The organism is Pseudomonas sp. GL-B-19, from assembly GCF_019956415.1.
Classification (GTDB): Bacteria; Pseudomonadota; Gammaproteobacteria; order Pseudomonadales; family Pseudomonadaceae; genus Aquipseudomonas.
Genome location: NZ_JAHBDK010000018.1, coordinates 1 through 115,343 on the forward strand (window position 1 = coordinate 1; position 115,343 = coordinate 115,343).

Here is a 115,343-nt window from a genome sequence, read left to right on the forward strand (position 1 = left end):
GTCGCCTGCCGACCGTCGAGGAGTACATGGAATACGCTGGCAAGATCGACAGCATGGCGGCCGATGTCTACCGCTACCTGTCCTTCGACCAGATCGCCGAGTTCCGTGAAGCTGCTGCGAACGCCAATATTCCGGTCGTTCAAGCCTAACGCTACAACGCCATAGAAAACGCCGCCCATCGTCAGATGCGCGGCTTTTTTTAATGCCCTCACACAAATCCCCTGTGGGAGCGAGCCGGCTCCGGGCGGCGTTCCGACGAATGCGGTGCGTCAGTCGGCTTCATTGTTGATTGACCCACCGCTATCGCGAGCGGGCTCGCTCCCACAAGTGCTGCCGCTCGTCAGCGAAACAGCACCTTTACCTCATCCTGAATTTCTAACGTTTTGTAACCTTCGCAGGAAGGCTCAGAAGAAGAAAAAGCCAAGTGAATGCAGTCAACAGAGGTAAACGACATGCACAACGATGACGATGTCAAAGACACCCAAGCAACATCAAATGGCTCAACCACTGATGTAACAGATAAACCCGTTAACGTGGTCGATCGCGATCTTCAGGACCGTGATGCAGAGGCCGTTGATGAAACCCTCACGCCTTCTTCCACCCACGCCAAGGAACAGGCCATAGAGAAGTTCAAAGAAAAAATAGCGGAGATAGAACGCCACGTGGCGGATGGCAACTAGATTCCCTGCTCTGCGGTGCCTAACCCTTGGCGCCTGTGGCCGGACCGACAGTATCCTTGGCGCCACAGCACAGCAAAATGTCAGACACGCGCATCATTGGCAGTGGGTCGGAGGGTCTGCGCTCTTGAAACCATTTTCGGCTGCGCCTGACATCAAGTTGCAGGTTCAATAACATCATCAGGCTCAGAAGCTCCTGGGAAATACGGCCATTGCCGCATTCAGGGCAATGGAATTCCTGCCACGCGCCCGCGCAGATTGTTCGTGCAGAAACGTTTTCACAGATTACACACGACATGGCCAGACTCCACCCAATGAAAAATTGAGAGCTAAATTAGTGGCTGAAGTAGACTCGGGGCGATCCATGCAGCCGCCAGCACTTGAGCCCTTCGTACTCGTCGGCAATCGGCACGACAAGTGCCGAAAGAATGCCGATTCGCCCTTCGGCGCTGCTGGTGGTCGGTGTTGCGCTGTTGGTTAGCGGTTCGCTTCTCGTGCTCAATCGTCTTGGGCACCATCGATCTTCTCGCTAGTGTCGCGGGCAATCACTCGGATTGAACGATTGCCCGTCTCCACCGATTACAGATACCAGCGGTATTCCCGCGCGCTGATTTCCTGCATGAACGCCAAATGATCCTGACGTTTGTTCTCGCAATAGACATCCACGAACTCGGCCCCCAAACCTTCACGCAATTGCGGCTGATGCTGCATCGATCGCACGGCTTCGAGCATTTCCAGTGGGAAGTCGACGCCACTGTTGCGGTCTTCGTTCAGCGGCGGGATGGGTTCTTTGCGGGCGTCCAGCCCATGTTCCAGTCCCACCAGAATCGCCGCCAACACTAGATAGGGATTGGCGTCGGCGCCCGCCAGACGATGTTCGATGCGCAAATTTTTCGAATCCGACTCCGGAATGCGCAGGCACGCATCACGATCTTCAAAGCCCCAGCTCGCTCGCGTGGCGATGTTAGTCGTGCCGCCCAAGCGGCGATAAGCGTTCTGGTTCGGGGCGAAAACCGGCATGCAATGCGGCAGTAATTCCAGGCAGCCGGCCACGGCGTGACGCAATGACTGCTGTTGGTTGGCCGCCAGGATGTTGTTGCCGGCCGCGTCGTAAAGACTGACATGCACGTGCATGCCGCTGCCCGGGTGCTGCAAGTAAGGTTTGGCCATGAAGCTCGCACGATAACCATGCTTGAGCGCTACGCCACGGCTGCTGCGACAAAACAGCGCCGCCCAGTCTGCCGCACGCAAGCCATCGTCAAGGTGACCGAAATTGATTTCGAACTGACCCGGCCCGAGTTCGGCGGTGATCACCGTGCTGTCGATACCCTGAGCCCGCGAGGTCTCGACCATGTCGTCGAGTACCGGCGCAAAGCGTGACAGTCGCTCGATGTGCATGTTGGGTTGGTCATCGGCATCGTCCGTCAGCCCGTCGCGGGGAAACTGCGGCAGCCCGTCGCGCAGCTTTTTATCGAACAGGTAGAACTCCAGCTCGAACGCCACCACGGGATGAATGCCTTTACCTGCAAGCCTGTCCAGGACCTGCGCCAGTACCTGGCGCGGTTCAAACACAATGGGGTTTTCAGTACCGTCCGAGGTGATCAGCATTTGCCCCAGCGGTTGGCCTTCCCAGCTCACCGGTTTTAGTGTTCCCGGCACCAGACGACGCAATGCATCCGGATCGCCGTCGTTGAAACAGTAATCACCGATCTTGAACAAACCGCCCTGCACGCCCAGCAATACGCAGTTCTGCGGCAGTTTCAGCGCACTGCCGGCCGCGACCTTTTCCAGCATGTCCACCGGGTAACGCTTGCCGTAAAAATGTCCCGGAATATCGAGGGAAATCAGGTCGACATAGCGCACCTCAGGATAGCGTTGGCGAAAGGCCCGCACCTCAGCCAGCAGATCAGAGCAGGTAGCATCCATCATTGTTGGTCCTTATCTTGTTATCAGGTGTAAACCCAAAGCACTCGCGTGAGGTGCCCGGTGAGGTTGCCGTAACGGCAACGGGTATGGCTGTCGAACTGAAAACTGTCGCCAGCCACCAAGGTAACGGGGTCTTCGTCGTCGCCCAGCCACAGCGTCAGCTCGCCTTCGAGCACGTAACCGCCCTGCTCCGAGCTGTCGGTCAGGTGCCGGTCGCCGCTGCTGGCGCCAGCTTCGAGATGACTTTCGAGCATGGAAAATGACGCACGTATTTTTGGCGAAACCAGAATGTCGGTAATGCCGTTGGCGAAGTACAACGTGCGGCGTTCGTCCGGCCGCGTGACCCACGGCAATTCCTTGGGTTTTGGCAGGCTGTAGAAATACGTCGTCGGTACGTCCAGGGTTTCACTGATCGCCGTCAGGTCTGCCACGGTAGGCCGAGACAGACCGCGTTCGACCTGCGAGAGAAAGCCTACGGAACGGCCGATTTTGTCCGCCAGTTCCTTCAAGGTGTATTTCTTGTGCTTGCGCAAATCGTGAATCAGGATCGCCAGCGCAGCGATTTCTTCTTGCTTGTTCATGCCTGCAATTCCGGTAGATGACTCATCAGATACTGTCGCGCAGTCGATACCAGGCTTTGCCGATAGCTTCCAGCGGCGCGGCGAGGTATTTACCGCCGGGAAAACTGCCGTTGTTCAAGCCCTGATACAAGGATAATTCATCGTCCTGGCCAAGAATGGCGTCGGACACTGCACGGGCGCCGGCCAGTGTGGGCAGGACGCCATGCCCGGAATAGCCTTGCAGCCAGTAGCGATCCCCCGACCTGCCGATGTCAGGCGTTCGTTTAAGTGTCAGGTCGATGTGCCCGCCCCAGGCGAACTCCAGCTCTACGCCTTTGAGCTGTGGAAACACTCGTTCCAGGAACGGTCGTGTTGCCCCGGCAATGTCCTTGGGCATGCCGCCCAGATACGTGCAGCCGCCGCCGAACAGCAGCCGGTTGTCCGGTGTGCGACGGAAATAGTCGAGGACAAACTGGTTGTCGGTAACGCATACATTGCGGGGCAGCAGCTCAGTGGCCTGCTCTGGCGTCAGGGGCGCGGTCGCCACTTGATAAGTACCGACGGGTAATACGCAACTGGCCAGCTTGGGGTCGAGCCGGTCCAGATAGGCATTGCAGGCCAGCACCAGAACATCCGACCGAATGGACCCGCGATCAGTGTTCACCACGAAGCGACCGCTGTCCTCTCGATAACTCAGTGCTTTGCTTTGTTCATGGATACGGCCGCCGGCGCGTTCGATGGCGGTGGCCAGACCGAGTGCCAGTTTCAGCGGGTTCAAATGACCGCCCTCAGGATCAAAGAGACCGGCCTGATAGCGTTCGCTGGCGATCCACTGCGGCAACTGCTCACGGCTGATGAACTGTAAGCCATGGTGCCCCCACTTGTGACTGGCCTCGCGCTGCCACTCGGTCAGCAGACCAACACGTCGGGGCATGACCGAAGTCCACAGATGGCCGGCGCGATAATCACAGTCAAAACCATGGCGAGCGGGTAATTCACGCAGCTCTTGCGCCGCCCAACGCATTCCGTCCCACAACCGGCGAGCGCGCTCATAACCCAGCGCCGTTTCCAGAGGTGGCATGTCACATGACCAGCCGAGAATGGCCTGACCACCGTTGCGTCCCGAGGCTGCCCACGCCACGCGACTGGCTTCCAGCAATGTCACGCGCTTGCCGGCCAGGGCCAGGCGCAACGCGGTGTGCAGGCCACTGAACCCTGCGCCGATGATCAGGATCTCGGTGTCGTGTTCACCTGCGAGCGCAGGTCGAGTGGTCAGGCGATCAGCGCAACTGTGGGCGTAGTAGCTGGCGACATGCTGCGTGGACTGCTGGAACATATCGGCTCTCATGAAATTATGTTTTTATAATTTCATGAAAAACTACATGATTAATTTCACGAAAGCAACTGCGCCAGTAATTCCCGCCAGCACCGGACAAGCACAAGTACACCTGACAGTAATGGGTGTCTTGACTGGCCCCATCGCGAGCAGGCTCGCTCCCACAGTTGATCTTTGTCATCTACAAAATCTGTGCCTGATGGAGATCCAGTGTGGGAGCGAGCCTGCTCGCGATGGGGCCGTTCCAGTCCAACAACATCCCGGTACAGAAACAGAAAAGATTCAGGTATCGGGGGATTTATGCCACGGGTAACCTTTCGCACTGAGCTCAAAGGCGTACTCGAACAAACGCTTCATGTACTCGCCATCGAACCGATGAGTGCGAAGGTGATGAAAATCGGAGCCGATGTACGCAAGATTGAAGTCGGACCCGTCCTGCTGGGCCATTCGGTAAATCCGGTCGAGGTCACTGATGCCCTGCGTCTGGATCAACGCGCTGATGGCGCGACCGCCGATGCTCAGCGTGCGGCGCTTGGTCCCGGACCACTGCGGCTCCATTTTCCCGTTGCGAATCACATAGAAATGCCGATCACGGCGCAAGCGCGCGCCCGTCACGTTATTCAGCGCCATGACGGTGCCTGGGGGGTAAAGAAATACCTGCGTGATGACGCCACCGTCCACGTGCATTTCCTGGAACCGCTGACCGTTGACCTCCACGTCGATCATGACGGGTGAGACGGCACCGGGAATACTCATCGATGCGATCAGGATCTGACGAAACAGGTCGAGCGCTCCCGGCGTACCGCTTGCGGCAATGGCGCCCATGTTCCAGGTCACGGGCCGCCCTGCATCGAGGTCGGTGGTGCCGATCATCAGGAGTCGTCCATTGGCGTACTGCGCCGCAATCGCCGCCAGAAGGTCCGGGGTGACGTATTGCGCGACGAGCCGCGACAGTGGCTTGCTGTCCGCAATACCGTCGCTGGCAAGCCGGGTCAGCACATTGCGCGAACGGAAAATGTCTTTGGGGCCGATGGCGCTGCAGATGCGCAGAATGATGTCGTCGTACTGAGGCCCCAGGTAAGCGAACGGGGCAACCAGGGCGCCAGCGCTGATGCCCGTTACCACTTTGAAAGCTGGCCGCGTCCCATGCAACGTCCATCCTGCGATGATGCCCGCCGCGAAGGTGCCAGCGTCACTACCACCAGAGACCGCCAGCATGTTGGCCAGCGGTAGCATGTCATTCGGCTCCCCGGCTCTGGCAAGCGCTTGGGCCTCTCGATGGTTGGCCTGATGCACGTCCCGAATCAGCGGAGCGATTTCCCGGTCCAGCCAGTAACGCGCCTCTGGAATGCCGGGGACGACCGCCAGTTCCGTCAAGGTTGGCGGCACGGCATCGCGGCGTTGCAGGCACGCCTGGCGCAACATGTTCCACGCTGATGTACCCGGTCCGGGCAGGAACGGTTTCAAAACGCCTCCTCCGACCCCGGCCGTTGACAGAGCCCGCGGGCACTGCAACGTGCATTACGAGTAGACGATGTCGCTGAGGTCGATTGCTACCAGTAACGCCTTCGTGTCTGGTTGACCTGATGCCGAGAGTTCTTCCGTACGACAGCCGGCAGCTGAACTGGAAGGGCATGGTCAGGTAGGACCACAACGCATAGCCGTTGAAGTATGCGCGGTGCAGTGGGTCCCAAGGGGTATTTTCTTCGTGACCTGGAAAGGAGGACCGGGGGGCTGATCGTTCGGTAACGACCTGCCCGTCGGGCTTCTCGGCTGTTCCAGCGTTCGACACCACCATGAGCAGTCAACACCCGGTCCAGCAGCTCGGGACTTGGCGCGTTCATGGTTACGGATTTTACCCTTCCTCCGGCCGATCCTGAACCCACTGCCAGAACAATTGGTAGCCCACCGCAAGCACCACCGGCCCTATGAACAAGCCCAGGATGCCGCTCGTGACCATGCCGCCCAGCGCGCCAATCAGCACGACCGGCATCGGCACATCCACCCCCCGTCCCAGCAACAGCGGTTTGAGTACGTTATCCACCAGGCCGGCAACGAACACAAAGACGGAGAAGATAATGGTCCTCGTGTTGGGCCCCTCGGTGGCCAGCACATAGATGATCACCGGCAGCGTAATCAGCGTGGCCGGTAACTGCATGATGCCGAGCAGTAACACGAAGATGGCAAGTATACCTGCGCCCGGGATGCCTTTGAGCACGAAGCCGATACCCACCAGCAGCATCTGAATGAACGCGATGCCGACCACGCCGAGCGCAACTGCGCGGATGGTTGCAGTGCACAGTTCGGCGATTTTTGCCCCCTTGTCAGGACCGCTGATGCGAGACGCGATCTCTACCGCGGCACGGGTGCCGGCCTCACCGTGCGCCATGAAAATACCGGCGATGATCAAGGCAACAATGAACATCAACAAACCCGCACCGACGCCGGCAATTTTGGTCAACAAGCCCACACTGACGCCTTTTATTTGCGGCAAGTACTTCGCTATCAGGTCCGGAAGATCGGTGGATGCCTGCATCCATACTGACGAGATAGTTTTACCCACGATCGGCCACGTGGCGACCGTGTCGGGCGGCGGCGGGATGTTGAAGGTACCTTCCTTCACCAGGTCGATGACCTGCCCGACCGACGAAGCAATCGAGGTGCCCAACAGATAGACCGGCACCACCAGAATAGCGATGGCAATCAGCACAATCGCCGTTGCAGCACGCCCTTCGCTGCGTCCGAACGACCCCATCAATCGCAGTTGCAACGGGTAGAGCGTGATCGCCAGGATCACCGACCACAGCATCAGGTCGCGAAACGGCTGGAATATATCGAAGCAAAACAGCACCAGAACAACAATCAACCCGGCACGAATCAGGACATCGAGCATGCTGCGGGTCAACGATTTCTCGGACAGAGGTGTGGGCACCATGGATGTCTCCTTGCTTATGCAAAGCAGGTGGGGGAGCGGTAAGGCCAGCATAGACAATGATTTAACAGTGCGACGTGATCTGTGCTCTGCATCGCAGCACTTCGAAAAAAAAAGTGACAATGCAGCACATCGATCCAACATCCGCGCCTGAATCTACGCAACCACGCCCTCCCGCTGTCCGGAGGAGACAGGTCGTGCGGAAAATGGCGGAAGGCAGCCGGAGTCGAACCGGCCCGGGAACGGATGCCGTCCCCAACCGGGTTTGAAGCCCGGCCGCGCCACCGGGCGCGATTACCTTCCTTGAAGTCAGTCGTCTCTCTGTTGCGCCAAGGCACTGTCGAGACGGATTTGGCGCTTGTCGCCCAGGCGTCGGGTCAGGCCGATGCGGTCGAAGTACTCCAGAATCTGAATGCTGCGCTTGCGACCCAGGCCGACCGCATCGCGAAACGCCGCGACTTGAATCACCGGGTTGTGCTCGGCCAGTTGCAAGAGCATAGCCGCCAATCGACGGATCATCGCGTCGGTGTAGAACAGGTCCCGGACCACTTGATGCAGCAGCCCCAACCGCGCCATTTTGCGCAACAACAGGCGCACGGTAGCCTCGTCATTTCCCAGTTGGCGCACCCACGGCGGATCGAAACCGGCCTGTTCGAACAGCGGTTGCAAACGCTGCCACAGGGCTTCGTCCTCTTCGCTCAAGCGCACTTGATGACCGGGTAAATGCAACCACGGCCCGCTGGTGGCGAGGACGCCGCTGGCGAGTAATTCGTCGAGCAGGCAGATGAAGGTCGGGCGTTCCATTGCCGTTGCTGCGAAGCGACGCAGGCGATCCCGGTCCGGGCCCATTTGATCCGGCTCAAGTTGATGGAAGCGTGCGAGCTGTTCCAGCAAGGGAGCTTTCAGCGACTCCCAACGCGCAGCACTGAACAGTAACGGACCTTGGCGGGTCTCGATCAAGCGCACGTCAGCGGGCAATACCCAGGTCGCACGTGGCTGGTTGAACTGACGCTCCAGTTGCCGTGGATTGAGGCCGGTGTCGCTGTTGGCCAACAACGCTGGCAAGAGTTCTTCCAGCGTATTACGGCTGGCGAGGGCCTGTAGTTGTGCCAGGCGTTCGGGGCTGCGTCGGTGTCGGGACGGAGCAAACGGGTCGAGCACCCGGCCCCCGCCGAGGGTGCGTTGGGCGCTCTGATCCCGCAGGATCAACGGGTCACCTTTCACCGCCTGCACCGGAGCATTGAGCAGGATTTGCGCGAACATCCGCCCACCCGGTGCCAGACTGGCACCTTCGAGCAACGCCACCCGCCCCGTCACGTCCTGAGTGCCGAGGTGAACATGCACCGGCTGAAAGTGTTCGAAGGCTTTGGCTTCGCTGGCCAGCAAGTGCAGGTCGATGTCCAGTCGCTGGGTCGGGGCATACAGCCACTCGGCCAGCAGCCATTGGCCACGGTGAATGTGCTCCAGCGCCAGGCGCTCGGCACTCAGGTTCAACGCAACGCGTTGCCCGGCATACGCGCTGTTTGCCGCTTGATTTTGCGCATGCAAACCGCGCACACGCACAAGTTTACCTAGCGGGCTGAGCACCAGTGTGTCGCCCACCGCCACTTGCCCGGACAATGCCATGCCGGTCACCACAATACCGGCCCCAGCCACGCTAAATGCCCGATCAATGGCCAGACGAAAACCACCGTTGCTGCTGCGTTGAAGGACGTCACGCTGTGCATCGAGCAGCGCCTGGCGCAGTGCCTCGACGCCCTCCCCGGTCACACTCGACAGCGCGATCTGCGGCGCATTGGCATAGGGCCCGCGCGCCAGTAGCGTTGTCATCTGTTCATGGACGGCTTGCACCCGGGCCGGATCGACCCGGTCGCACTTGGTGATCGCCACCAGCGCCCGGGGAATGCCCAGCAGTTCAACGATCGCCAAGTGTTCGCGGGTTTGCGGCATGACGCCGTCATCCGCTGCGACCACCAGCAACACCAGATCGATGCCCTGCGCCCCGGCCAGCATGTTATGGGTGAACCGCTCGTGACCGGGCACGTCAATGAACCCGGTCAACTCGGCGCCCGATTCCAGCGCCGCATAAAGATAACCCAGGTCGATGGTCATACCGCGTTCGCGTTCTTCGCGGTGACGGTCGCCGGCCTGCCCGGTCAATGCTTGCAGCAGCGAAGTCTTGCCGTGGTCGATGTGCCCTGCGGTGCCGACGATCACCCTACCTGCCCCTCGACCGACAACTGATCGAGTTGCGCCAGCCAGGCGGCTTCATCGTCCAGTTGGCGCAGGTCCAGCCACAGTGCGTCGTCGTCGATGCGGCCCAGCACCGGAATGGCCAACTGGCGGAACGCGGCCTCCAGCCCCAGCAACTGCCGCCCGCGTAGACGTTTGGACACCTTTGGCCGCAGGCATAACGCGGCGCTGGGCAGGCGCGCCACCGGTTGGCTGCCGCTGCCGATCATGCCCAACGCTGGCAGCGCACTGACACTCCAGCCGTCACCTAATGCGTGCGCCAGCGAAGGTTGCAAGCGTTCGGCCTGGGCGAGGATATCGGCCTGCGGGCGGATCAGCAGGCGCAGGCTTGGCAGACGTTCGGCCAGGCGCTCGGGATAGCGGTACAAACCCAACACCGCTTCGAGCGCGGCCAGGGTCAGTTTGTCGACCCGTAGTGCGCGTTTGAGCGGGTTTTTCTTGATCTTCGCGATCAGGTCCTTGCGCCCGACAATCAACCCGGCCTGCGGACCACCCAACAATTTGTCGCCACTGAAGGTGACGATGTCTGCACCATCGAGCAGCGCCTGGCGCACCGTCGGTTCGGCGGGCAGGCCCCAGCGGGTCAGGTCCAGCAGGCTGCCGCTGCCGAGGTCTTCGAGCAGCGGCAATCCGTGGCTGTGCGCCAACTGCGCCAGTTCGGCGGTCGGCACCCGCGCGGTGAACCCTTCAATGCTGTAATTGCTCGCATGCACGCGCATCACCAGACCACTGCGCGGGCCGATGGCTGCTTCGTAATCACGGGCGTGCGTGCGGTTGGTGGTGCCGACTTCATGTAGCCGGACCCCGGCTCGCGCCATGATGTCGGGAATGCGGAAGGCGCCGCCGATTTCAATCAGCTCGCCCCGGGAAATAATCCCTTCCTTGCGCGCGCCCAGGCTGTTGAGCGTCAACAGCACCGCCGCCGCGTTGTTGTTGACCACCGTCACCGCTTCGGCGCCGGTCAGTTCGCGGATCAGGCCTTCGATCAGGTCATCACGGTCGCCGCGCTTGCCGCTGTGCAGATCAAATTCGAGATTGAGCGGATAGCGCGCGGCCATTTGCACCGCTTCGATGGCGACTTCGGGGAGCAGCGCCCGACCGAGGTTGGTGTGCAGCACGGTCCCGGTCAGGTTGAACACCCGCCGCACATGGTTTTGGTGATGTTGGGCCAGACGCTCACCCGCCCGCCCCGCCAATACCTGCGGGCTGATTTCCACGGCATCGAGTTGCCCGGCCAGCACCGGTTCGCGCAAGTCATCGAGCAATTGCCGCAGGCTTGCCAGCAGCGACTCCCGGCCATAGCGCTCGGCCAGTGGTTGGCAGGCGGGATGGCGCAGCAGACTGTCGATGGAAGGCAGCCGCAGGGTTTGGCTGGCGGAGGTTGAAGGCATCCGGCGCTCCTGAAAACGATTGACCGTCGCGCCTGAGTGTAGCCGCTGAGCGTTCAGTCGCTCCCGGGTGCCAGCAGCAGATTGGGCGCCGGACGCAGGTAGCCTTCCTGTTCCAGGCGCATGTCGAGCATCAGACTGGCCAAGTCAGCCGACAACGCTTCGGCCTCGGCGTCGTTTTCCAGGTACAGCAGTTTCAGGTAACTGCGACAGCCCGGACAGGTTTCGGCGCGTAACGGCGCCTGATTGGCGGCATGGCGGTCGTCGTCGAGGCTGACGTATTCCAGGCCTTTGCTTTGTTCGCAGTACACACATTTGACCCGCACCACATGCCATTCGCAGGCACACAACGAGCACACCAGATAGCGCAAACCGTTGTGTTTGCCACGGTTGCGAATCACCCCGGCCATCGCCGGCGAACCGCAGGCCGGGCATTGGCTGAGGCTGTCACCAGGTTTCAGCGCCAGGTCCGGCGTGCTCAGCAACCAGTGGCTCCAGGCCGCTTGCAAGGCGGCGCCGAGAAACGGCACCAGCGCTGCGGGCAGCAGCGTGAACTGGCCGCTGACCAACGCCACCGCCCAGGCTTTGCGTTGTCCGGAGTCGGTATTGCGCAACGTCGCCAGGGCTTGTTCTACCGCCAGTTGCGGCGCTGGCCGGTAGCGTTGCAACAAGGTGTCGAGGTAGGGCAACCAATGCCCCTCGCGCACCAGACTGTCGGCGGCAAGCGGTGGCAGGCCGTGCTCCTGGCATACCTTGATTCGCTCGGGATCTGGCAAGGTGGCGACGGGTGGATCGTCCATCAGTTGCTGCTGCACATAACACAGGCCGGCCACCAGGCGCAGGTAATCGGCCAGCGGATGCCCCTCGGCCAACCGCTCCAGGCGTAATGCACGCAAGGTGAACAGGTTGTGCGGCGGCAGGTACAGAAACGGCGGTGAACTCGCCGCCGCTTCAATCTCTCCAGGCTCAAGAATCGTCGGCAAGTGCTTATCCTTTTTTGCTGATCGGTCGGTCGGGGTGCTCGTCGCGGGTCACTTCGCGGTACCACAGTTCATGGTGTTTTTTCGCCCAGGCGCGGCTGACCCAGCCATGCACCATGGCGCTGACCGAGCCCTTGATCCAGATCCCGGCGTAGATGTGCACGATGATGCTCAGCACGAGCACAAACCCGGCCAACGCATGCAGCAGCATCGCCCAACGAATCGTGGTGATACCAAAAAAATCGCTGAAATACGCGCGCCAGATCACCAGCCCGCTGAACAGCAGCACCAGCATGCAGGCCAGCAAGGTCCAGAACAGCAGCTTCTGCCCGGGGTTGTACTTGCCGATCGGTGGCACGCCCTCTTCCTCGTTCTTGATCACCCGCCCGACTCGCTTCAGCCACAACCGATCATTGGTAATGAAGAAATTCGCTCGCCAGAAGCGCAGCACCAATCCAAGGAACAGCACGAACATCACCACGCCCATGAACGGGTGCAGGATGCGTGTCCATGGGCCACCGCCAAACAGGTTGCTGAGCCAGAACAACGCCGGATGAAACAACGCCAACCCGGAGAGTGCCGCCATGAAAAACAGGATCGCCACCAGCCAGTGATTGGTGCGCTGGCCGGTGGTGTAGCGCAGGATCGTTTTGTTGCTCATGGCCTGTCCTCCCGCCGCGGATCATAGGTATGAACCGATGGGTCAACCTCATGCACGGCCGGGTCCTTGCCTGGGGGATGTTCGTCCTCTTCGACCACCTGCGGCCCGATGCGTACGTAATGGAAGAACCCGGCCAGCACCGCCAGGCCCATGGCCAACAGCCCTAACGGTTTGCTCACGCCTTTCCACAACCCCACCAGCGGACTGATTGCCGGATCCTTCGCCAGCCCGGCGTACAGCTGCGGTGTATCAGCATGGTGCAGCACGTACATCACGTGGGTGCCACCAACGCCGGCCGGGTCGTACAAGCCGGCGTTTTCGAAGCCACGGCTTTTCAGATCGACGATCCGTTCGGCGGCGTGTTCTTTCATGTCTTCCTTGGTGCCGAACACAATCGCCCCGGTCGGGCAGGTTTTCACGCAGGCCGGTTCCAGCCCGTATTCGACCCGATCCGAACACAACGTGCATTTGTAGGCCTTGTGATCCTTTTGCGAGATCCGCGGAATGTTGAACGGGCAGCCGGTGATGCAATAGCCGCAGCCAATGCAGTGGTCCTGGTTGAAATCGACAATGCCATTGGCGAGCTTGATGATCGCCCCCGGGCTCGGGCACGCCGCCAGGCAACCGGGTTCGGCGCAATGCATGCAGCCGTCCTTGCGAATCAGCCATTCGAGGTTGCCGGCACCGGTTTCATGCTCGGTGAAGCGCATCAGGGTCCAGGTTTCTGCGCTCAGGTCTTGTGGGTTGGTGTAGGTGCCGTGGTTGTAGCCAATTTCGTTGCGCAGCTCGTTCCATTCCGAGCAGGCAACCTGGCAAGCCTTACAGCCGATGCACTTGGTGGTGTCGATCAGCTTGGCCACTTCCTCCTGAATGCGCACCGATGGCGACGGGGTCGTGGTGGCCGACCGGGCAATAATGTCTTGGCTGGCCATTTAGATTTTCTCCACGTTGACCAAAAATGACTTGGATTCCGGGGTCTGCGTATTGCCATCGCCGAGGAACGGCACCAGGGTGTTGGTCAGGTACCCATGGCGCGTGAGTCCGGTAAACCCCCAGTGCAACGGGATACCGATCTGGTGCACCACCTGATTGTTGACCTGCAACGGACGAATCCGCTTGGTCACCACCGCCACCGCTTCAATGTGCCCGCGCTTGCAGCTGACGCGCACACGGTCGCCGGCGACGATGCCTTTCTCCTTCGCCAGGACCTCGCCGATTTCGACGAATTGCTCCGGCTGGGTAATCGCGTTGAGCCTGCAGTGCTTGGTCCAGAAGTGGAAATGCTCGGTCAAGCGGTAGCTGGTGCCCGCGTACGGGTAATCCTTGGCCACGCCGAGGGAATCCCACACCGAATCGAAGATCCGCGCCGCCGGGTTGCTGGTGGCTTTTTTGTTTTCCGGATGCAGCGGATTGATGCCGATGGGCGTCTCGAACGGCTCGTAATGCTCAGGAAACGGGCCTTCGTTCATCTTGTCGACGGCGAAGAACCGCGCCACGCCTTCGGGGTTCATGATGAACGGATTCATCCCCGCTTCTGGCGGCACGTCGGCCTTGTAGTCGGGCACATCAGTGCCGCCCCAGACTTTGCCGTTCCACCACACCAGACGTTTTTTCGGGTCCCACGGGTTACCTTGCAGGTCGGCGGACGCGCGGTTGTAAAGAATCCGTCGGTTCGCCGGCCAAGCCCAGGCCCATCCCTGTTGTTGGTGCATGCCCCACGGGTCGCTGTTGTCGCGACGGGCCATCTGGTTACCGGACTCGGTCCAGCTGCCGCAGAAAATCCAGCAGCCGGACGCGGTGCTGCCGTCATCCTTGAGCTGACTGAACGCAGCCAGTTGTGCATTGTTCTTGATCGCCGCACCCGTGGCGTCGGTGAAGTCAGTGGTGGCGTAGCCGTTGATTTCCTTGGCCAGTTCTTCTGGCGAGGGTTCGTCGGCGATCTTGTACTTCCACGACAGTTTGAGGATCGGGTCGGGGTAAGCGCCGCCCTGCGCCTGATAACGCTGACGCAAACGCAGAAACAGCTCAGCCATGATCCGAATGTCGGTTTGCGCTTCACCCGGGCCGTCGGCGCCTTTCCAGTGCCATTGCAGCCAGCGGCTACTGTTGACCAGCGAGCCGTCTTCCTCGGCAAAACAGGTAGTGGGCAGGCGAATCACTTCGGTCTGGATGTCAGCACTTTTCACATCGTTGTACGGGCCGACATTGCGCCAGAACTCTGAAGTTTCGGTGGCCAGCGGGTCCATCACCACCAGCCATTTGAGTTTGGCCAGCGCCGCCATCACCCGGTTCTTGTCGGGCAACGCGGCAATCGGATTGAAGCCTTGGCACAGGTAGCCGTTGACCTTGCCCTGGCCCATCAGGTCGAACACTTTGAGGATGTCGTAGCTGGGAATGTCCAGTTTCGGCAAATACTCGTAAGCCCAATTGTTCTCGGCCGTGGCATTGCCGCCGTACCAGGCTTTCATCAGGCTGACGTGGAACTTGCTGTAGTTCTGCCAGTAGGACAACTGCCCCGGGCGCAACGGTTTTTGCGTGCGCTTGGTGATGTACACAGCGTAGTCCTGCTCGGCGTCGCCCGGCAATGTGAGGTAACCCGGCAGCGAGTTGGAGAGCAACCCGAGGTCAGTCAGGCCCTGGATGTTGGAGTGCCCGCGCAAAGCATTCACTCCCCCGCCCGGCATGCCGACATTACCCAGCAGCAATTGCACCATCGCCGCGCTACGGATCATCTGCGAGCCGATCGAGTGCTGGGTCCAGCCCAGCGCATAGAGGATGGTCATGGTCTTGCCCGGTACCGAGCAAGTGGCGATTTCCTCCCAGATTTTTTGCATGGCATCGACTGGCATCCCGCAAATCAGGCTCACCAGGTCAATGTTGTAGCGGCTGTAATGGTGCTTCATCAATTGATAGACGCAGCGTGGGTCTTGCAGGGTCGGGTCGACCTTGGCAAAGCCGTCTTCACCGAGCTCATAGCCCCAGCCGGACCTGTCGGTGTAGGCGCGTTTGGCCACGTCATAACCGCTGAAAATCCCGTCCTCGAAGCCATACCCGGCTTTGACGATGAACGACACGTCGGTGTAGTTGCGCACGTATTCGTGCTGGATTTTGTCCTCGGTCAGCAAGTAGTTGATCAGCCCACCCATGAAGGCGATGTCGGTGCCGGTGCGAATCGGCGCGTAATAGTCGGCCACCGAGGCCGTGCGGGTAAATCGCGGATCGATCACGATGAGACGCGCGTTGTTGTGCGCCTTGGCTTCCGTCACCCATTTGAAACCGCACGGGTGCGCTTCTGCTGCGTTGCCGCCCATCACCAGAACCAGATTCGCGTTGGCGATATCGGTCCAGGTATTGGTCATGGCACCACGGCCGTACGTCGGGGCAAGACTTGCCACCGTCGGGCCGTGTCAGACACGCGCCTGGTTATCAAACCCCAGCATGCCGAAACTGCGAATGACCTTGTGGGTGATGTAGCCCGCTTCGTTGGATGACGCCGATGCCGCGAGGAAACCGGTGGTGAGCCAGCGGTTCACCGTTTGGCCTTGAGCATTCTTCTCGATGAAGTTGGCGTCGCGGTCGGCCTTCATCAGGTCGGCGACGCGATCCAGCGCTTCATCCCAGGAGATACGCGTCCACTCGCTGCTGCCGGGCTTGCGGACTTGCGGGTATTGCAGGCGATCGGGGCTGTGAATGAAATCCAGCAGGCCCGCGCCTTTGGGGCAAAGGGTGCCGCGGTTGACCGGATGGTCGGCGTCACCTTCGATATGGATGATGTTTTGCGCGACATTCTTGGCAGTATCGCCCTGGCTGTACATGATCACGCCGCAACCGACCGAGCAATACGGGCAGGTGTTGCGGGTTTCATGGGTGGCGGCAAGCTTGAAGTGGCGCACCTGCTCGGCGAAGGCAAGCGTGGGGGCCATGCCCAACGCGCCCAGGCTCGAGCCTGCAAGGCCGATACCAGCGACCTTGAAGAACTGACGACGGCTGAGGTCCATCGTGCACTCCTGATCAGGTGGAAGTCCGGGGCTTTGCCGGACTTTCTAAGCAATCACGCTGGCGGCAGACGGGCTGCCGACACTTGAAACTCTAGTCAACGCAGCCGCGCCCTGTGTAAAAACCGACCGTCGGGCACTTACCCGATACCCGCCACACCACCGAACCTGTGGGAGCGAGACCGGCTTGCCGGCGAAGACGGAGTATCAGTCAACATCAATAGCGCCTGACACACTGCTTTCGCGAGCAGGCTCGCTCCCACAGGGGCTTGGCGACTATCATGGTTGCCATTCCAATCCTGTATTCACGAGACCGCGCATGACTTTCGATTTTGATCAGGTGTTCGACCGCCATAACACCGGTAGCACCAAATGGAGCCGCTACCCGGCCGACGTGCTGCCGATGTGGGTGGCCGACATGGATTTTGCCGCGCCGCCGATGATCATCCAGGCCCTGCAAAAACGCCTGGAACACCCGATGGTCGGCTACAGCGTGGCCCCGGATGACTTGCGCGACGCCATCGTCACCGACCTCTGGAACAAATACGCCTGGCGCGTCGAACCGCAAGAGCTGATCTTTCTGCCAGGGGTCGAGTCGGGCTTCAACATGGCCCTCAAAGCATTGGTCCAGCCACAACAAAACGTCGTGGTGCAGGTGCCCAACTATCCGCCATTGCGCCACGCACCAAGCCACTGGGGCCTGAACAAGGTCGAGCTGAATTTCGATGAGCAGGCTGACGGCACCTACACCACACCGCTCGCCAGCCTCAGCCAGTCGCTGCAAGGTGGTGGCGCGCTGCTGCTGAGCAATCCGCACAACCCGCTGGGCAAAGCCTTCCCGAGAGACGAACTGCAAGCGATTGCCGACATCTGCCTGGAACAGGGCGCCTGGATCATCTCGGACGAAATCCACGCCGAGTTGTGCTTCGACGGGCGCAAGCATATACCGATGGCAACGCTCAACCCGGAAATCGCCCGGCACACGATCACGCTGATGTCGGCGAGCAAGGCCTACAACATCGCCGGCCTGAAAACCTCATTCATGATCATTCAGGACCGCGCCTTGCGCGAGAAGGTCAACCACGCCCGTTGCGGCATGGTCGACAGCGTCAACCCGCTGGGCCTGTTAGCCACCCGCGTCGCCTACAGCGAAGCCGGGCCATGGCTGGCGGAACTGAGCGCCTACCTGCAAAGCAACCGCGATTACCTGGTCGACGCCGTCCGCACCCGCCTGCCGGGCGTCACCATGAACGTCCCGCAAAGCACCTACCTGGCGTGGCTCGATTGCTCGGCGCTGGGGCTGGACAACCCACAGCAGTTCTTCTTGGAAGAAGCCAAAGTCGGTTTGAGCCCTGGCCTGGATTTCAGCGATGACACCCGACAATTCGTGCGCCTGAATTTCGGCTGCCCGCGCGCGTTGCTTGAAGAAGGCATTGCGCGGATGGAGCGTAGCTTGCGTAATCGCAAGGCCTGATTCGCCCTCAATCCCTATACAGAACCCTTGTGGGAGCGAGCCTGCTCGCGAAAGCGGTGTTCCAGTCGACATTGATGTTGGCTGATACGCCGCCTTCGCGAGCAGGCTCGCTCCCACATGGGGATTTGTGTGTGTGATTTAGAATGTTGTCGCCACCTCAAATCCAACCGAACTCAAGACAAAAACCCAGGGTCAACCCTTTGACCCCATTGTCTTGCGCCCGGAGATTGATGATGACTGACTATCCAAAATCGCCCGTTACGCGCGCCTGAAAAAACACACTATTTGATTTTTCCTCTGCGCCTTCGTTGGCGGATTTATCAAATTTTCGCCTGCAAAAAATTGAATTCTCCATTTCACCCGGCAGTCACATCTTTAATCCCGCTTTGTTTTTGCATCGCGGGATCCGACAGATTCGGTTCCACTGTGGCAACGACGCCTGTTTAAAGGAACCCCGAAGAAGCAAAAGGTGCCGGTCATGATCCATTACTCCTCCCCTGATCAAATCAAAGCCTGCCGGGCATTAGCCCTGGAACGTAACCGTCAGATGTTCGAAGAGGCCCAGAACCTGAGCCGATGTGCTTTTGAATTGCTCGATGGCGGCGACCTGGATGTGGAGTTGTTTGATCGTTATCAAGCGCTGCGCCGCAAAGCTGATTCGAAGTTTCAGGAAGCGATTGAGCATCTGCAATTGCTCAACGAGGATTTTCCGCCGATTCCACTGTCCGCCAGCAACTCTCATCAGTTGCGCCAGCAGCTTGAACATCGAGCCTGAGCGTGAAAAGAAGCACGGGGGCCTAATGCCGATCAGTTAAGCAATTTCTGCGGTAACGCCAATTTTTGTAGGATCGCGTTATGGCTTAACTGACCGGCATTAGCCCGGGGGCCGGGCCATTTTTCTGGTGCAGCTTTGCAAACATTCAGCCGCATCACTTCATAGCCTGGGCAATGACATCTACCAGATTGAGTTGGGTATATGGTTTGGACAAGCGCGGGAGCATGGTCGCGAAACCTTCCAGGCGTTCGGCGTAACCGGTGGCAAGGATGATCGGCAGGTCAGGTTTCTTCAGCCGGATGGCCTGTGCCAATTGCGCGCCATTCATGTGCGGCATGGCCATGTCGGTAATCACCAGGTCGATGTTCTGCTCGCTCTCGAATAGTTCAAGCGCTTTCGCACCGGACATCGCTGCGATTACCCGGTGACCCAAATCCTCCAGCAGCAGCCCGGTACTGGTTAACACCAGGCTGTCGTCATCCACCACCAGCACACACAGCTGCGCCACCGGCGCTGATTGTTCTTCTTCGATGACGGGCCTGATGTCTGACGCAGGGGTGGCGACAGGGATCCACAGTTCAGCGGTGGTGCCTGTGTCCTTGCGGCTCTTGAGTATGAACCGCCCGCCCAGTTGTTCGATAAAACCATGCACCATCGACAGCCCCAGGCCCGTGCCTTTACCCACCCCTTTGGTGGTGAAAAACGGGTCCATCGCCGACGCGAGCGTTTCCTCATTCATCCCTTCGCCCGTATCGGTAACGCTCAGGCAAACATAAGAGCCTTCCTTCAGGGATAACGCTGTTTGATCGCCCGGCTCCGCTTTCTTGGCTGTGATGACGATTTCACCACCGTCGGGCATGGCATCCCGGGCATTGGTGACGAGGTTCAAAACGGCCAGTTCGAGCTGGTTGACGTCAGCCATGACCGGCTCAAGTTCTGCGCAAAAGTTCGTTTCGAGCACCACTGAAGGCCCGAGGGAACTGCGTAACAACCCACTGATACCTTCTATCAGTGCGGGTATTTCCACGGATTCGAATTTGAGTTCCTGTCGTCTGGCAAAGGCCAGCATGCGCTGAGTCAGGGATACCCCGCGCAAGGCGCCTTGGCGGGCATTGTCGACCAGACGGGTCAGTTTCGGATCGTCCCCTATCCGTTTGCGCACGATTTCCAGATTGCCGAGGATGACCGTCAACAGGTTGTTGAAGTCGTGGGCAATCCCGCCGCTGAGTTGGCCGATGGCTTGCATTTTCTGCGCCTGGAACAACGCCTCGCGAGTTCGCTCAAGGTCTTGCTGGGCCAGGGTCGCCTCGGTGATGTCACGGGTAATCTTGGCAAAACCCAGCAACGTGCCGGTGTCGCCCCAGATCGGGTCCACCACGACGTGAGCAAAAAACCGTGTACCGTCCTTGCGCACGCGCCACGCCTTGTTTTCGAATCGCCCCTCCCGTATGGCCGTCTCCAATGCCCGTTGCGGTTCGCCGGCTTCACGGTCTTCAGGGGTGTAAAACATTGAAAAATGCTGGCCGATGACTTCTTCGGGCCGATAACCCTTGATGCGTTGGGCGCCCTGATTCCAGTTGGTCAGGCGTCCATCCGGGGAAAGCATATAGATGGCATAGTCCGTGACGCTTTGAACCAGCAACCGGAACTGCTGTTCGCTTTGCTTGAGGGTTTCCTCGCCCATTTTGCGGTCGGTGAGGTCGCGGGTGATTTTGGCAAATCCCAGCAGCTTGCCGGTCGGGTCCAGAATCGGGTCAATCACCACGTGCGACCAAAAACGCGTGCCGTCCTTGCGCACCCGCCAGCCTTCGCCTTCAAAACGACCTTCATTAATCGCCGTGTCCAGCGCGCGCTGGGGTAAACCGGCACGTCGATCCTCTTCGGTATAGAACCGCGAGAAGTGCTGGCCGAGAATCTCCGCTTCCTCGTAGCCTTTGAATCGCCGGGCGCCAGAGTTCCAGCTGGTGATGATGCCGTCGGGATCGATCATGTAGATCGCATAATCCACCACAGCATCAATCAGCAGGCGAAAGCGCATCTCCTCGATGGAATTGGTTTTGGACGGCACATCACTCATCGATTACACCCGCGACTATCGTTTTGATGGAGTATGCGGCAAACCGTGGGTTTGGAAAGCCGCAGCACGCTTGTTCAGTGGAGTGCAGGCAGCAGAACACCTATGCTCGACGCCAAACGCCATCTTGGGCGGATATAAGGCGCCACCATGATCCTGATTCTGTTACCAACCTGCGACTACGACCCGACCGAGAGCAGCGTGCCCTGGCAAGCGATGCGCAGGGCCGGGTTCGAGGTGTGTTTTGCCACACCACAAGGTTTGCCTGCCTACGCCGACTCGCGCCTGGTGGATATCGGTTTTGGTCAGCTCAACCCTTTGCTGATGACACGCAAGCCCGACCTCGCCAGTTATAGGCAGATGATCGAAGACGCGTCATTTCGTAAACCACTGTCCTATGACGATGTCGACCCGAGCAAATTCGACGGTCTATTGATTCCTGGTGGCCATGCCAAGGGCATGCGCACACTGCTGGAATCCGCTCAGGCACAACGGATTGCCTTGCACTTTTTCACCGCAGACAAGCCGGTGGCCGCGGTGTGTCACGGTGTTCTGTTACTGGCCCGTACCGTGAGTCCCGATACCGGGTTTTCTATATTGCGGGGTCGCAAGGTCACCGCGCTGGTGGCCAACACCATGGAATTACCTGCCTGGGCAATGACCGCGCCCTGGCTTGGGCGCTACTACCGAACCTACCCGCAGACCGTCGAGGCGGAAGTCACCAGCGCCCTTTCCAGCCCCGCAGATTTCCTGCGGGGCCGATTTCTCGCCGTACGTGATTCAGCGGACCGGCCACAACGAGGCTTTGTCGTGCGTGATGGCCAGTTATTGACCGCTCGCTGGCCGGGAGACTGTCATCGCTTCGCCGCCGAATGGGTACGACTTATCGGTTCACGTATTTGACGATGTAGGCATGCAGGTCGTTGTAGACGAAGTCAGGCACCAGCGTAGCGTGTGCCTGGGTTTTGAGTAACGCCAAGTGGCATGTCTTTACCATCTCGTCGCGTTCCCTCAGGGTGTAGACGTGGTTATTGATAATGCTGGCATAGGTACTGCAAACGGTCGGTGCCGTTGGAGGGGTTATCTCAGTTGCGTCTTTTGTATAAGTCTTCTGGAAACGCGAAACCCGCTCTTTCAACCCGCCGAGCCCGCGTTCATAGACCGTGATCTGTGAGCCGCTGACCGCTTTCGAGGCGGTTTCAAAGGCCAGGATAATCGCCTGCGCGTTACTCATGCTGGCATCCAGCGCCGATAAGGTGACGAACCTTTCGAGTTGTTGTTTTTTCAGGCTGCTGAGGGCTCTTCTGATGCTCGATACGTGAGCGAACGCTTGATTGCAGCCAACGATATGCGTCTCGAACTGATAACCGGCTGCGGTTGCCAGGGGAGGAAAGGCGGCGAAATCGAGGCTGTCGAACGCACACTCCATGATGATGTTGTATTTGAGGGTGAAGGCTTCGGTGAAGATCTTGGCGCTGACCTCGCGGACAAAGGCTTCTGTCTGCTCATAGGCATGCAGTACGCCGAGCTTGATCATCTCGGCGTACTGGGGGTGTTTTTGTCGGTACTCGGGCAAGTAAAGACGGACAAAACACTGATAACGCGTGGAAGGTAGAAGGCTGTTTTCCAATAGATAGGTTTTGCCTGAGCCTTGCAGCCCGGCAACGATCAGTATTTTGGGGGTTGCCTGGGCAGTGATGCCGCGGAACAACGTCGCTTTGATTTCATTGAATGCGGCAGTGACCTGCTCCGGGGTGTAAGCGTAGTTTGGTGCAACTGACATACCCTGATTTCCTTATCAAAGAATCGCTTGAAAGTGATTGCCTGCCCTTTGAATAAAGCGGTGATTCGCTGTTTGTTCAAATCGGTGTGTCTTTCAAGATATGTCACTGTTTTTTAAAGTAAAAAATCCTACTTGATAGCGCGAAAATGCGTCGGTTCAACCGACCACCAACGTGGCAATAACTGTTTAACCTTGCTGTCGCCAAACCGGTCGTCGATGAGCATCACCACCCCCTGATCCTGCTGGGTACGGATCACGCGCCCGGCGGCCTGCACCACTTTTTGCACCCCTGGAAACAGATAGGTGTAGTCATAACCGGCACCGAAAATGGCAGCCATGCGGTGTTTCAACTGTTCGTTGACCGGATTGAGTTGCGCAAGACCCAGCGTGGCGATGAACGCACCGATCAACCGTGCGCCAGGCAAATCGATGCCTTCACCAAAGGCGCCGCCCAACACCGCAAAGCCGACGCCTTGGCTGTGCGCGGTGAACTGGTCGAGAAAGTCCTGACGCTGCGCCTCCCCCATTCCCCGGGACTGCGACCACAGCGTGATGTGCGGGTGACGCTCGGCCAGCAACTGCGCCACTTGCTGCAAATAATCGAAGCTGCTGAAAAATGCCAGATAGTTACCGGGGCGTTCGCCAAATTGCCGGGCGATCAGCTCGACAATCGGCTCAAGCGACGCCTGCCGGTGGACGAAGCGTGTCGAGATCTGGCTGACGATGTGTACTTGTAGCTGATCAGCATGAAACGGCGACTCGACATCAATCCACACCGTATTCGCGGGGGTGCCCAGCAGGTCGGCGTAGTAATGCCGCGGGCTCAGCGTCGCGGAAAAAAGTACAGTGCTGCGCGCAGCGGTCAGGCGCGGGCGGATGAAACCGGCCGGCACCACATTGCGCAGGCACAACTGTGACAGTTGGCGCGGGCGGTCGAGGTCGCGTTTGCTGATGTCGAACAGGAACTGTTCATCGAAGAGTTCGGCCACTCGACAAAATTGCAGCATCTCGAAGTAGAAACTTTGCAGCGAGCTGTCCAGACCCTGCGGGTGATCGTTGAGATAGTCACCGATGCTCGCACTACACGAAAACAAGGCTTGAAGCAGTTTTTCCGGCGGTCTGTCGTACGCCTGATACGCGCCGGATTGCGGGTTATGCAGGGCATTCCATTCCCGATTGACCCGCTGCAAGGATTTTTTCAGCGGCTCAGGCGCGGTTTTGCGTACGCCGTTGAGGGTCGACTGATCGAGACTGGCGCTGTACATCTGCCGGCCGCGTTCCACCAGGTTGTGGGCCTCATCGACGAGTACCGCGACCGCCCAGTTATTGGCTTGAGCGAGCCCGAACAGCAGCGCACTGAAATCGAAGTAATAGTTGTAGTCCGCGACCACCACGTCGGCCCAACGGGCCATTTCCTGGCTCAGGTAATAGGGGCAAACCTCGTGCGCCAGTGCCACCTCGCGCAAAGTGCTCTGATTCAACAGGCTCAGTTCGCTGGCGGCCTGACGAGCGGCGGGCAACCGATCATAGAAACCCCGTGCCAACGGGCAGGATTCGCCGTGGCAGGCTTTGTCTGGATGCTCGCAGGCCTTGTCCCGGGCGATCATCTCCAACACCCGAAGTGGCGGCGCATCGGCGCTTTGCAGGATCACCTGTGCAGCGTCCAGCGCGAGTTTGCGCCCCGGCGTTTTGGCGGTGAGGAAAAACACCTTGTCCAGTTGCTGCGGCGCCAGGGCCTTGAGCATCGGGAACAGCGTACCCACGGTTTTGCCGATGCCGGTCGGTGCTTGCGCCATCAGGCAGCGCCCGGTGCTGACGGCTTTGAACACGGATTCGGCCAGATGCCGTTGCCCCGGACGAAACCCGGCATGGGGAAAGGCCAATTGCTGCGCCGATTGATTGCGCGCCTCACGATGGGCCATTTCCTGTTCAGCCCAGTGCAGAAACAGCGTGCAATGATGTTCGAAGAACGGTTGCAGTTGCTCAGCGCTGAACGCCTCGACCAGACAGGTTTCCTTTTCGCTGACGATGTCGAAATACACCAGCGCCAGGTTGATCTGCGCCAGCTCCAGTTTCCGGCACATCAACCAGCCGTAGATCTTCGCCTGCGCCCAGTGCAACTGCCGGTGGTTGGGCGGTTGTTTGCTCAAGTCACCGCGATAGGTTTTGACTTCTTCCAGGCAGTTTTGCCCGGGGTCATAGCCATCCGCCCTGCCCTTCACGCTCAAGGTTTTATATGTGCCTTCCAGGGCGACTTCACTTTGATAACCGTCGCTGCGCCGGGACGCCACCGTGCGGTGCCCGACGATGCCTTCCAGCGCCGTCGGTGACGGGGTAAAACGCAGGTCCAGGTCGCCGACCTTTGCGGTGAATTCACACAGTGCCCGTACCGCAATGCTGTAGCTCAAGCGGTCTGCTCCGCCCATTGCACGTAACAGACGGCAATGGGCATCTGATGCTCATGACAGAACTCAAGCCAGCGCAATTGGTTGTCTTGTAGCCGGTCGCCGGGGCCTTTGACTTCGATCATGCGGTAGGTCTTGTGCTGCAGCCAGAACTGGATCAGGTCCGGCATCCCGGCGCGGTTGGCCTTGACGTCCAGCAACAGGCGGTTGAACCAGTGCTTGAGGTGTTCCGCCGGCAGGCAATCGAGTGCCTGATCCAGCAACGTTTCGTTCAGTACACCCCAAAACACGAAGGGCGACTGCACGCCCCACTTGGCGGCATAACGCTCGCGAATCGTCTGCCTGTAACGACCGTCATCGAGCTCCGCAAGGCACGCCTCGAACAGTTCGGCACGACGCGCGCAGAAGTCTTCATGCAACAGATCGACGGGCCCGCGCTGGAACGGGTGAAAAAACGCCCCCGGCAGCGGCGCGAAAATGGCCGGCCAGCACAACAACCCGAACAGTGAGTTGATCAGGCTGTTCTCGACGTAATGCACCGGTGCCTGTTCTTCCGCCAGGTGTGCCTGCACGTAATTTTCCACCGACAACGCCAGATCGGTTCTGGGCAGATGAAGGTCCAGGCGCTGCATAGGCCGCGGGGCTGCCCGCTTGAGCGCCGGACCGCCGAGTTTGCGCCGCAGTCTGGGCAGCACGCGCAGCAAATGTTGATGCTCGGCGGCGCTTTCCGGCGATTGCCGGGCCTGCGTTGCCAAATCCAGGGCGAGCTGATAGTCACCACAGCGCTCCAGCACGCGAATCAGCCGCACGCGTGCGCCGGGATAGGCGCAGTCGCGGTATATCGTCAGTGCGCTGGCGAAATCGGCGATGCGCTCGCAGTGTTGACCGATCTGAAACAGCAACTTGCCGCGACGACGTTGCAGCCACGGATTGCCGAGTGTCAGACCATTGATTTGCTCGACGATGGATGCCAGCGGCTCGCCCGCCTCGAAATGCTGCTGGCATTGGTGCAGGTACAGGCAGGCGTCTACGTCCTCACGGCTGCGCAAGCCCCGGGATTCGGCGCTGAATTCGACTTTTTCATAGGTAAAAATGCCGAGGTCGGCCAGTACAAACTCCGACCAGTCCTGATACAGGTTGCCGAAGAACATCAGCCGAAACCGGTCACACAGGTCCATGACGGTCAGGGTGAACAGCCGGTCATTCAGTGCCGGGCACCATTGGGCAAAACTGTGTGCCTCGGGAAACTGTTCACTCAGCCGGGGGAGCCAATCACTTTTCTTGCCCTTTGGCTGATCAATGACAGCGCCGAAGCGCTGAACAATCTCGGGTTTGAGCAGCACATCGAACAGCTCCTCGATGTGCAAAGGCGATACTTCATCGATCCAGCCTGCCGCCAGCAACGGCTCGGCCGCGCTGGCGATGGGACCGATCTCGACGTAATTCAGTTTGCCGGCCCTGAAATGCACGCCCTTGCGCATCACCATTCTGACCAGTAGCGCCCGTGACTCCCTTGGTAGCCGAGAGAAATCACGGATGAAGGCTTGTTCTTCTACACTTAATAGATCGGCATATCGATGTTCAAGCCAGTCAAGCACTTGCATGAAGTTGTTAAGGTAATAGAACGGATCGTCGAGGGGATTTGCAGTCACAGGGAAAAGCGCCATGGCAAGCGAGTACTGGTTATGCGTACAGATAACAGTTACCCGCGGTGCGATGCAAACGGAAAAGGATAAGCGGCGGCGATATTCGGTCATTTTCAGGTGGGCATCGAACTCTATGTCGATCGATGGCATCAACCGCAATAGAGGTATTTTTCAGCATTGTGAGAGGTGGATATGAACATCAAAACCCTGGGTTTGCCGCTGGCCACGGCAACCTTGTTAGCCTTGACCGGCTGCTCGACGCCGACGGTCGTGACCCTGCAAAACGGCACCCAGTATTTGACCAAGGACATGCCGGATACCAAGAACAAGGACGGCTTCTATGAGTTCGAGGATATTTCAGGCAAGACGGTGAGGGTCAATGCCAAGGACGTGGCCACGATTCGCCCGGAAGAGTGAAGACCGAGTTATCGTTCATCGTCGAAACGCCGCCCGGAGCCGGCTCGCTCCCACAGTGAATCTCTGGTGTTCACAAGATCCATGTGGGAGCGAGCTTGCTCGCGAAGGGGCCCTTACCGGCGCCACTCAACCATCAGGCAATCACAATCCCTGAGCCCGACAAACTGTCCAGCCCCACCCCCACCAACGTCACCGAATCCCCGCCAAACGTCAGCACCGTGTCCTGACCCACCGCCGCGGCATGCGCCCGAACATCATCATTGGGCACCACCCCCTGAACCCCAACAAATACCAGTTTGTCGTTCGCCTGATAACCCACGACCCGGTCCTGACCAAACGCACCACTGAACAGGAACGTATCGACCCCGCCTCCTGACTCCAGCAGGTCATTCCCTGTCCCGCCAACAAAAACATCGTTACCACTGCCGCCGATCAGATGGTCATTACCGTCCAGACCAAACAGCCAGTCGCCGGTCGCCTGCGCCTTGAGCGTATCGGCCCCGGTGCCGCCCTTCACCGATGAGGCATACGCGGTCAGGTTGTTGCCGGCCACAAGACCATTGGCCGTCACACTGTGCGTCACGTCATCTTTGAACAACCCCCACAGGAACCCCGGCTCCTTGCTGACGAGGCTGCCAATGTCACGGGTGATGCTGATACCGCCACCTGCATCGCGCAGATACAACGTGCCAGCACCATCATTGGCAAATTCCACGGATTTCACCGACTGCTGCAACTCCAGCACATTGTTGCCCTTGCCGCCGAGCAGGATGTTGTAGCCGCCACCGTCGCGGAAGGTGTCGTTACCGTCGCGCCCCTCCAGATAGTCGTTGCCTTTACCGCCCTGGATCAGGTCGTTGGCGTCGCTGCCGATGATGAACGTACTGCCCTTGTGGGTTTCAGCATTGCGATTGAGGTCCTGAACCCAGGTGTTGGCACGCGCCGGGTCGGACAGGTTGGCCACAATGATCGTCGAGTCCTTGCTGGTGAGGTCGTAGAACTTCGATTCGATCACCCGGTTCATGCCGTCGCCGTACGCGGTGGGCAAGTGCGAGATCCAGGTCGGGATGTTAAGGATGGAATACGGCAGCACATTCCACGCCGTCGACGCATAGTGATCGTTGAAGCTGACGATGTTATCGGTCGCCGACGCTTTGGCGGCATCGTGCACGCCCACCGACGACAGGTTGAACGATGAACCGTCAAGCGCGCGAAATACCGGATCGTTTTCATAGCCGACGTTGAGCACTTTGTCGGTGCCGCTTTGGGTCGGCGATGCGTAGGCGATGTAGCTGGAATCCTGGAAGAACCCGCCCCACTTGCCCGTGCTCAAGTCAGCCATGCTGTTGACCGCCAAGCCGCCGAGGCTATGGCCACTGACCAGGACGTTTTGGCCCGACAGGCCATTGGCCTGGGCAAACGTCGCAACATCGGCGAGCAGATTGCTGAAGGCTTCGCCGACGTAGTTTTTCGCATAATCCTTGGGTCCGAGTGCCGCAAGCAAATCGTTGATCACATCGCCAATGGAGTCGCTGATCAGGGTTTCCCGTGGGCCGCTGGTGCCGCGAAAGGCGATGCCGATTTCGGTGAGGTGTCCCTGGGCATCGTACTTGCCGAGGATCTCGACTTGCGCCGTGGTGTAACCGGCCTTCTCACCAAAGAAGGTTCCGCGCGCATCGACCTTGCCGTCATAGCCCAATTGCGAGGCGGTGATCGGTGTCCAACCGGCTTTTTGCACCGCATCCAGTGCCGCTTTTTCCGAATCGGGGTTCCAGGGTATGCCGGGGATGACGCCCTGGGAGTCGGTGCCGCCCAGCAGCGCGGTGACCAATGTCGCGGGCAAGCCCAGGCCAAAGCCGTTGTGCTGATAGCCAGTAGCAAAGCCGTTATCGAGGTTGTGATAGGAATACAGCGTGATTGCCATGGCGTCGGTGAACAACGCCTTGGAGTCTGCTGCGCCGAAGTTTTTGTAGTCGTACACACCCATTGGTATTGCCTCTCTTTTGTTGGAATTGTCAGAGATGGCTCACAACCGGGACGCCTCACTCACGAAGCGCCCCGGAGCCTTTAGTGCAAGCAGCCTTTACGCAAACGTGATGCCTGAAGCCGACAGGCTATCCAGCCCGACGCCGACCAGCGTCACCGCAAAGTCACCAACCTTGAGCACGGTGTCATGGCCCGCCTGCGAAACATGCTGCGTGTAGTCATAACCCTGCCCCGCGCCTTGAACGCCCACGAACACCAGTTTGTCGCTACCCTGGTAGCCGTTGATCGCATCGAAGCCGAAGGCGCCGCTGAACAGGAACGTGTTCTGGCCACCGGCGGTGTGCATCGCGTCATTGCCTGTGCCACCGACGAAGGTCACGTGGCTTTTGTCGCTGCGCAACAAGTCGTCGCCGGCATTGCCGAACAACCAGTCCCCGTCAACACTGGCCGCCAGTGAGTTGCCGTAGGCGTCACCGTTGAGCGAATGGTTGTAGTGAGTCAGCTCGGTGCCGTTGAGCAAACCATTGGCGGTGACGTTGTACGTCACGTCCTGGGTGCTCCACCACGAACCGGACTCCTTGCCGACCAGTGCGCCGATGTCGCGGGTCATGCTGATGCCGCCGTAGGCATCGCGCACATACAGGGTGCCGTCGCCATCGTTGGCTACGCTGAAGTTCTGTAGCGGCTTTTGCAATTCGAGGGTATTGCTGCCCTTGCCGCCCAGCAGGATGTTGTAGCCGCCGTCATCGCGGAACCGGTCGTTGCCGTCACGGCCTTCGATGAAGTCATTGCCGGCGCCACCCTTGAGCAAATCGTTGCTGTCGGTACCGATGATGAACGTGCTGCCGGTATGCAGCTCACCGCTGCGACCAAGGTCCTCGACCCAGGTCTTGCCCCGGGCCGATTCCGTCAGGTTGGAAACGATCAGCGTCGAGTCCTTGCTGGTCAGGTCGTAGAAGCTCGAGTCGATCACCCGGTTCAAACCGTCGGCGTACCCCAGCGAACCGTGTGCCGACCAGTTCAGCGGGTTCAGAATGCTGAACGGCACCAGGTTCTGCGCGGTGGACGCGTACTGGTCATTGAAGTTGACGATGTTGTCGGTCGCCGACTCTTGATGACCGTCGTGCTTGCCCAGCGAACCGCTGCTGAACGTGGTGCCGTCGAGTACGCGAAAAACCGGATCGTTCTCGTAACCGATGTTCAGCACGTTGTTGCCGGTGGCGCTTTGGGTCGGCGAGGCGAAGGCCACGTAGTTGGCATCCTTGAAGAATCCGCCCCAGTTGTTACCGCTCAGCTCGGCGAGGCTGTTGACCCCCAGCCCGCCCAGACTGTGGCCGCTGACCAGCACATCCTTGGCCGTGATGCTATGGGCGATGGCAAACGCGGCAATGTCCTTGAGCAAAGTGTCGAACGCATTTTTCGTGTAGTTCTTCGCATAATCCACCGGTCCGATGGCGGCCAGCAGGTTGTTTTTCATGTCACCAAAGGTGTCGCCATACCCAAGGCCGCCGGTGCCGCGAAAGGCTATGCCGATCCCGATCAGCTTGCCTGCCGCGTCGTATTTGCCAAGCACTTCGGCCTCGGCACTGGTGAAACCGTCCTTCTCGCCATAAAAGGTGCCCTGTGTGCCGACCTTGCCTTGATAACCCAATGCCGCCGCTTGTATCGGCGCCCACGCGGTCGTGGGCAGTGGCTGGCCTGTCGGCGTGTACGCATACAGCGTCAACGCGATGGCATCGCTGTACAACGCTTTGCCATCGGCCTGTTTGTAATCAAAAAGTCCCATGTTGTCGCTTCCTTTGCGTGATCAGAACTGCCAGTCCAGCGTCAGGCCCACACCGTGGTCTTTCTCGTTGGAACCGATCAGGCCGTTGTAATCCAGGCTCAAACGAACATCCTGTGCCACCGCCAAACCGGCGCGGGCGCCGATCACAGCGGCGTTGCGGTCCAGCGACACGCTTTGCACGCTGAACGCGGTATTGCCGTTGGCAAACGCCAGGTGATCTTCGGACTGGGTGCTGCTCAGGTTGTGCTGCCAGCCCAACGTGCCGGACAGTTCCAGCTGCTGTTTGTCCGACAGGGCAATCGCTTTGCTCGCCCGCAGGCCCAGGGTTGAAAGCACGGCGTCACGGTTGTCTTCACCGCCCTTGAGTGCGGCCGCGTCACCTTTTTCGCTGAAGCTGTCGCTGTTCAGGTGCACATAAGCCAGATTGGCGAACGGTTCCAGCGCCAACGGTTGCGCGTCCAGGCGATACGCCGCTTCAGTAAACAGTTGCGCAGTTGTGGCATCGCTTTTGGACTTTTGTTTGCCGCTCACGTCACCCAATTGCAGATCGCGTTTCACGTCGATGCGATGCCAGCTGTAAGCCCCGCCGACACTCAATCGCAGTGCGTCGATTTCATGGCCCAGGTAAGCACCCAAGTGATAGCTGTCGACCGAGGCTGACGAATGCGTGCCATCGCCCATGCTCAACGAGCTGTCGCTATAACCGGTAACGAAACCCAGTCGTGTGTCTTCGCTGATCAGACCGTCAACCCCGGCCAGCAAGCCGCCGATGGAGCTGTTGGAACTGGCGTTATCATGCCCGTCATCGCTCTTGCCCCAGGCACCGAGCACTTTGAGCCAGGCATTGCTGCGGTCATCCGTCGGCGCTGCGGCGTCAAACAGATCGTGTTCACGCAAGCGCTCACCGACGGCATCGCGCAGGTAACGGCTGTCGTTGATCAGCAGCGTACCGATGGCCGGATAAATCTCGCCGGACAGTTGCTGGAAGGCTTGCTGAGCGACGGCGGCAGTCGGCGACAGCAGCAGGGTTTCGTACAGCGTGTTGCCTGCGCCCAGTTGTTCGGCGGCAGCGGCCACGGCGCGTTGGTTCGGTGTCTGGCCGACGCTGGCGAAGGAAGTGGCGTTACGTTCGACGGCCAGTTGAATGCCGGTGGCCGAGTAGTCGAGCGATCCGCCAATGAACAAATAATTGGGCACCACTGCACCGAAGCGCCCTTCGATCCCGCCGGCCGCTTGCAGGATGGTGTACTGATTGCCGAGCAGGGATTCCACTTCGCGGGGGGTCAGCAACGTCGGGCTGTTTTCCAGGGACAGGCTGACGGTGGCGCCGTCGATCACGGCTTTGCCGCCGGCGACGATCTGGTCACTGCTGGTGGTCGATAATTCCACGGCGTACGTCGAGCCTGGCTCGAAGGTTACATCGCCCGCCACTTGTAAGGTGCCGATGGAATTGCCCGGCGCCACGGTGCCGCCGCGTTTGGCGGTCAATCCGCCGATGTGACCGTTGCCGCCGAGGATCCCGCTGTCATTGACGGTGACCGTTGAAGCCAGCGAACCGTTGATCGCCAATCGGCCCTGATTGACCAGCGTCGGTCCGGCGTAGGTGTTGGCGCCAGACAAGACCAGCGTACCAATACCCTGCTTGGTCAGGCCGCCATGACCGGCGATGTCGTTGCGCCAGACATCGAGCCCGCAGTGCACATCGTTGCACACACGCTCGGTGGGTTTGCCGGCGTCGATGATCGCGCCGATGCCTGGTAAATCGGCAACAAACTGGCTGGAGCCGTAGGCGCCCTGAATGCGGAATTCTTCGGGAATGTCCTGCTCGGTGACCAACATCCCCGGGCCATCAATGCCTTTGCGCAAGTTGATCATGCCCCAGCCGTACAATGCGTCGACACCCGGTGCGCCCAGGTCAGTGGCTGTGGTGCGCAGCACGCTGGCGACCTGAGCACCGGTCATGTACGGGAAGCGTTCCATCAGCACAGCCATGGAGCCTGCGACATGCGGCGCCGCCATCGAAGTGCCGTTGTAATTGGCGTAATCGGTGGTGAGGTTCTCGGCGTTGGTGCCACCGATAACCGAGCTGTAAATTTTGCTGCCTGGCGCAGACACGCAAAAGCTGGCGGTGTAGCCGCATCGCGATGAGAACGTACTGATGGTGTAGGGGGTCGGGCTGGTGAGGTCCGGGTTCTTTTGCAACGCCGCGACGGTGACCCAGTTCGGCGCAATTTCCGGAACGAAATAGCCCAGGCCGGCAATGGCATCCGGATTGTTGAGGTTGTAGTCGTTGCCAGCGGCGAAGATCGTCACGATGCCGCTACGTGCGGCAGCCATTGCACCGTCATAGGCACCGCCCGGTTTGGTCCCGAGCAGTGGCTGGATCTCGTTGAACTGCAACTGCGCATCCTGCACGGTGAAATGCGGGTACGCCGGGTCGCGTCCGCCGAGGTCGAAGCGATCAGTAATGCCTATGCCCCAGCTGTTGTTGATGATCCGCGCGCCGCTGGCGATCAGGGCATCCCAACCGGCCTTGTACACCGCGCCGTCGTTGCCGCGAATAATGCCGTCCTCCGGGCCCGGGTCGCCGTTATCGGCGCTGATGATTTGCGCGCCAAACGCCACGCCATGCATCGGGCCGCCATCGCGGCTGCCGGCTGCGATCCCGCCAACGTGGGTGCCGTGGGCACCGAGCTTGCCGTTGGAGCCGACGGTGGGCGTGCCGTCATACCGAAACGCCTCCCCGGCTTTGACCGGAATGTACGGGTCGGTGTATTCGCGGATGCCGCTGGTGACCAGCGTGATCACTTTATTGGCACCGGAAAACTCCGGGTGCTGGGCGTAAACCGGTTGGTCGAAGATCCCCAGTTTCACGCCCTTGCCGCTATAACCGGCGGCGTAGGCCTCTTGAGCGTTGATCGCGCCCAGGCCCCAGTCAGCGTTGAATTCGGCGCTGCGCCAGCTGTTGGGGTCGCCCGCGCTACCGTTTTCCACGTAAGGCTCGGCGTGTGCAGTGCCGATTGTCGCCAGTGCGCAGAGCACGGTCAGTGTGTTGTGTTTGTTATTCATCCCGCTACCGTCCTTAGTTGTGTTGCCAAAATCCCTGTGCCTTGAAAAGCACATTCAAATTCACCCACATCCCTGTAGCAGCTGCCGAAGGCTGCGTCCGGCTGCGAAGCAGTCGCAAAATCACTCAGGGTTTACGACTGCTGCGCAGCCGGACGCAGGCTGCGCCAGCTGCTACAGGGGGCGCGTTAAAACTGCCAATTGAGGCTGAGCCCTACTCCGTGGATGTTCTCGCGGTTAGCCAGTTGCCCGGTGTAATCGAGGTTCAAGCGCATGTCCCGGCTCAGGGCCAGGCTGGCATGGGCGCCGACCAGTGCTGCATCACGCACCATGGGTGAGCTTTCCACCAAAAACGGCGTGCTGCCGCTGGCGAACGCCAGGTGTTCCTCGGAATCGGTATTGCTCAGGTTGTGTTGCCAACCCAGGCTCGCGCTCAGGTCCAGCTGCTGCTGTGCGGACAGGTTCACAGTTTTCAGCGCGCGCGCACCCAACGTGCTGAGCACCGCGTCACGCGTGTCACCGCTGCTTTTCAGTGCGGCCGCATCACCTTTCTCGGTAAAACCTTCAGTGTCGAGGTGCACGTAGGCCAGATTGGCAAAAGGCTCCAGAGCCAAGGGTTGCAGATCCAGCCGATACGCCGCTTCACCGAACACTTGGGTGGTTCCGGCATCGATTTTGGTTTTCTGCCTGGCGCTGACTTCGCCGTATTGCAGGTCACGTTTGACGTCGGCGCGATGCCAGCTGTAGGCACCGCCGGCGCTCAGACGCCAGGCACCCGACTCGCGGCCGGCGTAAGCGCCAAGGTGATAGCTATCGACCTGGGCCGATGAATGCGTGCCCGAACCCATGTTCACCGAGCTGTCGCTGTAACCGGTGACCAGTCCGATGCGGGTTTGCTCATCCAGTGCCCCATCGACTCCGGCGAGCAAGCCGCCAATCGACGTCGTATAACCGGCGGTGTCATTGCGGTCATCAGTCTTGCCCCAGGCACCCAGCGCCTTGATCCAGCCATTGCTTTGAGTGCCTTTGGCCTCCACCAGGCGTTCACCCACGGCATCACGCACGTAACGACTGTCATTGACCAGCACCGAAGCCAGCGCTGGGTAGATTTCGCCGGACAACTGCTGGAACGCCTGTTGTGCCGAACTGGCGGACGGTGACAGCAACAGGCTTTCGTAGACTGGATTCCCCGCCCCCAGCCCTTCAACGGCAGTGGCAACGGCGCGTTGATTGGGCGTTTGCCCGACGCTGGCGAAAGACGTGTCATTGCGTTCGACACTCAGTTGAACACCGCTCGCGGCGTAATCGAGGCTGCCGCCAATAAACAGATAGTTGGGCAACACCGCGCCGAACTGGCCTTGAATACCGCCAGCGGCTTGCAGGATGGCGTATTGATGCCCCAGCAGGCTTTGCACTTCGGTGGCGCTGAGCAGGGTCGGGCTGTTTTCCAGTGACAGCGTCACCGTCGCGCCGCCAAGCGTGGCAGTACCACCGGCGACAATGCGATCGCTGCGGGTGGGCGAGAGTTCGACCGCGTAAGTTGAACCCGGCGCGAACGTCACGTCACCCGTGACCTGCAAGGTGCCGATTGAATTGCCGGGCGCCACCGTTGCGCCGCGATTGGCGCTCAACGCACCGATGCGCCCCGAACCACCGAGCGTACCGCCGTCATTGACGGTCACACGGGAGGTCAGTGAGCCGTTGACCGCGAGTAAGCCTTCGTTGACCGTGGTCGGTCCGCGATAGGTATTGTCGCCGGTCAACATCAGCCACCCGGCGCCGGACTTGATCAGGCTGCCTTCGTAAACGCGACTGGCGGCAGCGGCATCGCGCGTCATGCCGACCGCGTAATCCGTCTGATCCTGCTGACTGGCGCCCACCGGTACGCCGCTCTCCCAGCCTTTGTTTTTCAGCGTCTGCTGCCAGGCACTGTGTTCGGCGAGGTCTTCTGATTGACGTTGAATCAAGGCCTTGTCGGTGATGCCATTGCTCCAGACATCGCTCTGCCCTGCCCCCAGATTGGCATCGAAACGCCCAAGCAATTGTCCCGGCCCGCGCATCGCCCGATCAAGGTTGGCCACGCCCCAGCCAACCCGAGCGTTTGGTGCATCGGTGATCGAACCATCGAGTTGAGTGGCCGTGGTCAACAGCGTTTCAAGTGCCTGTTGGTTGCTCATATACGGGTAACGTTCCATCACCAGCGCCAGCGCTCCGGTCGCATGCGGCGCTGCCATCGAGGTGCCGGACTTGATCGCGTAGCCACCATCGGGAATGGTGCTGTCGATCTTCGCGCCGGGCGTGGTGATGCACCAATACTTGGCGAGCCCGCACTGGTTGTATTTCTGCTGATTGCCTTGATCCAGCCCCGATACCGCTAACCAATGGCCCTCCAGATCCGGCTGAAAATACGGCAACGCCGAGCGCACGCTGGCGTTCGGATAGCCGCTATTGCCGGCGCTGAACACGTTGATTACGCCACGCCGCGAAACGTCAGCCGCGGCATCCATCCAGGTGTCTTTGTTCCAGTGTTGGGCGTAGGCCGCGTGCAAGTCGTCGAGGGTGCGGTAACTGACGTCCGGCGGCTGGCTGCCCCAACTGTTGTTGATCGCTCGCACACCCGCATCGGCCAGGGCGTTGTAGACCGCTTTGAAATAGTGCGGATCGGGATTGGGACCGAACAGGAAACTGTCATTCTTGTTGGTGTTACCGACAAAGAGCTGCGCGTTATACGCCACGCCGTGCATACCGATGCCATCGCGAGAGGCACCGATGGTGCCGGCGACGTGGGTGCCGTGAGAATCGTTGTTGGGGTTGAGCGTGCCGTTGACATTGAACACAGTACCGTCGACATAGCTGCCGCTGGCAGTCACCGCGTGGTAACGGTCGGTGGCGAATTCGGGATGGGTGGCATCGAAACCGGAATCAAGTTCGCCGACTTTCACACCTTTGCCGGTGATACCGGCGGCGTACGCCTGATCCGCCTGCATGCGGGCCAGGCCCCAGTCGCGCTGGAATTCTGCGCTGCGCCAACTGGCGGCATCGCCGGGTTGGCCGGTTTCCAGGTAGGCAGCCTGCGCAGCGCCAGGCATTGCTGACACCAGCAACAAGAGTGTGCCTACCGAGATCGGGTTATTGGAGACTTCCTTGTTCATGACTACTCGCTTTTTTGGCGTTTTTAGAATTCTGGTTTCCCGTTGGGAGCGGCACCGCATCTCCCTGTAGCAGCTGCCGAAGGCTGCTACAGGTCCATCATTAGGTCCTCGGGCCCTGGCCGAACGCTTCGTCGACCCTGGCCAGATCCTGTTCATTCAACGTTCCGGCGTAGTAGTGCAACCGGGTCCAGGCCATCAAGTAGTCGTAGCGTGCCTGCGCCAGATCGCGGCGGGTGGTAAATAGTTGTTGTACGGCGTTCAGCGCATCCAGGTTGACGCGTTCGCCGCCCAGGATGCTTTGCCTGGTCGACACCACCAGCGCTTCGGCAGCCGTCAGGGCCTTTTGGTAGGCGCTCAGCTTGCTTACACCGGACAGGCAGGCGCTGAACTGTCGGCGTAGCTCGATCAGGGTTTCGCGAGTCTTGCCATCCAGTTCGTACTCGGCCTGTTCCATGCTGCGGCTGGCCTGGCGTGTGGACGCCGACACCCCGCCGCCGGCATACAGCGGCACGTTGACTTCGATGCCAATGGTGTTGGTGTCGTAGCGCTGGTTATAGGTGTTGCCGCTTTCCGATTCGTTCTGGCGCACCGAAGCATAGGCACTGACTTTCGGCAGATGCCCGGCGCGGTTGCGTTCGACTTCGTAACGCGCCACTTCCACCGCCTGGCGCTGGGAGGCCAGGTTCGGGTTGTTGGCCACGGCCATTTCGTGCCAGGTGTCGTAGTTGGCCGGTTGCAGGCTGAAGGTCTGGAAGTGCGGGGCCAGCGGCGCCAGGTCTGTGATGTCGATCACCGGCACGCCAATCAGCGCGCCAAGTTCGCGCAAGGACGCGTCCTGCTCGTTGCGCGCCTCGATCTCTTCAGCGGTGGCCAGTTCGTAACGGGACTCGGCCTCAAGAATATCGGTGCGAGTGCCTTCGCCTTGGTGAAACATCTGCTCGTTCTGCTGGAACTGCTGTTCGTAGGCTTTCTTCCTGGCCAACGCAATGTCGATCTGATCCTGAGCAAACAACGCCTTGGTGTAGTTCTCCAACACACGCACCAGCAATTGCTGGCTCTTGCCGCGAAAGGCTTCATCGGCAAACAACGACTGGGCCACGCCTTTGCGATACGCCGCGTAGGCTTCGTAATCGATCAAAGGCTGTTGCAGGGTCAAGGTCGAACCGTAACTGCTGTAATTGCGGTCATCCGTCTTATTCTGCCTGTACTCATTGAGGTAAGTGGCCTTGGACGAGTTGCGCCCCTTGTTGTAGTTGTACGCCACCCTTGGCAGCAAGCCAGCACGGCCGATGATGCGGTTTTCAAGACCGGCATCACGCTCCTTGAGCGCGCCCAGGAACACCGGGTCATTGCGCAACGCTTGCTCGTAAATATCGAACGGCCCCATGGCCATCACGCTGTTGCACGTCAGCAACGTCAGGGTCGCTACGAGCCTGGAAAGCTTATTCATACAACCGAACATCCTTATTCCTCGGTCAACGCGGAGCCTGCCCGGTCGAGCAGCGGTTTGAACAGATAGTTGAGGAGTGAACGTTCACCCGTACGCACGAACATTTCCGCCGGCATGCCCGGTTTGATCACCAGGCCATTGAGCTTTTCCATGGCCTGGTCACTGACACTGCTGCGCAGCACGTAGTACGGCGCGCCGGTTTTTTCGTCGACCATCTGGTCGGCAGAGATCAGGCTGACTTCGCCGGGCACTCGCGGCGTGCGGCTTTGGTTAAACGCGGTGAACAGGATGTCCACGGGCAAATGGGTGCCGACCTTGTCGACCAGATTGATCGGCAAGTGCCCTTCCACTTCCAGGTGGGTGCCCTGGGGCACAATTTCCAGCAAGGTGTCGCCCTGGCGCACCACCGCGCCTTCGGTGTGCACCCCCAGGTTGACCGCGATGCCGTCGGCGGTGGCGATGATCTCGCTGTGTTGCAAATTGAACCCGGCGGAGGTCAGTTGCTCCTTGAGGGTCACGCTCTTGAGTTGCGCGTCGGCCAGTTGGGTGCGGACCTCTTTCTGATACTCCTCGATGTGCTGTTGCAGCTTGAGTTTCGCTTCGAGGATGCCCTGCTCCACCCGACCACTTTCGCCGGCGTTCTCGGCCAGTTGCTGCTGCACTTGCGACAGTTGACGCTGGTATTCCATCAGCCGGTTGCGCGGGATGTAGCCGTTATCCGCCAAGGGCTGAAGATTGCTCAGTTGTTGTTGCAGCGAGTTGGCCTGGGCCGTCAGGTCGGTACGCGCGCGACGCATGCCAGCCAATTGCGCGGCGGCGCCTTCCATGTTGGCGCGCAATCCGCCCTGCTCGCGGAAATAGGCTTCGCGACGGCTGCTGAACAATTGCCGCTGGCCTTCGAGCACCAACGCCAGTCGCGGGTCAGCGTCCTTGCTCAGTTCGGCCGGGAAATTCACTTGCTTGAGGTTGTCCCGTTCGCTTTCCCAGCGCGCAACGCTGGCCCAGGCCATGCGGTACTGCGCCTGTAGCGAATCGACGTCAGCCGCGACCTGAGTCTGGTCGAGTTGGAACAGCGGCTGGCCCAGCTTCACCACTTGACCCTCACGCACCAGAATCCGGCTGACCACACCGGGGCTCATCGATTGCACGGCTTTGCGCTTGCCCGATACCACGACCGTGCCCTGCACCGGAATGCCTTGATCAAGCGGCGCGAGGCTGGCCCAGGTGAAGAAACTCCCGGCGCCGACAATCGCCAGAATCCAGCCCATGCGGGCGAAGAAGCGCGCATCGTGCTCGGGGCGTTCGGCGATGCAGTCGTGTTCCATCGTGGCTTCGTTGCGGTGATTCATACGCCCGAACTCCTTGTCGAGGGCTGATACTGTCGGCTCATGCTCAGTCCGCCGGGTGCCTGCGGCGCTTTTTCCCGCTGTTGTTCCTGGGCGCCGGACAGTGCTTTCAATACCTCCTGGCTCGGGCCGAACGCCTGCAAGCGCCCGTCGTTAAGCACCAGCAGTTTGTCGGCCTGAGCCAGCGCCGAAGAACGGTGGGTAACCAGAATCACACTGGTGCCTTGCGCTTTCATGTGCGCGATGGCGCTGGCCAACGCGGCTTCGCCCACGGTGTCGAGGTTGGAGTTCGGTTCGTCCAGCACCACTAGACGCGGGCTGCCATACAGGGCGCGAGCCAGAGCCACACGTTGCTTCTGGCCGCCGGACAAACCGCTGCCGTCCTCGCCCAGCACTGTGTCGTAGCCTTGCGGCATGCGCAGGATCAGTTCGTGGACGCCGGCCTGTTGCGCGGCTTCAACGACTTTTTGTGGATCGGTTTCGCGAAAGCGGGCGATGTTTTCGGCAATGCTGCCGCTGAACAATTCGATGTCTTGCGGCAGATAGCCAATGTAGGGGCCGAGGTCGTCGCGGTTCCAGCGATGAATGTCCGCGCCGTCGAGTCGAACCGTGCCGCCGAGGGTGGGCCACACGCCGACCAGCACCCGGGCCAGTGTCGATTTGCCTGAGCCGGAAGCACCCAGCACGCCCATCACTTCCCCTGCGCCAAGGTTGAAGTTGACCAGGTGCAGCGTCGCAGCACGCTGACCCGGCGGCGCGGCGCTGACCTGTTCGAAGGTGATTTGCCCTTTCGGCGCCGGCAGCGCCATGGCCTCGTCACTCGGTGGAAAGGCTTGCAGCAACGCGTCCAGACGACGGTAGGCCAGCTTGGCGCCGCTCCACTGTTTCCATACGGCAATTAACTGATCGATGGGGCTCAGGACGCGGCCCATCAAAATCGAACCGGCGATCATCATCCCAGCGGTCATGTCGCCCTTGATCACCAGCAACGCGCCCAGCCCCAGGACCAGGGATTGCAGGCACAAACGCAAGGTTTTGCTCAGGGAACTGATGACCGCGCCGGTGTCGCTGGCCTGGTTCTGCAAGCCGAGAAAACGTGAATGCACGTCAAACCAGCGCTTGCGTAGCGCACCCAGCATACCCATCGCCTGAATGGTTTCGGCGTTATGCAAGTGACTGGTGGCCAATTGGCTGGACTTCTGGGAAAAACCGGCGGCTTCGCCCAAGGGTTTTTTGGTCATTGCTTCGTTCAGGCACGCGAGGCCAATCAACACCAGCGCGCCCACGGTGGCAAACACCCCGAGCCAGACGTTGAACAGGTAGATCACAAACAGGTAGACCGGAAACCACGGAGCATCGAAGAAGGCAAACAGCGCTGGGCCGGTGACGAACTGGCGGATGTGCGTCAGATCCCCCAGCGACTGGCCGGCGTTGCCCTCACCTTTGAACAGATTGCGCTCGAACGCGGCTTGATAAACCCGCAGGTTGAAGCGTCGTTCCAGTTGGCTACCGATGCGGATGACGATGAAACTGCGCACCACTTCCAGCAGACCAATGAAGACGAAAAACCCCACTACCATCAGCGACAACATGGCGAGCGTGGTTTCATTTTGCGAAGACAACACGCGGTCGTAGACCTGCAGCATGTAAATCGACGGGACCAGCATCAGCACGTTAATTAACGCGGTAAAACAGCCAACGCTGATCAGGATGCTCTTATAGTCGCCCAATGCTTTGAATAACGGTGCACTTAGCGGGCTCTTTGACATCTTCATGGGTTCTTCCTGAGGTGTTATTCCTCGTCATACTGACGAAGTTTCCATTCACTGTCCGCGCAGGCGCGAATGTGCATTTGGCGCACTAGCGCTTACAAACTAACTACAACTTAATTGCGCGATGTCTTTATCACGAGTCGCGGCGTTTTAATTAATGCGCCTGACGCACGAGTGTTATGACCAGCGTGGATTTCAAGTTTGCTCTATAGGAGCCATCACGTTGGCGACTGAGAAACAGAATCTTCGAGCCTTCTTTACCGGTGATCGCAATACCATCCGGCTCGGGAAACCAACCGATGGCTTTTTCGCCTGCAAGCCATGCGCTTAAACAATCGGCACCCTCACCCAGCGTTTGCTTGAGCTGCAATTCGATGACACAGACGTTGGAAGGCTTGTCCTGCAGTGCCTGGGTCTCTGGCGAGTCGTCCCGGGTGCTCAGGGTGGCCTGCCATTTGCCGGCCAGTTCCGAGGGATCTGCCAATTTCAGGCTGCTCGCCATGGCTGCTTCTCCAAAAAAAATCATGAACATCGCCAAGAGCCATGCGGCACAGGCTTTAGAGGCCATCTTTGTTTTACTCCAGCCACAGAGGGCAGCGCATCGGCGCCACCCTCCTTATCGCCTTACATCAGGCTGCGATGTCCGAGTACGCCGCCTGGCCGACGGTGCTGACCAGGAAATCAGCCACGCCGTGCCCGGAGAAGTCCACCGACAACAGGCTACTGCCGCCTGAGGTGGTCAACACGGCATCACCTGCCGCACCAGTGAACGAGCTCACGAAATGCAGGCCTGCGCCTTGGGTGATACCGGTCAGGTCGATCTTGTCCAGGCCGCTGACAAAGTCGAGGATCTGGTCGGCGACACCTGGCTTGGAGTCGCTGCTGGCAGCGAACACAAACGTGTCCGAACCGGTACCGCCCAACAGCTTGTCCGCACCGCCGGCGCCGTAGAGGATGTCGTTGCCGGCACCGCCCTTCAGTTCGTTGGCGATACCATTGCCAATCAGCAGGTCGTTGCCCGAACCGCCGGTCGCGTTCTCGATGATTGCACCCTTGGCAATGGAAACGTTGCCCACCAGGCCGCCAACGTCGGAGAACGAGGCTTCATTGAGGTTGATTTTCTGGTTTTGGGTGAATCCGGAGAAGTCCAGGGTATCTTTGCCGCCTGCATCCCATACCGAAAACACGACCTTGTCCGACGACGAAGACGCGCTCAGGAAGTCGCGACCGGCGTTGGAGTTAAAGCCGTACGTGGTGTCACCGGTACGGGTGGTGGTGTTGGCTCCATAGAGTTTCTGGATGGCTGCAATGTCGTCCATCAGCGGGCCGGACGAATACGCTTCGACACCGCCCTTGCTGAAGTTCTGGCTGGTATTGCTTTCACTCCAGTAGCTCATGACGCTGTAACCGCGGGTATCCTGCCCGTAGGTGGCGTCATTGTAAGTCGGGGCACCCTCGCCAGCGTTGTAGTCGCCAGGGTGGGCCAGGCCCAACGAGTGACCGATTTCGTGGGTCAGTGTTTGACGGCCGTAATTGTTCAGGTCCGGCGTCTTGTTAGGCGTGTAGCTGCTGTTGGTCAGGTACCAGGAAGTACCGTCATAACCCGCACCGGTGCCCGGCAAATAGGCAAATGCCGCCGCGCCATCCTGGCCACCACTGTAGTTGCCGAAGGTCATGTGACCGTCACCGCCCGTAGACTTATTGGTGAAGGTAACGTTGGCTACATCGGCCCAGGATTGCATGGCGAGCACCGCTTGGGCTTTTTGCTGCGTACTGAACTGGCTGAAGCCGGTAATCCCGTGCTTGTTCATGGTGCTCGACGAGGCCGAGGTCAGGAACGTATAGGTCAGTTCGATTTTGCCGCTGCCGTCCTTGTCCTGGTAGGCAGCACCGTCGCGCAGCAATTGGGTGGCTGCCTGGTCGACGGAATAGGACGGTTTGCCATTGACCGTGAGATTGCCACCGCGGTCATACTGATGGCTGAAGCTGTCGATCTGGTTATACGCAGAACTCGGTGCAGCCAATGCTTGCAAGGGGGTTATGGCCTGTTCGGCTAGATCAATAGCATTGTTTTTTACTTTCGACATAAACACACTTCCTTGTTTAGCTATGGAACAGTTTTTTGTCAGATAGCGACGATCTCTGGCGAGGTCGTCCTATCACTCGCCCAATGAAGGCGAAAGAAAACTGACACAATTCGAAATCAAACGTCTAGTGTTTTTTTGACGTCAAATTGTGCAAATCCAGCAAATGCCCGGAAATAATGCTTGTGGGGTCGAAAGATTGTCTTGTGTATGTGCGTTTGCGCAAATCGTCTGACAATTTGCTATTTAAATATTAAATATAGGTAAGTTGTTTTTTGTCGAACAGGTCTCACATTACGGTAGTGCTTAATATAAGCGCCACTATATTGATATCAACCATATCTTTATTGAATTTTATATTTAACGACTGCTGCGCAGCCGAACGCAGGCTTCGCCAGCTGCTACAAGGATCGCGGCGTACGAAAATCCTGTAGCAGCTGCCGAAGGCTGCGTTCGGCTGCGAAGCAGTCGTCAAACACTTACAACCAACACGCATCCCAAAGTGGATAATCATGAACGCGCGTCACTAAACCTGCCCGGACAGGATTCGCAACGACATACCGAGCAAGATCCTTCACATCCTCCTCCCACCGAACCGCACGATCGTGATACCCCTTCTGCCATAGCCGCCCTCGCCGCCCCAATGCCTGGTTGACGGCAAGACTGCTCCGGGATTTGATTCGACACATCAGCTCCGACAGCGTCTTGTCCCGCAGCTGCACCAGACAATGCAAATGATCCGGCATCACAACCCACGTCAAAAAATCGGCCCATCCATCTTCTTGTGCCTGGCGCAGTTGCAGAACAACCAACCTGCCCAATCGCCAATCAACAAAAAACGGCTGTCGTTGGTGAACGACAGCCGTTAGTAGATAGATCCGCCCAGGTTCCGAAAAACGACCAATGCGCAGGTGACCCGCTTTTGTATCGACTGGCATTCCATTGCCTCCTGATCAATTGAAAGGAAGCCTGGAATCTACCGTGTAGCCACCCAAGTCACTGGGGGCAATGACTACAAATTATGAACCCTCAACTCCCCGTCCGAATCTTGTTCCACACCCGCGTACGGACCCGGTCAATGTTCAGCGGCATCGCCTCCAGCGCGAACAGCTTGCCCATCATCTCAGGGCTCGGATAAACCTTGGTGTCGTTTTTGATCGTCGGGTCGATCAGGCTGTCAGCCTGTTCGTTACCGTTTGCGTAGTGCACGTAGTTGCTGACGCTGGCCATGACGTCCGGCCGCAGCAGGTAGTTCATGAAGGCGTAACCGGCCTTCTCGTCCGGCGCGTCGGCGGGCATGGCGACCATGTCGAACCAGATGGCGGCGCCTTCCTTGGGAATGGCGTAGCCGATGTCGACGCCGTTGTTGGCTTCCTTGGCCCGATTCTCGGCTTGCAGGATGTCGCCGGAGAAGCCGACCGCTACGCAGATGTCGCCATTGGCCAGGTCGCTGGTGTACTTGGACGAATGGAAGTAGCTCACGTACGGACGGACTTTCAGCAGCAGCGCTTCGGCCTTTTTATAATCTTCCGGGTTTTTACTGTGAGGCGGCAGGCCCAGGTAGTTCAGGGCGGCGGGCAAGAGTTCCGGGCCGTTGTCGAGGATGGCAACGCCGCACTTTTGCAGCTTTGCCATGTTCTCGGGTTTGAAGATCAGATCCCAGGAATCCACGGGCGCATTGTCACCCAGTACGGCCTTGACCTTGGCGATGTTGTAGCCGATACCCGTGCTGCCCCACAGGTACGGAAAGCCATGCTCGTTGCCCGGATCGTTGGTCTGCAACGCCGTGAGCAACACCGGGTTGAGGTTCTTCCAGTTCGGCAACTGATTTTTATCGAGTTTCTTCAGTGCGCCACCTTCAATCTGTCGCGCCATGAAATGGTTGGACGGAAACACCACGTCATACCCTGATTTACCGGTCATCAACTTGCCGTCGAGGGTTTCGTTGCTGTCGTAGACGTCGTAGGTAAAGGCGATACCGGTTTCTTTCTGGAAGTTTTTCGTGGTGTCAGGGGCGATGTAGTCGGACCAGTTGTAGATTTTGACCGTCTCGGCCGCCTGGCTAAGGGTCGCGACGAGTGCAAGTGGCGCCAGTGTCAGTGTCTTTCGGATCATGAGTCGATTCCTGTAGGGGTTTTTGTTATTGGCAGGCAATCAGAAGATCAAAAAATCAAAACGTAGGTCTTGCGCACAGTTTCCTGGATATCCCAGATGCCGAGACTGTTAGCCGGCAACATCAATGCATCGCCAGCTTCTATGTAGAGGGGTTCACCGTCGTCCGGGGTGAAGGTGCAACGGCCCTGGATGAAGTGACAAAACTCCTGGGCCACGATCTGCCGGCGCCAGCGTCCGGGCGTGCATTCCCAGACACCGGTTTCGACACCATCATCGCGTTCGACGCTGGTGGTCGAGGCCACTGCCACGGGTGTTCCCAGTGGCACCGCGACCGGATTGGATTCATCAAGCTTCAGGGTGGCGGTGTTCTTGAATTGCGTGATGCTCATGGGCGTACCTGTCAATGGAAAAAGCGTTGTTTACTGCATGAAACCTTCCATGAACCCCGCGACCCCGCTGGCCAGCTTTCGGCGCCAGGGTGCGGTAGCCGGGTTGGCCAGGGTCTGGTCTTCGTGGACGAAGCTGCGGATGATCGCGTTGTAACCGAGCCAGCGGCAGGGTTCCGGCTCCCAGGCCTTGAGCGTGTCGAGTCCGCCCTGCGGCATGACCCAAGGCTGGCGCACCAACTCGGTATCGCGCTGAAGAATCAGGTCGGCGAGGGTTCTGCCGCCCAGGTTGCTGGCACCGACGCCCTCCCCGCCATAACCGCCGGACAAGGCGATGCCGCTGGCGTGATCACAGAGCATGTGCGGCTTGAAACGCCGCGACATGCCAAGATTTCCGCCCCAAGCGTGGGTAATCCGCACATTCTTCAATTGCGGGAAGAGTTCGCCGAACAGATAGCGTCGTAACTCCACTTCGCTGGTCGTCAGGTCGAAGTCATGGCGTAACTTGCCGGCAAACTGGTAGCCGCCTCGCGCCCCGAACACCAGACGGTTGTCGGCGGTGCGTTGGCCGTAGGTCACCTGACGGCTGCTCTCGCTGAAGGCCTGGCCGCGACTCAGGCCGATTTCGTCCCACGTCGCAGCGGACAGTGGTTCGGTGGCAACGATCAGGCTTTGCACCGGCATTTGATAGCGCCCCAACGGCGGCAATGTTGTCGCGTAACCTTCTACCGCCGGGACAATCCAGCGACTGCGAACCGCCGCCTTGGCGGTGCGCAAGCTCCCCGACTGCCACTGCGTGACGGCGCTGTTTTCATAGATGCTGACCCCCATTTTCTCCACCGCCCGTGCTAAGCCTCGCACCAACTTTGCCGGGTGGATGGTCGCAACGTGCGGTGCATAGATACCGCCATAAGGCTTCGCAACTCTGATCTGTTGCGCCAGTTGCTCGGGGCTGAGCCAGCGGTAGTCACTTTCGGTCAGGCCCTGGCGGTAGAGATCATCCAGATAGCGGCGCAGGCTGGCTTCCTGCTCGGGGTAGCGTGCGGCGCAGTAAAGCACCCCGCCTTTGCGGTAATCGCAGGCGATGCCTTCACGCTCCAGAATGACTTCTACTTCATCAGGAATGCTGTGCAGCAAGTCGAATGAGGCGCGGCGCTGCTCCGGGGACAACCCGGCGAGCAAGCGGTCTTCACCCAACAGGTTGCCCATCAACCAGCCGCCATTACGGCCCGAGGCGCCGAAACCAGCGGTTTGCGCTTCGACAATGGCGATGTCCAGGCCCGGGGCCAGACGCTTGAGGTAATACGCGGTCCAGAGCCCGGTATATCCCGCGCCAATGATTGCCACGTCGACGTCCAGATCGTGTTCCAGCGCCGGACGGGCCAATAACGGCTCGTCGAGTTGATCCATCCATAAACTGATAGTGCGCCACGCCGACATGCAAGACTCCGCCACTCAAACTTCGATGGCGTCGATCCTAGTGCGTGGGCTCAGGGGCTGTCTTGCGCGCGTGCACGCAAGGAAATTTGTTTGGTGTACGCCTTGGGCGTCAGACCGGTGTGCTGGCGAAAACAGGTGTAAAACGCCGACAGCGAATTGAAGCCCGCGGCAAATGCCAGCTCGTCGACGCGTATCGGCGGTGTGGCGGTGTCCAGCGTGCCGAGCAAATGCTGCAGGCGCGCCTGGTTAACATAGCGATAGAAACTCTGGCCCAGCACTTGATTCAACAGGTAGGAAATCTGGTTGCGACTGTAGCCGCACTCCTTCGCCACCCGTTGCAGGTCGAGCGCGGGGTCCAGATAAGGTTGCTGGTGCTGGAAATACTGTTGCAAGTCATCGGCCATGAAACTCAACTGGCGCGGGGACAGGCCGAGTCGACTGACGGCCGGACGCAGCGTTTTGGTTGCCTTGCGAAGCGGCTGCTCGTGGACCAGCGTGGCGTATTCGTTGACCCGCCAGATCAACCCGTCACGGACTGTGATCGCCTCGCTGGTATGAAAGGACACCAGCCCCTCACCGCCACGCAACGTCATCCGGTACTGAATAAATGCGGTGTTGCCATCCAGGCGAATTCGGTCCGAATGTTCCAGCGCTTCGTCCAGGTTGCGAGGCATGCTCACGCGCACGTACTCGCGCAGATCGTCGAGCCCCATCACGCGGTTCTGGAAAAAATCGTGGTACTGGATGTCTGGGTGATAAAGCGCCATGACGCCGTCCAGGTCACGGTGTTTCCAGCACAAGTGGTAGCGCATGACCGTCTCGCCCGTGGCCCGGGTTTGCTGCGGCCCATCATCATCGGGGTGCATAAAGGTCTCGATGGGAAAACGCCGAGCTTGCCGAAGTTCTGCACCGGGTTCAATGGCTGAAAAAATGGTCAGGTGACCTTCATCAAATAAACTCTACGAACCGCCCAACGGCCGAAAAAAAATCACATGGATTTCACATTCGAGTGCTACTTTTAAAAGCAGTCATCGGTTGAGCCATTGAAGGCTCTTCCCCTCCTAACATGAGCTAAAGGAAGCGCTCGATGAAGAAGGCGGGCTACATATGAATAAAGGGTATTTCAGCAAAGTAACGTTTCCAAACGCCTGCCAGCTGATGCGCTGGCATTTTCATCCCATGGGATTTGAGGCGAGCATGGACGCGCCGGGCAGCATGATCGCCCGGTTGTTTGATCGTGCCAGTGGCGAGACCATGATCGCCATTGCCGGTATTCCTTGCGCAACGGTCATGAATGCGGCGGATGTCGAACGAATCATTGAAGCCGTCGAGGATGAACTTGAGGCATTTATTCCACCTATGGCCCTCAAAAGCTATGCCTGAAGGCCGAACAGCCCAATAAAAAGCCCACTTTGTGTGGGCTTTTTATTGGGCGACGACTCAGGGTTACGCCAGTTTCTGAGTAACCCGATGATCAGCAAAAAACGCTTTCCCTTTGCCGATCCGGTCCGACGCCTTGGGCATGTTCACAGCCGTGTCCTGCCCCTCGACATACCAGTAGCAATGGCTCACTGCCCGGGTGATGCCGACGTAAGCCAGTCGCAGGATTTCGTCTTTTTGCGCGCTGTCATACGGCTCGTTGTCACCGGCCTTGCCAAGTCCTGCCATACGGTAAACCTGGTTTTTGTAGGGGGAACTGGTCAGATGCTGGCAATCACCCAGCAAAAACACCGCATCGGCCTGCAAGCCTTTGGCGCTGTGATAGGTCAGTTGTTTGAGACGCCGCGCTTCATATGGCAAGCTCGAATCAACATTAACAACAGGTTGAATATGCTGTTCAATCAATAACTTATCGCTGCTTTTTCGATAAAGCATCAGGATTGAATCACCCTTCCGGTAATGCTCCATCAGGCGCTGGGCCAAACCTTGATCGTCCCGATCCAGAACGTTTACCGGCAACAGCGCCTTAGGCGCGCCGCTGGCTTTGGCTTTCTTGCCCGCGATGGCCGGCGCTGCGCGGACGATATGCTCGGCGGCGTCGATGATGTGTTGATGACTGCGATAGTTGTCGCTGAGCATGACTTTGGTAGTGCTCGGCGACGGGAACTCTTTGTTGAACTCCATGAAATACGTCGGCGAGCTGCCGCGCCAGCCATAAATGGACTGCCAGTCATCACCCACACACAGCAGCGATGAGCGTTGCGCGCCCCGCCCAACGTGCATCGCCGGGCCTCGACTGCGGATCTCGGCCAAGCTGGCGCGGATCCAGGAGACGATTTGTGGTGAAACGTCCTGAAATTCGTCGATCATCAGGTGTGACAGTGGTCGCAGCAGCTCATCGCTGAGCAGTTTCAGGTTTTCCGGGGAATGCTCGCTGAACAAGGCGAACATGCGGTTGTAGGTCATCACCGGCGGTTTTTGATCAAGCAGATGATCTTCCAGTGCTCGCCAGAACAGGCTCAAGGCCTCGAAGAAGAACCTGTCGGGGTCGTCCTTGGCGAAACTCATCTGGCCAACGGCGTTCGGAACATCCAGCCCCAGGTTTTCTATAAACCCGGCTGCCGCCACAAAACAGTCCAGCAATGGTGCAGAAGCCAGTTCGCCTTTGACCCTGTAATCAAAGCCCGGTCCCGCGCTGGCATCACCTGCCAAAGAGGCCAAAACGCGCTTTGACGATTCGTAACTATCTATCCATATCAATGACTTACGACAGAAAGCTTGAAACAGGGTGCGCTTTACTGCCCACTCCGCCCGGACGGTCAGCTTGGCATTCGGGCGGCAAACCTGTGGATTCTCCCGAGGATCGAAACCCAATACGACCCAGGCATCCAGGCTCGGGATGTAGCCGTGGCAACGGAACGTCGAGCCATTGATATCGAACGAGTGCCGATTGGGTTCAATCCCCTTGATTGGCCAGGCGCCGGCACGAAACCACAGGTCTTCAATGGCGTCACAGAGTTCTTCATCGCGCTTGGCCGCCAGCTCAGTCACAGCCACGCGTTTTTGCACATCGGGGTGATCGCGCTCCAACTCCTTGAGCTGCAAGGCGTGGCGGGACAAAGGCTTGATCAATTCACGAAAGCGCTCGTCGCGTGTGTGCAACTGGTGGTAGCAGGCATTGAGCTGCTGTCGCTGAGCGTCATTGATACGCAGGTCAAAGGGGTTACTGTCGACCTCTTCCTCACCGTTTTGCACGCGATTGCTGAGGTTTTCGAATGCTTGCAGACGCTCGAACCCCGGCAGGCTGCGAACCATCGGCAGAATGCGCGAGTGGAAGGTACGCACCAGATCACGCGCTTCTTTCAGTCCCAGTGGACGGCCCCACACCGCGAACAGCTCGATCAGCTTGTTAATGAAGTCTTTGCGCGATTCGCGGGTAAAGGTCACAACGGTCATCGAATCCAGTTCGAAGCCCAGATAGTGGGTCAGCAACAGGATACGCAGCACCAGCGTGGTCGACTTGCCTGCGCCCGCCCCGGCAATCACCGACGTCGACGGCGTGTCGCTGAAGATCATCTTCCACTGCGCAACGCTTGGCTGGGCATTGGGTGGCAGCAGTCGGGCAACATCGGCCTTCATGCGCTTCTTCAGTTCAGCGCTCAATGGCAGGCGCCAATCGTCAAACAGATTGTCATCGACGTTGGGCGGTCGATGCTCGGTTGAGCGCGAATCACGGATCAGCAGCACTTGCCGGCCCTCTTCCAGCCCCTCGAGTTTTCCCTCTTTAAAGCCGTAATCAAACCCCGCACTGTGACCGCTGCGAAAGCCGTCAGCCTGCCCGTGCAACCAGGACGCGCGGTGCTGCGCGCGCAGGCGGGTCAAGCCATGACCGAAGAATCGGGCGGCCAGGCGCTTGAGCAGCGGCATCTCGGCCAAGGGGCGAAGTTCGGGAGGAAGATCGGGGGTGTGTTGCGGCACGCGGGCTGACTCCAGGGTGTGAGGCTGTTGAGGGCTATGGTGTCTGCATTTGCGCTTGAGTTCTAGTGAAATGCTTTGAGGTCATTGGCTTATGCGATGAAGTGAAGGCTGGATGAGAACATTTCGAGGGCATTTCACATCAACTAATTCGATTGTAATGAGGCATTTTTTACGCTTTTTATCGATGTGTGCCTGATAGATGATGCTCGCCATTAACCCCCTTTCAGGAGACGGCCATGCTCGAACTCAGACCCTTCAGCTCCCTGGGCGGCGCCCATCACGGCTGGTTGGATGCCCATCATCACTTTTCGTTCGCCGAATACCATGACCCCAAGCGCATGAACTGGGGCAACTTGCGAGTGTGGAACGATGACGTGATTGCCTCCGGCACCGGGTTCCCAAAACACCCGCACCGGGATATGGAGATCATTACCTACGTCCGTGAAGGTGCGATTACTCACGAAGACAACCTGGGTAACAAGGGCCGCACCGAGGCAGGCGACGTTCAAGTCATGAGCGCTGGCACCGGCATTGCTCACAGCGAATACAACCTGGAAGCGACCGCGACCAAGATCTTCCAGATCTGGATTATTCCGAACGAATCCGGTCTTGCACCGTCCTGGGGCGCCAAGCCGTTCCCGAAAGGTGAGCGTGAAGGCTTCGTGACCCTGGCCAGCGGTAAATCCGGCGATGATCAGAGCCTTCGAATCCGCGCCGATGCGCGCCTGGTGGCGGCGAACCTCAAGGCCGGTGAATCCGCAGAGTATCGCTTGGATAGCGGTCGCCGCGCCTACCTGGTCCCGGCCACTGGCGTAATTGAAGTCAATGGCTTACGTGCGCAAGCTCGAGACGGTGTTGCTGTAGCCGATGAGCAGGTGTTGCGAGTGACGGCGATTGAGGACAGCGAAATCGTCCTGGTCGACCTGGCTTGATCCGGTAAACGGCAGACAAAAAAAGGGGCGACCGTGATGGTCGCCCCTTTTTTTGGATTTTTGGTGCCTGGACTGAAGCCATCGCGGGCAAGCCCGGCTCCCACAGTGTCGGGGTCGAACACAAAATTTGTGTTCACCACTGAACCTGTGGGAGCCGGGCTTGCCCGCGATGGGGGTCGTCAATCACTTCGCAGAAATGGCGCCATCCACCAGTGTCTGCGCTTCGGCCACCAACTGCTTGAGGTGGTCATCACTGACAAAGCTTTCGGCGTAGATCTTGTAGATGTCTTCAGTGCCCGACGGACGTGCCGCGAACCAGCCATTTTCGGTCATGACCTTCAGGCCGCCAATGGCCTGGTCATTGCCCGGCGCATGGCTGAGGATACTCTGGATCGCTTCGCCCGCCAGTTGAGTCGAGGTTACCTGATCCGGCGACAGCTTGCTCAGCAAGGCTTTCTGTTCAGGGTTGGCCTTGGCATCCACGCGTACCGAGAACGGCTCGCCGAGTTCGTCGGTCAACGCGCGATAGGCCTGACTTGGATCGCGGCCAGTGCGAGCGGTCATTTCGGCTGCCAGCAACGCCGGGATCAAACCATCCTTGTCGGTGCACCAGACGCCGCCGTCCTTGCGCAGGAACGAGGCGCCAGCACTTTCTTCACCGCCAAAGCCCAGTGAGCCGTCAAACAGCCCGTCAGCAAACCATTTGAAGCCGACCGGCACTTCATACAAACGACGACCCAGACGCTTGGCCACGCGATCAATCAAGCCGCTGCTGACCACGGTTTTGCCCACGGCAGCATCGGCGCGCCACAGCGGGCGGTTCTGGAACAGGTAGTCGATCGATACCGCGAGGTAATTGTTAGGCGCCAGCAAACCACCGGACGGCGTGACGATGCCATGGCGGTCGTGATCCGGGTCGCAGGCAAAGGCCACGTCAAAGCGTTCTTTCAGGCCGATCAGGCCTTGCATCGCGTGGGTGGACGATGGGTCCATACGGATTTGACCGTCCCAGTCGACGGTCATGAAGCGGAACGTCGGATCGACCTGCTTGTTGACCACGTCGAGGTCCAGACGGTAGTGCTCGGCAATCGCCGACCAGTAGCGCACCCCTGCTCCGCCCAACGGATCAACGCCCAGACGCAGCTTGGCATCACGGATGGCGTCGAAGTCGATTACGTTGATCAGATCGGCCACGTAGGTGTTCAGGTAATCGTGACGATGGGTCGTGCTGGCTTTCAGCGCCTGCTCGTAACTGATGCGTTTGACGCCGGCGAGTTTGGCCGCCAGCAGTTCGTTGGCCTTGGCCTCGATCCACTTGGTGATATGGGTATCGGCCGGGCCACCGTTGGTGGGGTTGTATTTGTAACCACCGCTTTGCGGCGGGTTGTGCGACGGCGTGATAACGATACCGTCCGCCAGCCCCGAAGTACGGCCACGGTTGTAGCAAAGAATCGCGTGGGAAATGGCCGGGGTCGGTGTGTATTCATCACCTTCGGCAATCATCACAGTGACGCCGTTAGCGGCCAATACTTCCAGCGCACTGGCACCCGCTGGCGTGGACAGTGCGTGGGTGTCGATCCCGACGAACAACGGGCCGTCGATGCCCTGGGCTTCGCGGTACAGGCAAATCGCCTGGCTGATGGCCAGAACGTGCCATTCGTTGAAACTCAGGTCGAACGAACTGCCTCGGTGTCCGGACGTGCCAAAGGCTACACGCTGGGTAGAGATGGCGGCGTCAGGCTGGCCGGTGTAATAGGCCGTTACCAGTCGCGGGATGTCGACCAACAATTCTGCCGGTGCCGGTTTGCCCGCAAAAGCACTGAGTGTCATGCAAAACCTCTGGAATAGACTGGTTCAGGAATTGGAACGCAGTTTACTGGCAGTTTGACCGCAACGCGATGGGATCGATTCAAGATGATTCACGATGTTTGACCGCATCGTTCAATCGGTGGCCTCCAGACGCAAGGCATCCCCCAGCAGACCCAGTGCAACGGCAAGGTCATGCTCACCGCCAAAGGTATGGCTCAGCCGCAAGTGTTGCCCATGCAGGCCGCGCAAACTGAACAATTCCCCCGGCGCCACCACGACCTGCTGCTTGAGCAAGCGGTGGAACACGCCGCGCACATCGACCCGCCGCAACGAGCGCACCCAGACTGTTGCGCCGCCCTGGGGATCGACGAAATGCAAGGCGTCTGCCAGTCGCTCCTCCAGCAGTTGAGTCATCTGCACTTTGCGCTCCTTGAGCAGCCGACGCAGCACCAGTAAGTGCTGATCGATTCGTCCATTGTTGTACAGACGCGCGATGGCCTTCTGGCGGATCGGCGATAACCGGAACGATCGCAGCAAAAAGTGCCGCTGCAGCTCACCTCGCAGTTGCCGCGAAAGCAGATAGCCATAGGGCGCTTCAGGCCCGATGACCTTCTCGAACGTGGAGAACACGATCAAGCGCTCCGGGTCCAACCAATCACGAAACCGTGGCCGGCCGTGTTCAAATTCGAGTTCGCCGTGACAATCATTTTCCAACACCCAACTGCCGTGCCGTTCCAGCAACTGCGCCGTGGATTGTCGATTGCTGTCGCAGGCCACACTGCCGCGCGGCATGTTCAGGCCGGATGACAGCATCACCAGCCTCACCGGTTCGGTTTCCAGCAGCATCTGCAGATGATCCAGGTCCAGCCCGCCATCAGCTTGCAATGCCAACTCGATGACCTGCACGTCGGCGTCCCGGAACAATCGCAGGATCGCCCAGTCGCACGGCGACTCCACCACGACCGTGGCGTCTTTGAGGCACAGCACCGCGATCAATATTTCCAGTACGCCACGCAGATCAGCACCGATGTAGACATCGTCGGCGTGCCAACAGCGCGCTGGAGAGGACGTGTAACGAGCCGCCAGGGCGGCGCGCAGTTCCCGCTCGCCACAGGGTTGAGAGGTGGGTTGCGGCTGGCGTGGATACTGGCGCAACAGTTCTCTCTCAAGCAGCAAAAGCGGGCTGTCCAACGGTTGCAGCAGTGCAGGCTCATCAGCGCTCAATACCAGCATTCCAGGGCGTCTGGCATTCACATAGACCGTCTCCAGCAGGTCATTGCCGCTGCAAGGTGGCCGGATGAACGACACCGGCAGTGCGTAATAACCGGACTTGGCCACCGAATAGACGCGCCCTTCCTTTTCCAGCAGCGAATACGCGTACTGAATGGTCGAAATCGAGACGCTCAGGCGGTCCGCCAACTGCCGTAACGAAGGGAGCCGCACACGGGTGTCGCTGACCGGTTCGCTGATCAGGTGGGTCAGGTAGCGGTACACCGCCTGATAAGCGAAGTCGGTTTCTCGGGGTCCTTTCATGGGCAATGGCCGAACATACTGAGCTCGCCCCACTGCAACTGAGTGCGCGTTATCAAGCCAGGCACTTTCAACGTCCCGTTGACCGTTCGCCCGTCATGGCGTCAATCGCCATCAGCTCTGCGTGCTGTCCCGTGTCCGCTGTTTCGGCGCTGGCCACCGGCCCCATGCGATATAGCGCACCGATCAGGCTAACGGGCAACCCGCTGACGTCGATCATCCATTGCAATACCTGCTCGGGCGCAGGCTTGCCCTGCATTGCCCGATGCAGTTCGGGCAAGGCCACGAGCATGCCGGGATGACACTGGCGTAGAAAACGTTCAAGCGACGCACCGTTCTCTACAAAGGGCGCAAACAGTAAACACACCAGTTGAGCTTCGTTGAGGCCGAGGTTTCTTTGCGCCTCGGCCTGCGCCAGTTCGCGCTGTTCCGACAGGGTTGCCGGGTTGCCGTACGTCTGCAATGCCTGGTCGCACACATGCTCTGAAAGTTGCTTGCGTTGCAACATGACTAATAGTCGCTGCAAATAATCGCTAATGCCGGCCTCGTATGTCCGCCCCTGCACGAACCTGGCTTGCAGCCCCCGCAGGTGTGCGGAAATCGAAAGGCTGGCGTAGTCGTTATCGCCGACCTGAGTCATCAGTCCGTCAGGTTGAAACTTGAGGAACTCGGTAAGCAGTGGCCAGCGCTCCTCCAGGTTGCTGACCAGCAGGTCGTGAATGTCGATGAATGTCGCGCGGCGACACGCCTCAAAACTTTCTGCGGGTCGCCACGCGGGCTGCTCATGACCGGGATAAAACTCGCGATAGCAATCGCTGCCCAGTTCATCAAGCCGCGCGAAGAGCTGCTCATAGCCGGTGTCAGCCTGCTCCGGCATCGGGAAGCCGGCCTTTGCCGCCGCACGGTTCAATCCCTCCATGAACTGCTTTTGCTGGCGCGGTGAATCGCTACTGACCATGGCATCGACGCCCCGTTCCCAGCGGGCGATTTGTCCGTAGAACTCGCCCGTTGCCAGGTAGCCGTCATCCCACAGATCCAGAGGGTCGTTCCAGGTTCGGCGGTGACCGACCATCAAGAGATTGAGTCGATTTGACTCGCGGCCGGCTTCAGAGACCCCGACCCCGTGATTGAACGGCAGGACCTCGCGGTTATCGACCATCAACACTTCAACCCGAGGATCATCGTAAAGAAACAACGCACTGCAACTGCGATGGATGTTTTCAAGGGCCATCGAGGCTGCGTCGTTCAAGCGCAAGGTCGCCACCCGCAGCTGGAATGTCGCGGGTGCCCGGCCGGCAATGCTCAATTGCGCGGCACGTAGCAGCGCAAGGGTATAGCAGCTGTCGCGGGTCCCGGACTGGATCGTCAGCACCTTGTACTCGCCAATACGTTCCATGCCACCTGCAGCGACCACCACGCGCTGAATCAACAGCTGCAATGCAGTGCGTTCGGCCCGCGAAAAGAAACTCAGCAATCGTTGCAATACTTGCTGATAAACATAGTTCATTGCCTGATCATGGGTATTGGTCATCATTGTTTACCTGTTACTCATAGGTTCGATGTCACGCAAACAACGCTTTGCATTGCGCAATCGGTTGCCCGTCATGATTAGAGTGTCGTGCTTGATATCAAATGCTAACACTTAGTCTTTAGTCATTATTTGAAACGATTAGAACGTGGCGACAAACCGCCTGGCGTCGACAGGCCTCCAGTCCCGGCAGAACGGGCGTCTGGCGACGGCGCGAGTGATCCTAGGAAATATCCGACAGCGTCCCACAGACAAGTAGCACGATAAATAAAGAAAGAAGTCACCCTAAGTTTTTCGGCAACTGTTCGATAACACGCCAATTGTTGAGTTTGTATTGCCGGGGCGCATTGAAAAGTATCTGCCCGATACCTGGCCATAGCTCATTCCTTGAGATGAAAGTAATCATTCAATTATCGGGGCTTATATGATGATTAGAAGATACAGATTGAGGGCAAAAACCAGTTCAGTTGCTGAACGGCCCCGTCATGGATTGACGGTGCGCCTCATTTTTCGGAGGGAGAATGAAAAAGTCCGTGCAAGCACGGACTTTTTTCTGGAGCGTGTTACGCAGGCTCAACCTGTAGGGCCACCCGCTCGCGGCATGGGCATTCGTCCATGTAGCGGTGTGCTTCGACAAACTCGGAAAACGGGAAGACCCGAGTCTTGAGCGGCAGTAGCACGCGGTCAGCGGTCAACTGGTTGATATCACGCAAGGCACGCTGCAGTGCGACCTGGTCCTGGATGATGCCCAATTCAGGCTTACCGGTGAAATTGCCGATACAGTGCACAAAGAACTGAATGTTCTTCTGGAACGCTGCACAAGCCGGAAACGGCGTCTGGTTACCGCCCTGCAAGCCGTACAACACCAGGCTGCCACGAGGCGCGAGCACGTCGCCGAGCAGCGACATCTGCGGACCACCCAACCCATCGAACACCACATCCACGCCGCGGTTGTCCGTGATTTTGTTGATCCGCATGAGCAGATCTTCTTCTTCAGTGACGATGACTTTCTCGGCACCCAGCGATAGCAGGTACTCACGTTCATCCGCCGTTTTGGTGGCGGCAATCACTCGTACGCCCAAGGCTTTGCCGAGCTGTACGAACGAAGGTCCGGCACAATGGCTGGCGTCGGTCACCAGGACAAATTGCCCGGGTTTGACCCGTGCCAGATCGTTGAGAGCGAAGTAAGCAACCAGCAGCGGTGTGTAATGCACGGCCGCTTCGATCGGACTCAGCACCTGCGGATAAAGGGTCAGTGACGAGCGTGGCAGAACAATCTGCTCGCCATACACAGGATAGTCGTTCGGGCTTTGGGCCGGGAAGCTGGCGACCTTGTCACCGACTGCCAAGTCATCGACGCCCTCGCCGAGCGCCGTAACGACACCGGACATTTCCTGGCCCAGACCTGAAGGCAGACGAGCGTGAGACGAAGCCAGGTTCTGACGCCAAAGCGTGTCGTACCAGCTGATGCCAATCGCCTCGACACGCACCTGCACTTCGCCCGGAGCAGGAAGCGCTGCCGCATGCTCTTCGCATTTGAGCACCTCGGCTGGACCAAACTTGTGAAAACGGATCGTGCGGGACATCGCAAACCTCGTCAAAGTAACCTCTAATGCCTTGAACTCTATCTGGGCTTTATACCCAAGACTATCCGTGGCTATTAATAGTCGACATGCCTGTCATTGATTCCGCAGCACCGCCGGCATCATCAAATGTCGTGAACATCGGAGCGGCCTTTCAGGAAAAACTGAATTACACGGTGCAGAGTAGCAGCCTTTCCCCGTAAGATTCATGCCGGCCATTGTTCTTATATGGCCGCTCTCGTCAAGCTTGATGACTCTGCCAGGGACTCCAGATGAATCGTAATGACCTGCGTCGTGTCGACCTGAACCTGTTGATCGTTTTCGAAACATTGATGCACGAGCGCAGCGTGACCCGCGCTGCGGAGAAACTGTTTCTCGGCCAGCCGGCCATCAGTGCGGCACTTTCACGCCTGCGCGGGCTGTTCGATGATCCGCTGTTCGTGCGCACCGGTCGCAGCATGGAACCGTCCGCACGGGCGATAGAAATCTTCGCCCTGCTCTCCCCCGCGCTGGACTCGATTTCCACGGCCGTCAGCCGTGCGGCGGAATTCGATCCGGCCACCAGCACCGCGGTGTTTCGCATTGGCCTGTCGGACGATGTCGAGTTTGCCCTGCTGCCGATGCTGCTCAAGCGCCTGCGTGCCGAATCGCCCGGGATCGTGCTGGTGGTGCGTCGCGCCAACTACATTCTGATGCCGAGCCTATTGGCCTCGGGCGAGATTTCCATCGGCGTCAGCTACACCGCCGACCTGCCGGCCAACGCCAAACGCAAAGTGCTGCGTCGCAGTATGCCGAAGCTGTTGCGGGCCGACACCGTGCCCGGGCCATTGAGCCTGGATGACTTCTGTGCCCGGCCGCATGCGTTGGTGTCGTTCGCGGGTGACCTGAGCGGTTTTATCGATGAAGAACTGGAAAAACTCGGGCGCAAACGCCATGTCGTGCTCGCGGTACCGCAGTTCAACGGGCTGAGCTCGCTGCTGAGCGGCACCGATATTGTGGCGACGGTGCCTGACTATACGGCCGACGCGCTGACAGCTGCCGGTGGTGTCCGGGCTGAAGATCCGCCGCTGCCGGTACGTACTTTTGAATTGCACATGGCCTGGCGAGGGTCGCAGGACAACGATCCGGGCGAGCGTTGGTTGCGCTCGCGGATTCAGATGTTCTTTGGGGATCCTGAGAGCCTTTGAAAGAGGCTGGCATATCTCTCGTCGGGCGCATTAGCTGAATTTATTACCATCCAAACGTCCACTGCTGCCGATTGAGACCCGCTTTACTCTACCGCCATTTTTGGGGGCAAACTCTGTCCACTAAAAAGTATGCCCCCAACCATGATTTCCCACCTTGAGACATTACAAGACGAAAGCTTCGGTTTGGTATGGGCAACTGACTGCGCAGTCGGCCACTGCTATTCGCAGATCATCCTCACTAAATGAATCAACAGCCCGCTTAGGTACGTTCATGACCATTGAGCATGCCTAAGCAGGCTCGTTAACTGGCGCGAAACGTTGTGCGTACTCCTTTGGACTCACCCCCATGCGTCGCACGAAGGCTTTTCTGAGCACGTCGACACTGTGGTAGCCGCATCGGCGCGCAATCTCTTCCATCGACCGCCTTCCCAGCTCTATTTGCCGACAGGCCGCTTCAACCCGGACGTCCTCGACGTACTTCGCAGGCGTTGTCTTGAATTCCCTCTGAAACATGCGGATCAAGGTCCTCACACTAGTCGCGAGCTTGTCTGCAAGTATCTCGACCGTAAGCTCCGAATGTAGATGCTCACTGATCCACACGCATAACTCATCGAGGTTCGAACCGGTCGCATGCTGCGACTGGAGAGCGACGCTGAACTGTGCCTGACCGCCAGGACGTCGCAGAAACAGGACCAGGTTCTTCGCGACCTCCAAAGCGATGTCGTCTCCCAGGTCTTCGCTGACCAAAGCGAGCGCAAGATCGATTCCCGCCGATATCCCAGCCGAGGTGTACAGGTTGCCGTCCTTGACCCAAATCGGGTTGGGATCTACCTGCACATTGGGATAGCGGTCAGCCAGGCTACGCGCCATCCGCCAGTGAGTCGTTGCCTTACGACCATCCAATAGCCCTGTCTCGGCCAGGGCGAACGCGCCGACACAGATCGAGCACACACGCCTGACGCTCTTGGCTCGCGTGCGGATCCACTCGATGGCGGACTGATCCAGCTGATCCATGGCTTTCCAGCCCGACGTCACGATCAACGTGTCGATGGCCTTGTTTTCAAGACGCTCCTGTTCAAGCGTCTTGTGCGCCATGAGTGCGATGCCGGTGCTGCTCTCCAGGTGTTCATTGGCGCCCGCGCAAACCAGCTCGAGTACGTAGGGAGCACAGTCGCCGCGGTGCAGATTGTTCGCATAGGCAAACACCTCTGCGGGGCCGATCACATCAAGCGAATCCACGGGAGGCAAACCCAAAATCACCACTCGTTTTTGCGCCACGCCGACAAAGGGATGGCTTGATTTCGTCGTTATTCTCACAGCGATCTCCCGCATTGACCTGACACGCATGTTGGCACAAATCATCTGAAAGTAGTCAATTTGGTCAATTGCAACTATTTAGAATGAATTGCGAGCCAACTTCATCCCCCGGGAGCAAACATGAGTACACCTGTCATCATCGGCGGCTTCAGCGCTCCAGACTCTGAACTCGCTCGCAAGGCCTCTTTCCTCGTCGAACGCGTTCACTCGACAGCGCTCCTGCACCATGTGCATCGCACGTGGTGGTTTGCCGAATTCCTCGGCCAGCAGCGAGGCCTGAAATACGACCGCGAGGCGGTCTATCTCGCCGCGCTGCTGCACGATCTGGGTCTGACGTACGAATTCGCAGCCGACCAACGTTTTGAGGTCGACGGCGCCGACGCTGCCAGCCGTTTCCTGCTGGAAAACGGTTACCCGGAGTCGAAAGCGGAGCTGGTTTGGGATGCGATCGCCCTTCACTCTAGCGCCGGCATCGCCGACCGCAAACAGCCAGAGATCGCCCTGATCTACATGGGCGCCCATGTCGACGTGATGGGATTACGGCTGGAGGAAATCACGCCATCGCTGGTCGAGGATACGCTGGCCCTCTACCCCCGCATTGGAATGAAGGCCGCGTTTACCCAAGCGGTCGCTGAAGTGGCCAGGAAGAAACCTCACACAGCGATTGGCACTGGGCTCGCTGATGTCGGACGCCGTCACGTGCACGGGTTCGATTGCCCGAATGTGTGTGACCTGATTGATCACGCTCCTTTCGACAGCTGAATGCGGTGCTGCCAAACGGCACTGTTGCGCAATATTCGTGAATTGGTAACGCCTGATACGTGATATCGGCGCGAGCAATGTGTGTTCCTTTACTTTGGAGTATTCACCATGCAGCAACGTAAATACCTCGTCACCGGCGCTACGGGAAAAACTGGCGTCTATACCATTCGCCACCTTCTCAACGGAGGCCATGCGGTTCGGGCTTTTGTGCACCAGGAGGATGAGCGCAGCGCAGCGCTCCAGAGCGAAGGCGCTGAAATATTTGTTGGCGACCTCCTTGAACATGACGACATCGTTCGTGCGATGGAGGGGATCACAGGCGCATACCTGTGCTATCCCGTGCGTCCTGGCTACATTCAGGCGACTGCCTATTTTGCGGATGCTGCTAAACGAGCAGGCGTCGAGGTCGTTGTGGAAATGTCGCAGATTTCTGCTCGGGAAGACTCTTTGAGTCACGCCGCGCGCGACCACTGGATCGCAGAACGTGTACTCGACTGGTCGGGCGTACCCGCCGTGCACATCCGCCCGACGTTCTTTTCCGAGTGGCTGATCTTTCCGTGGGTGCTCGATCAGATCGTGAAGGAGAACAGGATCACGCTGCCATACGGCACCGGCCGACATGCACCAATCGCCGCTGAAGACCAAGCGCGGCTGATCGCCGCCGTTCTCACACAGCCGTCTGGCCATATCGGGAAAACCTATCCGCTGTACGGCCCTGTCGAGCTGAACCATCAAGAGATTGCCGACGAAATCAGCGGCATCGTAGGCCGCACCATCACCTACAGCCCTTCGACCCTCGAAGAGTATCGCCAGCATCTGGAGACCTACGATCTGCCGGAGTTTGTGATCCAGCACTTCCTTGCAGTCGCGATCGATTACCAGAACGGAATCTTTAGCGGTGAGGACGGGGTTATCGGCCAAATCACCGGACAAGCGCCTCAAACGGTGGGTGACTTCGTACGTGCCAACCGGCAAGCGTTCGAGGTGTGATCACTATGGGCGTATGCGCTTGGTCTTGAAGACATACGCATACGCCGCTTTTCACTTAGCATCCAATGATCATCCATTCATTTCCAAGGAGTGCCTGATGAACCCCAAAATAGAACTGTATGGCGCTAATACCGGCAACAGCCTGAGGGCTGTAATAGCCTTGGAAGAAGCAGGTGTCCCCTACACGGCACGGAGACTGAATCTGCAAGCGAATGAGCAGCGCGACTTGGCGTACCTGGCGCTTAATCCGGCAGGAAAAGTCCCGACCCTGGTCGATCATACGTCGACACCGGCACTGGTCATCAACCAATCAAACGCAATCATTCAGTTCGCTGATGCCAAAGCGCCCGGTCGACTCGCACCAGCGCATCCTGGACCAGAGCGCGACAGGGTGTTTGATCGTTACTTCTTTTTCGTTACGGACGTAATCGCGCCTAGCCATTCAGCATTCTTCCTGCGCCAGGCGGGATTAAATGATGCGGCCACGGTCATTGATCGGCGCGTCATTGAACAACTCGTCTATGCAGAACGGTTTCTTACCGACGATTTTATGGCCGGAGACCAGTTTTCCATGGCGGACATCTCTGCTTTCACCATTGCGGCATCCATTCGTGACCGTCTGGATTGGGCAGTGCTTTCACGCTTATCACGCTGGTTCGACGCGATCGAAGCCAGGCCCGCCGTGCAGCGAGGATTGAAAGCGTTCCAAAGTCACTAAGCGCTACCCCTCAGACGTTTTTGTGAGCGCAAAAGAGTTCGACGACTCCTGTCCTGACATTGAAAAACCAGTGTGAGCAGCATGTCTGCGGGCGGCGATCCGACGATGGCCGCAACTCGGTTTCAAGCCAATCCCTTGCATTCCCTGCAACACTGAATTGTGATCAATCCAATTGATCAGGACTGAATCAAAGGTGCATGCTAGAGAGCTCAATCGAGCCTCATATCATTCCGAATGATAGTTACCTTCGCTTCATTCGATTCGTGACATACACCCTCGCCGCTCATCATCCGTCCATTCTCAATACATTGGCGGATGCATCCATGGAACAATCTCTCAAACATTTGCGCTTCCCGTTGGCCCTATTGGCAGTGTTGGTGATGAGCGCGTGCGGCAAGGCTCCGGAGTCAGCCGCAACCATGCCTGCGGCCAAAGTCAGCGTCGCCAAGGTGCTGGAACAACCGATCAACGAGTGGGACGAATTCACCGGGCGCCTGGAAGCACCGGAAACGGTAGAAATTCGTCCGCGGGTCTCCGGGCAGATTGATGAAGTGGCATTCACTGAAGGCGCACTGGTCAAGAAAGGCGATTTGCTGTTCCAGATCGACCCGCGTCCATTCCAGGCAGAGGTCCGCCGCCTCGAAGCCCTGGTTGCCCAGTCCCGCGCCAACGCAACCCGTAGTGAAAACGAAGCTCAGCGCGGTGAACGCCTGCGCACCAGCAACGCGATCTCCGCCGAACTGGCCGACTCGCGTACCAGTGCGGCTCAAGAAGCCCGCGCTGCCGTCGGAGCACTGCAGGCGCAACTGGATCTGGCCAAACTGAACCTGAGCTTCACCCGCGTCACCGCGCCAATCAGCGGTCGCGTCAGCCGAGCGGAAATCACCGCCGGCAACCTGGTGACCGCCGACACCACACCGCTGACCAGCGTCGTGTCGACCGATAAGGTCTACGCCTACTTCGACGCTGACGAGCGCGTATTCCTCAAGTACACCCAACTCGCCCGCCAGGGCAAACGCGGCGCCACCACCCCGGTTTACATGGGCCTGTCCGACGAAGACGGCAACCCGCACCAGGGTGTGATGAACTTCATCGACAACCAGGTCAACCCGAAGACCGGCACCATCCGTGGTCGTGCGGTCTTCGACAACGCGGACGGCAGCTACACCCCGGGCCTTTATGCACGTCTGAAACTGGTGGGCAGCGGTACGTATTCCGCTGTGCTGATCAATGACGAAGCGGTCGGCACCGATCTGGGTAAAAAATTCGTACTGGTCATGGATGCCGACAACAAAACGGCGTACCGCGCCGTCGAGCTAGGGCCGAAGATCGAAGGTTTGCGCATCGTGCGCAACGGCCTGAACAAGGATGACACCGTCATCGTCAAGGGGTTGCAACGGGTTCGCCCTGGCTCGCCGGTGACCCCTGAAGTGATCCCGATGGCCAGCGAACAAACCCTCGCGGCTTTGGCTCAACAACGACAAGCGCTGGAAGCCAGCAACCTGCCCCAAGTCGCGCCTGCCAAGGTCGCACCGGGTGAGGTTGTGAAACTGGCTGCTGCGACTCCACGCGGTTAAGGGAGCAACAACTGCGATGAATTTTTCCCAATTCTTCATTTCACGGCCGATCTTTGCAGCGGTGCTGTCGCTGCTGATTCTGATCGCCGGCGCCATCTCGCTGTTCCAGTTGCCGATCAGCGAATACCCGGAAGTTGTGCCGCCGACCGTTGTGGTCCGCGCCAACTTCCCGGGTGCCAACCCTAAAGTCATTGGTGAAACCGTGGCCGCTCCTTTGGAGCAAGCCATCACCGGCGTCGAGAACATGCTGTACATGTCCTCGCAGTCCACCGCTGACGGCAAGATTACCCTGACCATCACCTTCGCGCTGGGCACCGACCTGGACAACGCACAGGTGCAGGTACAGAACCGCGTGACTCGCACCGAGCCCAAACTTCCAGAAGAAGTGACGCGCATCGGTATCACCGTCGACAAAGCTTCGCCCGACCTGACCATGGTTGTGCACTTGACCTCGCCGGACAAACGCTACGACATGCTCTACCTGTCCAACTACGCCTTACTCAACATCAAGGATGAGCTGGCGCGCCTGGGCGGTGTCGGTGACGTGCAATTGTTTGGCATGGGCGATTACTCGCTGCGAGTCTGGCTCGATCCGAACAAGACCGCTTCACGCAACCTGACCGCCACCGATGTAGTGAGCGCGATTCGTGAACAAAACCGTCAGGTGGCTGCCGGTGCACTGGGCGCGCCTCCTGCGCCGAATGCCACCGCTTTCCAGCTGTCGGTGAATACTCAAGGTCGTCTGGTTTCCGAAGAAGAGTTCGAGAACATCATCATTCGCTCCGGCGATAACGGTGAAATCACGCGCCTGAAAGACATTGCCCGCGTCGAACTGGGTTCCAGCCAATACGCCCTGCGCTCCTTGCTCAACAATCAACCGGCGGTGGCGATCCCGATCTTCCAGCGTCCGGGCTCCAACGCCATCGAAATCTCCAACGAAGTTCGGGCGAAGATGGCCGAGCTGAAAAAGAGCTTCCCGGAAGGCATGGATTTCAGCATCGTTTATGACCCGACGATTTTCGTGCGCGGTTCCATCGAGGCGGTGGTTCACACCCTCTTTGAAGCGCTGATTCTCGTGGTTCTGGTGGTGATCCTGTTCCTGCAAACCTGGCGTGCCTCGATCATTCCGTTGGTGGCGGTACCGGTTTCGCTGATCGGTACGTTTGCCGTGATGCACTTGTTTGGCTTCTCATTGAACGCCTTGTCACTGTTTGGTCTGGTGCTTGCCATTGGTATCGTGGTGGATGACGCCATCGTGGTGGTGGAGAACGTCGAGCGAAACATTGGACTGGGGCTTACGCCGGTCGAAGCGACCAAGCGTGCCATGCGTGAAGTGACCGGCCCGATCATCGCCACAGCGCTGGTGCTGTGTGCGGTGTTTATCCCGGCTGCGTTCATTTCGGGTCTCACTGGCCAGTTCTACAAACAGTTCGCTTTGACCATTGCGATCTCGACGGTGATCTCGGCCTTCAACTCACTGACCCTGTCGCCGGCACTGGCTGCCGTATTGCTGAAAAGCCATGACGCGCCGAAAGACCGTTTCTCCAAGGTCCTCGACAAGATTTTCGGTGGCTGGTTGTTCCGTCCGTTCAACCGCTTCTTTGACAAAGCCAGCCATGGTTATGTCGGCACCGTGGGCCGGGTTATCCGCAGCAGCGGGATCGCCTTGCTCCTGTACGCAGGTTTGATGGTGTTGACCTTCTTCGGTTTCGCCAACACCCCGACCGGTTTCGTCCCCGGCCAGGACAAGCAATACCTGGTGGCCTTCGCTCAACTGCCTGATGCGGCGAGCCTGGACCGTACCGAAAACGTGATCAAACGCATGTCCGACCTGGCCCTGAAACAGCCGGGCGTGGAAAGTGCGGTGGCCTTCCCTGGCCTGTCGATCAACGGTTTCACCAACAGCCCTAACGCCGGCATCGTGTTCGTGACCCTGAAACCGTTCGACGAACGCAAAGACCCGAGCATGTCCGCCGGTGCGATTGCCGGCGCCTTGAACGGTCAGTTCGCCGGGATTCAAGAAGCCTACATGGCGATCTTCCCGCCGCCGCCGGTACAGGGCCTGGGCACCATTGGTGGTTTCCGTCTGCAAATCGAAGACCGGGGCAACCTGGGCTACGACGAGCTGTTCAAAGAAACCATGAACATCATCAACAAAAGCCACAGCGTGCCGGAACTGGCCGGCCTGTTCACCAGCTACACAGTGAACGTGCCACAGGTTGATGCCGCCATCGACCGGGAAAAAGCCAAGACCCACGGCGTGGCCGTCAGCGACATCTTCGACACCCTGCAGATCTACCTGGGTTCGCTGTATGCCAACGACTTCAACCGCTTCGGTCGTACCTATCAGGTCAACGTTCAGGCTGAACAACAGTTCCGTCTTGAACCAGACCAGATCGGTCAGCTGAAAGTGCGTAACAACAAAGGCGAAATGATCCCGCTGGCGACCTTCATCAAGGTCAGCGACACCTCGGGGCCGGACCGCGTGATGCACTACAACGGCTTCATCACTGCTGAAATCAACGGTGCGGCAGCGCCAGGCTACAGCTCTGGCCAGGCCGAAAAAGCCATCGAGAAACTGCTCAAGGCTGAACTTCCGAACGGCATGACCTACGAATGGACTGACCTGACCTACCAGCAAATTCTGTCCGGCAACACCGCACTGTTCGTGTTCCCGCTCTGCGTACTGCTGGCGTTCCTGGTACTCGCGGCTCAGTACGAAAGCTGGAGCCTGCCATTGGCGGTGATCCTGATCGTACCGATGACGTTGCTGTCGGCCATTACCGGGGTGATTGCTTCGGGGGGTGACAACAACATCTTCACCCAGATCGGTTTGATCGTACTGGTGGGACTGGCCTGTAAGAACGCGATTCTGATCGTCGAGTTTGCCAAGGACAAACAGCAGGACGAAGGCATGAGCCCGCTGGCTGCTGTGCTTGAAGCTTGCCGCCTGCGTCTGCGTCCGATCCTGATGACCTCCTTCGCGTTCATCATGGGTGTTGTGCCACTGGTGTTCTCCAGCGGTGCCGGTGCCGAGATGCGTCACGCCATGGGTGTGGCGGTGTTCTCCGGGATGCTCGGGGTAACCTTCTTCGGTCTGTTGCTGACACCGGTGTTCTACGTATTGATTCGCAACTTTGTCGAGCGCGGCGAAGCGCGCAAAGCGGCCAAGGCCCTGAAACTGGAGTCGCAACAATGAGTTTGAAAGCGTTCCTGCCGAGCCTGCTGGTACTGGCCCTGAGTGCCTGTACCGTCGGCCCGGACTACAAGACCCCAGCGACTGCACCGGCCAACATCACCGCCGCTACCGATGGCGCTGCCGGTCAGAAAAACTTTGACCGCTCGCACTTCGAGGGCATCTGGTGGCAGCAATTCGAGGACCCGACCCTTAACCAGTTGGTGACGCGATCGCTGCAAGGCAACCGTGATTTGCGCGTGGCCTTCGCGCGCTGGAAAGCCGCTCGGGCGATTCGTGATGACATCAGCAATGACGCCATGCCGACCATCACCAGCCGGGTCAGCAGCGACCTGGGCAATGGGCAAGTCCCGGGGCAGACCACCGACCAGGTCAACAGCGAACGCTACGACCTTGGCCTGGACATGGCGTGGGAGATCGACCTGTTTGGCCGCATCCAGCGCAACCTGGAATCAGCCAACGCTGAACAACAGGCTTTAGAGGCTGATCTGTACCAACTGCAAGTCACCATGATTGCCGAACTGGTGGATTCCTATGGCCAACTGCGCGGCGCGCAACTGCGAGAGAAAATCGCGCTGGCGAACCTGCAGAACCAACAGGAATCGCGCAAGATCACCATCAGTTTGCGTGATGCCGGCGTCGGCGATCAGCTGGATGTGGAGCGCGCCGATGCACGACTGGCGTCCGTCGAAGCCAGCGTGCCGCAATTGCAAGCCGAACAGGTACGGCAGCAAAATCGCATCGCCACCCTGTTGGGCGAGCGCCCGGAGAAACTAACCGTCGACCTGAGTCCCAAGAACTTGCCGGCAATCGCTAAAGCGCTGCCGATTGGCGATCCGGGTGAACTGCTGCAACGTCGGCCGGACATCCTCAGCGCCGAACGCAAACTGGCTTCTGCCACCGCCCGTATCGGCGTGGCCACGGCTGATTTGTTCCCTCAGGTCAGCCTCAGCGGCTTCCTCGGTTTCACCGCCGGTCGCGGCTCGCAAATCGGTTCCTCGGCGGCCAACGCTTGGGTACTGAGCCCTGCCATCACTTGGGCGGCTTTTGACCTGGGCAGTGTCAAGGCCCGTATACGCGCAGCCGATGCGGATGCCGAAGGCGCGCTGGCAAGTTACGAGCAGCAAGTGCTGTTGGCGCTGGAAGAGTCGGAAAACGCGTTCAGCGATTACGGCAAACGGCAGCAACGGTTGATCTCACTGATTCGTCAGAGTGAATCGAGCCGCGCCGCCGCCGACCTGGCCGAAGTTCGCTACCGCGAAGGCACGGCGGACTTCCTCGTCCTGCTGGACGCTCAACGCGAGCGACTGGCGGCCGAAGATACCCAGGCTCAGGCCGAAACCGATCTGTATAGCGGCATTGTCGCGATTTACAAAGCCCTGGGCGGTGGCTGGCAACCCGAGACCGTCGCCAGCAAGTAAGCTTTTTGAAGAGCTCCTTTGGTTGGCCGCGACCAACCAAATTTTTTTAGCCCTGCGCCTCATTCGGTCGCGGGGCTTTTTTTGGTCTGCTGATTCTCCAACCGACTGCAATCCCCTGTAGGAGCTGGCTTGCCAGCGAAGAGGCCCTTACATTCAACATCCATGTTGACTGTTACACCGCTTTCGCTGGCAAGCCAGCTCCTACAAGGGTTAGTGGGTTGCCTTGTCATTGCGGTTTTCCAGTACGGTTACGGTGGCCGTTGTCCCCGCCCGCAGAAGATTTTTGTCGGCATATTCAGCGTCAATCTGAATCCGTACCGGCACCCGTTGTGCGAGTTTGACCCAGGTGTAGCTGGGGTTGATGCTGGCCAGCAAGCGCCCACCGGGGAGGTTCTCGCGGTCGGCGATAGCAAAGGCGATGCTTTGCACAGTGCCGCCGAAGGCTTCGCCGCTCATCAATTCGATGTTGACCCGGTCGCCCTCTGCGATTCGCGGCAACTTGGTCTCTTCAAAGTATCCGCTGACATAAAACGACTGGCTGTCCACCAGTGCCAACAGTGGGCCTCCGACAGTGGCATAGTCCCCCTGACGGGTCAGCAAGTTGGTGACAAAACCGGTGACGGGCGATTCGACCCGAGTACGTTGCAAGTTCAGTTCAGACTGGCTCAATGCCGCGATGGCCAGTTGCACATTGGCCTGGGCCAAAATCAAATTAGCCTGGTTTCGCAGTAGATCGGCCTCCGCCACGGTCACCTCCGTGTTGGCTTTTTCCCACTCTTCTCCAGAGATGGCCGAGCGCTCCTTCAGCGTACGCCGCCGATGCTCCTCACTCTGTCGCTGCCTGAGCAGCGATTCGCTGGCGGTAATCGCCGCCTGCGACTGCCCCAGCGAACCTTTCGCCACTTCCACTGAGCGTTTGGAGTGTTCCACTGCCAGGGTGTAACGAGCCGGGTCGATTTCCAACAGTAACTGGCCTTTCTCAACATGCTGGTTGTCTTGAACAGCCAGCCTGACGATGCGCCCCGAGACATCCGCAGACAACGTCACCACATCAGCGCGCACCCGTGCATCCCGGGTCCAGGGGGCTCGGGTGTAATGCTCCCAGGCAAACCAGCCAAGAATGAAGGCCAGCACTACAACGCCCAGTGTTGCGAGTCGGGGAAGGATGTTCTTCAAGGCATTAGGCTCCCATTACCAGAATCAGCGTTGCGCACACGCACGCATACAGCGCGCCCTCGAATAAAGCTTCATGCCAGACAAAACGCAGCACACCGAGGCGGCGCAGGCCCCAGTCCAGCGCCAGAAAGATCGGCAGCGCCAATAGCAACGCTTGAGCGATTGGCGGCAAATACACGCCGCCCAGTTCAAAATCAATGGGCAAGGGCCGGCACTCCCGCTTCGCCTACAGATTGAAAGTACTCGCGGTATCGCTGTATGAACGACTCCACGATCAGCAGCGCCACGCGCATCCGGAACACCGACCACAGGTGCTCGTGAACCTCCAGATGCAGATCGTCCAGCTCGTCGCCCAGGGTGTGCAAATCCTCCAGCAGCCGGTTGATGTCTACCCCGGGGCGCCCGGCAACCCATCTTCCGCAGTCCCGGACAGCCGCCAATAACCGGCGCTGTTGCTCTGAACTCAACAGGGTGTTGCCCTGCCCCTGCTGCCTGAGCTGGTTCAACGCAACGCCCAGGGCCATGCACCCGAGGCTGACCTGAAACAACTCGCCGGAAGACTTGTCGCTGGTCGCCGGCAACAGTCCCAACATCATGGTCAGTCGATCGACCATGCGGCTTTCAAAGGCAAATTGCTGTTCATCTGTGGCCGGCATCTTCATCAAAGCGTAGACCTGCTCAGCATTTTCCTTGAATAGCCGGCGAATCCGCAAAACCGGCCTGAACGGGAAGATCAAGGCGAAGACACTCAGTGCCAGGACCGTTGCGCTGATATACCCGCCGGCGAACTCGAACCACTGAATCGCACTGTTCTGGCCGATTCCGACGTTTTGCGGCCCCAACAACAGAAAGGTCGACAACCCAAGACCAATACCTGTGCCGGTGGTCGCCGGCGTGGCGAGCCCTACCGCGACCGCGTACAGCAACGGCGCCAACAGCAATGCCAAAAGCTCGAAATCGCTGATCATTGGCACCAGCATGAATTGGTAAAGCGCCGACACCAGCAACGCCAGGCCCAGGCCCCTTGCATAGCTTTGCGCAGCCAGTAGCGGTCTGGGGAACGTTGCCATCAGCGAACAAAGAATCCCAACCAGAACCATCCCGCCGCGTGCACCATCCCAGCCCGTCTCGATCCAGATCAGTCCGGCGACCACAAACGCGGTAAAGGCCCGAGTGGCGTTCATCGCTGCCAGGGTGAAATCCAGATGCAGCGGATTCTCTTGTCCCCGAAACACGCTGCTGGCCTGGCGTCCTTCCTGAATGGCATCACTCAACTCCAGAATCTGCTCCAGTTGCTGTAATAATCGTGCTTGCTCCCAGCGAAGGGCCCAGGCTAGCGAACGCAGCGTGGCCGGCATGGTTTCGGTCAGTTGTTCAGCCTTGTAAGCCTGATCATCGAAACGCTGCTGCAATGCCGAAAAATGCTGGCGTGCATCGGCCGATAGCGAGCGGCCCTTTTGGGCCAGCTCATCGAGAAATGCCAGTTCTTCAGCGCGCAAACGCTGTATCTCCAGGGGTAAATCACCTTTCCAGCGCTCGGTCAGCAGCTCACGCTGATGACGTAGCGCCATCAACCGTGATGTCAGCAACACCAATTGGTTTCCCAGCAACTGGACCAGACTATCGGCACTGCGTAACCGTGGCGCATCGAAGTAAAGATGCCGGCGTAATCCCTCAAGGGCGCTGATTTCACCCAACAGCTGCATTTGCCTGCGTTGAAAATCGGCGTCGCTTTCTTCGGTTCGAATGACGGCAGCGGCGTGTGTCGCCAGTAACTTGATCACGTGATCAATCTTGGTGAAGTAACTTCGGGCCACGGCTTCCGGACGCGCGGTCAGAAGGCTGACAACGCACACACAAGCCACCGCCAGAAGCGTCTCGGTCACGCGCGTAACGGCCAGCAGGAAAGTGCCGTCCTGATCTGGTACGGCCAATAGCGCCACCACTACAGCCGTGTAGCCGCTGAGCACAAAGGCCTGGGAACTGGTGTAGCGCAACAAGGTGCCACCGGCGGTGCACAGCGCCAGCCACAGTGCCAAGGTGGTGATGAAAGGCAGCGGCGCCTGGGGGAAGATCGCCATGATCAATACCGCCGCGGCAGCACCCAGGGTGGTGCCGATGACCTGGCCGAAACTGCGGGCCAGTGCCATCCCGGCCAGTGGCTGGCTGACGATGACTACCGCCATGATCGACCATTTGGGTTGATCGAGGTCGAACAGAAACGCCAGGTACAGCGTCAGCAGCCCGGCCACTATGGTTCTCAAGGCAAACAGCAGCACCCCTTGCCCGGGATTGAGTATGGCCTTGAAGTATTGAAGCAGCGGTTGCATGGAAGCACTCTTCGAGTCATCTCTAGCAAGCGTAGTCACTGCTTCAAGGCCTCGACAGGTTTCAATGTCGACGGAGCCTGTAGGCAAAATCGTCGATATAGAGGCGCGTCAGGGTTTGACTCACAGCCCGGCCTGACCGAAGCTGACGGCCTTTGCAAAAGCTTGCCAGCTCCTGGATTCCTGCATGCCCCAGTCCCGCCGCTACTTGCTCATCAGTCTCTGTGTGCTGTTTGCCATCGCTATTGCCTGGTTATTCCTGCGCAGCACGACGCCTGAGGTGCCCGAAGCAATCAAACGTGGTTACAGTGAAGCGTTGACTCAGGCCCGCGCCGGTCAACCGGGAGCTGCACGGGTGCTTTACCAGCAATTGGGCCGCCCTGATCTGTCGGCCAAGCGTCGCCTCTGGCTGCATGCCGAACTGCTCAACTACCCAAGCCCGCAGGCCCTGAAACTGGCGGTCGCGGATCTGCAACATCCCAGTGAGGACGTGCGGATCGCCGCGATCAAAAGCATTAGTGGTCTGGTCTCCTCCGGGCAACGCAGCCTATTGATTGGCCCGATGCTCGATGACGATGTAGAAAACGTGCGATTTGCAGCCGTTAACGCTCTGCTGGGGCTGTCGCCGGATGATCTGGGGTTGTATTTCGGGCCATTGGAACAAGCCATCGATGCCTGGGAACTGGCCCTTGACAGTCAACCGCCCAGCGCCCAGAACCAATACCAGTTGGCGCGTCTGCACCTGCACAACGCCGAATTGAAAAAGGCGCAGGAGGCGCTGGAGCGTACATTACAGCTGGACCCAGGCAATCTGCCGGCCTTGGTGATGCAGATTGATGTGCTCGACCGGCAAGGCCAGAGCGATGCCGCACGCCAGTTGCTGGCGAAACAGTTGAAAGCGCAGCCCGACTCGGCCTACCTGCAACATGCCCTGGGGCTTTGGTTGCTGCACCACGGGCAAAGTGAGTTTGCCCTGCTCGGCCTTTCCAAAGCAGTGGAACTGGAGCCCGACAACAAGGACTATCGCTATGACCTGGCAACCACCTTGCACCTTGAGCAAGAGCTGGAAGCTGCGCAAAAGCAACTACAGGAAATCGTCCAGCGCCACCCTGCCGACCGCAAGGCGCGCGTGCTGCTGATCAACTACTGGAAAGAAAGCGGACAGTTGCAGAACGTACAGATTCTGCTGGCGCAACTGGAACAGCTCAATCCGGACGACCCCGCGTTGCAGCAAGGGTTGTAACTCTACCCTCTGTAGCAGCTGCCGAAGGCTGCGACCGGGGGCGTAGCACCCGCCCGCCATCCGACAACGAGCGCTACGCACTCGAACGCAGCCTACGGCAGCTGCTAAACGTCAGGCCCGCAAAATGGTACAGGGTGGGGTTGTCGATGATTTACGGGTTCAGTAAGCAGTCTCACGGTCACGTCACGATCGACAGCAAAGTGGGTCACGGCACTTCGGTGACGCTGCTTCTGCCGCGTTACAGCGGGGATCTGGCCGAGGAAAGTTTGATCGACGATGAATGGCCGGCAACTGGCGGAAATCGGCCGGCAATATCGGCCTGACCTGAAAGTCTTGTTCATCACCGGCTATGCCGAACATGCCGCCGTGCGTGGCGGGTTTCTGGACCCCGGCATGCAGATGATCACCAAACCCTTCACCTTCGACCTATTGACGGCCAAGGTGCGGGAGATGATCAGCATCTGAAGCGCCCCTCTCCCCTAGACAACAGATCGCAACGAGCTCAGGAAAGCATTTGCTGCATGAGTTCTTGCAGTTCATCCAGATCGAATGGTTTGGCCAGGATCGGCGCTGTTTTGGTGATCGGGCTGTCGGTCTCGCGAATTTCCTGCGGGTAACCGCTGATAAAAATCACTTTGAGTTCCGGTCGCAGCTTCACCGCAGGCTCGGCGATCTGCACGCCGGAAATCCCGCCGGGCAAGCGGAAGTCGGTAATCATCATGTCCAGGTGCGGTTTGCTCGCCAGAATTTCAAAGGCCTGCTCGCCGTTTTCGGCCTGCAGCACCCGGTAACCTTCACCCGACAAGTAGGCGGACAACACCATCAGAATCGAGGGGTCATCCTCGACAATGAGTACTACATCTTGCGCATCTTCACTCATGGGAAGCCTTTGTTCGGTCAATAGCTGCTGATACGACCGTGGGGTCGATCAGAGGTTGCGTTTATCTGGCTGTTTCCCTACAGCGGCAGACAAACGCGAAACAATGCGCCTTCGCCAATCCGGCTCTCGACGGTGATAGTGCCGCCATGGGCAGCAACAATCTGTTCCGAAATAAACAGTCCCAGCCCCAACCCCGCCACCACGGTTTTGGCCGAAACCCGTTCAAACTGCTGAAAAATACGTTTCTGGTTCTCTTCGCCGATACCGATACCGCGATCCTGAACCTCGACGCGCGCCTGGCCGTCCTGATTGTACACGCGAACGTCGATCGGGCTGTGGGCGCCATAGCGCAACGCATTGGTCAGCAGATTGGAAATCACTTGCTCGATACGGAATTCGTCCCAGCTGCCGACCACCGGCTGCTCGGCCGTCAGCGTCACCGAAGACTCGGCGGCTTCGACCTGCGGGGTAAAGTTTTGCAGCAGGTTGCTGACCAATTGCACCAGATCAAATCGGGTGGGCCGGATCGACAGCTTGCCAGTGCGGATGCGTGACACGTCCAGCATGTCTTCGATCAGGCGGATCAGGCTTTTGATCTGCCGCTCGTCGCGGTCGACCATGGCGTGCATCTTGTCCAGCGTGAACGCCGACGCGTTATCCCGGGCGAGGTGCATCTTGCGCAACTGGGTTTCAAGGATCAGGCCATTGAGCGGCGTGCGCACTTCGTGGGCAACGATCGACATGAAGTCATCGCGCATGCGCACCGCTTGCTCCAGTTCCAGCTGAGTGCGCTGCAACTGCTTGAGCAACTCTTCTTGCTCGTGACGGCTCTGCTCCAGCGCTTCAACCTGCTGCTTCATCGCCTTGCTCTGGCGATACAGATCCACGAACACCTTGACCTTGCTCTTGACCGCATGGATATCCAGCGGCTTATGCAGGAAGTCCACTGCGCCGCTTTCGTAGCCTTTGAACGCGTAGTTCAACTCGCGACCGGCCGCACTGACAAACACGATCGGGATGTTTTTGGTTTTTTCCGTACCGCGCATCAATTCGGCCAGCTCGAAGCCATTCATACCCGGCATCTGTACATCGAGAATGGCCAGGGCGAATTCGTGCTGCAACAAGAGCGACAAGGCTTCATCGGCGGACAAGGCTTTGTAGACCAAACGGTCTTCACGCTTGATCAACGCTTCAAGCGCCAACAGGTTCTCCGGCAGATCGTCGACGATCAGCAATTTGGCTTGGATGTTACTTAACATGCTATTCGTTCCAGCTCGACAAGCAGACGGCCGATGCCGCGGACAGAGAGAATATGGTCAGGCTGCTGAATATCCAGTGCTGCCTGAGGCATGGTCGCGACCTGCGCCTCAGTCGGGTCTTGCACGATGGTCAGGCCACCGCGACGTTTAACGTGGGAAAGGCCACGGGCACCGTCGCGATTGGCCCCCGTCAGTAACACGGCGGCCAAGGCAGAACCATAAGCGTCGGCGGCGGACTCGAACAGGTAATCGATGGCGGGTCGCGAATGATGCACGCGATCTTCCAGGCTCAACGAGAAGCTGTGGTCCTGTTCCACCGACAAGTGATAACCGGGTGTGGCGAAATACAGCGTCCCGGCTTCGACCCGGGTTTTATCGGTCGCTTCCCGAACGGGCATCGAAACCCGGCGTGCAAACACCTCGGCCAACAAGCTGCGGCGCTCGTCGGGCAGGTGCAGCACCACAATGATCGGCAATGTGAAGCCTTCCCGCAGCGGGCCAAGAATAGTGAGCAACGCCTCCACTCCGCCGGCCGAAGCGCCGATCACGATAGCCTCGATTGAAGGAACATCTGCAGCGTCGCTCATGATTTTCGGTAGATCCGTTCTTGTTTGACCAGCGGTTCGAACTGGTTGCCGTAGGCCGAAAATTCCGGTGTTTCCTTACTGCCCAGCACCAGGAACCCGCGATGACAAAGGGATTCATGGAACAACCCGAACGCGCGATCCTGAAGATTCTTATTGAAATAAATCAATACATTACGGCACGAAATTAATTGAGTCTCTGAAAAGACACTGTCCGTCGCGAGGCTGTGATCGGCGAACGTCACGTTCTCGCACAGGCTTTTGTCGAAAATCGCGTAACCATAAGCCGCCGTGTAGTAGTCGGCGAATGAACACTGGCCACCCGCCTGCTGATAGTTAGAAGTGTAGGCCCGGACATTTTCCATGGAGAAAATCCCCTTCTTGGCCTTTTCCAGCGAGCGTGGGTTGATGTCGGTGGCATAAATGATGGTGCGGTCCAGCAAGCCTTCTTCGCGCAGCAGAATCGCCATCGAATAGACCTCTTCACCGGTACTGCACCCGGCAATCCAGATCTTGATCGATGGATAGGTCTTGAGCAGTGGCACCACTTCCTTGCGGATCGCAAGGAAGTGCGAAGGGTCGCGAAACATTTCACTGACCGGGATCGTCAACAATTGCAGCAATTGCATGAACGCAGCCGGATCATGCAGCACCTTTTCTTGCAGGGCCGAGATGGTGTTGCACTCGAATTGTGCCAGCGCATGATTCACCCGGCGCTTGATCGACGCGCCGGAGTAATCGCGAAAGTCGTAGCTGTACTTGAGGTAAATCGCCTCGATCAACAAGCGCAATTCGATTTCGCTATTTCGCTCCGCTGAATGAATGCGTTCCACTAAATACGTTCCATCTTCGGTAACCACACACGAATCAGCGAGAACAGGCGATCCAGGTCAATGGGCTTGGCCAGGTAATCGTTGGAGCCGGCTTGCAAGCAGCGCTCCTGATCGTCCTTCATGGCCTTGGCCGTCACTGCAATGATGGGCAGCTTGCGCCAGCGCGGGTCCTTGCGGATCTCGATAGTGGCTTCGAAGCCATCCATCTCCGGCATCATCACGTCCATCAACACCAGATCGATGTCCTCGACTTCATTCAGTCTTTCAATCGCTTCACGACCATTTCGGCCAATGACCACGACTGCGCCCTTTTGCTCCAGCGCACTGGTGAGGGCGAAGATGTTGCGAACATCGTCATCCACCAGCAGCACCTTGCGACCCTCGAAGACCTTGTCGCGGCTGCGCGCGGTCTTGAGCATCCTCTGCCGTTCATGGGACAACTTCGATTCGACTTTGTGCAGAAAGAGTGTGACCTCATCCAGCAAACGCTCGGGCGAGCGAGCGCCCTTGATGATGATCGAGCGCGAATACTTGCGAAGCTCCGCCTCTTCATCGCGGGTCAGGTTGCGCCCGGTGTAGACAATCACCGGCGGGAATGAGCAGATGTCTTCCGTGGACATGCGCTTGAGCAAGTCGTTGCCGAGCATGTCCGGCAGTTTCAGGTCGATGATCATGCAATCGAAAATCGTCGTGCGCAGCAGGTCCAGGGCGTCCTGAGCCAAGCCAACGGCAGTAATCTCGATGTCTTCGTCGCCGATGAGGCGGGCAATGCTGTCGCGCTGTACGTCGTCATCTTCCACCAGCAGCACCCGTTTGACCTTCTGAGTCAGCTTGGCTTCGAGGCGGGCGAACACATCCTTCAGTTCTTCACGAGTAGTCGGCTTGACCGCGTAACCGATGGCGCCCATGTGCATCGCGGCTTCGACCCGGTCTTCCACCGAAATGACATGAACCGGAATGTGCCGGGTTTCGGCGTGTTCTTTCAGCCGCTGCAACACGGTTAGCCCGGAATGATCCGGCAGGCGCATATCCAGCAAAATGGCGTCGGGAATAAACTCCTTGGCCAGGTCATAACCTTCGTCGGCACCGTGGGCGACCAGGCACTGATAGCCCAGCTCGTGTGCAAGGTCGTAGAGGATGTGCGCAAAGTTGGGCTCATCTTCCACCACCAGAATGCAGCGTGTGGTGAATGGCGCGTGGGTGCGGTCGTCGTTGAAGCGAGGAATATCCACCTCGGCAATCAGCGGCACCAGCGCTGCCGGTGCCACGCGGTGGGTGATTGCCACGGGAGAAGCCTTCATGGGTTCGACAGGCTCGTCTCCCGGCTCGACGTATTGCTGGGGCAAGACCAGGGTGAACACACTGCCCTGCCCCGGCTCACTGGTTACGTTGATCGAACCACCGAGCAACGCGGCCAGGTCCCGAGAAATCGACAAGCCCAGACCGGTGCCGCCGTAACGGCGATTGGTGGTGCCGTCAGCCTGGCGGAACGCTTCGAAAATGCTGTCTTGCTGCTCCTCGGCGATACCGATCCCGGAGTCGCGGATGATAAAGGCGACACCATCATTGGGCTGGGACGCCACGGTCAGGCTGACCGAGCCTTTCTCGGTGAATTTCACCGCGTTCGACAGCAGGTTTTTGATCACTTGTTCCAGACGCTGGCGGTCGGTGAAGAGCATCTTTGGCGAACCGGGTTGCGACTCGACGTGAAACGCGAGGTTCTTGTCGGTTGCCATCGGCTCGAACATCCCGCGCAAACCGTCTACCAGACGCTCGACGCTGACGTTCTCAGGACGCATCTCCAGCTTGCCGGCCTCGACCTTGGAAATATCGAGAATGTCGTTGATCAAATTAAGCAAGTCATTCCCGGCGGAATAGATCGACTCGGCGAACTTCACCTGTTCGGCAGTCAGGTTTTCCTGAGGATTTTCAGCAAGCAATTTGGCCAGGATCAACGAGCTGTTCAGCGGCGTGCGCAGTTCATGGGACATGTTGGCGAGAAACTCGGACTTGTACTTGCTGGAGCGCTGCAACTCCAGGGCGCGATCCTCAAGCTGCACCTGAGCCTGGTTCAGCTCGGTGTTTTTCAGGTCCATGGCATCGCGTTGATCCGCCAGGATCTGCGCCTGCTCGGCGAGTTGCTCGTTGGTCTGCTCCAGCTCTACCTGCTGGGTTTCCAGGTGCGCCTGGGACTCCTTGAGAATTCGCGACTGTTCTTCGAGTTCTTCGTTGGCGGTCTTGAGCTCTTCTTGTTGCACTTGCAGCTCTTCGTTGAGCTGCTGGGTTTCACCCAACACTTCCTGCAAACGTTGCCGATAACGAGCGGCTTCGATCGAGGTGCCGATGTTGCCGGCAATCAACTCAAGCAACTCGACGTCACGATCAGTCAGCGGACGCAGGAAACCCAGTTCGATCACGCCATTGACCCGCTCGTCATCACTGGTCGGCACCACGAGCACGCTATGCGGCAGGCCTTCGCCGAGGCCGGAACTGACCTTGAAGTAATCGCTCGGCACGTCATCAAGACGGATCAGGCGAGCCTGGTTCGCGACCTGACCGACAATCCCTTCATCGCTATAGATCTGCTGGTCGCGTTCTTCCTGCTCACGCGAGAAACCGTAAGATGCAATGCGGTTGAGGCCACCGTGGTCTTCGCGAACATAAATGGCGGCGACGGCGGTGCCCAGGTACTGCGCGCAGAACTGCAAAATGTTGCGGCCCAATAAATTGAGGCTCAGTTGCCCCAACACTTGCTCGGCCAGCTCGGTCTGGCCATTGCGCAGCCAGGCTTGTTGTTCCAGACGCCGGGCGCTGGCTTGCTGCGCACCTAGGTTGGCGCTGTAGTCTTGCGAAAGATTGAGCAGGTCGCGACGGCCAATATAGGCCAGCAAGGCGCTGATACCGGCGACGAATAACAGGTACAGGCCGATGCTCCAGATCGTGGTACGGCGCACATCGTCGTTGCGCGTGGCACGCAACTGCTGCTCCATGTCGATCACTTCTTCGAACTGCTTGCGAATTTCATCGGTCAGTCGCTTGCCGCGCCCGGCCTTGACCGCGGCGCGGTAATCACCGCTAGCACGCTGCAATTCGATCATCGATTGCGCGTAGTTCGTCCAGTCGGTCTGCAACGCTTGCAGACGACGCACACGATCGGTCTGCACCGGATTGTCAGCGGTGAGTTCGAGCAAGGTGTTGAGGGCGACCGTTATTCTTGGCTTGGCCGTTTCGTAGGGATCAAGAAAGTGCTCGTCACCGGTCAGCAGGTAACCGCGCATGCCGGTTTCCAGATCGACGGTCAGCTTCGATGCCTCATTGGCGTTATTGATCACCCGGTCGGTGTGTTCGACCCACTGGATCACTGACAACAGATAAGTGATCAGCGAGACAAAAAACACCGCACTGATGATGCCGACACCCAATGGCAGGCTGACGTTGCGGCTCAGGAGTTTGCGGAATCGTTGCTCATCAACTGAAGACGCAGTGGTCATGGGAAGGCCTTGTCGAACTGTTCGAAATGATGGAGTCTGCCCCAAATAAGGCGTATTGATCCAATTTTCTGCCGCGTATCAAGGTAAATCCCCGCATTTAGCTGCGCGAGCGCAAAGGGAGCGGTTATCCTTGCCATCCTTGAACCGTTGTTCTTTTTTGCGCAACGTTGGGAACTTGTCGGGACCCGCCACTTGCTCATGCAAGAGCCCCGCAACTTTATTGACCGGCACCCTGAATTCATTCTTTGAGAGCTCCCACTATGTCCGCCGACGCATCCATCATATTAGTAGTCGAAGACGATGCCATTGTGCGCATGCTGATCGTTGACGTGCTAGAGGAGCTGGAGTTCAAAGTACTTGAGGCAGATGGCAGCGAAAAGGCGCTGGAATTTCTCAACGACGAAGACCAGTACATCGATTTGATGATGACCGATGTCGGCTTGCCCGTGATGGACGGACGAGAACTGGCCGTTCAGGCAAGGATGCTGCGCCCTGAACTGCCCATCCTGTTCGCCAGCGGTTACGCCGAAAGCATTGAAGTGCCTGCTGACATGCACGTGATCGGCAAACCGTTCTCGATCGATCAGCTACGCGACAAGGTCAAGTCCATGCTCGACAGCCAGGCCTGAGTCCCTCGTTTCACCCTTCTCTACTACCCGCACCAAGGAATACCCGTTAATGAGTCAGCCCCGCGCAACCAAAGTCCTGGTCATTGGTTACGTCTGGCCCGAGCCGCGCTCTTCAGCGGCCAGCGGGCATGTGATGCAAATCCTCGATACGTTGTTGCAGCAAGGTTGGGACATTACCTTCAGCAGCCCGGCCGGCACCGGTGAACACCGGGCGGACCTGACGGCGCTGGGTATTCGTGAAGTGGCAATCGAATTGAACAACAGCAGCTTCGACACGTTTATCAGTGAACTGGCACCGGATATCGTGCTGTTCGATCAGTTCATGATGGAAGAACAATTCGGCTGGCGCGTTGAAAAACACTGCCCAGACGCCTTGCGTGTGCTTGAGACGTCGGATTTGCAAAGCCTGCGCCATGCCCGGCATCAACGGCTTAAAGAGCGTTTGAAAGACCGCGATGACGCCAATGACTTCAGCGAGTTGTTTGCTCCGGCATTGCGTGAAGAGTTCGAGTTAATGGCTGATACAGACCTGGCCAAACGAGAGATCGCCGCGCTGTATCGTTGCGATTTGAACCTGATGATCTCCGAAGTGGAAATCGAATTGCTGGTCGAGCAGTTCAAACTGCCGCGCAACTCGTTGCACTGGTGTCCGTTGATGGTCGATCTGCCGAGTGCGCCGCCAACGGCGTTTGCAGACCGCGCGCATTTTTTGAGTATCGGCAACTTTCGCCATGCGCCGAACTGGGATGCCGTGCTCTGGATGAAAACGGCCATCTGGCCGCTGATCCGCGAGCAGTTGCCCACGGCGCAGTTGCATATCTACGGCGCTTACACACCGCCCAAGGCCACCGCGCTTCATAACCCGGCGCAGGGCTTTCATGTAATGAACTGGGCTGAAGACGCCTTGCAAGTAATGTCGGCAGCACGGGTGTGTCTGGCACCGCTGCGGTTCGGGGCGGGCATCAAAGGCAAGATCGTCGACGCCATGCTGTGTGGCACGCCGAATGTCACGACGCCGATTGGCGCAGAAGCCATGCACGGGGTAGAAGCGTGGCCGGGCGCGGTGGCCAGAACGGCACAGGCGTTCGCCGATGATGCCGTGCAACTCTATAAAGACGAAACCCGGTGGTTGCAGGCGCAGGCATCAGGGTTTGAATTATTGAATACTCGTTATCTGTCAGCTACACACGGCCCTGCATTGATCGCCAAACTCAACGATTGCCGGCAGCATCTTTGCGCTATTCGAAGAAACAACTTCATCGGCAGTATGCTGCGTCATCACCAGCATAAAAGCACTCAATACATGTCGCAGTGGATCGAAGCCAAGAACAGACATAAAGAAGACGCCTGACTATTAAACAAACCCTCTACGCCCATACATTTTTAGCATCAAGCCTTATTTGGCTATCGCCTGGCATGAGGTTATAAGTATTTGCCATCGCTCAGAACGTTACGACCAACAACTTGAGCAAATTACTTATTACCCATGCAAGGAAGCTATATGAGTAATACCCATCTAAACACCCTGTCAAACTCCATCTATGACACTGTGGATTTCACGCCAAGCCGCTGGATGAGCGACACTCCGATTATTGATAACTTATCGTTTGCCGACTTGGTATTACCCGGCGCCCACAATGCCGGCGTAGATAAAAAAGCATCTTATGCAGCACCGGGCATAAGTCACTGGACGTCCTGTCAGAGCAATAGCTTTTACTATCAATTGACCCAAGGTGCGCGCGCACTCGACCTGAGGCTTGAATACGAGGTTTCCCAAAAAGGCGTCGCTACGTTCTGGTTCCATCACAACGGCTTTCGCTCGTCCCGTTCGCTGGAAAACCTGGTGACGAGTGTGATCCGCTTTCTTCAGGAGAACCCCGACGAATTCATCTTGCTGGACTTTCACGAGTTGTCGTCCGACAAACCGCCTTTCAATTTCAAGGAGTTGAACAGGTTTCTGCTGACACATTTGGGAAACCGGATGATCCCCTACAGCAATGCTTTCCTGACGCTTGGACAACTTAGGCAAGCCAGCTACGCACAACGAGTGCTGGTGGCAACCGAGCGTCATCCGGACATGGACTCGTCGTGGTTTTGTCGAAAAATCGAGCACAAGTGGAGTGGTATTGCGACCACCAGCATTAGTGAACTGACCACGCATATCACGCAGGTCATGAAGTACCCGCCTCGCGGGTTGCCATGGTCGCTTTCCGCCACCAGTTACAGTGCCTTAGGCGGCCCGGTGAACATCAGGCAGCAGCTGGACGACTGGTTTGATCCCGCTGGCCGTGACTGGGTCCTGAAAAGCAGCATTATTAATGCAGATTTTTTTGAAACATCGAAACTGGTGCAACATTGCCGGATGGCAAGTGTGATCAAAGCGAACAACGACGCTTGATGCGTGCCAATCAGGCATGGATTGAACGTGCCATACATTCGCTATGTTTATAAAATTGTTTCAAGCGCTGGCAACCGTGCGTTTGTCTTCTATTGTTGTTTTACCGATAGTACTTCCCCCACGGACGGGGCGAAATCATAAACAGGATTGACAATGACAAGGCATACAAAAGGGAATTTTGATAAACATAAATGGATGAGCAATACCCTCGACATCAATCGCCTGAAACTGACCGACATCGTCTGGCCCGGCGCTCATAATGCGGGCATGGATAAACAGGCGCCCAACTATGATGTGCTTATTGGTAACTGGACCACCTGTCAGAACGACTCGTTCGCCTGGCAACTTGCGAATGGTGCAAGAGCGTTTGATATCCGTCTCGGTTATACCCAGGGTCATGATCAATCGATTTTCTATTTCCATCATAACGGCTACCAATCGCACCGCGTCCTCGAGGAATTGATCAGAGCCGTAACAACGTTTCTCGATCAAAATCCGGATGAGTTCATCGTCTTCGACTTCCACCAACTGGGAGACGGGACCAAACCCTTTGACTATCAGAAGCTGAATAACCTTCTGGTCCGTCGACTTGGCCAGCGGATCATTGCGCCTACCCATGCCACAAGCACGTTGGGTGAACTCAAGCGTCTCAGTGCGAGCCACAGGATTGTGCTGGCGGCACCCAAGGTTCCAGAGCTGAACGCTGACTACTTCTGGCCGCGCATCCCGCACAAGTGGAACGCTACCCGTTTCAATGACGCCGACGATCTGAAACGCCTTATCGCCAGCACACTCGAAAATGCGCCTTACGAAACGTTCCTGTGGTCGTTGTCAGCTACTAGCTATGCGTTTCTGGGCGGCCCCCAGGACATCAAGAACCACATCAACGACTGGTTCAACCCATCCCGGGACTGGGTGACACGTTGCAGCATTATCAATATCGATTTCTTCGACGAGTCAGAGATCGTTCGTTACTGCTGGATGGCCACGAGCATGAAAGCCGTTTACGGTCGTGCCTTGCATGACCTGTCGGCGACATCCTGACGCCAGTGCGCGCACTACACGCTGGTATTCCAAGCTTGGATAGATGCATGATCGCGCCCTTCACAGCAAGCCAATGAACGCTATCAACAGCATGTCGCAACCCTTTAAAGAGCGAGCAATTATGTATCTGGTGTGTGGCGAAGCGCTGTTCGATTTCTTCAGTGAAGAGGATGCCAGCGGTCTGGCTTCAAAAGTGAATTTCAAGGCGATTGCCGGCGGTTCACCGTTCAACGTCGCGGTTGGTTTACGCCGCTTGGGCGTGGACGCGGCGTTGTTTGCCGGGTTGTCCACCGACTACCTCGGCCGGCGTTTACAACAAGTGCTGAAGGATGAAGGCGTGCGCACGGATTTTCTGGTGGACTTCGCCGCCCCCACCACATTGGCGATGGTTGCAGTGCGCGCCAATGGCTCGCCGCATTACAGCTTTCGCGGTGAAGGCTGCGCGGATCGTCAGTTGAAACCGGAACACCTGCCGGAATTGGGGCCTGAAGTGCGCGGCTTGCACATCAGTTCATTTTCATTGGTCGTGCAACCGATTGCCGACACGTTACTGGCGCTGGTGCAGCGCGAAAGCGGCAAACGCCTGATCAGCCTCGACCCGAATGTGCGGCTCAATCCTGAACCGAACATCGACCTGTGGCGCTCGCGGATTGCGACGTTGGTGGAATACGCCGACCTGATCAAAGTCAGCGATGAGGATTTGAGCCTGTTGTATCCCGAGGAAGACCCGCAGCGCGTGATCGAAGGCTGGCTGCAGCATCGCTGTCAGCTGGTATTCCTGACCCGTGGTGGCGAGGGTGCGACAGTGTTTAGCCATGTGCATGGTTCGTGGTCGGTGCCGGCCAGTCCGGTGAAGATTGCCGATACGGTGGGGGCTGGCGATACGTTCCAGGCGGCGTTGATTACCTGGTTGACAGAGCAGCAGCTGGATTCGGTGGAAGGTGTGCAATCGCTGAGCCGCGAGCACATCGACAGCATGTTGAAGTTTGCGGTGCAGGCGGCGGCGCTGACGTGCAGCAAGACCGGGCCGGATTTGCCGTATCGGCATCAACTGGATCTTCGCTGAATGTGAGGCCCTCATCGTCGGAACGCCGCCCGGAGCCGGCTCGCTCCCACATTGGATCGTTGTCGAACACAAAATCTGTGTTCACCGCAGCTCCCACATTTTGATCTTGATCAGGCACAGATTGGGTGACCGCAGCTGATCCCCTGTGGGAGCGAGCCTGCTCGCGATGGCGGTGCCAAAGACACCGCCCACCTCCAGTTCCTCGCCACATCGAGACCGACACTCCGAGCTTTCCAGCAAAAACATAAAGAAATATCCCCTGTATTCATTGGCCAAAACCGTGCCACCAAGGGTTCTCCCAATGACCGGACACCCGCCCGCCTACGCCATTTGCGCCTTGAACGAGGCGGTTTAATCCTGCACCATCCGCCCCAGCTTATCCAAAGGACGGAATTCAAAGCATGCTGGACGCTAACGCAGCCCATATTTCCCTCACGCTCAAAGGCGTGTCCGCTGACCTGCAAGTGCTCAGTTTCGTGGGCCGTGAAGCCCTCAACCAGCCGTTCTGTTTCGACATCGAACTGGTCAGCACCCGCCCCGACCTGAAACTCGAAGAGATCCTGCACAAACCCGGTTGCCTGATCTTCGGTGCAACCGGCAAAGGCCTCATCCACGGCCTGGTCTATCGCATCGAGCAAGGCGACTCGGGTAAAAAACTGACCCGCTACAGCATCAGCCTGTGCCCGCAACTGGCCTACCTGCGCCACAACCACGACCAGCAAATATTCCAGCAGTTAAGTATCCCGAAGATCATCGCCCAGGTCCTGGAAGCGCGCGGCATCCTCGCTGACGCCTACAGCTTCCAGCTCGGCGCGAACTACCCGGATCGCGATTACTGCGTGCAGTACGACGAATCCGACCTGCATTTCATCCAGCGCCTGTGCGAAGAAGAAGGCATCCACTTCCACTTCCAGCACAGCGCGAGCCGGCACAAAATCGTCTTCGGCGATAACCAGACCGTGTTCCGCAAACTAGCGCCCGTGGCCTACCAGCAAGACTCCGGCATGGCCGCCGAGAAAACGGTGATCAAACGCTTCAACCTGCGCCTGGAAACCCGCACCAGCCGCGTCAGCCGCCGCGACTACGACTTCGAAAAACCGCGCATCTTGCCCGAAGGCGCCGCCAAGAGCGGAGTCGCCCCGGACCTCGAAGACTACGATTACCCCGGCCACTTCCTCACCCGCGAGCGCGGCAAACAGCTGGCGACCCGCGCGCTGGAACGCCATCGCAGCGACTACAAACTCGCCGAAGGCAAAGGTGACGAGCCCACGTTGGTCAGCGGCCACTTCATGGCCCTCAGCGAACACCCGCGCGCCGAGTGGAACGACCTCTGGCTGCTGCTGGAAGTCGTCCACGAAGGCAAACAGCCGCAAGTACTCGGCGAGAACATCACCAGCGACGTCACCCACAACAAAGACGATTTCCATCAGGGCTATCGCAACCGCTTCCTCGCCACGCCATGGGACGCGCACTACCGCCCTGCCCTCGAACACCCGAAACCCAAAGTCCTCGGCAGCCAGACCGCCATCGTCACCGGACCACCGGGCGAAGAAATCCATTGCGACGAATACGGTCGCGTCAAAGTGCAATTCTTCTGGGACCGCGACGGCCAGGCCAACGACAAAACCAGCTGCTGGCTGCGCGTCGCCACCGGCTGGGCCGGCAATGCCTACGGCGGCATCGCCATCCCGCGCGTCGGCATGGAAGTACTCGTCACCTTCCTCGAAGGCGACCCCGACCAACCGCTGGTCACCGGCTGCCTGTACCACAAGGAAAACCTCGTCCCTTACGACCTGCCCGCGAACAAAACCCGCAGCACCTTCAAAACCTTCAGCTCACCGGGCGGCAAGGGCTACAACGAATTTCGCATCGAAGACAAAAAAGGCGCGGAACAGATCTACCTGCACGCCCAGCGCGACTGGGATGAAAACATCGAACACGACCAGAAAATCCGCATTGGCAACGAGCGGCACGACACAGTCGAGGCCAACGTCTTCAGCGAGTTCAAGGTTGAAGAACACCGCATCACCCACCTGGATCGCAAGACCGAAGCGCGGGCCGATGATCACCTGACTGTGTCGGCGACCCAGCATGTGAAGGTCGGCACGGCGCAGTTTGTCGAGGCGGGTGAAGAGATTCACTACAACGCTGGCGACAAGGTGGTTGTTGAAGGCGGGATGGAACTGACGGCCAAGGCTGGCGGGAGTTTCGTCAAGGTGGATGCCGGGGGTGTGACGATCAGTGGGGCTGAGGTGAAGACCAATTCGGGTGGGGCGCCGGGTTCGGGGAGTGGGATTCAGATTCTTGCGCCGATAATCCCGGGCGTGGCCGCCGCAGCCGCTGCGGGAAAATTGTTGAGTGCACCTCCCGTGAAGGAACTGAGCACTCCTCCTCTGGAGGAAGAAGAGCTTGAGGAAGAGGAAGAAGAGGAGGAGGTCGGGGAGGAGGAAATTACTTTGCGGGTTGGGGTGTTCTTCGATGGGACGGGCAACAACCGGAACAATAGCGAGCGGGTGTTTGGCTGCTTTGCGCCGGACGTGAATCTGGAGGAATCGGCTGAGGATATTCGTCAGTTCTGTGCGGCTCATGGTTATGATGGCAAGGGAAGTTCACCGGATAACAGCTATGGGAATGATGTCAGTAACGTGGCCAGGCTGTATGACCTTTATGATAACCAAGTGAATAAAACGCTGCCCATCGATACCAAAACGGCCAGCCTGCGAGTTTATGTGGATGGGATAGGTACCAGCAGTACTGCCGAGGATTCAACCTTTTCGCAAGGTACAGGTTTAGGTGCACAGGGCGTCAGAGCGCGGGTTGAAGAAACACCGGCGTTACTTGTTAACGCTCTGCGGGCCTTTGGGGCAAACAACCCAGATAAACGTGTTGGCCGGATCGAATTCGATATTTTTGGGTTCAGTCGCGGTTCCGCAGCAGCACGGGATTTTGCCAATGAAGTCCTCAAGGGCGAAGGAAGCATTCTGGCTAAAGCGATCCCCGTTGGTACTCCCGGGTTAGCGTACAGCTTTGCCTGGAAGCCACATACCAATGTGTCAATAAATTTCATTGGCGTTTACGACACGGTCGCGGCTATTGCCAATCCGCTGGTAGGGGACTGGACTGGAAATAACGCTTATAACCCGGGGATCAATATCCATCTGGCACCTGACGCGGCCAAGAAGGTCGTCCAATTGGTCGCTCGAAATGAACGCCGTTATAACTTTGCCCTCAACAGTCTTGGCTCGGCCGATATTGTCCTGCCAGGTGTGCATTCGGACTTGGGTGGTGGCTATTTACCTAAAGCAATGGAACGCATCCTGCTCAGCAAACCCCGTAAAAGCGCGGTCGAAGAAAGGGCATCTTTCGCTGAAGCCAACAGTTACAAACGTGCCCAGCAAGACTTGCGTCGACTTCAAGATCAACTGGCCCAATATAATCTTTCTTTAGAAGTCCGGACCTGGGAAGTTCCGTTTCGCACTACAGAGAAAAATAATAGCAAAGACATGAAATACGTTTATGCCGCAGTTAGCAGCCAGCGCGAAGTTCGCAGTGAGTTGTCCTTGATTTACTTTCGAATCATGCGCGAACTGGCCGTGGAAAATGGAGTGCCGTTTGGCGAGATTGATGAAGGTGAACCACGACTTTCGTTACCTGCAGAACTCGTGCCCATCTCCGAAAAATTGATGGCATACGCTCAGGGGAAAAGAAAAATAGCCGGGCTAACCTCGCAGGAGGAGGAGCTGTTGTTCCAGCGTTACGTTCATCTATCGGATAACTGGAACGCGGCCAAAAATCGCAACAATAGCGACTTGGATATCGTTTTCATCAATCGACCAGACGAAAATTCTAAGCGCACGGTGCACCCGAATGAGTAATTTTATACGTATCGTTATAGCCGCTTTTCTGCTCAGTGGCTGCAGTGTTGCTAGCAGCCAGTCAATGCCTTACAAGTCCTGGTTTATAGGATTTTCGGCCCCCGACTACATGGAAGTTTGGATCGAAACAGCCGATGTCGTCGATATTCAAGACCATGTATATCCACGTGCGATGAGTGGTGTTGCCTCCATGTTAAAGCCTCCGAACAATTCCGGCGACCCGCGAGGCTGGCCTAAAAGAGCCGCTATCGGCGGCGGCAAGCGTGTGACGGGAGCCGACTTACCGAATCAAATCTATGTTCGTTGGCAATCGCTGGTCGAACCGCAAACCTACCTGATGGTGATTAAAATCCCCGAAGCCACTCGGGAGATCATGCGCAAGGGGGAGAAAGCTTTCTGTAAATTTGATGGAAAATGGATCACAGGATATCGCGATTCGATCGATATAGGGTTGGCTCCTGGAGGCATTGCTAAAGTCTGGGTGGGCGGTTCCTGTCTGCCACCGATCGAAGTGACTACGGTAAAAGCCGTGATTGATCCACGTGGCCCGTATGAAGGTAAGTCTGGCGGTCACCACCGACCCCTTTCTCCCACTTCCAAAGCTTACGTTGAGAAGTTTGGCGTGCCATATGAGTCTTGGAAATGACAGAGCAAAGCAGTCTGATGAATAGTTTCTTGCGAACTACGATTTGCGCATTTTTGCTCAGTGGTTGCACATCTGCTAACAGCCAGTCAATGCCTTACAAATCCTGGTACTTGGGGTTCTCGGCCCCCGCTTACATGGAAGTTTGGATCGAAACCGCCGACGTGGTCGATATTCAGGATCACGTATACCCACGTGCGATGAGTGGAGTTGCCTCTATGCTAAAGCCTCCCAACAATTCCGGCGACCCGCGAGGTTGGCCGAAAAGAGCTGGTTGGGGGAAAGGTAAGTACGTAACAGGGGCAGACTTGCCCAAACAGATCTATGTCCGCTGGCAGTCGCTGGTTGAGCCGCAAACTTATCAGATGGTGATTAACATACCCGAGGCGACGCGGGAGATCATGCGCAAGGGCGAAAAGGTTTTCTGCACCGCCGACGGGAAATGGATCACCGGATATCGTAAGGCAATCGCTATAAGATTGGTCCCCGGAGGCATTGCTAAAGTCTGGGTAACCGGTCCATGCATGACACCGATCGAGGTGACTACGGTAAAAGCCGTAATTGATCCACGTGGGCCATATGAAGGGGAATCAGGGGGGAAACACCGCCCTCTGTCAGCGGTATCAAAAGCCTACGTCGAAAAATTCGGTGTGCCTTATGGCTCTTGGTAATTCGTGACGCAATACAAAATCCAGCGCCTACGAGCGCTGGATTTTTCTATCATAGGTCAGCCGTCAGACCGGCGCTTTCCACCCCATCATCCGTTGCTGAGCAACCGCTAACAGGTCATACCCATCCTGCGCCAGCAAATAAAGCGCATGAGTAATGTGCGGTATATCTTGAACATCGCCGTGCTTGAAGCATTGGCAATGAAGCGTTTCAAGTAGCTGGCTGGAGGCTCGTACTCGCTGTAATGCGGCTTCGAGAATGTCTTGGGGGTTGGCTTCGGTGTCGATCACCAAAGGACTTGAATCAGTAACGCCGCTGTTGAGTGAACGATAGCGATCTGGAAAAGGTTTAAAAGTTGGCATATTAATTACTCGATGGTTAATAAGTAACGCCAGCACCGTGACCAAACGATGGGAGGCGGCTGTGTACAGGCTTGGTCAACCGATACCATCAAATCGGTTCGCCCGAAGGCGTCCAGCACACAGCCACCATTGCAACGCACTACGAGGACTTGGATGTCCGCAGGGCGAATGATGGCACACATATGTGAGATGGCATCAGGTGACCAAACCCGATCGCTGATTTTGCAGCGAAGCCAAACAGTAATCGCTACACCCCAGCAGGCGAAAGTCGACAAGTCACCTGACCCTGTAGGACCAAGCCGAAGATGCCGTAGAAGCTTTCCTGACGAAACATCCGACAGACGTTTCTCCTGTCGCGACAGGCGGCATTCAGCCGGGTTAACCCTCTCTTAACGTTAAGGTCCAAAATTCTACTGGACCGCACGCCCTCAGACGCTTCTGACGCCCAGTGCGGCAGGCTCGACGTTTATCGTCGAGCTGATTTTCCGCCTGCACTGGAGATCGTCACATGAACACCCGCATGTTGCTCCTTGCCTCTGCCCTCACCTGCACCGCGTTTACCGGACTTGCCCAGGCCTACGACACATCCACGCCCACATCTACTTCCAATGCCACTCCTTATCAATACGGCATGCAGCTGAATGTGGGCAAAGTCGTGTCCCTGACAGAACCGATAACCGATGAATGCAAGGTGGTTATCGCCGACATGAAGTACATCGATAAATCCGGCAAGCCTGAAGAAATCACCTACAGGAAGCTTTCTGACGCGTGCAGTTACTACAACTGACGGAAACGTCTGATTCGAAACCGGACGGTTTTACTGTGAGGGTTCTGGCGTTATGCTTGAGCGCCTCCCTCACTGCCGCAAGGATTCGCTATGCAGTTGTCGTTTCGTTCGTTGTCGATGTTCACTGCCGCCCTGTGTTTGGTACTGGCACTGGTCTGGGGCTTGATGCCTGACAGGTTGCTGGCGATTTGGGGTATTGAGTTTTCCTCTACGGCGGGCTTTGTTGCGCGGCGCATCGCTGTGCTGTTCGCGGCGCTGGGATTGATTTGCTATTGGGTTCGAAACGAGCCGCCGTCCGTGACTCGCAACGCACTGAGCAGCGGATTTATGGTCGGGTGTTTTGGCCTGGCAGCATTGGGTTTCGGCGAATGGCTCAATGGCCATGTCGGGCCGGGCATTTTGCTTGCGGTGCTGGCGGAGCTGGCGCTGGGCCTGGGGTTTCTTCAGACCCGGCGCGTGTCGGTAGAATTCGAAACCGCAGGTTAAAGCGCTTTACGCATCCACGGATGAGATATGACCACAGGATGCTGTTTGGTGCGTAGACCAGCGATCAACCCGTTGATTTCCCGACAGCCATTCAGTGTCGAGGCATCAATGCCGGTCACGTTCAATTCCAGCAAGTCGGTTTGACCGTCTGCATACACTTTTACTGTCATCGATAAGTCCGGAGACAGTGTGCATTGGCAGCGCTTGGGCAAAAAACTGCTTTCGATGATGTTGCGAAGTTCCAAGGCAGAAAGAAACATGGCGACCCTCTCCTTTTTGAGATTGCCAATCAATGATCGATGCTGGCTCATATGCAGTCCGACCAGCTTAGGAACAGACAAAGCATAAGATATGTCTGGAATTTCGCTGTGCAGCTCATCGGAAAATCAATGGCTTAGCGCCAGGACTGAGAAAAACCGCCGTGCAATCTGCAAGAAGGGCCCTGGACAGCGTTGCAAATTACCGGTGCAAGCGCCGGGTTTGCATTAGCGCCTGAGCGCAGTAAGAATGGCGCCACGAATTGATTACAAGCAAGGAGGCATCATGGGTTCTTTGACCTTTATTACGACTGTCGGACTAACGGTTGCCGGCCTGTCGAGCATCGCTCATGCCGCCACACTTGAAACCATCGCTCCCTTTCCAAAACCCGAAAGTGGTTTTACCCGCCAGGTCATCCACCTCACCCCGCAAACCAAAGAAGATGACTTCCAGGTCGAAATCCTCGCCGGCAAGACCCTGACCGTGGACTGCAATCGCCAACGTCTAGGGGGGATGCTTGAAGAGAAAAACCTGGAAGGCTGGGGCTACCCGTTCTACCGACTGGAAAAAGTCATCGGCCCGATGAGCACGCTGATGGCCTGCCCGGACGGCACAAGCAAAAAAGACTTCGTACCCGTGGTCGGCGATGGCTTCTTGCTGCGTTACAACAGCAAGCTGCCGATTGTGCTTTACGTGCCAAAAGACATCGAAGTCCGCTATCGGATCTGGTCGGCGTCGAGCAAGGTTGAGAAAGCCGTTCAGGAATAACTTCACCCCATCTCACGCAGGCGCGCAGCTTAACGCTGCGCGCTCGGCCACGTGGCGCAAACTGTCGAAGTTGATGTTGGCCCCTGAGTCGATGGCCACCAGCGTCTGACCACGGATACCGGTTTGCGCGACGTATTTTTTGATCCCGGCGACAGCCAGCGCGCCTGACGGTTCGGTGATCGAGCGGGTATCGTCGTAGATGTTCTTGATGGCGGCGCAAAGTTCGTCGTTACTGACCGTCAACACCTCATCAACGCAAAACCGGCAGACTTCGAAGCCATAAGCGCCGATCTGCGCCACCGCCACGCCATCGGCGAAAGTGCCGACGCTCGGCAGGACAACCCGTTCGTGCGCTTGTAGCGCTGCCGCCAAACACGCCGAATGTTCTGACTCGACGCCGATGATGCGCACTTCAGGTCGCAGGTATTTGACGTACGCGGCGATGCCTGCGATCAAACCTCCACCGCCCACCGGCACAAAGATCGCGTCGAGCGGGCCTTGATGCTGGCGCAGGATTTCCATCGCCACGGTGCCCTGCCCGGCGATCACGTCCGGGTCGTCGAAAGGCGAAACGAAGGTGCGACCGGTTTGTTCGGCCAGGCTCAACGCATAGTCGAGGGCGAACGGAAAACTCTCGCCGTGCAGCACAGCCTCCGCCCCGCGACTTCGAACCCCGAGCACTTTCAGTTCCGGCGTGGTACGCGGCATGACGATGGTTGCGACAATCCCCAACGTTTTCGCTGCCAGCGCTACACCCTGGGCATGATTGCCCGCCGACGCGGTGATCACGCCGCGCGCCTTTTGCTCATCACTGAGTTGCACCAGCTTGTTGTAGGCACCGCGAATCTTGAATGAAAACGTCGGCTGCAAGTCCTCACGTTTGAGCAGGATCTGATTGCCCAATGCCTCGCAGAGCGCCGGCGCCGATTGCAATGGCGTACGTACCGCCAGTTCATACACTGGCGCGGCGAGGATCTTTTTTACGTAATGCTCAAGCAAGTTTTGCTGGGCGAGAGTGCTGCTCATGGTCGTCTCCTGGCTGTGTTCGGAGCCCTGGAGACAGAAAGTAAAAACCCGCCTCTAGGGCGGGTTGGGTGCTGCAGTCGTGAGCTAGCCCGCCAAATAAGGAATGGCGGTAATAATGCTTGGCTGGCAGCGCAATACGGTGGAAGTCATGGCTGGAAATTAGCCTTGGGTTGGTGGCAAGTCAATGGCCAATTTTCTTCGGCTTCTGTAGGGTGCTGATTCTGCTCATTGTCCCACGGAAGGAAACCATGAAGTCTGTCGCCCTGCCCCCTCGTTGCTTTGATTGCCTTTTCCGGATACACCGTTTCGGTGATGCTCCAGGCTGAACAGTCGTTGGTTGATTTCGGTATCAGCCTGATGTCGCGGCCGGATACTGCGCAGGTGGTGATTGATCTTTACCTGTTGGCGACGCTGGCGGCAATCTGGATGTATAAGGATGCGCGCAAGCGGGGGCGGTCGGTGGCGTCGGTGATGCCCTATCTGTTGATCACGGCGATTTTTGTGTCTGTCGGGCCATTGTTGTATCTCGTCGTTCGGGGGCTGCAAACCCGAAAATAGTGTTCTTGAGATTGCCTTCGCGAGCAGGCTCGCTCTCACTTTGGATATGTGGCGTTTACATACCTGTGGGAGCGAGCCAGAGCCCCAGTACCGAGGGTTATTTCAGGCCAACCTTGTACAACGCCCCGTCGTCTTCGTCGGTCAACACATACAAATACCCATCCGGGCCTTGCCGTACATCCCGGATCCGGGCCTTGAACTCACCGAGCAAGCGCTCCTCGTGAACGACTTTATCGCCATCAATCTGCAAGCGGATCAACTCCTGGCTCACCAGCGCGCCGATGAACACGTTGTGCTGCCAGGCTTTGAAACGATCACCGTCGTAGAACGCCATCCCGCTCAGGCCCGGGGATTTTTCCCAGACATGATGAGGCCCCACGGTGCCTTCGGCGGTCTTGCCCTTGGCTTCCGGGATCGGCTGATCGGAATAGTTGATGCCGTGGGTTGCCAGTGGCCAGCCGTAGTTTTTACCTCGCTCGATGATGTTCAGCTCGTCGCCGCCTTGAGGCCCATGCTCGTTCTCCCAGAGCACGCCGGTCCACGGATTGAGCGCAGCGCCTTGCGGGTTACGCTGGCCATAGGACCAGATTTCCGGGCGCACGCCGGCTTGACCGACAAAGGGGTTATCGTCCGGCACTTGGCCGTCCGGGTAGATCCGTACGACTTTGCCTTGTAGCTTGTCGAGGTCCTGGGCCGTTGGCCGGTCATTGTTTTCGCCGAGCGTGATGAACAGATAGCCGTCGCGATCAAACACCAGTCGCGAACCGAAGTGGTTGCCGACAGAGAGCTTCGGCTCCTGGCGAAAGATCACTTGGAAGTCCTGGAGCGTTTTCAGGTCTTCGGACAATTGCCCTCGACCGACCGCCGTACCCGCCTTGTCGCCCGCGCCACCACCTTCGGCATACGACAGATACACCGTACGGTCCTGCTTGAAGTCCGGGGACAGCACCACATCCAGCAAGCCGCCCTGCCCCTTGGCCCAGACCTTCGGCACGCCATCAATCGGGGCGGACAGTTCGCCGTCAACGCTGACGACACGCAGGTTGCCCGGCCGCTCGGTGACCAACATGCCCTTGCGATCGGGCAGGAACGCGAGCGACCACGGATGTTCCAGCCCCTTGGTGATCGTGGCGACTTCAAGGGTGCCCTGTTCGCTTTCCAGTTCCTGGACCGGCGCGGCAAAAACGGGCGTTGCGGCGGTGTTCAGTGCGCAAGCACACAGGGTAGCCAAGAGGGTTTTACGCAACATGCACGATTCCTTTTGTCGTTCCTATTCAACGGTTGCTGGTGCCTGCATCTCGCGGAGGTGGATTGGGAATGAATATCGGTGGGCTCGTGGGAGCCGATTGACTTTGGGGGTAACGGTTGCCAATGCCGCCGTTTTCCAGGGTCGGAGGGCGCGGCGGCACCGGCACGGTATTTGGCGCTCGCATGGCCGGGGCGCTGGGTTGCGAGCCTTGCATGCTGTTCGGGTTGGCGCGGCGAATCGGGCTGTTGTAAGGATTGCTCGAAGCCCCTGTCGGGCTTTGGGCCAGCAGCAATAATGGCGATGGCGTCGCGTGCGCCAGACTGCTCAGCAAACCACTCAGCACCAATACGGCGCAGCCGAGCACATATCTGTTCATGGGGGAGCCTCTCTACGTGGATAGAGTCTTCGATAGCACGCTACGCCCGGGGTTCGGATTTGTTAACTAAAACCTCTTTCATAAGATGTAACACGAGACGACCACCCCCCCGGCCGGGGCCGCAACTGACTGAAACTTTTGCTTCAGGCCAAAGGTCACCTGATCATCACTTGCGAGAAGACGACCATGGCACGAGCAATCTGGAAAGGCGCAATCAGTTTCGGGCTGGTGCATATCCCTGTAGCGCTGGTGTCGGCGACGTCTTCCCAGGGGGTGGATTTCGACTGGCTCGACAGCCGCAGCATGGAACCGGTCGGATACAAACGCGTGAACAAGGTCACCGGCAAGGAAGTCACCAAGGAGCACATCGTCAAAGGTGTGCAGTACGAAAAGGGTCGGTACGTGGTCCTGAGCGAAGAAGAGATCAAGTCGGCGCATCCGTTATCCACGCAAACCATCGACATCTTTGCCTTTGTCGACAGTGAGCAGATCCCTCTGCAAAACATTGATACGCCCTACTACCTCGCCCCGGATAAACGCGGCGGCAAGGTGTACGCGCTGTTGCGCGAAACGTTGAGCAAAACCAATAAAGTCGCCCTCGCCCATGTCGTGTTGCACACTCGCCAGCACCTGGCAGCGTTGATGCCGCTGGAATCGGCGATGGTGTTGGTGATGCTGCGCTGGCCAGCGCAAGTGCGCAGCCTCGATACGCTTGAGCTGGGCAGCGAAGTGACCAAGCCCGAACTGGCCAAGGGCGAACTCGATATGGCCAAGCGTCTGGTGCAAGACATGAGCGCCGACTGGAAACCCGAGGACTATCGCGACAGTTTTGAAGACAAGATCATGGCGCTGGTCGAGAAGAAGGCCAATGAAGGCAAGATTGAGGACGTCGAGACGACGGGTGAAGAAGAGCGCAAAACGGCGGATGTTATTGATTTGACCGAGTTGCTGAAACGTAGCTTGGGTAACAAGGGCGCCGGGAAAGCCAAACCAGCTGCGCAGAAAAAAGCCACGAAGGCTTCTCGGGGCTAGTTCCGGATTTTGCGGTGTTTGTTATGGCCTCATCGTCGGAACGCCGCCCGGAGCAAGCTCGGCTCCTACAATGGATTTGTGTACGCCGCAAATCAATTGTAGGAGCCGAGCTTGCTCGCGATAGCTTAATCCGCCACAACACATAATTCAGATCAGAACAAACACCGCCAGCAACCCACCAAAAATCCCCCACTTCCCAAAATAGTAAAGCTTGCGATTGGTTTTCTTCAGCGCTTTGGCCCGCAGGCGGACTTTGTAGACTCTGGTAAACAAAAGGTTAATGCCGCCGGTCCTGTCGCCCTCTTCGTTCGGCGCGCCTGCCGCCGACATGATGTTACGGCTGAACCAGCCATTGAACGCCGCCGCCCAGCGGTATTTCATCGGGCGCTCGACATCACAGAACAGAATGATTCGGTTCTGTTGCGTGGTGTTTTCCGCGTAATGAATGAACGTTTCGTCGAACATCACCGCTTCGCCATCGCGCCAGTGGTAGTTCTCGCCGTCGACATTGATATAGCAACCGGCATCGTTCGGCGTTTCCAGGCCCAAGTGGTAGCGGTAGGAACCGGCATAAGGATCGCGGTGCCGGACCAGTCTGGAACCCGGCGGCAATTCGGCGAACATCGCCGCCTTGATCGAGCCGATGCCCTGCACCAGTTCAGTGGTGCGCGGGCAGAGTTTCATCGCCGAAGGATGGCTGTCGCCGTACCACTTCAGGTAAAACCGCTTCCATCCCGTCTTGAAGAACGAGTTGAAGCCGACATCGTTGTATTGATCCGAGCGCTTGATGTCCCCCGCCTTCAGCAGGTTCTGGCCTTCGGTGCGGATTTCTTCCCAGTGCGTCTGCAACGGGCTTAGGTCTGGGAAGTCCGCTGGATTGAGATAGGGCTTGTTGGGAATTTTCGAAAACATATAAAGGAAGCAATTGAACGGCGCCAGGAACGTAGAGTGATCGCTCAGTTGGCGGCCCAGCTTGTGGCGCACGCGACCGCGCAGGTGGACGTACGCAATGGAGGCAACGTAAATAAAGGCAATGATCAGTTTCACAGAAATCGTCACACGTCAGAAGTGAACAAACTGCCTTCCCTGCCAGCCTGTCGGCCAATGGACTTGTGCAGCGTCTGAAAACGAAACAGCGGACCCGATAGCGCCGTCGTCGAACCGGTAGCGGCTATCGGCCACCGTGTTGAAAAATCGCATTTTAGCCACGGTTTGTCACAAATAGTTAGCATTCAGGTGTGAAAATCTGTTCGCGGATACCGTCAATGCGCCCGAGCGGTCTCAACGCCCTATCGTTTAAAGAGCCAGACCAGTACAATCGCCGCCAAACATTACGCGCCCCCCTTGGTTGATGACGGGAATGAACCCCGTCTCAGCGCACTTCGACTCGGGCCAAGCGCTCCATATGCTGCTGTCCACTTATTGCCAGATGGACCTTCCGCTTCTGACCGGGATGCATTTCCCGTGGTTTGAATACCGGAAACGGGTACTGAATCGGTACTGCCGCAACCCTAGCTACTCTGAATGCTTCGCAGGAAAAACCTTTGATCTCTACAGCTAACATCACGATGCAGTTTTAATCGGGTGTTTCTGCGGGCTACAGCCAGCAAATACGGGGGTCTCAAGCCGCATCAACCCCCGGTATTTCTCTCCATTGGCCCAAAAATTGGCCCAAACCTCCGGCGTTCTGCCGACCGTAAATAACTCCAAATTTTCTACTTCTCGTCGATTCGCTCTCGCCCAAATCTCACGCCTCGATTACTGTATATATGAACAGCATCAATAAGGCATGGTCATGGACCCGTACGACATCGAAGACACCAGCGACTGGCTGGGATGCCCGACCGAGCTTGAGACCTGCACTCACTACCTGCGCATGCTGGAAAACGAGGTGCAGGAACTGAGCCTGCAATTGAGGAAGGCACGGGAAGACGTCTACGGGCTGGTGCAGATGTACGACGAAGTCGTTGCGCAACGCGATGAAGCAATGAGCAATCTCCGGCACAGATCCGGACAGCTCGCATTCGTCCGTAAGCAACTGTACGACCTCGACATAACGGCCAGAGGGAACAAACGCGAAGCAGACCGCCTTCGTGGGATGCTAGATGGCCTTACCCCCGAACCAAAAACGATCATTTAAGCTCAAAATTCATCTTTATGCCTCAGCTAACACCCGGATGCGGTATGAAATGCATTTTCATGATTGCTGACGATCCGCGTTTGCAGGGCCAAGTCGGCTTCGGAGAGCACCCGAGTGACTGAAAACGGCCAAAAACGGCCACTTTTATCACTGTCCGCCTGCAGAATCGTCCCTGGGTTTTCCTTTCTACCTTCTACTGCCGTGCCCCCTAAAGGCAAAGCGTTAGGTCTCCAATCCCGCTGGATAGCATCCGGATGAATCCCCCCCCCACATGTGGGGAATCTCATTGTTTGGGGGGAGTTTTCGTCTGAAGGAAGTAGCCTTGAACGTAGCGCTACAGACTCATGGCTTGCAGCCAAGCGTCTTTCATTCAAATGGCTTGATTCTTGCCTTATTTGCTCATACGAGGTTCATGAACCTCACAGCCCCCATTAGAAAACACTAAAATAAAAACAGCGGTATGGGAGATGCGTCATGTCGAATCACCCTCTGATGCTAACGGTTGTCTTCTTTTTTTACACCCTCAGCCTCGCTTGGTGGCTTTCCGAGGCTTTCCTAGATTTGCTTTGATTCGATGGAAAAAGTGAATAGAACCTGATTCTTCGCAGCTCCGAGGGATCGTTTATGGCTAGCTTTAACAATTTTCAACGCCCGGAATGGGTCGCTAGCTTCCTATAGCCAAGAGCTGCAATCGGCTGTGGCTTCAACCGGTCGACACAACAGATTGGCTTAATCGTTCAGCGGGCATTTCGTTGTTTAGTGTTTTTTGAGGGGGCGATCAGGCTGAAGTAGGTTTACTACAGCCATCACCAGATCATCACTAGACCAGGGCTTGGCCAGATACGTAGTTGAGTAGGGCACTATTGAGGCATCCAGCGCGTAGCCGGAGGTGAGAATCGTAGCGGTAGCGGGCCATTTCGCCTTAACCATCCTTATGAATTCCGCACCTTGGAGTTGACCTGGCAAAACTTGATCCGAGATCACCAGTGGGCAACCGTCCGGCATGCTCCGTAGGTAGGTCAAAGCGTCATCGGCAGAGTCAAAGTCTAAGGAAAGTTGACCGATCTCGTTCAAGATATCGACGATCAACTTGCGAACTTCTGGGTCGTCCTCAACAACGATCGCCCATCCCACTACCAGCGAGAGCTTTCCCCATTCTCTGGACACGCATAGCTCCTTTATCGGGTTCGAATTCCGAAACAGGCGGAGTTAACGTGTCCAGTGTAGGTGCTTTCTACGCGGCACTATGGATCCAATCGGCGGCGAAAAATGCCATAAGTGGGCACGTTGTGAACGGTTGAGGGAGCGTCGGCTTTGGGTCGACTGCGGCCCTTCGTGACAGGCAGAAATCCGCTATAAAGAGACGGTCTTGAAAACCGTCGACTGTAACAGGTCCATGAGTTCGAATCCCATCGCCTCCGCCATCTTTATACGACAAGGCCCTGATTATTCAGGGCTTTGTCGTTTCTGGGGTTTGCCGAAAATCTTGGCGCTCGACATGTGTTCCATAACTATTTTTGAAGTGTTCCAGAACTAACCCGCATTTCACCCTTCTCCGGCGTCCAGTCGACCGCTTCACCATCCCACTTGTGTCACACCACGTTTCGGCTGCTACGCTCACCTCTCCACGGAGGAATCGCGATGCCCAATTCAGACTTGCTCCCTTCCCTACTCTTCAAGATCAACGAAAATCAACTCGCCCTTGAGGCTGCCATCATGGAACTCACGCTTTGGGTTGAGCAGCGCGGAGCGGCCGAGGTCGGCGGCAATATCCGCGGCGCCCTTCAAACGATCGACAAGAACGAGGAATTCATCAAGATGACGCTCGCGGTGATGATGACACCCGAGTGACTGCAATCGGTTAATGGAGTCTGGTAAGTATGAACCGTTCTCGCTCGTCACAGGTTCAAAAGGACCTCGCCAATATTCTCGGTATAGAGATAACCAATGACACGTTCGATGTAGCGGCTGCACGCCTCTTAGATCATGTGGCCGCGGCCATCGGGCACGAACCAGCCGAGCCATCTAGTGACAGGCAAAGGGCCTATGCGGCTTCGCTCTGCTGCGACGTGACCAATGAGACCAAACGCGTTGCGAGTGCGAAAATCGGAGAAGCACTTTCCTCAAGAAACCAAGAGGCCATTTCCACCCTAGATCTTAAGCCTGGGGATCAAGTTGTACGTCTAACACAGTTCGAATACGACGGAGAATTGCGATCGTTTGAGCAGGCATTCGTGGTCTCATCCATCCAACCCAACGGCCGCGTTTTCTTCAAGGGTGGCAACGGCCAAGGCGCTTGGCCAACGCAATTACGAAAGCTAACAGAATTACACCGCAATTCTAAAGGGGTAAGGCAAAGTACTCAGGGCCAATGAAACCGGGCACTTCCTTACTTTGAAATACCCGGTTCTAGCCTGCTTTACACGGTCAGTGGTACAAAAATTGGTACGAGCCTCACCTTCTCCCGGCATTCTGTCGGATCGCCCTCAGCCAGCCTGCAGGAGCATTTATGACCCGCTCATATCTCACGGCAGAAGACGCTGCCTTAATCCTTGAATCAGGTTTCTCTCCTATGCGTTGCGTAGCAGAGCACTATGATTATCAACAGCGCGTACGATTCCAGGTCTCAGATAGCACGGGGAAGCCCATCCTGACTGTGAAAGACCTACTCAAACACGACTTTTCCGATCCCAATACGCTCAAATCGATGATCGAATCTTGGCGTAGCGATCTCGCCCAACGCAGTTTCAACCTGCACGACTGGTCCTTTCCTTGACCACCACCATGTCAAGGTGACCAAAAAATCTACGCAACCAATTGATCTATAACGATAAATAGACGTTTTAGCAGGAGTACAAAACAGTGGTATGCCCCTATAAGAATCAACAACTTAGCGTTGTAAGATCAACGAAAACCAACTTGCGCTCGAAACCGCGATCATAAAGCTGACGCTTTGGGTTGAGCAAAGAGGATCAGCGGAAGTAGCCGGCAAGGATAAACGTGAGTAATGGCTTTTCTGGTTTGACCGTTGTGCTTTGGCCGTTTGAGCAATGGATAGTGACTCTAAAAGTCGCGAGATCCAGCCTGTCCTTGAATTCCCTTCCATGGAGGCCACCCAGTTGGTGTCGGAACTCAATGGAAATCTGAAGTGAGCCTGCTCACCATCGCCAGGAGTTTGAAGCAAGCTGTCGCAGCATTCAGTAATGCTGACCTATTTTTATGATCCCGTAACTATTTTTCAGGAACCCGTGTCGGAGGCTGAACCACTGAGAAACCTGTCAACATCAACGCCCTGCACTATTAACATTAACATCTCCGCCTTTATAAAAAAGCCCTGCTAGATATAAGCAGGGCCTTTATTACTCGCATCAACACCTTTTATGGCTTATACAACTTGAAACGCAGGTACATTACTTACCACTGACATTTCGACACCAGTACGGGGATTACCTTCAAGATGAATCATGTTTAGCAAATGCCGATCACTTATACTGGAAAATTTTTGAGCCATATGTCGTGCCAAGGACTCACTAGCAGTCGTCAATACAAGGTTCATCGATGGCATTGATGTAGCGACGAGTCGAAATATATCCAACATCGCTACACGATTAAGGTCGTCCAAGTGGGCTATAGGCTCGTCTAAGAAGAAGCTGCCACCAGTATTTCGAGCCCGCGCGAGGTAAAGCGATAGCGCTAGATCCTGGCGTTGCCCTTGGCTGAATTTACTCTCAGCATCCAACCCCTCTTCATGCCCTTCCGCGAAGGCCGTCCAGTGCAAGTGATCAGTACCTTCAGACACCCCCAGTCCCTTGTAAACCTCATTCGCATGCATACGAGAAAATAGCTCAGCTGCTGGACCCAGCAGTACATCTAAACTTGAAGAAGTCAGCCCTTTGACGTGCGATTCATATTGCTCAATAGTCTGATCAGCGGCAGTGATATATTTCGACCCAACGTCCAACTTCGCTTGAAACCTGCTTCGCTCCTCATGGAGCTTTTTAAGCGCGCCAGCGTCAGAGTCAATGTTTGCTACTGCGTCGCACTCTTCCAGGAACTTTTTATATTCGATTGCCTGGTTACGGTCTAGCTCCACGTCAACAAGTGCAGCAAGCCGTTTTTCTTGCGTAATCTCACCGCCTTCAGTGACATCCACCCAGAGCGTATTAAACCTGTCAATCGCGGTAGACATTGCGGAAACGCTCGCCGCGTAAGACACCATTTGAGCTGTCTTCTCCTTGATCGCCGCCGACTGTCCTATTACGATTTTATCCAGTCGAATCCGCTCAGGACTAAATTCATCCATTTGTTTTTGGTAGTATGTAGCGTAGCTATCAAGCGCATTTATTACATCCTCAATACGCCCCGAAAAGGCTGCCTTAGGAATTACCGAGAAAAACTTTTCAAGCTCTGGAAGCTCCTCGAATATTCTTCCCAAATCAATGGCAGCTACAATACGCTCTTTCAAATACTCAAGCTGCTTCCAGGTAAGCGAAGAAAAATCTGGCTCTTGCATGATCTGCAAATAAGTGGTTCTAGCTTCAAAAGATGCAAGCTTTTCCTTCACTGCATTAAGCTGCTTCATGAACTGCTCATGAGCAAACTGCGCTGCTTTCGCTGCTGCTAGTGCTGCAGCTACAATTTGGGCATTAGTGCGGGCTAACTCCAGGTTATCAGAAGCCTCTTTTATGGATGGCGACATGAGCTCTTTTGAAGCTACTTTGTCGCGCAGGAGCTGCGCATCCTCCCAATGGTGCGTGCAGAGGGGGCAACGATGCGTGTCACTAGAGTTGAGAAGCTGAATTCCCAATTCTCTCAAGCGCTCTGAGGTGTCAGCCAAAGCATCAAATTTGGCCGACTGCCGAATCAATTCATCTTTGGCCAAGCTGTCTGCTGTCGCGGCATCTTGCAGATCAGTTGGGGGGGATACAAAATTATCCTCTAATCGACGCTGCTCGCGCACTAAGCTGCCAATTTCTTCTAAATTCTGTTCTAGAAAAACCAGTCCATCGCGCCAAGAAGCCTGTTTTTCCTTCCCCCATCCTAGCTCTGCAAAGCTCCCATAGAGCGACAATTGAGTTAAAGGAATTTGTGGAAAATATTCAGCTACACTAGGCAATCTAATGACAGCGCGTCCATTCTTTAAAATGTCGAGCTTTTCATTTGCCCATTCCACCGAACGCTTACCGTCACCATACTTTATATTCGCGACGCTTAACTCATCAGAGCTTTTCTTCTGCTGTTCAGTGAGCGTGAGATTTTCCTCCGCTAGTGCCGTGATAGAGCGCCGAAGGGTTTCAACCTGTTTCACAGATGCATGGAAATGATCCCATTGGCTCTGTAAATCTGTCAGGCCTTGGAAACGTGATTGGGCACGCTGTTCAAACATGCGCACTCGCAATTTAGCTTCACGCAAATCATTGACGAAGTTTTCGCCGCTCGGTGTAAGTTTGAAGCGATCAACTATCACTGCGAGGTTAGCGAGAGCGCTGGTTCTTCCCGGCGCACTTTCCTGAAGCCTGCGCTCGGTCGCTTCAATTTCGTTGCTTAGCCGAATGATATTTTCATGCAACCCTTTGGTGCTGGGCAATGCCTTCCTATAATCCTTTAAATCGCGAAGCGTACTGGTAAGGTGCCCAAACCCGAGAATATCGGCAAATATCTGTTGCCTTTCTTCCGCCCGATTATTGTCAATTAGCAATGAAAGAGAATTGGAATATAACCAGCGGCTGTTGCGTAGCCATCCACGCTTCGATTTCTTTGCCGCAGGCGTCGTTTTTCCAGAAATAGTTTCCGGAGTAAGTAAAGCCAGCAGTTTCTCATCACTTAGCTTGACGCGTTTGGCACCATCTCTAGATAGCCAGAAAGAGCTACCTTTGCGCAACATTTCATGCGGAACGTCGCCTATGAGGCACGTAGCCGAAACACTTGTCTCCCCCTTCCCCCACTGGCATCCAAGATCTTTAGTATCTACACCTTCAATTCCGCCTGTTAATAACCACTCCAACGCATAGCAAATGGTACTTTTGCCAGTACCATTTGCGGCATAAATGACCGTCAGCGGCGCATCTAAGGGTACTTCTAATTTGCCGGGCACGCCTCTGAAATTATTGATCTCGACGGAAAGAAATTTGATCGGAAGATTATTCATTCAAGTTCCACTCTTTACCGTGAAGATCTGCAAGTTCTTTGCTGCTCATGCTCGCGAGAGCATCGAGAAGATCAACTGCACCCATGTCATCCGGGGCGAACACTGGGGCTGCAGAAACTATTGCAGATCTGCCCAATCCGAGTGGGGTAATCCTTTCATAGCGCTCCCACCCCTCATCCCCTTTGATAACCGCATGCTTCCTCATGAAGAGGGTATTTCGCTCAACTTCAGCAATGAAGGGCTTGAATTCTGGCGCGGAGGAAACTGCAAGCACCAAGTACCCGTCTATCACAGCCCCTGTTTTTTCGCGCTGCAGTATTCGGGCATCCAGATAACTTTCTGCAAGCTTAGCAAGACGCGAGGCCTCCGAAGCATCAGCATCTGTGATGTCCACCAAGAGAAGAGAAGCAAATCCGGATTCCCAGCACCCCTGTTGGCCAGGCGCCTTTCCATTGGGCCAAAGGTTATCTTTCGCAGTCATCATTGTTTCAACAGCAACCAATGAAAAGCTAGCATCTACAGCTCGCTCATTAATGATGGCAATCAATTCATTTAACATCGACTTGATTCCTTCGCTGCATGATTTCCTCTAAAAATTCCTCTGGAGACATGTCATCTTCCTGATCATAAAGGCTCTCGATTTCGCCGAGATTGAATAGATGGACGCTCCTAGTTACCGTCGCCTCGGTTATTGATCGACTCACAGGCTGAGGGGTTGTAAATCGATAATCATGGCTACTTGGCTTGTGATTTTTTATAGAGCCTCTGCCCTGCACGAAAACGATCATATTTGGGTGAACTGTTGGCTGCCGAGCCCACATTGAGAGGTCTGCCTCCATATTTCTGATAGAATAGTCATTACTTGACCAAGCCATCAGAGCAATCTCACCGAGGTCTGGATCATCATATCGGATATGACCATGCCGATTAGCATCTAGAGACCACTGGCTTTGCGCCGGTACATTTAGAAAACTTAAAGCATGAATCGAACGCATGACATTGTCACCAGATGATGAAAGTAATTCTGGCGAAAAATCTTCTCCCGTTCTCATGCCGTAGCACGCCCTATAAGTGAAGCCTCTGCAATCTGACAGCTGTTCACTCTCAACGAGTTGACTTAATCGATCCAACTCCTGCCTGACCGATGCAAGATACTCAGTGGCTGGTGGATATCGATTGAAAAGTTCATGAAACTCTAAAGAATCAGGTGACAACTCATCTATCACCTTCCCATCTATCAGTCGTTGCGCTTTGACTAATTTCAGCGTCAAATCGCCAGTCCAGTCCATAGTAAACGTCAAAGCGCCACTGGTACTGCGGCGCACTACTCGCCCTGTTGGATTCACCAAAAAAGGAGTAGGTCGCGTCGACAACTCAATATCAACAGCAGGAAATACCCCCGAGGCACTCCAGAGCTTTGCGTCACATGTCATCAACCGAGAACTGTTCGCCGTAACAACGCCTATGGTCGAAATTGCTCGCTGCGCATAGTAATCTGCCGCGGAGCTCAAGATTTTTCTAACACACTCAACGTGCTGCGGAGACAGCACTAAATTTGGGCGCTTCGACTTATCTTCACTTTGACATGCCATGATCCTTCGCAATTGAGAGCGCCCGCCTTGAATGGCTGTTGTGAAGTCATTACCTAATGTTGGCCATAAGATTACATCTTCGAAAGCAAGCCTTAGTGACTGGTTTCCATGATCAAAGTCAGGATCACCAGGTTCATTCTCGACCAATACAAGGCATTTCCGATACTCGTCATCAGGTATGTTTACCCAACACCACCCCGCCTTGAAGGAGTGGTCTGATGAAGGGAGCCACTTCGACTCCAACCAAGCAAAATGATCCGAGGACTTCCATTCTAATAGTTGCTCCCCGGTAACCACCCCACAACCTATGGATAGCACTAATGGATAAGGATACTCTTGAACGAGCTCGTCAATTTCCTTCCAATCCCCCACCATCGCCGCGCTGGCTCCCGCTGTTAAAATGACAGGGCGAGAGCCAAACTTCTTGATTAACGTACCATCTACCGGGGACAGCATAGAACGCAAGAAGGCCAGGAGATCATTACCCTGCACGAGCGCCAGATTAAATTTCTGATGATCACCCAACTTAAATCTTAGGTACTCAGTTCTAACTGCGGAAACAAACTGCTCATCTCCTGCGGAGACTACCACGCCTCGACTTTCAAGAAGCTTCTTTATCTCCTCGGTAATAGCAGCACTATCAGACTCGAGTCTAAAATAAATCGACTTGATCCGAGGGTACTTATTCACCAAGCTGGAAAGATCATCTTTTTTGTGCATCCCCGTGTAGAGGGTATCGATACGCTCCCACACCAAATCACACAACTGAGCAGCAGTAAGCCCCTTCAAATCGGCATGATTTTGTAAAGTCTTGGAATCCGTTCGCGCTTGAAGAGCTCTTTCCTCAAACTCTGCACGCAGATCATCGAAACGCTTACGACCTTTATTGATCATAAATTCAGTTAAAATTGCAGCAGCCCCATCAGCCATTGCAACTATATACCGGAATGGCTCACCCTTCGGCGAAGCTATTTCTGGGCGAATATGTGCATATAGGAAGAATTTACACAGCTCTTTTATAACAGTGGCACGACTCAAATTCCCTTTCACCCGCTTGCACTGAATCACACCAACGGGCAAAGAATCTTTGAAGAGGATAACGTCCCGACCTTGGTCGGCACCGTCATTCAATCGACGAGCATCGTCGTACCATTCGTAGCCCTTCTCCCCCGCTAGCTGCCTATAGACGTCTGCGAGGATCAACTCGAAATGAGCATCCCCTATTAAGTCAAAGGGAAGTTGTCCACAATCGAAGGCGAAAACATCAGGCGATTTGGAGTCGCTTTTTCGAAGCTGTTCGTCATCTTCTTCGTCAAAGCATATTTCATCAGGAATCGTCAAAATCTCGCTCCACGCATCGAATCGACCATGCCGTGAATACCCACGACTCGTGCTGATCAGGCCTTGCGGCCTGACAACCAGGTTATTTCTTCAGGAGGAGAAACGCGCCTGAACGCCGACAGTGGGCTCCCTCCCGTTTACCAATGGCGTTACCCTTAGGAACTGGCAGCTTGGCTGCAGACAGAGTGGCGATGCCAAATTGGCATCATAGTAAACGGGTACGTAAGGGCTTACCAGAGAGACGCATGCACGTCTGTCGGTTTAACTCACTCGACGGCATAGGCTAGACCTCTCTGCCGCGGAAACCATGGAAGACTTTTTCAACAGAATCGGCCGATTTCTGCCCGTCACGACGGGCAGCAGACGACCCAGGCTGTCACGTCAAAATAGTCCTCCCAACGCCGCTGGTTCCCAGTTCATGATCACCAGTTCGCCGCTGACCTCGGCCTTGCCCTGCCGCTGGTTGGTCGTGGTGTAGCGGATGTCCAGCGTCTCAAAATGAAAGCCTTCGAAGACTCGGCGGATGTCGGGGTGGTCGTTGATGCTGACCATCACCCTGCCCTTGCAGCGGCGCATGAAGTCGGCCATTCGCTCGTAGTTCTCGAACGGAAAATCCACCCCATACCCTGCGGTCTGCCAATACGGCGGGTCCATGTAGTGGAAGGTATGGGCGCGGTCGTAGCGCTCTGCACACTCCAGCCAAGGCAGGTTCTCGACGTAGGTACCGGACAGGCGTTGCCAGGCGGCCGAGAGGTTTTCCTCGATCCGCAGCAGGTTGATCGAAGGGGTGGTGGTCGCGGTGCCGAAGGTCTGCCCGGAGACCTTGCCGGCGAAAGCATGGTGCTGCAGGTAGAAAAATCGGGCGGCGCGCTGGATGTCGGTGAGGGTTTCGACGCGGGTCATTTTCTGCCACTCAAACACCTGCCGCGAGCTGAGTGCCCACTTGAACTGGCGCACAAACTCTTCGAGGTGGTTTTGCACCACGCGGTACAGCGTCACCAGGTCGCCGTTGATGTCATTGAGCACTTCGACGGGCGCAGCCTGAGGGCGCATGAAGTACAGCGCAGCCCCGCCGGCAAAGACTTCGACGTAGCATTCGTGCGGTGGGAACAGTGGGATGAGGCGGTCGGCCAGGCGGCGTTTACCGCCCATCCAAGGGATGATAGGAGAAGACATAGTTAGCAAGACCTTTACTGTATAAATAAACAGGTGCTAGGCTCGCTCCGCTTTGTGCACAGAGCAGGAGCCTTGGCGGGACTTGCAGGGACAATCTGCGGGGACGGTGGCCGGGCTGGGTGTTGACGCATCCAGCCTGGCCGCTCCTTTTATTTCGGGGTTGAAACCTCTTTGACTTACGGCTGATCACCCTCCCGGGCCATCAAGCTGGCACTTCAAGCACGACTCTCTCAGCCTTCCCTGACGCCTTGGCCTTGCCCTCCTTACCGCCGTTGCACTCAACCGACACCGTCCACCCGGACGGGGTGAATGTGTGATCCACCGACTCCACCAAATATTCACCATCGAGCCCACGCTTAAAGCCCAGCGCCTCGATCATGCTTTCGGCAAACAGGTCGGCCCGGCCCGGCAGGTCGAGGCGCACCGAGGCGGTGGATCGGTTGAACGCGGCCAGGCGCGCCTTCGCCGCCTCGTCGGCCGCCGTGCGGTCCGGGTAGAGATGGCGATCGGTGTGCACCGGCGGCAGGCCCTCGGGCACGTTGGGATTGTCCAGGTGCGAGACCAACAATTCCCCACTGGCCGGGTCCTGGTACTGGGTGCTGACCCCTTGATGGGCACTGCGGTCGCTCAAGCGAAACTGCCAGCGGGTAACATCCCCACGCTGCAGGATGATGACGCCCAAAGCTTTGCCGCTAGAACTCTGCCCACCCTGACGCGGCAGGACCAACAGCTTGCCGTCGGCCACCTTGGCGGTGCAGTCGTGTTTCTTGGCCACGCGGGTAATGAAGTTGAAGTCCGACTCATTCAGTTGATCCATGCGCGGCACGCGGGTGTCGACCGGGCACGACGGCTGCCAGCCATTGCGCGCCGCCACATCGCCGACGATCTGCGCCAGGCTCACGTCCTCCCAACTGCCGCTGCGCGTGGTCTTGCCGCTGCCGCGCATGTCGCTGGCCTTGCCGCTGATCACCAGTGTGTCCGGCGGGCCGGAGACGGCGACTTCGTCCACGGTGTAGCGGCCCATGCGCGTCAGGTCGGCGCCGGCATAACCCAGGTAGACCTCGATGCTTGCGCCACGCGCAGGCAGCGCCACCGCCCCGTCGCGGTCATCAATGCGCAGTTCGAACGAATCTGAAGCCATGCCGGGCCGATCGGTTAACTGCAGCGAGACCAGCCGATCATTGATCAAGGTGGTGATGTCGGCACCGTCGGCGACGATACGAAACAACGGTTGCATGTCGGCACTCCAGACAAGAAAAAGTCCACACTGGGCGGGCTGGGTAACGGGCTCAGTCCCACAGCGAAATCACGCCGTCGGGCTCGATCACCAGATCCGGCAGCGTGATCAACACACCCGCCCGGAACGGTTGCGGCTCATCGGCCAGGCCCTGATTGGCCGCCAGCACCGCCTCGACGCTACGGTTCAGGTGACCGTAATAGTGGTGGCACAGGGTGTCGAGCAGATCCCCGTCAGCTGTTCTGCAAGTCATCGCCATAACGGACAAACTCCAATGAAAAGCCCTGCTTGCGCGGGATCGCCCCAGGCAGCAAAGCGCTTTGCTCTTCGTCAATAGTGGTCAGACACCAGTTGCCCAATACCTCGCCATAACCCGTGGTCAGGTTCAGCGGCAGCAACTTTGAACCGATGCTGCGCAGCCTATCCAGCTGCTTCAAGCCGCCTTTGTAGCTTGGGTAGATCGCGCCTTTGATCGTGATTTTCTCCTCGCCCAGTCCCACGGCCTGTTGCGCCGGGCGCCGGGTCAGGCGTTCCTGCGCCGCCCAGCGAAACGAGGTCTGCCGGCGCAGTTCATCGAAGGCGGCGGTGTCCAGGTTGAAGTAGTACGGCCGCTCATTGGCTTTCAGCGGGTAGAGAATCAGCAGGTGCGGGAACGGCTTCACCGCGTCTGGAATCGGCGACATGTCGCCGGCAAACCATTCCGAGGGGAAGATGTTGCCCAGCGCGGCATTGGCCTTGCCGGCGACCTTGTTGAACGCCGCGCCAAAGCGGCCTATCTGCTCAGTCAGCGCGGAAAAGTGCTCATCAAACTGGGCCAGCGCGCGCTGGGTCTGGTTGTAGAAGCTGGCCACCTTGCCGATCTTGGCCTGCGCCGAGTTGATTGCACTTTGCAGACGCCGGGTCTTGTCACTGAGGTCTTCGCTGATAAAGGGCAAACCTTCCAGCGCATCGGCCGCCCCGCTGATTTCATTGAGCGCGCCATTCATGGGCCCGGTCATCGACTCGAGGTCAGTGCGCCCGGCTTCACCGGCGTCGACCATGTCCTTCAGCCCACCCTGCAAGTGTTGCAGGTAGGTCTTTTCATCCGTCATAACACTCCCTTAGCCCACGTGGGGCGCATCAAACAACTGGCGGTCGCGCGCTTCCCGGGCAAAGTCCTCGAACTGACGGCTCAGGTACGGCATCAGCTCCTGCGCCAACCGCGCCGGATCTTTCACATCGCCTTGCACAGTAATGACCGGTGCCGGGGCGAAGGTGAACTGCTGATCGACCTTCGGCCATTCGGGTGCTTTTACCGCCGTGGTCGCCATCAATGCCGCCGCCGTGACCGGCGTAGCGGGAGCGTTTTCCATCGAGCGTACGACCGCGCCAACGCCCTGGCCGGTGGCCATGGGCAAGATTCCGATCGGCGCTTTGGCAGGCGTGTCCGGCCCGCCAAACAACGCCTTGCCCATGGTCGCCCCTATATTGCCCCCGCCCCACGCACCGAGCATGCCGCCGATAATCCCGCCAATGGCGGTACCGACCACGGGGACGATCGAACCTAAAGCTGCGCCGGCGGCGGCACCGCCGAGCACACCACCCACGAGCCCGCCCACCGCGTTACCGTAGCCCTCGGCTTTTTCATCCTTGGTTTTCGCATGCTGATAGGTGTCCGCTATTTTCAAACCGCTATCGACCAGGGCCAAAGGCCCGAGGCGTTTCGCCACGGTGACGCCCTTTGCCACCGCGCCACCGATGGGCAACTTGCCCTTGCGGCCCTTCCCTTCTTTGCCGTGATCCAGCCCGTCGTCATCGCCGTCATTCGCGTTGGTCACGAATACCCGCTGGACGATGTTGGACCGGTCGCCGGCCGAACCGCGCGCGATGTTGGCCAGGCCCCGGCCGATCTTCAGCGCGGCCCAGGCCTTGCCCGCGAGCAAGGCACCGGCGCTCAGCGCCGCCAGGCCCATCACCACTTGGGGTGTTTCCTCGGACAGCGCGGTCAAGCCACGCGCCGCCGCCCCGATACCGCTGGCCAGCGCATCCGTCGCCGGGCGCAAGGCATCCCCGATGGCCCGCAGCGAATCGTTGAATGCCTGAGCGGTTTCGGCCCAGCGTTGCGCTGACGTTTCACGGCGTTCATTCAGGTTTTTGTCGAGTATGTCCTTGCGCGGGCCGTTGGGGTCCGAGGCGCCTTTTTTCAGCTCCGCGTAGAATTTTTTGTTCTGGGTATACGCCATCAGGGCCGTCTTGACCTGCATGTCGGCAAACAGATCGCCGGTACGCAGGGTGGCGGCCAAGGCATCGGCCATCGCTTGCGCCTTGGCTGGGTCCGTCTCCTGGCTGATCTGGGTCAGCCCCTGATCCAACTGCTT

The 115,343-nt window shown here is 57.6% G+C and carries 90 protein-coding genes, 1 tRNA gene and 3 pseudogenes (1 of these 94 running past the window's edge); 34 read left to right on the top strand and 60 right to left on the bottom strand.

Going from position 1 to position 115,343, the window contains the following annotated elements:
- Window positions 1-149, top strand: a 149-nt coding sequence (locus tag KGB06_RS05540) for a hypothetical protein (RefSeq protein ID WP_223512690.1), incomplete at its 5' end; no start/stop codon positions are given.
- A 303-nt stretch (window positions 150-452) separates the two neighbouring features.
- Window positions 453-680 (top strand): hypothetical protein, encoded by a 228-nt coding sequence (locus tag KGB06_RS05545; protein WP_223512373.1) that lies wholly within the window; start codon window positions 453-455, stop codon window positions 678-680.
- A gap of 331 nt (window positions 681-1,011) precedes the next feature.
- Here KGB06_RS05545 and KGB06_RS05550 read toward each other — a convergent pair whose 3' ends face one another.
- The 13 genes from KGB06_RS05550 to fdnG all read right to left on the bottom strand — a co-directional run bounded on the left by KGB06_RS05550 (window position 1,012) and on the right by fdnG (window position 16,711).
- The gene (locus KGB06_RS05550; protein ID WP_223512375.1) at window positions 1,012-1,179 is read right to left on the bottom strand and encodes a hypothetical protein; all 168 of its coding nucleotides are present in this window, start codon (window positions 1,177-1,179) and stop codon (window positions 1,012-1,014) included.
- A 77-nt stretch (window positions 1,180-1,256) separates the two neighbouring features.
- Window positions 1,257-2,603: a glutamine synthetase family protein gene (locus tag KGB06_RS05555; RefSeq protein WP_223512692.1), complete on the bottom strand. Its 1,347-nt coding sequence runs from the start codon at window positions 2,601-2,603 to the stop codon at window positions 1,257-1,259.
- Between the two features lie 23 nt (window positions 2,604-2,626).
- A complete protein-coding gene (locus tag KGB06_RS05560) occupies window positions 2,627-3,184 on the bottom strand; it encodes a helix-turn-helix domain-containing protein (RefSeq protein WP_223512377.1) in 558 nt (185 codons plus the stop codon).
- Window positions 3,185-3,209: 25 nt separating this feature from the next.
- The gene (locus KGB06_RS05565; RefSeq protein WP_223512379.1) at window positions 3,210-4,499 is read right to left on the bottom strand and encodes an NAD(P)/FAD-dependent oxidoreductase; all 1,290 of its coding nucleotides are present in this window, start codon (window positions 4,497-4,499) and stop codon (window positions 3,210-3,212) included.
- Between the two features lie 282 nt (window positions 4,500-4,781).
- Window positions 4,782-5,966, bottom strand: coding sequence for a patatin-like phospholipase family protein (locus KGB06_RS05570; RefSeq protein WP_411741832.1), 1,185 nt, complete (start codon window positions 5,964-5,966; stop codon window positions 4,782-4,784).
- A gap of 388 nt (window positions 5,967-6,354) precedes the next feature.
- Window positions 6,355-7,434, bottom strand: a complete 1,080-nt coding sequence (locus KGB06_RS05575) for an AI-2E family transporter (protein ID WP_223512381.1) — start codon at window positions 7,432-7,434, stop codon at window positions 6,355-6,357.
- 204 nt (window positions 7,435-7,638) lie between these two features.
- Window positions 7,639-7,734 (bottom strand) — tRNA-Sec (locus tag KGB06_RS05580).
- 6 nt (window positions 7,735-7,740) lie between these two features.
- Window positions 7,741-9,648, bottom strand: a complete 1,908-nt coding sequence (selB, locus tag KGB06_RS05585; protein WP_223512383.1) for a selenocysteine-specific translation elongation factor — start codon at window positions 9,646-9,648, stop codon at window positions 7,741-7,743.
- Window positions 9,645-11,075: an L-seryl-tRNA(Sec) selenium transferase gene (gene selA / locus KGB06_RS05590; RefSeq protein ID WP_223512385.1), complete on the bottom strand. Its 1,431-nt coding sequence runs from the start codon at window positions 11,073-11,075 to the stop codon at window positions 9,645-9,647. Before selA ends, selB begins: the two co-directional genes overlap by 4 nt.
- Window positions 11,076-11,128: 53 nt before the next feature.
- On the bottom strand, window positions 11,129-12,055 hold the full coding sequence (gene fdhE, locus KGB06_RS05595; protein ID WP_223512387.1) for a formate dehydrogenase accessory protein FdhE: 927 nt from the start codon (window positions 12,053-12,055) through the stop codon (window positions 11,129-11,131).
- Between the two features lie 4 nt (window positions 12,056-12,059).
- On the bottom strand, window positions 12,060-12,713 hold the full coding sequence (locus tag KGB06_RS05600) for a formate dehydrogenase subunit gamma (protein WP_223512389.1): 654 nt from the start codon (window positions 12,711-12,713) through the stop codon (window positions 12,060-12,062).
- Window positions 12,710-13,645 carry a formate dehydrogenase subunit beta gene (fdxH, locus tag KGB06_RS05605; protein WP_223512391.1) on the bottom strand — a complete coding sequence of 312 codons (936 nt, stop codon included), beginning with the start codon at window positions 13,643-13,645 and terminating at the stop codon, window positions 12,710-12,712. Before fdxH ends, KGB06_RS05600 begins: the two co-directional genes overlap by 4 nt.
- A complete protein-coding gene (fdnG, locus tag KGB06_RS05610; protein WP_223512393.1) occupies window positions 13,646-16,711 on the bottom strand; it encodes a formate dehydrogenase-N subunit alpha in 3,066 nt (1,021 codons plus the stop codon). It lies immediately after the preceding gene.
- A gap of 316 nt (window positions 16,712-17,027) precedes the next feature.
- On the opposite strand from fdnG, the gene KGB06_RS05615 reads away from it, so the two are divergent.
- Entirely contained in the window at window positions 17,028-18,182 is a 1,155-nt protein-coding gene (locus tag KGB06_RS05615) for a MalY/PatB family protein (protein ID WP_223512396.1), read from the top strand.
- A 478-nt stretch (window positions 18,183-18,660) separates the two neighbouring features.
- Entirely contained in the window at window positions 18,661-18,957 is a 297-nt protein-coding gene (locus tag KGB06_RS05620) for a hypothetical protein (protein WP_223512399.1), read from the top strand.
- A 154-nt stretch (window positions 18,958-19,111) separates the two neighbouring features.
- On the opposite strand, the gene KGB06_RS05625 is transcribed toward KGB06_RS05620, so the two are convergent.
- On the bottom strand, window positions 19,112-21,034 hold the full coding sequence (locus KGB06_RS05625; protein ID WP_223512402.1) for a PAS domain-containing sensor histidine kinase: 1,923 nt from the start codon (window positions 21,032-21,034) through the stop codon (window positions 19,112-19,114).
- Window positions 21,035-21,181: 147 nt separating this feature from the next.
- Between KGB06_RS05625 and KGB06_RS05630 the strand changes: the two genes are divergently transcribed.
- A complete protein-coding gene (locus tag KGB06_RS05630) occupies window positions 21,182-21,934 on the top strand; it encodes a DJ-1/PfpI family protein (RefSeq protein ID WP_223512404.1) in 753 nt (250 codons plus the stop codon).
- On the opposite strand, the gene KGB06_RS05635 is transcribed toward KGB06_RS05630, so the two are convergent.
- The 3 genes from KGB06_RS05635 to KGB06_RS05645 all read right to left on the bottom strand — a co-directional run bounded on the left by KGB06_RS05635 (window position 21,915) and on the right by KGB06_RS05645 (window position 26,886).
- The gene (locus tag KGB06_RS05635) at window positions 21,915-22,814 is read right to left on the bottom strand and encodes a zeta toxin family protein (RefSeq protein WP_223512417.1); all 900 of its coding nucleotides are present in this window, start codon (window positions 22,812-22,814) and stop codon (window positions 21,915-21,917) included. The two genes, KGB06_RS05630 and KGB06_RS05635, sit on opposite strands and share 20 nt — an antisense overlap.
- Window positions 22,815-22,942: 128 nt before the next feature.
- Window positions 22,943-25,222, bottom strand: coding sequence for an ATP-dependent DNA helicase (locus KGB06_RS05640; protein ID WP_223512418.1), 2,280 nt, complete (start codon window positions 25,220-25,222; stop codon window positions 22,943-22,945).
- Entirely contained in the window at window positions 25,219-26,886 is a 1,668-nt protein-coding gene (locus KGB06_RS05645) for a VRR-NUC domain-containing protein (RefSeq protein ID WP_223512423.1), read from the bottom strand. The genes KGB06_RS05640 and KGB06_RS05645 overlap by 4 nt, the downstream gene beginning before the upstream one ends.
- A 171-nt stretch (window positions 26,887-27,057) precedes the next feature.
- On the opposite strand from KGB06_RS05645, the gene KGB06_RS05650 reads away from it, so the two are divergent.
- A complete protein-coding gene (locus KGB06_RS05650; RefSeq protein WP_223512425.1) occupies window positions 27,058-27,282 on the top strand; it encodes a YgdI/YgdR family lipoprotein in 225 nt (74 codons plus the stop codon).
- A 133-nt stretch (window positions 27,283-27,415) separates the two neighbouring features.
- Here KGB06_RS05650 and KGB06_RS05655 read toward each other — a convergent pair whose 3' ends face one another.
- The 14 genes from KGB06_RS05655 to KGB06_RS05720 form a co-directional block, all read right to left on the bottom strand.
- Window positions 27,416-29,269, bottom strand: coding sequence for a polyurethanase (locus KGB06_RS05655; RefSeq protein ID WP_223512429.1), 1,854 nt, complete (start codon window positions 29,267-29,269; stop codon window positions 27,416-27,418).
- Window positions 29,270-29,365: 96 nt separating this feature from the next.
- Complete coding sequence (locus KGB06_RS05660; protein ID WP_223512431.1) at window positions 29,366-31,054, bottom strand: polyurethanase; 1,689 nt, start codon at window positions 31,052-31,054, stop codon at window positions 29,366-29,368.
- 21 nt (window positions 31,055-31,075) lie between these two features.
- Window positions 31,076-34,123 carry an autotransporter serine protease gene (locus KGB06_RS05665; RefSeq protein WP_223512440.1) on the bottom strand — a complete coding sequence of 1,016 codons (3,048 nt, stop codon included), beginning with the start codon at window positions 34,121-34,123 and terminating at the stop codon, window positions 31,076-31,078.
- 185 nt (window positions 34,124-34,308) lie between these two features.
- Entirely contained in the window at window positions 34,309-37,272 is a 2,964-nt protein-coding gene (locus KGB06_RS05670; protein ID WP_223512450.1) for an autotransporter serine protease, read from the bottom strand.
- A 100-nt stretch (window positions 37,273-37,372) separates the two neighbouring features.
- Window positions 37,373-38,734, bottom strand: a complete 1,362-nt coding sequence (locus KGB06_RS05675) for a TolC family outer membrane protein (RefSeq protein WP_223512451.1) — start codon at window positions 38,732-38,734, stop codon at window positions 37,373-37,375.
- Window positions 38,735-38,736: 2 nt separating this feature from the next.
- Entirely contained in the window at window positions 38,737-40,071 is a 1,335-nt protein-coding gene (locus KGB06_RS05680; RefSeq protein WP_223512452.1) for an HlyD family type I secretion periplasmic adaptor subunit, read from the bottom strand.
- Window positions 40,068-41,843 carry a type I secretion system permease/ATPase gene (locus KGB06_RS05685; protein ID WP_223512454.1) on the bottom strand — a complete coding sequence of 592 codons (1,776 nt, stop codon included), beginning with the start codon at window positions 41,841-41,843 and terminating at the stop codon, window positions 40,068-40,070. Before KGB06_RS05685 ends, KGB06_RS05680 begins: the two co-directional genes overlap by 4 nt.
- A 151-nt stretch (window positions 41,844-41,994) precedes the next feature.
- Window positions 41,995-42,408 (bottom strand): AprI/Inh family metalloprotease inhibitor, encoded by a 414-nt coding sequence (locus KGB06_RS05690; RefSeq protein WP_223512456.1) that lies wholly within the window; start codon window positions 42,406-42,408, stop codon window positions 41,995-41,997.
- A gap of 61 nt (window positions 42,409-42,469) precedes the next feature.
- On the bottom strand, window positions 42,470-43,927 hold the full coding sequence (locus tag KGB06_RS05695; RefSeq protein ID WP_223512460.1) for a serralysin family metalloprotease: 1,458 nt from the start codon (window positions 43,925-43,927) through the stop codon (window positions 42,470-42,472).
- A gap of 476 nt (window positions 43,928-44,403) precedes the next feature.
- Window positions 44,404-44,862 carry an REP-associated tyrosine transposase gene (locus KGB06_RS05700; RefSeq protein WP_223512471.1) on the bottom strand — a complete coding sequence of 153 codons (459 nt, stop codon included), beginning with the start codon at window positions 44,860-44,862 and terminating at the stop codon, window positions 44,404-44,406.
- 91 nt (window positions 44,863-44,953) lie between these two features.
- Entirely contained in the window at window positions 44,954-46,039 is a 1,086-nt protein-coding gene (locus KGB06_RS05705; RefSeq protein WP_223512474.1) for a polyamine ABC transporter substrate-binding protein, read from the bottom strand.
- Between the two features lie 47 nt (window positions 46,040-46,086).
- Window positions 46,087-46,428 carry a cupin domain-containing protein gene (locus KGB06_RS05710; RefSeq protein ID WP_223512476.1) on the bottom strand — a complete coding sequence of 114 codons (342 nt, stop codon included), beginning with the start codon at window positions 46,426-46,428 and terminating at the stop codon, window positions 46,087-46,089.
- A gap of 30 nt (window positions 46,429-46,458) precedes the next feature.
- The gene (locus KGB06_RS05715) at window positions 46,459-47,865 is read right to left on the bottom strand and encodes an NAD(P)/FAD-dependent oxidoreductase (protein ID WP_223512478.1); all 1,407 of its coding nucleotides are present in this window, start codon (window positions 47,863-47,865) and stop codon (window positions 46,459-46,461) included.
- Window positions 47,866-47,915: 50 nt separating this feature from the next.
- Window positions 47,916-48,731, bottom strand: a complete 816-nt coding sequence (locus KGB06_RS05720; RefSeq protein WP_223512480.1) for a helix-turn-helix domain-containing protein — start codon at window positions 48,729-48,731, stop codon at window positions 47,916-47,918.
- Between the two features lie 241 nt (window positions 48,732-48,972).
- On the opposite strand from KGB06_RS05720, the gene KGB06_RS05725 reads away from it, so the two are divergent.
- Window positions 48,973-49,248, top strand: coding sequence for a DUF1652 domain-containing protein (locus tag KGB06_RS05725; RefSeq protein ID WP_223512483.1), 276 nt, complete (start codon window positions 48,973-48,975; stop codon window positions 49,246-49,248).
- Between the two features lie 63 nt (window positions 49,249-49,311).
- Here the strand turns inward: KGB06_RS05725 and KGB06_RS05730 are convergent, their stop codons facing one another.
- Window positions 49,312-51,783: a UvrD-helicase domain-containing protein gene (locus tag KGB06_RS05730; protein WP_223512486.1), complete on the bottom strand. Its 2,472-nt coding sequence runs from the start codon at window positions 51,781-51,783 to the stop codon at window positions 49,312-49,314.
- A gap of 236 nt (window positions 51,784-52,019) precedes the next feature.
- Between KGB06_RS05730 and KGB06_RS05735 the strand changes: the two genes are divergently transcribed.
- The gene (locus KGB06_RS05735) at window positions 52,020-52,715 is read left to right on the top strand and encodes a pirin family protein (RefSeq protein WP_223512488.1); all 696 of its coding nucleotides are present in this window, start codon (window positions 52,020-52,022) and stop codon (window positions 52,713-52,715) included.
- A gap of 183 nt (window positions 52,716-52,898) precedes the next feature.
- Here KGB06_RS05735 and pgm read toward each other — a convergent pair whose 3' ends face one another.
- From pgm to KGB06_RS05755, 4 genes are all read right to left on the bottom strand, one after another.
- A complete protein-coding gene (pgm, locus tag KGB06_RS05740; RefSeq protein WP_223512490.1) occupies window positions 52,899-54,545 on the bottom strand; it encodes a phosphoglucomutase (alpha-D-glucose-1,6-bisphosphate-dependent) in 1,647 nt (548 codons plus the stop codon).
- Window positions 54,546-54,656: 111 nt separating this feature from the next.
- Window positions 54,657-56,057, bottom strand: a complete 1,401-nt coding sequence (locus KGB06_RS05745; protein ID WP_223512493.1) for a PLP-dependent aminotransferase family protein — start codon at window positions 56,055-56,057, stop codon at window positions 54,657-54,659.
- 67 nt (window positions 56,058-56,124) lie between these two features.
- A complete protein-coding gene (locus KGB06_RS05750) occupies window positions 56,125-57,585 on the bottom strand; it encodes a hypothetical protein (protein WP_223512496.1) in 1,461 nt (486 codons plus the stop codon).
- Window positions 57,586-58,145: 560 nt separating this feature from the next.
- Window positions 58,146-59,168, bottom strand: coding sequence for a zinc-dependent alcohol dehydrogenase family protein (locus KGB06_RS05755; RefSeq protein WP_223512499.1), 1,023 nt, complete (start codon window positions 59,166-59,168; stop codon window positions 58,146-58,148).
- Window positions 59,169-59,437: 269 nt separating this feature from the next.
- Here KGB06_RS05755 and KGB06_RS05760 point away from each other — a divergent pair, with 269 nt between their 5' ends.
- A complete protein-coding gene (locus KGB06_RS05760) occupies window positions 59,438-60,352 on the top strand; it encodes a LysR family transcriptional regulator (RefSeq protein ID WP_223512501.1) in 915 nt (304 codons plus the stop codon).
- A gap of 288 nt (window positions 60,353-60,640) precedes the next feature.
- Here KGB06_RS05760 and KGB06_RS05765 read toward each other — a convergent pair whose 3' ends face one another.
- Window positions 60,641-61,684: a GlxA family transcriptional regulator gene (locus KGB06_RS05765; RefSeq protein WP_411741833.1), complete on the bottom strand. Its 1,044-nt coding sequence runs from the start codon at window positions 61,682-61,684 to the stop codon at window positions 60,641-60,643.
- Window positions 61,685-61,789: 105 nt separating this feature from the next.
- Here KGB06_RS05765 and KGB06_RS05770 point away from each other — a divergent pair, with 105 nt between their 5' ends.
- The 6 genes from KGB06_RS05770 (at window position 61,790) to KGB06_RS05795 (ending at window position 70,333) form a co-directional block, all read left to right on the top strand.
- Window positions 61,790-62,431 carry an HD domain-containing protein gene (locus KGB06_RS05770; RefSeq protein ID WP_223512505.1) on the top strand — a complete coding sequence of 214 codons (642 nt, stop codon included), beginning with the start codon at window positions 61,790-61,792 and terminating at the stop codon, window positions 62,429-62,431.
- Window positions 62,432-62,539: 108 nt separating this feature from the next.
- Entirely contained in the window at window positions 62,540-63,421 is an 882-nt protein-coding gene (locus KGB06_RS05775) for an NAD(P)H-binding protein (RefSeq protein WP_223512507.1), read from the top strand.
- Window positions 63,422-63,518: 97 nt separating this feature from the next.
- A complete protein-coding gene (locus KGB06_RS05780; protein WP_223512509.1) occupies window positions 63,519-64,139 on the top strand; it encodes a glutathione S-transferase family protein in 621 nt (206 codons plus the stop codon).
- Between the two features lie 323 nt (window positions 64,140-64,462).
- Complete coding sequence (gene mexE, locus KGB06_RS05785; protein ID WP_223512510.1) at window positions 64,463-65,716, top strand: multidrug efflux RND transporter periplasmic adaptor subunit MexE; 1,254 nt, start codon at window positions 64,463-64,465, stop codon at window positions 65,714-65,716.
- Window positions 65,717-65,732: 16 nt separating this feature from the next.
- Window positions 65,733-68,915 carry an efflux RND transporter permease subunit gene (locus KGB06_RS05790; RefSeq protein WP_223512512.1) on the top strand — a complete coding sequence of 1,061 codons (3,183 nt, stop codon included), beginning with the start codon at window positions 65,733-65,735 and terminating at the stop codon, window positions 68,913-68,915.
- Window positions 68,912-70,333: an efflux transporter outer membrane subunit gene (locus KGB06_RS05795; RefSeq protein ID WP_223512518.1), complete on the top strand. Its 1,422-nt coding sequence runs from the start codon at window positions 68,912-68,914 to the stop codon at window positions 70,331-70,333. The genes KGB06_RS05790 and KGB06_RS05795 overlap by 4 nt, the downstream gene beginning before the upstream one ends.
- Before the next feature lie 210 nt (window positions 70,334-70,543).
- Here the strand turns inward: KGB06_RS05795 and KGB06_RS05800 are convergent, their stop codons facing one another.
- The 3 genes from KGB06_RS05800 to KGB06_RS05810 are packed head-to-tail and all read right to left on the bottom strand — an operon-like array spanning window position 70,544 to window position 73,839.
- On the bottom strand, window positions 70,544-71,509 hold the full coding sequence (locus KGB06_RS05800; protein WP_223512521.1) for an HlyD family secretion protein: 966 nt from the start codon (window positions 71,507-71,509) through the stop codon (window positions 70,544-70,546).
- Between the two features lie 4 nt (window positions 71,510-71,513).
- The gene (locus KGB06_RS05805; RefSeq protein WP_007949274.1) at window positions 71,514-71,714 is read right to left on the bottom strand and encodes a DUF1656 domain-containing protein; all 201 of its coding nucleotides are present in this window, start codon (window positions 71,712-71,714) and stop codon (window positions 71,514-71,516) included.
- Complete coding sequence (locus KGB06_RS05810; protein WP_223512523.1) at window positions 71,704-73,839, bottom strand: FUSC family protein; 2,136 nt, start codon at window positions 73,837-73,839, stop codon at window positions 71,704-71,706. The genes KGB06_RS05805 and KGB06_RS05810 overlap by 11 nt, the downstream gene beginning before the upstream one ends.
- Before the next feature lie 184 nt (window positions 73,840-74,023).
- On the opposite strand from KGB06_RS05810, the gene KGB06_RS05815 reads away from it, so the two are divergent.
- Both KGB06_RS05815 and KGB06_RS05820 read left to right on the top strand, forming a co-directional pair.
- Entirely contained in the window at window positions 74,024-75,079 is a 1,056-nt protein-coding gene (locus tag KGB06_RS05815; protein ID WP_223512525.1) for a tetratricopeptide repeat protein, read from the top strand.
- A gap of 134 nt (window positions 75,080-75,213) precedes the next feature.
- A pseudogene (locus tag KGB06_RS05820) lies at window positions 75,214-75,544 on the top strand (hybrid sensor histidine kinase/response regulator); the annotation flags it as partial.
- 37 nt (window positions 75,545-75,581) lie between these two features.
- Here KGB06_RS05820 and KGB06_RS05825 read toward each other — a convergent pair.
- The 5 genes from KGB06_RS05825 to KGB06_RS05845 form a co-directional block, all read right to left on the bottom strand.
- On the bottom strand, window positions 75,582-75,959 hold the full coding sequence (locus KGB06_RS05825) for a response regulator (protein WP_007949268.1): 378 nt from the start codon (window positions 75,957-75,959) through the stop codon (window positions 75,582-75,584).
- Window positions 75,960-76,036: 77 nt separating this feature from the next.
- Window positions 76,037-77,218 carry a hybrid sensor histidine kinase/response regulator gene (locus KGB06_RS05830; RefSeq protein ID WP_223512527.1) on the bottom strand — a complete coding sequence of 394 codons (1,182 nt, stop codon included), beginning with the start codon at window positions 77,216-77,218 and terminating at the stop codon, window positions 76,037-76,039.
- Window positions 77,212-77,805 (bottom strand): chemotaxis protein CheB, encoded by a 594-nt coding sequence (locus KGB06_RS05835; protein ID WP_223512529.1) that lies wholly within the window; start codon window positions 77,803-77,805, stop codon window positions 77,212-77,214. The genes KGB06_RS05830 and KGB06_RS05835 overlap by 7 nt, the downstream gene beginning before the upstream one ends.
- Window positions 77,802-78,635 (bottom strand): CheR family methyltransferase, encoded by an 834-nt coding sequence (locus KGB06_RS05840; protein WP_223512532.1) that lies wholly within the window; start codon window positions 78,633-78,635, stop codon window positions 77,802-77,804. The genes KGB06_RS05835 and KGB06_RS05840 overlap by 4 nt, the downstream gene beginning before the upstream one ends.
- Window positions 78,635-82,126, bottom strand: a complete 3,492-nt coding sequence (locus KGB06_RS05845; RefSeq protein ID WP_223512535.1) for a response regulator — start codon at window positions 82,124-82,126, stop codon at window positions 78,635-78,637. The genes KGB06_RS05840 and KGB06_RS05845 overlap by 1 nt, the downstream gene beginning before the upstream one ends.
- Before the next feature lie 260 nt (window positions 82,127-82,386).
- On the opposite strand from KGB06_RS05845, the gene KGB06_RS05850 reads away from it, so the two are divergent.
- The 8 genes from KGB06_RS05850 (at window position 82,387) to KGB06_RS05885 (ending at window position 92,452) form a co-directional block, all read left to right on the top strand.
- Window positions 82,387-82,755, top strand: coding sequence for a response regulator (locus tag KGB06_RS05850; protein ID WP_223512538.1), 369 nt, complete (start codon window positions 82,387-82,389; stop codon window positions 82,753-82,755).
- A gap of 49 nt (window positions 82,756-82,804) precedes the next feature.
- A complete protein-coding gene (locus tag KGB06_RS05855; protein WP_223512540.1) occupies window positions 82,805-84,106 on the top strand; it encodes a glycosyltransferase in 1,302 nt (433 codons plus the stop codon).
- Between the two features lie 150 nt (window positions 84,107-84,256).
- Window positions 84,257-85,153 (top strand): phospholipase, encoded by an 897-nt coding sequence (locus KGB06_RS05860; protein WP_223512543.1) that lies wholly within the window; start codon window positions 84,257-84,259, stop codon window positions 85,151-85,153.
- Between the two features lie 153 nt (window positions 85,154-85,306).
- Window positions 85,307-86,197 (top strand): phospholipase, encoded by an 891-nt coding sequence (locus KGB06_RS05865; protein WP_223512548.1) that lies wholly within the window; start codon window positions 85,307-85,309, stop codon window positions 86,195-86,197.
- 121 nt (window positions 86,198-86,318) lie between these two features.
- Window positions 86,319-87,263, top strand: coding sequence for a carbohydrate kinase family protein (locus KGB06_RS05870; RefSeq protein ID WP_223512553.1), 945 nt, complete (start codon window positions 86,319-86,321; stop codon window positions 87,261-87,263).
- A gap of 401 nt (window positions 87,264-87,664) precedes the next feature.
- Window positions 87,665-91,138 carry a type VI secretion system tip protein TssI/VgrG gene (gene tssI / locus KGB06_RS05875; RefSeq protein WP_223512558.1) on the top strand — a complete coding sequence of 1,158 codons (3,474 nt, stop codon included), beginning with the start codon at window positions 87,665-87,667 and terminating at the stop codon, window positions 91,136-91,138.
- Entirely contained in the window at window positions 91,131-91,784 is a 654-nt protein-coding gene (locus KGB06_RS05880) for a DUF2931 family protein (protein ID WP_223512560.1), read from the top strand. Before tssI ends, KGB06_RS05880 begins: the two co-directional genes overlap by 8 nt.
- A 17-nt stretch (window positions 91,785-91,801) precedes the next feature.
- Window positions 91,802-92,452, top strand: coding sequence for a DUF2931 family protein (locus KGB06_RS05885; protein ID WP_223512696.1), 651 nt, complete (start codon window positions 91,802-91,804; stop codon window positions 92,450-92,452).
- A gap of 63 nt (window positions 92,453-92,515) precedes the next feature.
- Here the strand turns inward: KGB06_RS05885 and KGB06_RS05890 are convergent, their stop codons facing one another.
- Window positions 92,516-92,812 (bottom strand): hypothetical protein, encoded by a 297-nt coding sequence (locus tag KGB06_RS05890; RefSeq protein ID WP_223512563.1) that lies wholly within the window; start codon window positions 92,810-92,812, stop codon window positions 92,516-92,518.
- A 508-nt stretch (window positions 92,813-93,320) separates the two neighbouring features.
- On the opposite strand from KGB06_RS05890, the gene KGB06_RS05895 reads away from it, so the two are divergent.
- Window positions 93,321-93,599: a DUF2790 domain-containing protein gene (locus KGB06_RS05895; RefSeq protein ID WP_223512565.1), complete on the top strand. Its 279-nt coding sequence runs from the start codon at window positions 93,321-93,323 to the stop codon at window positions 93,597-93,599.
- A 90-nt stretch (window positions 93,600-93,689) separates the two neighbouring features.
- Complete coding sequence (locus KGB06_RS05900; RefSeq protein ID WP_223512567.1) at window positions 93,690-94,085, top strand: hypothetical protein; 396 nt, start codon at window positions 93,690-93,692, stop codon at window positions 94,083-94,085.
- Here the strand turns inward: KGB06_RS05900 and KGB06_RS05905 are convergent.
- Window positions 94,082-94,345 carry a DUF1652 domain-containing protein gene (locus tag KGB06_RS05905; protein ID WP_223512569.1) on the bottom strand — a complete coding sequence of 88 codons (264 nt, stop codon included), beginning with the start codon at window positions 94,343-94,345 and terminating at the stop codon, window positions 94,082-94,084. The genes KGB06_RS05900 and KGB06_RS05905 overlap by 4 nt on opposite strands.
- 283 nt (window positions 94,346-94,628) lie before the next feature.
- On the opposite strand from KGB06_RS05905, the gene eco reads away from it, so the two are divergent.
- A complete protein-coding gene (eco, locus tag KGB06_RS05910) occupies window positions 94,629-95,111 on the top strand; it encodes a serine protease inhibitor ecotin (RefSeq protein ID WP_223512573.1) in 483 nt (160 codons plus the stop codon).
- A gap of 30 nt (window positions 95,112-95,141) precedes the next feature.
- On the opposite strand, the pseudogene ilvA reads toward eco, so the two are convergent.
- Window positions 95,142-96,137: pseudogene (gene ilvA / locus KGB06_RS05915) on the bottom strand (threonine ammonia-lyase, biosynthetic); the annotation flags it as partial.
- Between the two features lie 248 nt (window positions 96,138-96,385).
- Here ilvA and KGB06_RS05920 point away from each other — a divergent pair.
- Window positions 96,386-96,695, top strand: a pseudogene (locus KGB06_RS05920) (DUF2834 domain-containing protein).
- Between the two features lie 97 nt (window positions 96,696-96,792).
- Here KGB06_RS05920 and KGB06_RS05925 read toward each other — a convergent pair.
- Window positions 96,793-97,944 carry a PQQ-dependent sugar dehydrogenase gene (locus tag KGB06_RS05925; RefSeq protein WP_223512579.1) on the bottom strand — a complete coding sequence of 384 codons (1,152 nt, stop codon included), beginning with the start codon at window positions 97,942-97,944 and terminating at the stop codon, window positions 96,793-96,795.
- 25 nt (window positions 97,945-97,969) lie between these two features.
- Window positions 97,970-98,320 carry a hypothetical protein gene (locus KGB06_RS05930; RefSeq protein WP_223512582.1) on the bottom strand — a complete coding sequence of 117 codons (351 nt, stop codon included), beginning with the start codon at window positions 98,318-98,320 and terminating at the stop codon, window positions 97,970-97,972.
- A 186-nt stretch (window positions 98,321-98,506) separates the two neighbouring features.
- Here KGB06_RS05930 and KGB06_RS05935 point away from each other — a divergent pair, with 186 nt between their 5' ends.
- Window positions 98,507-99,352: a Ku protein gene (locus tag KGB06_RS05935; protein WP_223512587.1), complete on the top strand. Its 846-nt coding sequence runs from the start codon at window positions 98,507-98,509 to the stop codon at window positions 99,350-99,352.
- A 147-nt stretch (window positions 99,353-99,499) separates the two neighbouring features.
- Here KGB06_RS05935 and lpxO read toward each other — a convergent pair whose 3' ends face one another.
- Window positions 99,500-100,399, bottom strand: coding sequence for a lipid A hydroxylase LpxO (gene lpxO, locus KGB06_RS05940; RefSeq protein ID WP_223512598.1), 900 nt, complete (start codon window positions 100,397-100,399; stop codon window positions 99,500-99,502).
- A gap of 748 nt (window positions 100,400-101,147) precedes the next feature.
- On the opposite strand from lpxO, the gene KGB06_RS05945 reads away from it, so the two are divergent.
- On the top strand, window positions 101,148-101,492 hold the full coding sequence (locus KGB06_RS05945; RefSeq protein ID WP_223512601.1) for a hypothetical protein: 345 nt from the start codon (window positions 101,148-101,150) through the stop codon (window positions 101,490-101,492).
- Between the two features lie 756 nt (window positions 101,493-102,248).
- Here KGB06_RS05945 and KGB06_RS05950 read toward each other — a convergent pair.
- A complete protein-coding gene (locus tag KGB06_RS05950) occupies window positions 102,249-102,659 on the bottom strand; it encodes a response regulator (protein WP_223512605.1) in 411 nt (136 codons plus the stop codon).
- Between the two features lie 474 nt (window positions 102,660-103,133).
- On the opposite strand from KGB06_RS05950, the gene KGB06_RS05955 reads away from it, so the two are divergent.
- From KGB06_RS05955 to KGB06_RS05965, 3 genes are all read left to right on the top strand, one after another.
- Complete coding sequence (locus KGB06_RS05955) at window positions 103,134-103,343, top strand: hypothetical protein (protein WP_223512607.1); 210 nt, start codon at window positions 103,134-103,136, stop codon at window positions 103,341-103,343.
- Window positions 103,344-103,372: 29 nt separating this feature from the next.
- On the top strand, window positions 103,373-103,867 hold the full coding sequence (locus KGB06_RS05960; protein ID WP_223512610.1) for a hypothetical protein: 495 nt from the start codon (window positions 103,373-103,375) through the stop codon (window positions 103,865-103,867).
- A 134-nt stretch (window positions 103,868-104,001) separates the two neighbouring features.
- The gene (locus KGB06_RS05965; protein WP_223512614.1) at window positions 104,002-104,268 is read left to right on the top strand and encodes a hypothetical protein; all 267 of its coding nucleotides are present in this window, start codon (window positions 104,002-104,004) and stop codon (window positions 104,266-104,268) included.
- A 609-nt stretch (window positions 104,269-104,877) separates the two neighbouring features.
- Here KGB06_RS05965 and KGB06_RS05970 read toward each other — a convergent pair.
- The 8 genes from KGB06_RS05970 to KGB06_RS06005 form a co-directional block, all read right to left on the bottom strand.
- A complete protein-coding gene (locus tag KGB06_RS05970; protein WP_223512616.1) occupies window positions 104,878-107,640 on the bottom strand; it encodes an AAA family ATPase in 2,763 nt (920 codons plus the stop codon).
- On the bottom strand, window positions 107,633-108,199 hold the full coding sequence (locus KGB06_RS05975) for a hypothetical protein (protein WP_223512623.1): 567 nt from the start codon (window positions 108,197-108,199) through the stop codon (window positions 107,633-107,635). Before KGB06_RS05975 ends, KGB06_RS05970 begins: the two co-directional genes overlap by 8 nt.
- A complete protein-coding gene (locus KGB06_RS05980; RefSeq protein ID WP_223512624.1) occupies window positions 108,189-110,573 on the bottom strand; it encodes an ABC-three component system protein in 2,385 nt (794 codons plus the stop codon). Before KGB06_RS05980 ends, KGB06_RS05975 begins: the two co-directional genes overlap by 11 nt.
- Window positions 110,574-110,954: 381 nt before the next feature.
- The gene (locus tag KGB06_RS05985; RefSeq protein ID WP_116580663.1) at window positions 110,955-111,749 is read right to left on the bottom strand and encodes a DNA adenine methylase; all 795 of its coding nucleotides are present in this window, start codon (window positions 111,747-111,749) and stop codon (window positions 110,955-110,957) included.
- 202 nt (window positions 111,750-111,951) lie between these two features.
- A complete protein-coding gene (locus tag KGB06_RS05990; RefSeq protein WP_223512626.1) occupies window positions 111,952-112,986 on the bottom strand; it encodes a phage late control D family protein in 1,035 nt (344 codons plus the stop codon).
- A 52-nt stretch (window positions 112,987-113,038) separates the two neighbouring features.
- Entirely contained in the window at window positions 113,039-113,245 is a 207-nt protein-coding gene (locus tag KGB06_RS05995; RefSeq protein WP_223512629.1) for a tail protein X, read from the bottom strand.
- Window positions 113,220-114,077, bottom strand: a complete 858-nt coding sequence (locus tag KGB06_RS06000; protein ID WP_223512632.1) for a phage tail protein — start codon at window positions 114,075-114,077, stop codon at window positions 113,220-113,222. The genes KGB06_RS05995 and KGB06_RS06000 overlap by 26 nt, the downstream gene beginning before the upstream one ends.
- A 9-nt stretch (window positions 114,078-114,086) precedes the next feature.
- Window positions 114,087-115,343: the 3' portion of a phage tail tape measure protein gene (locus KGB06_RS06005; protein WP_223512635.1), read on the bottom strand. The gene runs 1,104 nt beyond the window's last position; only the last 1,257 of its 2,361 coding nucleotides appear in the window; the start codon falls outside the window, past its right edge; it ends in the stop codon at window positions 114,087-114,089.

Coding starts and splice junctions, on each gene's coding strand:
- KGB06_RS05545 (WP_223512373.1), top strand. CDS start 453: ATGCACAACGATGACGATGTCAAAGACACCCAAGCAACATCAAATGGC.
- KGB06_RS05555 (WP_223512692.1), bottom strand. CDS start 2,603: ATGGATGCTACCTGCTCTGATCTGCTGGCTGAGGTGCGGGCCTTTCGC.
- KGB06_RS05560 (WP_223512377.1), bottom strand. CDS start 3,184: ATGAACAAGCAAGAAGAAATCGCTGCGCTGGCGATCCTGATTCACGAT.
- KGB06_RS05565 (WP_223512379.1), bottom strand. CDS start 4,499: ATGTTCCAGCAGTCCACGCAGCATGTCGCCAGCTACTACGCCCACAGT.
- KGB06_RS05575 (WP_223512381.1), bottom strand. CDS start 7,434: ATGGTGCCCACACCTCTGTCCGAGAAATCGTTGACCCGCAGCATGCTC.
- selA (WP_223512385.1), bottom strand. CDS start 11,075: ATGCCTTCAACCTCCGCCAGCCAAACCCTGCGGCTGCCTTCCATCGAC.
- KGB06_RS05600 (WP_223512389.1), bottom strand. CDS start 12,713: ATGAGCAACAAAACGATCCTGCGCTACACCACCGGCCAGCGCACCAAT.
- fdxH (WP_223512391.1), bottom strand. CDS start 13,645: ATGGCCAGCCAAGACATTATTGCCCGGTCGGCCACCACGACCCCGTCG.
- KGB06_RS05615 (WP_223512396.1), top strand. CDS start 17,028: ATGACTTTCGATTTTGATCAGGTGTTCGACCGCCATAACACCGGTAGC.
- KGB06_RS05620 (WP_223512399.1), top strand. CDS start 18,661: ATGATCCATTACTCCTCCCCTGATCAAATCAAAGCCTGCCGGGCATTA.
- KGB06_RS05625 (WP_223512402.1), bottom strand. CDS start 21,034: ATGAGTGATGTGCCGTCCAAAACCAATTCCATCGAGGAGATGCGCTTT.
- KGB06_RS05630 (WP_223512404.1), top strand. CDS start 21,182: ATGATCCTGATTCTGTTACCAACCTGCGACTACGACCCGACCGAGAGC.
- KGB06_RS05635 (WP_223512417.1), bottom strand. CDS start 22,814: ATGTCAGTTGCACCAAACTACGCTTACACCCCGGAGCAGGTCACTGCC.
- KGB06_RS05645 (WP_223512423.1), bottom strand. CDS start 26,886: ATGGCGCTTTTCCCTGTGACTGCAAATCCCCTCGACGATCCGTTCTAT.
- KGB06_RS05650 (WP_223512425.1), top strand. CDS start 27,058: ATGAACATCAAAACCCTGGGTTTGCCGCTGGCCACGGCAACCTTGTTA.
- KGB06_RS05655 (WP_223512429.1), bottom strand. CDS start 29,269: ATGGGTGTGTACGACTACAAAAACTTCGGCGCAGCAGACTCCAAGGCG.
- KGB06_RS05660 (WP_223512431.1), bottom strand. CDS start 31,054: ATGGGACTTTTTGATTACAAACAGGCCGATGGCAAAGCGTTGTACAGC.
- KGB06_RS05665 (WP_223512440.1), bottom strand. CDS start 34,123: ATGAATAACAAACACAACACACTGACCGTGCTCTGCGCACTGGCGACA.
- KGB06_RS05670 (WP_223512450.1), bottom strand. CDS start 37,272: ATGAACAAGGAAGTCTCCAATAACCCGATCTCGGTAGGCACACTCTTG.
- KGB06_RS05675 (WP_223512451.1), bottom strand. CDS start 38,734: ATGTTCGGTTGTATGAATAAGCTTTCCAGGCTCGTAGCGACCCTGACG.
- KGB06_RS05680 (WP_223512452.1), bottom strand. CDS start 40,071: ATGAATCACCGCAACGAAGCCACGATGGAACACGACTGCATCGCCGAA.
- KGB06_RS05685 (WP_223512454.1), bottom strand. CDS start 41,843: ATGAAGATGTCAAAGAGCCCGCTAAGTGCACCGTTATTCAAAGCATTG.
- KGB06_RS05690 (WP_223512456.1), bottom strand. CDS start 42,408: ATGGCCTCTAAAGCCTGTGCCGCATGGCTCTTGGCGATGTTCATGATT.
- KGB06_RS05695 (WP_223512460.1), bottom strand. CDS start 43,927: ATGTCGAAAGTAAAAAACAATGCTATTGATCTAGCCGAACAGGCCATA.
- KGB06_RS05700 (WP_223512471.1), bottom strand. CDS start 44,862: ATGCCAGTCGATACAAAAGCGGGTCACCTGCGCATTGGTCGTTTTTCG.
- KGB06_RS05705 (WP_223512474.1), bottom strand. CDS start 46,039: ATGATCCGAAAGACACTGACACTGGCGCCACTTGCACTCGTCGCGACC.
- KGB06_RS05710 (WP_223512476.1), bottom strand. CDS start 46,428: ATGAGCATCACGCAATTCAAGAACACCGCCACCCTGAAGCTTGATGAA.
- KGB06_RS05715 (WP_223512478.1), bottom strand. CDS start 47,865: ATGTCGGCGTGGCGCACTATCAGTTTATGGATGGATCAACTCGACGAG.
- KGB06_RS05720 (WP_223512480.1), bottom strand. CDS start 48,731: ATGCACCCCGATGATGATGGGCCGCAGCAAACCCGGGCCACGGGCGAG.
- KGB06_RS05725 (WP_223512483.1), top strand. CDS start 48,973: ATGAATAAAGGGTATTTCAGCAAAGTAACGTTTCCAAACGCCTGCCAG.
- KGB06_RS05735 (WP_223512488.1), top strand. CDS start 52,020: ATGCTCGAACTCAGACCCTTCAGCTCCCTGGGCGGCGCCCATCACGGC.
- pgm (WP_223512490.1), bottom strand. CDS start 54,545: ATGACACTCAGTGCTTTTGCGGGCAAACCGGCACCGGCAGAATTGTTG.
- KGB06_RS05745 (WP_223512493.1), bottom strand. CDS start 56,057: ATGAAAGGACCCCGAGAAACCGACTTCGCTTATCAGGCGGTGTACCGC.
- KGB06_RS05750 (WP_223512496.1), bottom strand. CDS start 57,585: ATGACCAATACCCATGATCAGGCAATGAACTATGTTTATCAGCAAGTA.
- KGB06_RS05755 (WP_223512499.1), bottom strand. CDS start 59,168: ATGTCCCGCACGATCCGTTTTCACAAGTTTGGTCCAGCCGAGGTGCTC.
- KGB06_RS05760 (WP_223512501.1), top strand. CDS start 59,438: ATGAATCGTAATGACCTGCGTCGTGTCGACCTGAACCTGTTGATCGTT.
- KGB06_RS05765 (WP_411741833.1), bottom strand. CDS start 61,684: ATGCGGGAGATCGCTGTGAGAATAACGACGAAATCAAGCCATCCCTTT.
- KGB06_RS05770 (WP_223512505.1), top strand. CDS start 61,790: ATGAGTACACCTGTCATCATCGGCGGCTTCAGCGCTCCAGACTCTGAA.
- KGB06_RS05775 (WP_223512507.1), top strand. CDS start 62,540: ATGCAGCAACGTAAATACCTCGTCACCGGCGCTACGGGAAAAACTGGC.
- KGB06_RS05780 (WP_223512509.1), top strand. CDS start 63,519: ATGAACCCCAAAATAGAACTGTATGGCGCTAATACCGGCAACAGCCTG.
- mexE (WP_223512510.1), top strand. CDS start 64,463: ATGGAACAATCTCTCAAACATTTGCGCTTCCCGTTGGCCCTATTGGCA.
- KGB06_RS05790 (WP_223512512.1), top strand. CDS start 65,733: ATGAATTTTTCCCAATTCTTCATTTCACGGCCGATCTTTGCAGCGGTG.
- KGB06_RS05795 (WP_223512518.1), top strand. CDS start 68,912: ATGAGTTTGAAAGCGTTCCTGCCGAGCCTGCTGGTACTGGCCCTGAGT.
- KGB06_RS05810 (WP_223512523.1), bottom strand. CDS start 73,839: ATGCAACCGCTGCTTCAATACTTCAAGGCCATACTCAATCCCGGGCAA.
- KGB06_RS05815 (WP_223512525.1), top strand. CDS start 74,024: ATGCCCCAGTCCCGCCGCTACTTGCTCATCAGTCTCTGTGTGCTGTTT.
- KGB06_RS05825 (WP_007949268.1), bottom strand. CDS start 75,959: ATGAGTGAAGATGCGCAAGATGTAGTACTCATTGTCGAGGATGACCCC.
- KGB06_RS05830 (WP_223512527.1), bottom strand. CDS start 77,218: ATGTTAAGTAACATCCAAGCCAAATTGCTGATCGTCGACGATCTGCCG.
- KGB06_RS05835 (WP_223512529.1), bottom strand. CDS start 77,805: ATGAGCGACGCTGCAGATGTTCCTTCAATCGAGGCTATCGTGATCGGC.
- KGB06_RS05845 (WP_223512535.1), bottom strand. CDS start 82,126: ATGACCACTGCGTCTTCAGTTGATGAGCAACGATTCCGCAAACTCCTG.
- KGB06_RS05850 (WP_223512538.1), top strand. CDS start 82,387: ATGTCCGCCGACGCATCCATCATATTAGTAGTCGAAGACGATGCCATT.
- KGB06_RS05855 (WP_223512540.1), top strand. CDS start 82,805: ATGAGTCAGCCCCGCGCAACCAAAGTCCTGGTCATTGGTTACGTCTGG.
- KGB06_RS05860 (WP_223512543.1), top strand. CDS start 84,257: ATGAGTAATACCCATCTAAACACCCTGTCAAACTCCATCTATGACACT.
- KGB06_RS05865 (WP_223512548.1), top strand. CDS start 85,307: ATGACAAGGCATACAAAAGGGAATTTTGATAAACATAAATGGATGAGC.
- KGB06_RS05870 (WP_223512553.1), top strand. CDS start 86,319: ATGTATCTGGTGTGTGGCGAAGCGCTGTTCGATTTCTTCAGTGAAGAG.
- tssI (WP_223512558.1), top strand. CDS start 87,665: ATGCTGGACGCTAACGCAGCCCATATTTCCCTCACGCTCAAAGGCGTG.
- KGB06_RS05880 (WP_223512560.1), top strand. CDS start 91,131: ATGAGTAATTTTATACGTATCGTTATAGCCGCTTTTCTGCTCAGTGGC.
- KGB06_RS05885 (WP_223512696.1), top strand. CDS start 91,802: ATGAATAGTTTCTTGCGAACTACGATTTGCGCATTTTTGCTCAGTGGT.
- KGB06_RS05890 (WP_223512563.1), bottom strand. CDS start 92,812: ATGCCAACTTTTAAACCTTTTCCAGATCGCTATCGTTCACTCAACAGC.
- KGB06_RS05895 (WP_223512565.1), top strand. CDS start 93,321: ATGAACACCCGCATGTTGCTCCTTGCCTCTGCCCTCACCTGCACCGCG.
- KGB06_RS05900 (WP_223512567.1), top strand. CDS start 93,690: ATGCAGTTGTCGTTTCGTTCGTTGTCGATGTTCACTGCCGCCCTGTGT.
- KGB06_RS05905 (WP_223512569.1), bottom strand. CDS start 94,345: ATGTTTCTTTCTGCCTTGGAACTTCGCAACATCATCGAAAGCAGTTTT.
- eco (WP_223512573.1), top strand. CDS start 94,629: ATGGGTTCTTTGACCTTTATTACGACTGTCGGACTAACGGTTGCCGGC.
- KGB06_RS05925 (WP_223512579.1), bottom strand. CDS start 97,944: ATGTTGCGTAAAACCCTCTTGGCTACCCTGTGTGCTTGCGCACTGAAC.
- KGB06_RS05930 (WP_223512582.1), bottom strand. CDS start 98,320: ATGAACAGATATGTGCTCGGCTGCGCCGTATTGGTGCTGAGTGGTTTG.
- KGB06_RS05935 (WP_223512587.1), top strand. CDS start 98,507: ATGGCACGAGCAATCTGGAAAGGCGCAATCAGTTTCGGGCTGGTGCAT.
- KGB06_RS05945 (WP_223512601.1), top strand. CDS start 101,148: ATGGACCCGTACGACATCGAAGACACCAGCGACTGGCTGGGATGCCCG.
- KGB06_RS05955 (WP_223512607.1), top strand. CDS start 103,134: ATGCCCAATTCAGACTTGCTCCCTTCCCTACTCTTCAAGATCAACGAA.
- KGB06_RS05960 (WP_223512610.1), top strand. CDS start 103,373: ATGAACCGTTCTCGCTCGTCACAGGTTCAAAAGGACCTCGCCAATATT.
- KGB06_RS05965 (WP_223512614.1), top strand. CDS start 104,002: ATGACCCGCTCATATCTCACGGCAGAAGACGCTGCCTTAATCCTTGAA.
- KGB06_RS05970 (WP_223512616.1), bottom strand. CDS start 107,640: ATGAATAATCTTCCGATCAAATTTCTTTCCGTCGAGATCAATAATTTC.
- KGB06_RS05975 (WP_223512623.1), bottom strand. CDS start 108,199: ATGTTAAATGAATTGATTGCCATCATTAATGAGCGAGCTGTAGATGCT.
- KGB06_RS05985 (WP_116580663.1), bottom strand. CDS start 111,749: ATGTCTTCTCCTATCATCCCTTGGATGGGCGGTAAACGCCGCCTGGCC.
- KGB06_RS05990 (WP_223512626.1), bottom strand. CDS start 112,986: ATGCAACCGTTGTTTCGTATCGTCGCCGACGGTGCCGACATCACCACC.
- KGB06_RS05995 (WP_223512629.1), bottom strand. CDS start 113,245: ATGGCGATGACTTGCAGAACAGCTGACGGGGATCTGCTCGACACCCTG.
- KGB06_RS06000 (WP_223512632.1), bottom strand. CDS start 114,077: ATGACGGATGAAAAGACCTACCTGCAACACTTGCAGGGTGGGCTGAAG.